At 53.9% G+C, this 115,343-nt stretch carries 105 protein-coding genes, 1 other RNA gene and 1 other annotated feature (2 of these 107 running past the window's edge); of the genes, 45 read left to right on the plus strand and 61 right to left on the minus strand.

Annotated features, from left to right (window positions below; all coding sequences use genetic code 11):
* The 7 genes from SBO83_RS07785 to SBO83_RS07815 all read right to left on the minus strand — a co-directional run.
* Positions 1-420, minus strand: the beginning of a protein-coding gene (locus tag SBO83_RS07785; RefSeq protein WP_396131087.1) for an inosine/guanosine kinase. The gene continues 900 nt to the left of window position 1, outside the view; only the first 420 of its 1,320 coding nucleotides appear in the window; it begins with the start codon at positions 418-420; its stop codon lies beyond the left edge, outside the window.
* 26 nt (positions 421-446) lie between these two features.
* Entirely contained in the window at positions 447-1,409 is a 963-nt protein-coding gene (hemH, locus tag SBO83_RS07790; protein WP_396131088.1) for a ferrochelatase, read from the minus strand.
* Positions 1,410-1,640: 231 nt separating this feature from the next.
* Entirely contained in the window at positions 1,641-2,285 is a 645-nt protein-coding gene (adk, locus tag SBO83_RS07795) for an adenylate kinase (RefSeq protein ID WP_353503037.1), read from the minus strand.
* Positions 2,286-2,388: 103 nt separating this feature from the next.
* On the minus strand, positions 2,389-3,273 hold the full coding sequence (locus SBO83_RS07800) for an EamA family transporter (RefSeq protein WP_396131089.1): 885 nt from the start codon (positions 3,271-3,273) through the stop codon (positions 2,389-2,391).
* A complete protein-coding gene (locus SBO83_RS07805) occupies positions 3,270-4,151 on the minus strand; it encodes a DUF6024 family protein (RefSeq protein WP_396131090.1) in 882 nt (293 codons plus the stop codon). The genes SBO83_RS07800 and SBO83_RS07805 overlap by 4 nt, the downstream gene beginning before the upstream one ends.
* Positions 4,151-4,549: an NUDIX hydrolase gene (locus tag SBO83_RS07810; protein ID WP_100937457.1), complete on the minus strand. Its 399-nt coding sequence runs from the start codon at positions 4,547-4,549 to the stop codon at positions 4,151-4,153. Before SBO83_RS07810 ends, SBO83_RS07805 begins: the two co-directional genes overlap by 1 nt.
* A 14-nt stretch (positions 4,550-4,563) precedes the next feature.
* Positions 4,564-5,235 carry a hypothetical protein gene (locus SBO83_RS07815; protein ID WP_396131091.1) on the minus strand — a complete coding sequence of 224 codons (672 nt, stop codon included), beginning with the start codon at positions 5,233-5,235 and terminating at the stop codon, positions 4,564-4,566.
* Positions 5,236-5,499: 264 nt separating this feature from the next.
* Here SBO83_RS07815 and SBO83_RS07820 point away from each other — a divergent pair, with 264 nt between their 5' ends.
* Positions 5,500-6,372: a LysR substrate-binding domain-containing protein gene (locus SBO83_RS07820; RefSeq protein ID WP_396131092.1), complete on the plus strand. Its 873-nt coding sequence runs from the start codon at positions 5,500-5,502 to the stop codon at positions 6,370-6,372.
* A gap of 72 nt (positions 6,373-6,444) precedes the next feature.
* On the opposite strand, the gene htpG is transcribed toward SBO83_RS07820, so the two are convergent.
* The 6 genes from htpG to SBO83_RS07850 all read right to left on the minus strand — a co-directional run bounded on the left by htpG (position 6,445) and on the right by SBO83_RS07850 (position 12,620).
* Positions 6,445-8,313: a molecular chaperone HtpG gene (gene htpG / locus SBO83_RS07825; protein ID WP_396131227.1), complete on the minus strand. Its 1,869-nt coding sequence runs from the start codon at positions 8,311-8,313 to the stop codon at positions 6,445-6,447.
* 199 nt (positions 8,314-8,512) lie between these two features.
* Positions 8,513-9,118 carry a recombination mediator RecR gene (gene recR, locus SBO83_RS07830; RefSeq protein ID WP_353503040.1) on the minus strand — a complete coding sequence of 202 codons (606 nt, stop codon included), beginning with the start codon at positions 9,116-9,118 and terminating at the stop codon, positions 8,513-8,515.
* Complete coding sequence (locus SBO83_RS07835; RefSeq protein WP_353503041.1) at positions 9,118-9,447, minus strand: YbaB/EbfC family nucleoid-associated protein; 330 nt, start codon at positions 9,445-9,447, stop codon at positions 9,118-9,120. The genes recR and SBO83_RS07835 overlap by 1 nt, the downstream gene beginning before the upstream one ends.
* A gap of 41 nt (positions 9,448-9,488) precedes the next feature.
* Entirely contained in the window at positions 9,489-11,444 is a 1,956-nt protein-coding gene (gene dnaX / locus SBO83_RS07840) for a DNA polymerase III subunit gamma/tau (protein ID WP_396131094.1), read from the minus strand.
* Positions 10,098-10,162, minus strand: a sequence feature (DnaX frameshifting element). Its footprint overlaps the gene before it by 65 nt.
* A 75-nt stretch (positions 11,445-11,519) precedes the next feature.
* A complete protein-coding gene (gene apt / locus SBO83_RS07845; protein ID WP_353503043.1) occupies positions 11,520-12,071 on the minus strand; it encodes an adenine phosphoribosyltransferase in 552 nt (183 codons plus the stop codon).
* 171 nt (positions 12,072-12,242) lie between these two features.
* A complete protein-coding gene (locus tag SBO83_RS07850) occupies positions 12,243-12,620 on the minus strand; it encodes a DUF454 family protein (protein ID WP_353503044.1) in 378 nt (125 codons plus the stop codon).
* 141 nt (positions 12,621-12,761) lie between these two features.
* Here SBO83_RS07850 and priC point away from each other — a divergent pair, with 141 nt between their 5' ends.
* Complete coding sequence (gene priC, locus SBO83_RS07855) at positions 12,762-13,298, plus strand: primosomal replication protein (RefSeq protein WP_353503045.1); 537 nt, start codon at positions 12,762-12,764, stop codon at positions 13,296-13,298.
* Positions 13,299-13,519: 221 nt separating this feature from the next.
* Positions 13,520-13,693 carry a pleiotropic regulatory protein RsmS gene (gene rsmS / locus SBO83_RS07860; RefSeq protein ID WP_072009902.1) on the plus strand — a complete coding sequence of 58 codons (174 nt, stop codon included), beginning with the start codon at positions 13,520-13,522 and terminating at the stop codon, positions 13,691-13,693.
* 66 nt (positions 13,694-13,759) lie between these two features.
* Here the strand turns inward: rsmS and mscK are convergent, their stop codons facing one another.
* Both mscK and acrR read right to left on the minus strand, forming a co-directional pair.
* Positions 13,760-17,161, minus strand: a complete 3,402-nt coding sequence (gene mscK, locus SBO83_RS07865) for a mechanosensitive channel MscK (protein ID WP_396131095.1) — start codon at positions 17,159-17,161, stop codon at positions 13,760-13,762.
* A gap of 134 nt (positions 17,162-17,295) precedes the next feature.
* Positions 17,296-17,943, minus strand: a complete 648-nt coding sequence (gene acrR, locus SBO83_RS07870; protein WP_396131097.1) for a multidrug efflux transporter transcriptional repressor AcrR — start codon at positions 17,941-17,943, stop codon at positions 17,296-17,298.
* 141 nt (positions 17,944-18,084) lie between these two features.
* Between acrR and SBO83_RS07875 the strand changes: the two genes are divergently transcribed.
* From SBO83_RS07875 to ykgO, 4 genes are all read left to right on the plus strand, one after another.
* Positions 18,085-19,275: an efflux RND transporter periplasmic adaptor subunit gene (locus SBO83_RS07875; RefSeq protein ID WP_353503048.1), complete on the plus strand. Its 1,191-nt coding sequence runs from the start codon at positions 18,085-18,087 to the stop codon at positions 19,273-19,275.
* 16 nt (positions 19,276-19,291) lie between these two features.
* Complete coding sequence (acrB, locus tag SBO83_RS07880; protein WP_396131098.1) at positions 19,292-22,447, plus strand: multidrug efflux RND transporter permease subunit AcrB; 3,156 nt, start codon at positions 19,292-19,294, stop codon at positions 22,445-22,447.
* 121 nt (positions 22,448-22,568) lie between these two features.
* Positions 22,569-22,826 (plus strand): type B 50S ribosomal protein L31, encoded by a 258-nt coding sequence (locus SBO83_RS07885; RefSeq protein ID WP_396131099.1) that lies wholly within the window; start codon positions 22,569-22,571, stop codon positions 22,824-22,826.
* Positions 22,827-22,843: 17 nt separating this feature from the next.
* On the plus strand, positions 22,844-22,984 hold the full coding sequence (gene ykgO / locus SBO83_RS07890) for a type B 50S ribosomal protein L36 (RefSeq protein WP_072009903.1): 141 nt from the start codon (positions 22,844-22,846) through the stop codon (positions 22,982-22,984).
* 121 nt (positions 22,985-23,105) lie between these two features.
* On the opposite strand, the gene SBO83_RS07895 is transcribed toward ykgO, so the two are convergent.
* From SBO83_RS07895 to SBO83_RS07905, 3 genes are read right to left on the minus strand one after another with little or no spacing between them, the layout of a single operon-like run.
* Positions 23,106-23,984: a metal ABC transporter solute-binding protein, Zn/Mn family gene (locus tag SBO83_RS07895; RefSeq protein ID WP_396131100.1), complete on the minus strand. Its 879-nt coding sequence runs from the start codon at positions 23,982-23,984 to the stop codon at positions 23,106-23,108.
* A gap of 25 nt (positions 23,985-24,009) precedes the next feature.
* Positions 24,010-24,867, minus strand: coding sequence for a metal ABC transporter permease (locus SBO83_RS07900; protein WP_353503051.1), 858 nt, complete (start codon positions 24,865-24,867; stop codon positions 24,010-24,012).
* Positions 24,867-25,604 (minus strand): ATP-binding cassette domain-containing protein, encoded by a 738-nt coding sequence (locus tag SBO83_RS07905; protein ID WP_396131101.1) that lies wholly within the window; start codon positions 25,602-25,604, stop codon positions 24,867-24,869. The genes SBO83_RS07900 and SBO83_RS07905 overlap by 1 nt, the downstream gene beginning before the upstream one ends.
* Positions 25,605-26,008: 404 nt before the next feature.
* Between SBO83_RS07905 and SBO83_RS07910 the strand changes: the two genes are divergently transcribed.
* From SBO83_RS07910 to SBO83_RS07920, 3 genes are all read left to right on the plus strand, one after another.
* Positions 26,009-26,362 (plus strand): hypothetical protein, encoded by a 354-nt coding sequence (locus SBO83_RS07910; protein WP_396131102.1) that lies wholly within the window; start codon positions 26,009-26,011, stop codon positions 26,360-26,362.
* A gap of 241 nt (positions 26,363-26,603) precedes the next feature.
* Positions 26,604-26,972: an Hha toxicity modulator TomB gene (gene tomB / locus SBO83_RS07915; RefSeq protein ID WP_353503054.1), complete on the plus strand. Its 369-nt coding sequence runs from the start codon at positions 26,604-26,606 to the stop codon at positions 26,970-26,972.
* 54 nt (positions 26,973-27,026) lie between these two features.
* A complete protein-coding gene (locus SBO83_RS07920) occupies positions 27,027-27,230 on the plus strand; it encodes an HHA domain-containing protein (RefSeq protein ID WP_034792706.1) in 204 nt (67 codons plus the stop codon).
* A 91-nt stretch (positions 27,231-27,321) separates the two neighbouring features.
* On the opposite strand, the gene SBO83_RS07925 is transcribed toward SBO83_RS07920, so the two are convergent.
* A complete protein-coding gene (locus tag SBO83_RS07925; RefSeq protein WP_396131103.1) occupies positions 27,322-28,269 on the minus strand; it encodes a LysR substrate-binding domain-containing protein in 948 nt (315 codons plus the stop codon).
* 142 nt (positions 28,270-28,411) lie between these two features.
* Between SBO83_RS07925 and SBO83_RS07930 the strand changes: the two genes are divergently transcribed.
* The 3 genes from SBO83_RS07930 to SBO83_RS07940 all read left to right on the plus strand — a co-directional run bounded on the left by SBO83_RS07930 (position 28,412) and on the right by SBO83_RS07940 (position 32,052).
* Entirely contained in the window at positions 28,412-30,199 is a 1,788-nt protein-coding gene (locus SBO83_RS07930; protein ID WP_396131104.1) for an adenine deaminase C-terminal domain-containing protein, read from the plus strand.
* Between the two features lie 68 nt (positions 30,200-30,267).
* Positions 30,268-31,617, plus strand: coding sequence for an NCS2 family permease (locus SBO83_RS07935; RefSeq protein WP_353503057.1), 1,350 nt, complete (start codon positions 30,268-30,270; stop codon positions 31,615-31,617).
* A 186-nt stretch (positions 31,618-31,803) separates the two neighbouring features.
* Complete coding sequence (locus SBO83_RS07940; protein WP_396131105.1) at positions 31,804-32,052, plus strand: hypothetical protein; 249 nt, start codon at positions 31,804-31,806, stop codon at positions 32,050-32,052.
* 140 nt (positions 32,053-32,192) lie between these two features.
* On the opposite strand, the gene ffs is transcribed toward SBO83_RS07940, so the two are convergent.
* Positions 32,193-32,289, minus strand: an RNA gene (gene ffs / locus SBO83_RS07945) — signal recognition particle sRNA small type.
* Positions 32,290-32,483: 194 nt separating this feature from the next.
* On the opposite strand from ffs, the gene SBO83_RS07950 reads away from it, so the two are divergent.
* Positions 32,484-32,792, plus strand: coding sequence for an MGMT family protein (locus SBO83_RS07950; protein WP_353503059.1), 309 nt, complete (start codon positions 32,484-32,486; stop codon positions 32,790-32,792).
* Positions 32,793-32,864: 72 nt separating this feature from the next.
* Here the strand turns inward: SBO83_RS07950 and SBO83_RS07955 are convergent, their stop codons facing one another.
* On the minus strand, positions 32,865-33,461 hold the full coding sequence (locus tag SBO83_RS07955; RefSeq protein WP_396131106.1) for a YbaY family lipoprotein: 597 nt from the start codon (positions 33,459-33,461) through the stop codon (positions 32,865-32,867).
* Between the two features lie 253 nt (positions 33,462-33,714).
* On the opposite strand from SBO83_RS07955, the gene tesB reads away from it, so the two are divergent.
* A complete protein-coding gene (tesB, locus tag SBO83_RS07960; protein ID WP_396131108.1) occupies positions 33,715-34,581 on the plus strand; it encodes an acyl-CoA thioesterase II in 867 nt (288 codons plus the stop codon).
* A 188-nt stretch (positions 34,582-34,769) separates the two neighbouring features.
* On the opposite strand, the gene amtB is transcribed toward tesB, so the two are convergent.
* The 5 genes from amtB to SBO83_RS07985 all read right to left on the minus strand — a co-directional run bounded on the left by amtB (position 34,770) and on the right by SBO83_RS07985 (position 40,981).
* Positions 34,770-36,059 (minus strand): ammonium transporter AmtB, encoded by a 1,290-nt coding sequence (amtB, locus tag SBO83_RS07965; RefSeq protein ID WP_353503061.1) that lies wholly within the window; start codon positions 36,057-36,059, stop codon positions 34,770-34,772.
* A gap of 65 nt (positions 36,060-36,124) precedes the next feature.
* Positions 36,125-36,463 (minus strand): P-II family nitrogen regulator, encoded by a 339-nt coding sequence (gene glnK, locus SBO83_RS07970; protein WP_009639071.1) that lies wholly within the window; start codon positions 36,461-36,463, stop codon positions 36,125-36,127.
* A 342-nt stretch (positions 36,464-36,805) separates the two neighbouring features.
* Positions 36,806-38,590, minus strand: coding sequence for a SmdB family multidrug efflux ABC transporter permease/ATP-binding protein (locus SBO83_RS07975; protein ID WP_353503062.1), 1,785 nt, complete (start codon positions 38,588-38,590; stop codon positions 36,806-36,808).
* Positions 38,583-40,400 carry a SmdA family multidrug ABC transporter permease/ATP-binding protein gene (locus tag SBO83_RS07980; protein WP_396131109.1) on the minus strand — a complete coding sequence of 606 codons (1,818 nt, stop codon included), beginning with the start codon at positions 40,398-40,400 and terminating at the stop codon, positions 38,583-38,585. Before SBO83_RS07980 ends, SBO83_RS07975 begins: the two co-directional genes overlap by 8 nt.
* Positions 40,401-40,525: 125 nt before the next feature.
* Positions 40,526-40,981, minus strand: a complete 456-nt coding sequence (locus SBO83_RS07985) for an Lrp/AsnC family transcriptional regulator (RefSeq protein WP_034792362.1) — start codon at positions 40,979-40,981, stop codon at positions 40,526-40,528.
* Positions 40,982-41,104: 123 nt separating this feature from the next.
* On the opposite strand from SBO83_RS07985, the gene SBO83_RS07990 reads away from it, so the two are divergent.
* Positions 41,105-42,148, plus strand: coding sequence for a pyridoxal-phosphate dependent enzyme (locus SBO83_RS07990; protein ID WP_396131110.1), 1,044 nt, complete (start codon positions 41,105-41,107; stop codon positions 42,146-42,148).
* Between the two features lie 69 nt (positions 42,149-42,217).
* Here the strand turns inward: SBO83_RS07990 and SBO83_RS07995 are convergent, their stop codons facing one another.
* Together SBO83_RS07995 and cof are read right to left on the minus strand one after the other, a co-directional pair.
* Entirely contained in the window at positions 42,218-43,324 is a 1,107-nt protein-coding gene (locus tag SBO83_RS07995) for a YdcF family protein (RefSeq protein WP_353503065.1), read from the minus strand.
* Positions 43,325-43,499: 175 nt separating this feature from the next.
* Positions 43,500-44,321, minus strand: coding sequence for an HMP-PP phosphatase (cof, locus tag SBO83_RS08000; RefSeq protein ID WP_396131111.1), 822 nt, complete (start codon positions 44,319-44,321; stop codon positions 43,500-43,502).
* Positions 44,322-44,544: 223 nt separating this feature from the next.
* Here cof and SBO83_RS08005 point away from each other — a divergent pair, with 223 nt between their 5' ends.
* Together SBO83_RS08005 and queC are read left to right on the plus strand one after the other, a co-directional pair.
* Entirely contained in the window at positions 44,545-46,245 is a 1,701-nt protein-coding gene (locus SBO83_RS08005) for an SgrR family transcriptional regulator (RefSeq protein ID WP_396131112.1), read from the plus strand.
* Positions 46,246-46,351: 106 nt separating this feature from the next.
* Complete coding sequence (gene queC / locus SBO83_RS08010; RefSeq protein ID WP_396131113.1) at positions 46,352-47,050, plus strand: 7-cyano-7-deazaguanine synthase QueC; 699 nt, start codon at positions 46,352-46,354, stop codon at positions 47,048-47,050.
* A 50-nt stretch (positions 47,051-47,100) separates the two neighbouring features.
* On the opposite strand, the gene SBO83_RS08015 is transcribed toward queC, so the two are convergent.
* The 9 genes from SBO83_RS08015 to bolA form a co-directional block, all read right to left on the minus strand.
* Positions 47,101-47,517 carry a thioesterase family protein gene (locus tag SBO83_RS08015; protein WP_353503069.1) on the minus strand — a complete coding sequence of 139 codons (417 nt, stop codon included), beginning with the start codon at positions 47,515-47,517 and terminating at the stop codon, positions 47,101-47,103.
* Positions 47,518-47,634: 117 nt separating this feature from the next.
* Positions 47,635-48,021, minus strand: coding sequence for a helix-hairpin-helix domain-containing protein (locus SBO83_RS08020; RefSeq protein ID WP_396131114.1), 387 nt, complete (start codon positions 48,019-48,021; stop codon positions 47,635-47,637).
* 137 nt (positions 48,022-48,158) lie between these two features.
* The gene (gene ppiD / locus SBO83_RS08025; protein WP_396131115.1) at positions 48,159-50,039 is read right to left on the minus strand and encodes a peptidylprolyl isomerase; all 1,881 of its coding nucleotides are present in this window, start codon (positions 50,037-50,039) and stop codon (positions 48,159-48,161) included.
* A 168-nt stretch (positions 50,040-50,207) separates the two neighbouring features.
* A complete protein-coding gene (gene hupB, locus SBO83_RS08030) occupies positions 50,208-50,483 on the minus strand; it encodes a nucleoid-associated protein HU-beta (protein ID WP_034792380.1) in 276 nt (91 codons plus the stop codon).
* A 216-nt stretch (positions 50,484-50,699) separates the two neighbouring features.
* The gene (lon, locus tag SBO83_RS08035; protein WP_353503072.1) at positions 50,700-53,054 is read right to left on the minus strand and encodes an endopeptidase La; all 2,355 of its coding nucleotides are present in this window, start codon (positions 53,052-53,054) and stop codon (positions 50,700-50,702) included.
* 192 nt (positions 53,055-53,246) lie between these two features.
* The gene (gene clpX / locus SBO83_RS08040) at positions 53,247-54,521 is read right to left on the minus strand and encodes an ATP-dependent protease ATP-binding subunit ClpX (RefSeq protein WP_034792384.1); all 1,275 of its coding nucleotides are present in this window, start codon (positions 54,519-54,521) and stop codon (positions 53,247-53,249) included.
* A 190-nt stretch (positions 54,522-54,711) separates the two neighbouring features.
* Positions 54,712-55,335: an ATP-dependent Clp endopeptidase proteolytic subunit ClpP gene (gene clpP, locus SBO83_RS08045; RefSeq protein WP_034792385.1), complete on the minus strand. Its 624-nt coding sequence runs from the start codon at positions 55,333-55,335 to the stop codon at positions 54,712-54,714.
* A gap of 444 nt (positions 55,336-55,779) precedes the next feature.
* Positions 55,780-57,084, minus strand: a complete 1,305-nt coding sequence (gene tig / locus SBO83_RS08050; protein WP_396131116.1) for a trigger factor — start codon at positions 57,082-57,084, stop codon at positions 55,780-55,782.
* Between the two features lie 458 nt (positions 57,085-57,542).
* A complete protein-coding gene (gene bolA, locus SBO83_RS08055; RefSeq protein ID WP_353503074.1) occupies positions 57,543-57,857 on the minus strand; it encodes a transcriptional regulator BolA in 315 nt (104 codons plus the stop codon).
* A 351-nt stretch (positions 57,858-58,208) separates the two neighbouring features.
* Here bolA and SBO83_RS08060 point away from each other — a divergent pair, with 351 nt between their 5' ends.
* From SBO83_RS08060 to SBO83_RS08095, 8 genes are all read left to right on the plus strand, one after another.
* Entirely contained in the window at positions 58,209-58,787 is a 579-nt protein-coding gene (locus SBO83_RS08060; RefSeq protein ID WP_353503075.1) for a lipoprotein, read from the plus strand.
* 130 nt (positions 58,788-58,917) lie between these two features.
* Positions 58,918-60,396 carry a muropeptide MFS transporter AmpG gene (gene ampG, locus SBO83_RS08065; protein WP_396131117.1) on the plus strand — a complete coding sequence of 493 codons (1,479 nt, stop codon included), beginning with the start codon at positions 58,918-58,920 and terminating at the stop codon, positions 60,394-60,396.
* Positions 60,397-60,924: 528 nt separating this feature from the next.
* Positions 60,925-61,878: a cytochrome o ubiquinol oxidase subunit II gene (gene cyoA, locus SBO83_RS08070; protein ID WP_034792398.1), complete on the plus strand. Its 954-nt coding sequence runs from the start codon at positions 60,925-60,927 to the stop codon at positions 61,876-61,878.
* Positions 61,879-61,881: 3 nt separating this feature from the next.
* Positions 61,882-63,873, plus strand: a complete 1,992-nt coding sequence (gene cyoB / locus SBO83_RS08075) for a cytochrome o ubiquinol oxidase subunit I (RefSeq protein ID WP_353503077.1) — start codon at positions 61,882-61,884, stop codon at positions 63,871-63,873.
* On the plus strand, positions 63,863-64,480 hold the full coding sequence (locus SBO83_RS08080; RefSeq protein ID WP_034792403.1) for a cytochrome o ubiquinol oxidase subunit III: 618 nt from the start codon (positions 63,863-63,865) through the stop codon (positions 64,478-64,480). The genes cyoB and SBO83_RS08080 overlap by 11 nt, the downstream gene beginning before the upstream one ends.
* Positions 64,477-64,809, plus strand: a complete 333-nt coding sequence (locus tag SBO83_RS08085; RefSeq protein ID WP_034792406.1) for a cytochrome o ubiquinol oxidase subunit IV — start codon at positions 64,477-64,479, stop codon at positions 64,807-64,809. The genes SBO83_RS08080 and SBO83_RS08085 overlap by 4 nt, the downstream gene beginning before the upstream one ends.
* Before the next feature lie 18 nt (positions 64,810-64,827).
* Positions 64,828-65,715, plus strand: a complete 888-nt coding sequence (cyoE, locus tag SBO83_RS08090; RefSeq protein ID WP_034792408.1) for a heme o synthase — start codon at positions 64,828-64,830, stop codon at positions 65,713-65,715.
* Positions 65,716-65,932: 217 nt separating this feature from the next.
* Positions 65,933-67,297 carry an MFS transporter gene (locus SBO83_RS08095; RefSeq protein ID WP_396131120.1) on the plus strand — a complete coding sequence of 455 codons (1,365 nt, stop codon included), beginning with the start codon at positions 65,933-65,935 and terminating at the stop codon, positions 67,295-67,297.
* A 65-nt stretch (positions 67,298-67,362) separates the two neighbouring features.
* Here the strand turns inward: SBO83_RS08095 and SBO83_RS08100 are convergent, their stop codons facing one another.
* Positions 67,363-67,854 (minus strand): YajQ family cyclic di-GMP-binding protein, encoded by a 492-nt coding sequence (locus tag SBO83_RS08100; RefSeq protein WP_034792410.1) that lies wholly within the window; start codon positions 67,852-67,854, stop codon positions 67,363-67,365.
* Between the two features lie 259 nt (positions 67,855-68,113).
* Between SBO83_RS08100 and panE the strand changes: the two genes are divergently transcribed.
* Complete coding sequence (gene panE / locus SBO83_RS08105; protein WP_396131122.1) at positions 68,114-69,028, plus strand: 2-dehydropantoate 2-reductase; 915 nt, start codon at positions 68,114-68,116, stop codon at positions 69,026-69,028.
* The gene (gene yajL, locus SBO83_RS08110; RefSeq protein ID WP_353503080.1) at positions 68,988-69,593 is read left to right on the plus strand and encodes a protein deglycase YajL; all 606 of its coding nucleotides are present in this window, start codon (positions 68,988-68,990) and stop codon (positions 69,591-69,593) included. The genes panE and yajL overlap by 41 nt, the downstream gene beginning before the upstream one ends.
* A gap of 85 nt (positions 69,594-69,678) precedes the next feature.
* On the opposite strand, the gene thiI is transcribed toward yajL, so the two are convergent.
* Positions 69,679-71,127, minus strand: a complete 1,449-nt coding sequence (gene thiI, locus SBO83_RS08115; RefSeq protein WP_396131124.1) for a tRNA uracil 4-sulfurtransferase ThiI — start codon at positions 71,125-71,127, stop codon at positions 69,679-69,681.
* Positions 71,128-71,452: 325 nt separating this feature from the next.
* Here thiI and xseB point away from each other — a divergent pair, with 325 nt between their 5' ends.
* The 4 genes from xseB (at position 71,453) to SBO83_RS08135 (ending at position 75,712) form a co-directional block, all read left to right on the plus strand.
* Entirely contained in the window at positions 71,453-71,695 is a 243-nt protein-coding gene (gene xseB / locus SBO83_RS08120) for an exodeoxyribonuclease VII small subunit (RefSeq protein WP_154145607.1), read from the plus strand.
* A 6-nt stretch (positions 71,696-71,701) separates the two neighbouring features.
* Positions 71,702-72,631 carry a (2E,6E)-farnesyl diphosphate synthase gene (ispA, locus tag SBO83_RS08125; protein ID WP_396131125.1) on the plus strand — a complete coding sequence of 310 codons (930 nt, stop codon included), beginning with the start codon at positions 71,702-71,704 and terminating at the stop codon, positions 72,629-72,631.
* An 86-nt stretch (positions 72,632-72,717) separates the two neighbouring features.
* Positions 72,718-74,580, plus strand: coding sequence for a 1-deoxy-D-xylulose-5-phosphate synthase (gene dxs, locus SBO83_RS08130; RefSeq protein ID WP_396131126.1), 1,863 nt, complete (start codon positions 72,718-72,720; stop codon positions 74,578-74,580).
* A gap of 157 nt (positions 74,581-74,737) precedes the next feature.
* Positions 74,738-75,712, plus strand: a complete 975-nt coding sequence (locus SBO83_RS08135; protein ID WP_396131127.1) for an aldo/keto reductase — start codon at positions 74,738-74,740, stop codon at positions 75,710-75,712.
* 72 nt (positions 75,713-75,784) lie between these two features.
* On the opposite strand, the gene pgpA is transcribed toward SBO83_RS08135, so the two are convergent.
* The 6 genes from pgpA to nrdR all read right to left on the minus strand — a co-directional run bounded on the left by pgpA (position 75,785) and on the right by nrdR (position 80,260).
* A complete protein-coding gene (pgpA, locus tag SBO83_RS08140; RefSeq protein ID WP_396131229.1) occupies positions 75,785-76,279 on the minus strand; it encodes a phosphatidylglycerophosphatase A in 495 nt (164 codons plus the stop codon).
* A gap of 62 nt (positions 76,280-76,341) precedes the next feature.
* Positions 76,342-77,328: a thiamine-phosphate kinase gene (thiL, locus tag SBO83_RS08145; RefSeq protein ID WP_396131128.1), complete on the minus strand. Its 987-nt coding sequence runs from the start codon at positions 77,326-77,328 to the stop codon at positions 76,342-76,344.
* A 242-nt stretch (positions 77,329-77,570) separates the two neighbouring features.
* Positions 77,571-77,984 (minus strand): transcription antitermination factor NusB, encoded by a 414-nt coding sequence (gene nusB, locus SBO83_RS08150; RefSeq protein ID WP_034792428.1) that lies wholly within the window; start codon positions 77,982-77,984, stop codon positions 77,571-77,573.
* 20 nt (positions 77,985-78,004) lie between these two features.
* Positions 78,005-78,475, minus strand: coding sequence for a 6,7-dimethyl-8-ribityllumazine synthase (gene ribH, locus SBO83_RS08155; RefSeq protein ID WP_353503085.1), 471 nt, complete (start codon positions 78,473-78,475; stop codon positions 78,005-78,007).
* A 202-nt stretch (positions 78,476-78,677) separates the two neighbouring features.
* Positions 78,678-79,787, minus strand: a complete 1,110-nt coding sequence (gene ribD, locus SBO83_RS08160; RefSeq protein WP_396131230.1) for a bifunctional diaminohydroxyphosphoribosylaminopyrimidine deaminase/5-amino-6-(5-phosphoribosylamino)uracil reductase RibD — start codon at positions 79,785-79,787, stop codon at positions 78,678-78,680.
* Positions 79,788-79,810: 23 nt separating this feature from the next.
* Positions 79,811-80,260, minus strand: coding sequence for a transcriptional regulator NrdR (nrdR, locus tag SBO83_RS08165; protein WP_353503086.1), 450 nt, complete (start codon positions 80,258-80,260; stop codon positions 79,811-79,813).
* 204 nt (positions 80,261-80,464) lie between these two features.
* On the opposite strand from nrdR, the gene SBO83_RS08170 reads away from it, so the two are divergent.
* Positions 80,465-81,034 carry a DUF3251 domain-containing protein gene (locus SBO83_RS08170; protein ID WP_353503087.1) on the plus strand — a complete coding sequence of 190 codons (570 nt, stop codon included), beginning with the start codon at positions 80,465-80,467 and terminating at the stop codon, positions 81,032-81,034.
* 67 nt (positions 81,035-81,101) lie between these two features.
* Here SBO83_RS08170 and secF read toward each other — a convergent pair whose 3' ends face one another.
* The 5 genes from secF to queA all read right to left on the minus strand — a co-directional run bounded on the left by secF (position 81,102) and on the right by queA (position 86,720).
* Positions 81,102-82,013: a protein translocase subunit SecF gene (gene secF / locus SBO83_RS08175; RefSeq protein WP_051899533.1), complete on the minus strand. Its 912-nt coding sequence runs from the start codon at positions 82,011-82,013 to the stop codon at positions 81,102-81,104.
* A gap of 70 nt (positions 82,014-82,083) precedes the next feature.
* The gene (secD, locus tag SBO83_RS08180; RefSeq protein WP_396131129.1) at positions 82,084-83,931 is read right to left on the minus strand and encodes a protein translocase subunit SecD; all 1,848 of its coding nucleotides are present in this window, start codon (positions 83,929-83,931) and stop codon (positions 82,084-82,086) included.
* 27 nt (positions 83,932-83,958) lie between these two features.
* Positions 83,959-84,291 carry a preprotein translocase subunit YajC gene (gene yajC / locus SBO83_RS08185; protein WP_034792440.1) on the minus strand — a complete coding sequence of 111 codons (333 nt, stop codon included), beginning with the start codon at positions 84,289-84,291 and terminating at the stop codon, positions 83,959-83,961.
* A 133-nt stretch (positions 84,292-84,424) separates the two neighbouring features.
* Complete coding sequence (gene tgt / locus SBO83_RS08190) at positions 84,425-85,549, minus strand: tRNA guanosine(34) transglycosylase Tgt (RefSeq protein ID WP_396131131.1); 1,125 nt, start codon at positions 85,547-85,549, stop codon at positions 84,425-84,427.
* 100 nt (positions 85,550-85,649) lie between these two features.
* Entirely contained in the window at positions 85,650-86,720 is a 1,071-nt protein-coding gene (queA, locus tag SBO83_RS08195; protein WP_396131132.1) for a tRNA preQ1(34) S-adenosylmethionine ribosyltransferase-isomerase QueA, read from the minus strand.
* A gap of 135 nt (positions 86,721-86,855) precedes the next feature.
* Here queA and SBO83_RS08200 point away from each other — a divergent pair, with 135 nt between their 5' ends.
* The 3 genes from SBO83_RS08200 to ggt all read left to right on the plus strand — a co-directional run bounded on the left by SBO83_RS08200 (position 86,856) and on the right by ggt (position 90,333).
* Complete coding sequence (locus SBO83_RS08200) at positions 86,856-87,437, plus strand: ACP phosphodiesterase (RefSeq protein WP_396131133.1); 582 nt, start codon at positions 86,856-86,858, stop codon at positions 87,435-87,437.
* A gap of 209 nt (positions 87,438-87,646) precedes the next feature.
* Complete coding sequence (locus SBO83_RS08205) at positions 87,647-88,249, plus strand: peroxiredoxin C (protein WP_353503135.1); 603 nt, start codon at positions 87,647-87,649, stop codon at positions 88,247-88,249.
* A gap of 323 nt (positions 88,250-88,572) precedes the next feature.
* On the plus strand, positions 88,573-90,333 hold the full coding sequence (gene ggt / locus SBO83_RS08210; protein WP_396131134.1) for a gamma-glutamyltransferase: 1,761 nt from the start codon (positions 88,573-88,575) through the stop codon (positions 90,331-90,333).
* Between the two features lie 192 nt (positions 90,334-90,525).
* On the opposite strand, the gene proY is transcribed toward ggt, so the two are convergent.
* From proY to phoB, 4 genes are all read right to left on the minus strand, one after another.
* Positions 90,526-91,923, minus strand: a complete 1,398-nt coding sequence (gene proY, locus SBO83_RS08215; RefSeq protein WP_396131135.1) for a proline-specific permease ProY — start codon at positions 91,921-91,923, stop codon at positions 90,526-90,528.
* Positions 91,924-92,077: 154 nt separating this feature from the next.
* Positions 92,078-93,397, minus strand: a complete 1,320-nt coding sequence (gene brnQ, locus SBO83_RS08220) for a branched-chain amino acid transport system II carrier protein (protein WP_353503138.1) — start codon at positions 93,395-93,397, stop codon at positions 92,078-92,080.
* Between the two features lie 521 nt (positions 93,398-93,918).
* Positions 93,919-95,244, minus strand: a complete 1,326-nt coding sequence (phoR, locus tag SBO83_RS08225; RefSeq protein WP_185689390.1) for a phosphate regulon sensor histidine kinase PhoR — start codon at positions 95,242-95,244, stop codon at positions 93,919-93,921.
* Between the two features lie 115 nt (positions 95,245-95,359).
* Complete coding sequence (phoB, locus tag SBO83_RS08230) at positions 95,360-96,049, minus strand: phosphate response regulator transcription factor PhoB (protein ID WP_034792463.1); 690 nt, start codon at positions 96,047-96,049, stop codon at positions 95,360-95,362.
* Positions 96,050-96,275: 226 nt separating this feature from the next.
* On the opposite strand from phoB, the gene sbcD reads away from it, so the two are divergent.
* The 5 genes from sbcD (at position 96,276) to SBO83_RS08255 (ending at position 103,610) form a co-directional block, all read left to right on the plus strand.
* Positions 96,276-97,514 (plus strand): exonuclease subunit SbcD, encoded by a 1,239-nt coding sequence (sbcD, locus tag SBO83_RS08235; RefSeq protein ID WP_396131136.1) that lies wholly within the window; start codon positions 96,276-96,278, stop codon positions 97,512-97,514.
* On the plus strand, positions 97,511-100,759 hold the full coding sequence (gene sbcC, locus SBO83_RS08240; RefSeq protein WP_396131138.1) for an exonuclease subunit SbcC: 3,249 nt from the start codon (positions 97,511-97,513) through the stop codon (positions 100,757-100,759). The genes sbcD and sbcC overlap by 4 nt, the downstream gene beginning before the upstream one ends.
* Positions 100,760-100,989: 230 nt before the next feature.
* Positions 100,990-102,012 carry an ABC transporter substrate-binding protein gene (locus tag SBO83_RS08245; RefSeq protein WP_396131139.1) on the plus strand — a complete coding sequence of 341 codons (1,023 nt, stop codon included), beginning with the start codon at positions 100,990-100,992 and terminating at the stop codon, positions 102,010-102,012.
* A gap of 15 nt (positions 102,013-102,027) precedes the next feature.
* The gene (locus tag SBO83_RS08250) at positions 102,028-102,792 is read left to right on the plus strand and encodes an ABC transporter permease (RefSeq protein WP_353503141.1); all 765 of its coding nucleotides are present in this window, start codon (positions 102,028-102,030) and stop codon (positions 102,790-102,792) included.
* A complete protein-coding gene (locus SBO83_RS08255; RefSeq protein ID WP_396131141.1) occupies positions 102,789-103,610 on the plus strand; it encodes an ATP-binding cassette domain-containing protein in 822 nt (273 codons plus the stop codon). Before SBO83_RS08250 ends, SBO83_RS08255 begins: the two co-directional genes overlap by 4 nt.
* On the opposite strand, the gene qhpR is transcribed toward SBO83_RS08255, so the two are convergent.
* Together qhpR and SBO83_RS08265 are read right to left on the minus strand one after the other, a co-directional pair.
* Entirely contained in the window at positions 103,588-104,712 is a 1,125-nt protein-coding gene (qhpR, locus tag SBO83_RS08260; protein WP_396131142.1) for an AraC-like transcriptional regulator QhpR, read from the minus strand. The two genes, SBO83_RS08255 and qhpR, sit on opposite strands and share 23 nt — an antisense overlap.
* A gap of 149 nt (positions 104,713-104,861) precedes the next feature.
* Positions 104,862-105,872: a phosphotransferase gene (locus SBO83_RS08265; protein ID WP_396131143.1), complete on the minus strand. Its 1,011-nt coding sequence runs from the start codon at positions 105,870-105,872 to the stop codon at positions 104,862-104,864.
* 263 nt (positions 105,873-106,135) lie between these two features.
* On the opposite strand from SBO83_RS08265, the gene SBO83_RS08270 reads away from it, so the two are divergent.
* Together SBO83_RS08270 and eat are read left to right on the plus strand one after the other, a co-directional pair.
* The gene (locus tag SBO83_RS08270) at positions 106,136-107,449 is read left to right on the plus strand and encodes an aspartate aminotransferase family protein (protein ID WP_051899525.1); all 1,314 of its coding nucleotides are present in this window, start codon (positions 106,136-106,138) and stop codon (positions 107,447-107,449) included.
* A gap of 31 nt (positions 107,450-107,480) precedes the next feature.
* The gene (eat, locus tag SBO83_RS08275; RefSeq protein WP_396131145.1) at positions 107,481-108,845 is read left to right on the plus strand and encodes an ethanolamine permease; all 1,365 of its coding nucleotides are present in this window, start codon (positions 107,481-107,483) and stop codon (positions 108,843-108,845) included.
* 235 nt (positions 108,846-109,080) lie between these two features.
* Here eat and mak read toward each other — a convergent pair whose 3' ends face one another.
* Positions 109,081-110,001, minus strand: a complete 921-nt coding sequence (gene mak, locus SBO83_RS08280; RefSeq protein ID WP_034792477.1) for a fructokinase — start codon at positions 109,999-110,001, stop codon at positions 109,081-109,083.
* Positions 110,002-110,176: 175 nt separating this feature from the next.
* Here mak and rdgC point away from each other — a divergent pair, with 175 nt between their 5' ends.
* On the plus strand, positions 110,177-111,091 hold the full coding sequence (gene rdgC / locus SBO83_RS08285) for a recombination-associated protein RdgC (RefSeq protein WP_034792478.1): 915 nt from the start codon (positions 110,177-110,179) through the stop codon (positions 111,089-111,091).
* A 73-nt stretch (positions 111,092-111,164) separates the two neighbouring features.
* Here the strand turns inward: rdgC and ppnP are convergent, their stop codons facing one another.
* A complete protein-coding gene (gene ppnP / locus SBO83_RS08290) occupies positions 111,165-111,458 on the minus strand; it encodes a pyrimidine/purine nucleoside phosphorylase (RefSeq protein ID WP_034792479.1) in 294 nt (97 codons plus the stop codon).
* A gap of 201 nt (positions 111,459-111,659) precedes the next feature.
* Here ppnP and SBO83_RS08295 point away from each other — a divergent pair, with 201 nt between their 5' ends.
* Positions 111,660-112,553 carry a LysR family transcriptional regulator gene (locus SBO83_RS08295; protein ID WP_396131146.1) on the plus strand — a complete coding sequence of 298 codons (894 nt, stop codon included), beginning with the start codon at positions 111,660-111,662 and terminating at the stop codon, positions 112,551-112,553.
* A gap of 68 nt (positions 112,554-112,621) precedes the next feature.
* On the opposite strand, the gene SBO83_RS08300 is transcribed toward SBO83_RS08295, so the two are convergent.
* The 3 genes from SBO83_RS08300 to SBO83_RS08310 all read right to left on the minus strand — a co-directional run.
* Complete coding sequence (locus SBO83_RS08300) at positions 112,622-113,299, minus strand: AroM family protein (RefSeq protein WP_396131147.1); 678 nt, start codon at positions 113,297-113,299, stop codon at positions 112,622-112,624.
* 5 nt (positions 113,300-113,304) lie between these two features.
* Entirely contained in the window at positions 113,305-114,234 is a 930-nt protein-coding gene (locus tag SBO83_RS08305) for a DUF1177 domain-containing protein (protein ID WP_396131149.1), read from the minus strand.
* A gap of 211 nt (positions 114,235-114,445) precedes the next feature.
* Positions 114,446-115,343 carry the 3' portion of an OPT/YSL family transporter gene (locus tag SBO83_RS08310; protein WP_396131231.1) on the minus strand. 617 nt of this gene lie beyond the right edge of the window, so 898 of the gene's 1,515 nt are visible here — the last part of the coding sequence; the start codon falls outside the window, past its right edge — the gene reads right to left on this strand; it ends in the stop codon at positions 114,446-114,448.

Genomic DNA, 115,343 nt, shown 5'->3' on the forward strand with positions numbered 1-115,343 from the left:
GCTCGAGGTGTTGCACAGGTAGCGATAGGCGTAGCTGCCAATCTGCACGTGGCTGCACATCACGCCGAGCAGCACTGAGCGGTCATCGGCCAGCACCGAGTAGTTGTGCAAAGTGTTGCCGATGGTGCCACCGGCAAACTGATGGGTGATCAGCGCCTGACTCATTAATTCCTGATACAACGCCTCGGCGGTCGCATCGTCGATAACGCTGGACTCGCCGGCCTTCAGGCCATAACGGGTAACGAAGTCTTCGTCTACACGCGCTTCAATATCTACCATCGTCTGATCGATACCGACGATATAAGAAGCCCCTACTTCGCTGTCAGGCATCATGCTCTGCAACATTGAATCACGCAGTAAAGGATCGCGCGCGCTGACAGGGAAATAGTGTTTAGACTTACGTTTACCAGGAAATTTCATTGATGCTCTCTGTGGATCAAAAAACGTTAAAAATGTTGAGTCACTAACTGCTGAAGCAGATCGATATGCTCAGGCTGATCGTTAAGGGCGTCAATATAATGGAATTGCTCGCCGCCTGCGTGCATAAAGATCTCACGGTTCTCTTCTTTAATCTCTTCCAGCGTCTCCAGACAGTCTGAGGCAAAGCCCGGACACATGATCTGAATGTTCTTCACGCCCTGCGCCGGCAGGCCTTTCAGCGTTTCGTCGGTGTAAGGCGTCAGCCAAGGCTCACGGCCAAAGCGCGATTGGAAGGTCAGCATAATTTTGCCGGTCGGCAGGCCCAGTGCCTGAGTCAGCGCCTGAGTGGTGTCGCGGCAACGCTGTTCATAATCGTCGCCCAAGGCCACAAAGCGCTTCGGAATACCGTGGAAGGAGAGCATCAGGCGATCTGGTTCGCCGTGCTCGGCGAAGGAGCGCAAAACGGTGGTTTTCAGCGCGGAAATATAGGCCGGATGCTCGGCGTAGTCGCGAATAAAGCTCAGTGACGGCAGGCGGCGCTTCTCTTTTAACACGCGCGCTACGCCGTCAAACACCGCGGCGCTGGTGGAGCAGGAATATTGCGGATACAGAGGCAACACCACCATTTTGGTGACGCCCTGCTCCAGCAGTTTGTCGATGGCATCTTCCATGCTTGGCTTGCCGTAGCTCATCGCCAGTTCAACCGGAGTGCCCGGCAGGCGCTCGGCCAGCGCTTTTTGCTGGCGGCGGCTAAACACCATCAGCGGCGAACCCTCTTCCATCCACACGCCCTTATACAGTTTTGAGACGCGAGGAGATCGCAGCGGCAAAATTACGCCGTAAAGGATCGGCAGCCAAATCAAACGATTAGTATCAACAACCCGTGGATCACCTAAAAACTCAGCCAGATACTTTTTTACGGCCTGCGGCGTTGGTGCTTCGGGCGTACCGAGATTGACCAGTAACACACCGAATTTCGTCTGCATCATGCTGAATTTCCTAAATTATTACGGCTCTTGAGCCTGGGTGACTGGAAGCCAAAAATGCGGGCTTCGACTTAACTTTGCACATTGTAACCAAAAAGACGGGGAGCGGAACCGATAACAGCTAATGGCAGAAGTAATCAATACCATTCATTTGATGAATAAAAGTGCGGGAAACAGAAATAACAAAAGCGACCGGAGTCGCTTTTGTTGCTTCTATTATTTACGACAACGACATTAACCGAGGATAGAAGCCAGCTCTTGGCGCACTTCGTCCACTTTCTGAGTACCGTCGATACGAACGTATTGAGTGTTGCCCGCTTCAGCTTCTTTGCTGTAGTAAGACACCAATGGCTCGGTCAGATCGTGATATTCAACCAGGCGCTTACGCACGGTTTCTTCCTGATCGTCCTTACGGGTGATCAACTCTTCGCCGGTCACATCATCTTTGTTTTCCACTTTTGGCGGATTGAATTTGATGTGATAAACGCGGCCTGAGCCTGGATGAACGCGGCGACCTACGATGCGATCAACGATCAGTTCGTCAGGTACGTCGAATTCCAGCACGTAGTCCACTTTGATCCCAGCGTCTTTCATGGCATCAGCCTGAGGGATGGTGCGTGGGAAGCCGTCGAGCAAGAAACCATTGCGGCAGTCTTCCTGCTGAATGCGTTCTTTAACCAGTGCAATCACTAATTCGTCGGTCACCAGTTTACCGGCATCCATGATTTCTTTTGCTTTCTTGCCGAGCTCACTTCCAGCTTTAACAGCTGCGCGCAACATGTCACCGGTAGAAATCTGCGGAATGCCATATTTCTCCATGATGAATTGCGCTTGAGTTCCTTTACCAGCGCCCGGAGCGCCCAGCAGAATGATACGCATTGCGTAAATCCCCTTGCATGTAATTTTTATTAAAACGTACAAAACGACCAACCATATCATTCTGCTCGCCCTTCCTCAAGGAACAGGCTGCGCGCAATCAAGGTTAAGCCAGCGCCTCCTGGCGTTTAATTCGCAAGGTCTGGGAGATAACGGCCAGCACAATAATGCACCCACCAACAACGGCTTGCAGCGTTGGGGCCTCATTAAGAAACAGGAAGATCCAAAGCGGCGCGAGGGCGGTTTCGAGCAGTAAAAATAGTCCGGCGTTAACCGGAGAAACAAAGCGCGTGGAGAGAGAAATCAGCCCCATCGCCAGCGGCATAATCACCGCGCCTTCGATGAACAGCCACAGCCACTGCGAACCGCTGAGCAGCGGAACAGCGTGCAGCACGCCGCCGCCGGTGAAGCCCACCACGCAAACCGAGGCCAGCACGCCGCCGATTGAAGGCAAGCCCACGGTGCCGTTTTCCACTTTTGAAGCAAAGATAAAGGCTAGCGCCATAGACACCGCCGTCGCCAGCGCGAAGTAGTTGGCCAGCGGGTCATAGCCCGTCGCGCGGCCGGTCATGACGATTGCCACGCCGAGCATGCCCGCGATAGCCGCCATCAGCAGCGATTTATCAATTTTGGTGCCAAAGAACAGGCGCGAAATGATCGCGGAAACAAACGGCGTCGAGGAGATGATCACCAGCACGGTGGCGATGCTGCCGCGATTTAACGCATTAACGAAGCAGGCCGACGCGATACAGAAAAACAGCGTCGACAACGCGTTTTGACGGGTGATCCACGGCACGCCGAGCACCGAGCGGCTCTTCGGCCACAGCAGGTAAACCAGCACCACCAGCCCCCACATAAACAGGCCGCGCAGCATCACGATCATCCATGAGTTATCGATACTCATGAGTCGGATAAACACGGAATCGGTACTCAGAATTATGCCGCCGAGAATACCGATCAGGTTGCCGTTAACCGGGGTAGATTTACTCATTTTTGACTCCAAAGTCGGGCTAAATCGTCGATAACACTGCCGGTGCTATCCACTTGCTGAAAGCGATTGCCCCGCGCCCAGCGGGAAATACGCAAAGTATGGGTGTGCTCGAAATAGCTGCCGTTGATCTGTTTGACCTTACGCAGCTGGTCTTCAGACAGCGTCGCCACGGGGAAGCAGGCGAAAGGCAGGCCAGATGCGCTGAGCGAGGTCAGGCGTAGGCCATTAGCCAGCGGCAGGTCGATTTTCTCGACGCTGGCAACGTTGTAAGGCTGCCAATCCGGGGTCTCCATCGCGGCAATGGCCTCCTGCAATGGCCGCTGAGAGACGGTTGATCCTTCGTACAGGCGCAGCTCGCTGCGGAACAAACAGCTATAGTGCTCAGGGCGCACGGCAATCAGCGTCAGACCCACGGCCACCGACGCGTGTTTATGCAGCGGCGCGAGGAAAATCGAGCTGTTATTCACCAACTCATCATGCAGACCGGTGGCGAAACTGTGCGAACCGTCGACCACGGTTTTATGATTCAAACCATCAAGATCGTTAATGGCCCCGGTATAAGGGTTAACGTGCGTGACCATGTTGACGCCGCTGTTTTGCCCCGGCGCGTCAATCGGCGCGGGTTTGGAGAACAGCAGTTCAATCGGCTGATAGTGGCGATGGGCGGCCAGATTCAGCGACATATTATGTTTATGCAGCAAGTGGGAGAGCATGGCTAAGCCCACACGCACCGACTGCACCAGAAAAATGTCATAATCGCCAAGACGATAGACCGTCGTCAGCTTGTCGCGCAGCACTTCCCGCAGCCGGTTTACTTCCCTGTAATAGTGATCACCGTGCTGTTGCTGCAAGGCGGGAGAGAGAGATGAAGGGTCCATCAGTCGATCAACTCACGCTGGTACAGTAACGGCAGGACGTTGTCGCGAAACACGGATCCCACTCCCACTTCGCAAGGCGGCTTGCGGTAATTCACCCAGGCGATTTCCGCGATCTCCGCGCTAGCGACGGGTTGCCCCACCACTTCCACCTGATAGACATGATTTTCAATCGCCACTTTTTCGAACTCCGCCACGCCGTGGAATAAGCCCAGCGGCGTGATTTTGGCCGTATCGACGTTGAGCTCTTCTTTTAACTCGCGGCGTAAACAGCTGATGTGGTCTTCCCCCGTCAACGGCTTGCCGCCGGGAGAAATGAAAATGTCGGTTCCGCGCTTGCGCGTTAGTAATAACGCGCGGTCACGGATGATCACTGCCGAACATTTGACGATAGTTTTCATCGGGTTATCCTTCATTACGCCGCAGCGTGAGTCGCCGTTTTTAACCCCAGACTCAGGGTTTCACCGGAGAGGAATTTAATGATGTTGCGCGCCAGCGGCGTTTTCTCATTCAGATAAGCCAGAATGGTTTCGTCATTCGGCGTCGAGAAGCTGTCACCGAAAATACTCACCCCTTCCAGCGATTTAGTGGAAATACCTAATTGCAGCAGGCGATATTTCACGTCGTCAGAAGATTGAGCGAATTCATAAATTGGCGAATGATATTGAATGTCGTATTCATTCATCAGGTTGACCAAAAACTCTTTGGCGACCAGACGCTGCTCGGGGAATTCTTGCTGGTAGTGGGTAATACCGTCGTTAATCACGCTAATATCGTTGCGGCGGCAGAAATCCACTAAATGGGCGTGAATCGCTAATTTCTCGCCGAGTAACACCAGATTTTTACGATGACGCAAAATATCGCTTTCGATATTTTCAATGGCGATGGAGCGGAAAGTCCCGCTGATATCCTCGACGGTGTGTTCGACCACTAAATCGCCAAAGCGATTACGCAGCTCTTCCACACGGTGGGCGAGAATGCCGCGGTGCAGGGAGCAACCGCTGTTGGCAGAGTAAAGATGCACAGGGATACCCTGTAACATTAAATAACATGCGGCCAGCGTGCTATCGCGGCCACCTGTGAACATAACTAACTGCGTTCGTGGAGTCGTATTTGCTGTGGAAGTCGTTGTACCAGAAAGTGAGTTGTTCATAGTCATCCTTATTTTTTATACAGACTTAACCAGCGCGCAAGGCGCAGACTGGCGCACTTACTGAATTATCTTCAGTAGAATTACAGCGCCTGTTAGAGAGATGTGCTTCGGAACGAGGTTGAGACTAATGGGTTTTTTCGGCACAAGAAAATGATATAAACAGACAGTTGAGTTGAATTTTTCTAACAAGGTGTTGATATGGCAAACCTGCCTTCCCTGCGCGCCCTGCACTATTTCAAGCAGGCTGCGACCTTTGAAAGCTTCAGTCTGGCGGCGGAATCGCTGAACGTGACTCACAGCGCAGTGAGTCATCAAATTAAGAATTTAGAGGGCTGGCTGGGCACGCCATTATTTAAACGCGCGGCGGGCCGGGTCTATTTAACCCGCGACGGTGAGAAATTAAAAAAATGCTGCGATCAGGTATTTGTCGAAATAGAAAATACCTGCCGTGAAATTAAAGCCCGGCAGGAAAATAATTTAATTATCTCCTGCGCGCCAAGTTTTTTAGCCCAGTGGCTTATTCCGCGGATTAGCCGCTTTTCGGAACGTCATGAAAATATTGTCCTGACTTTCCAAACGCATACCGATGTTCAGCAAGTCCATGAACAGCGGACAGATATTCTAATTAAGAGTAATGAGAACCAGCTGACCAGCGATATTGAATCAACGCTGATCACCGTCGATTATATCGGCCCGGTCTGTTCGCCAAATTTCCGCCACCATTTTACTTATCAGACGGACTTCTCCACCCTGCCATTGCTGCACGCCGACACCAAAATTAATGCCTGGCAGGAGTGGGCTAAGAAAACCAATGCCAAAGGCGATTTTATTGCGGGCAAGCATTTCGATAACCTGACGCTGGCGATTCAGGCGGCAAAAAACGGGCTGGGGATCATCATGACGCCGCAGATTCTAGTGAAGAAGGAGCTACAGGATGGTACGGTGATCGCGCCGCTGGGCTTCGCCGAGGTGGATCGCGCCACCTATATGCTGGTGAAAAGCGATCGCAGCCATGAGCCGGAGATCACTGCATTTCGCGGCTGGTTGCTGGAAGAAGCCAGCGGAGGCTAAGCCGTTGTCCTGCTTTTAAGAGCAAAAAAAAGCCCCGTCGCGATGACAGGGCTTTTTATGAGCATCTGAACCTTATGCTTGCAGCAGTTGGTTCATACGGCGGATAAACAGGTTTGGATCTTCCAGCGTGCCGCGCTCGGCAAACAGCGCCTGATCCAGCAGCAGTTCAACCCACTCGCTAAACTGCGCGTCGTCGACCACGTCGGAAGCACGTTTTACCAGCGCGTGGTCAGGGTTCAGCTCGAAGATGTATTTCACTTCTGGCGCTTCCTGACCGGCAGCGGCGAACAGCTTCGCCATCTGGGTAGTCATTTCATCAGCGCCGGTAGTGACAATCGCTGGCGTATCAGTCAGACGGTGGGTCAGACGCACTTCTTTCACACGGTCGCCCAGCAGGGTTTTCACGCGCTCAACGAACGGCTCCAGCGCCTTCTCAGCTTCTTTCTGCTCTTCGCTCTCTTCGTCAGCCAGCTTGTCCAACGTGTCGTCGGCCTTGCTCACGGATTGGAAGACTTTGCCATCAAACTCAGTCAGATAGCTCATCATCCACTCGTCGATACGATCGGACAGCAGCAGAACTTCGATGCCTTTCTTGCGGAACAGCTCAAGGTGCGGGCTGCTCTTCGCGGCGGCATAGCTGTCGGCGGTGATGTAGTAAATTTTGTCCTGACCTTCCACCATCTTGGCAACGTACTCTTCCAGAGAGAGAGTCTGGCTGGAGCTGTCGTTGCGGGTGCTGGCGAAGCGCAGCAGTTTGGCAATGGCTTCTTTGTTCGCGCCATCTTCTGCCGGGCCTTCTTTCAGCACCAGACCGAACTGTTGCCAGAATTGCAGGTACTTCTCGTTGTCGTCTTTCGCCAGTTTCTCCAGCATCTGCAATACGCGTTTGGTCAGCGCGCTACGCAGGTTCTGGGTGATGCGGCTGTCTTGCAGGATTTCACGCGAGACGTTCAACGGCAGGTCGTTGGAATCTATCAGACCACGCACGAAACGCAGGTAGTTCGGCATGAACTGCTCGGCTTCGTCCATAATGAACACGCGCTGCACGTACAGCTTCAGGCCGTGCTTGTGGTCGCGGTTCCACATATCCCAAGGGGCTTGTGAAGGGATATACAGCAGGCTGGTGTACTCCTGCTTACCTTCAACACGGTTGTGGCTCCAGCTCAGCGGATCGCTGAAGTCATGGGAGATGTGTTTGTAGAATTCGGTGTACTCTTCGTCGGTGACTTCCGATTTACCGCGGGTCCACAGGGCCTGCGCCTTGTTGATTTGCTCCCAGGTGACGGTGTCATCTTCTTCATTGCGGGTTTCAACTTCAACCGGCAAGGCGATATGGTCAGAGTATTTGCTGATAATCGAGCGCACGCGCCAATCGTCGAGGAACTCGTCCTGATCTTCGCGCAGGTGCAGAGTGATTTCGGTGCCGCGATCGGCTTTCTCTATATCCGCCAGGGTGTACTCGCCTTCACCAGCAGATTCCCAGAACACGCCCTCATCTTTGCTCGCGCCAGCAGCGCGGGTGCGCACGGTCACTTTGTCCGCCACGATAAACGCGGAGTAGAAACCTACGCCGAACTGGCCGATCAGCTGGCTGTCTTTCGCCTGCTCGGAACCGACGGATTGCAGGAAGGCTTTAGTACCTGATTTAGCGATAGTGCCGAGGTTGTCGATCACTTCGTCACGGGTCATCCCGATGCCGTTGTCGCTCAGGGTCAGGGTACGTTTTTCTTTATCGAACGCCAGACGTACGTGCAGTTCGCCATCACCCTCATAAAGTTCAGGCTTGGAGAGCGCGCGGAAACGCAGTTTGTCGGCGGCATCTGAGGCGTTGGAGATCAGCTCACGCAGGAAAATCTCTTTGTTGGAATATAAGGAGTGGATCATCAGATGCAGCAGCTGCTTAACTTCAGACTGGAAGCCGCGGGTTTCTTGTCCTTTCATACTCATCAAATTACCTCAGTTACGCTATTTGAATTGTCATTATGCTGGCAAGCCCAGCCTTACAGGCGGCACATTGGCCAAAATAAAACGCTGAGGAGTAGATGGGGTTATCAGGAGGATAATTCAAGGGAAAAGAGAACGTTTGGCTTAAAACTGAACCGCCACGCGTGAAATCGCGCGCGTGGCGGGAATTAACAGGTCAGAACTTGAAAGGTGCACGCCCTGCCAGAGAGTGCGACAGCGTGGTGCCATCCACCATCTCCAGCTCACCGCCCATCGGCACGCCGTGGGCGATGCGGCTCGCCAGCACGCCGTACTGGCCGCACATTTCGGCGATGTAGTTCGCCGTCGCCTCACCTTCGACCGTCGGGTTGGTCGCCAGAATCACCTCTTTCATGCTTTCGCTTTCCAGACGATGCTCTAAACGATCCAAACCGATGTCATCCGGGCCAATGCCGTCCATCGGAGACAGGTGGCCCATCAGGACAAAATAGCGACCGGAAAACTGACCGGTTTGTTCTATAGCATGGATGTCAGCCGGGCTTTCAACCACGCAAATCTGACCGTTTTCTTTGCGCCGTGGGTTGGCGCAAATGGTGCAGATATCCTGCTCGGTGAAAGTGCGGCAATCAGCGCAGTGGCCGATTTCAGACATCGCACGCGTTAACGACTGCGCCAGCCGCATTCCACCGCTGCGATCGCGCTGCAACAGTTGGAATGCCATGCGCTGCGCCGATTTCGGGCCAACGCCCGGCAGGCAGCGCAACGCCTCCATTAATGATTCAAGGAGTGGGCTGGTTTGCATCAGAATGGCATCTTAAAGCCTGGTGGCAATTGCATGCCGCCGGATACAGAAGCCATTTTCTCTTTCTGAGTTTCTTCAATGCGACGCGCCGCATCGTTGAAAGCCGCCGCGATCAGGTCTTCCAGCATGTCTTTGTCGTCTTCCAGCAGGCTTGGGTCGATTTCCACACGACGGCAGTTGTGCGCGCCGTTAATGGTGACTTTAACCATGCCCGCGCCAGATTCGCCGGTCACTTCTAACTGGGCGATTTCTGCCTGTACCTGCTGCATTTTTTCCTGCATTTGCTGGGCCTGTTTCATCAGGTTACCAATGCCGCCTTTTCCAAACATAATCATCTCTCTTTGCGTCGGGCCGCGGGGATTTGCGGCGTTTAAACAGGGCGAATACTCTCTTCATCAAGCTCGGCGTCGAAGAAACGGCGCAGAGTTTGAATATTGTTATCCGCAATAATCGACTGGCGCGCCTGCGCCAGCTTCTCTTCATATATGGCTTGTCGCCACTCCAGAGGCGTTTTGACCGCCAGATTATCATCTTCTAGCACGGTGAGTTCAACCGGCGTCTGATGGAGTGTCGATAGTGCTTCCGTCAGCACTTTTTGTGCCGAAGGGGAATTCAAGTGGCGCTGCGAAGAGCGCAGATGCAGGGTGATTTTCCCGGCTTCAACCTTTTCACACCACGCGTTCAGGGCCAGTTGCTGCACCAGTTTTGGCATCACCATCTGGTTGATTTCAGCCGCCCAGCCGTCGCGCTCAGTGGCTTCGACCGCCAGACGCGCGGCCAGTTCCGGCGACTTCTCATGCTCCAGCGCGGTGCGCAGCGCCTTGGGCGTCGCCACCGGCTCGGGTGCCTCTTCCGGCTCGTTCAGGGCTTTCCAGCGATAAGCTTCTTCTTTTACGGGCTGCTCAGGTTCTTTCTCTTTTCTGGCGCTGGCCTGCGTTTGCACACGCTCAGTCACCGAAGCTAAACGCTCCAGGGCTGAGTTTGCCGGCCGCGCTTTTCCTGGCGCTGCCGGCTCAGCTTTTTTTGGGGTGGTATTCCCCTGCTGCCTGAGTAGTTGTGTTCGGGCCTGTAACAGTTGCGCCGTGGTATCTGAGATACCCGGCTGCGGCGCGCCTTGCGGCGGCGGTGTTTCTTGCTGAGAAGTTCTGCTTTGCGGCTGAGCTTCTGGCGCAGCAGAAGGCGCTGGCACAGTGGCTGCTGGGGCTACCGACTGCTGGACTACAGGTTCAGCAATCACCACTTTTGGGTGGAAAGCCAAGGCGCGCAGCAGGGTCATCTCGACGCCCATGCGCTTGTCCGGCGCGTAGGCCAGTTCTTTGCGGCCAATCAGCAACGTTTGGTAATAAAGCTGCACATCGGCAGGCGGGATAACCCGCGCCAGCTCGCGCAGGCGTTGCTCAATGGCGGCGTAATGGTTGTCGAGCACCGTGGGTAACAGCTGTACCATAGCGATGCGATGCAGCAACGCCAGCGTTTCCACCAGCAGGTTTTCCCAGTCAACGCCGCGAGAAGCAGCATGCTCCACCTGCGCCATCATCTGCGCGCCGTCGGCGCTCACCAGGGCTTCAAGCACGGCCAGCGGCTGCTCGTCATCCAGCGTCCCCAGCATCTGCGACACGGTTTCGGTGGTTACTGCGCCCTGCCCCATGGCGATGGCTTGGTCGGTCAGGCTTAGGCCGTCGCGCATACTGCCGTCGGCCGCGCGAGCCAGCAGTTGCAGAGCGCGCGGCTCGCTGCTGATCTGCTCGGCGGTCAGCACCACGTCGAGCTGCTTGCGAATTTGTTCGACATCCAGCGCCTTCAGGTGGAACTGCAGGCAGCGGGAGAGAATAGTCACCGGCAACTTCTGTGGATCAGTAGTAGCCAGCAAGAATTTGACGTGCGAAGGCGGCTCTTCCAGCGTTTTCAACAGCGCATTGAAGCTGTGACGCGAGAGCATGTGGACTTCGTCAATCAGGTAAACTTTGAAGCGACCGCGCGCTGGCGCATATTGCACGTTGTCCAGCAGTTCGCGGGTATCTTCTACTTTGGTACGGGACGCGGCGTCGATTTCAATCAGATCAACAAAACGGCCCTGTTCGATTTCACGGCAGTTATCACACACGCCGCACGGCGTAGAAGTAATACCGGTTTCACAGTTCAGCCCTTTCGCTAACAGGCGCGCAATGGTGGTCTTCCCCACACCGCGGGTGCCGGAAAACAGATAAGCGTGATGGATGCGTCCGAGCGACAGGCCGTTGGCCAGCGCGGTCAGCACATGTTCCTGTCCGACGACGTCGGCGAAAGTTTGAGGGCGCCACTTACGGGCCAGAACCTGATAGCTCATTAATACCGGAGAAGTCGAGTGGTCGGGAGGGTCATGCTATCACAGCCTCGCCTGAGCAGGCGAGGCTTGTGTCAATCAATGGCCTGGGAAGTCGACCAGGCTGTAGCAGTTGATATTCATCTTGCTCAGGCGCTCTGCACCGCCGAGATCGAACAGATTAATGATGAATGCTGCGTCAGTCACTTCCCCCCCCAAACGGCGGATCAGCTTCACGGTGGCTTCGATGGTGCCGCCGGTTGCCAGCAGGTCATCAATAACCAGGATCTTCTCACCGGCATTGATAGAGTCAGTGTGGATTTCCAGACTGTCAGTGCCGTATTCCAACTCATAGCTTTCGCTCAGGGTTTCGCGTGGCAATTTGCCCGGTTTACGCACAGGCACAAAACCCACACCCAGAGCCAAGGCCACCGGAGCACCAAACAAGAAACCACGCGCTTCGGTACCCACCACTTTGGTGACGCCGGAGTCACGATAACGGTCGGCCAGCAGTTGAATGCTGGCGGCATAGGCTGCCGGGTCTTCCAGCAGGCTGGTGACGTCGCGGAACAGAATGCCCGGTTTCGGGTAGTCTTGAATGGATTTAATGCTGTTTTTGATAAACTCTAGCTGCTGTGCGGTAGCTGTCATAATAAGTGCCTGATAAAACTGCTGTTCATACTTAAACGCGAACCAGTAAATGGCTCATGCCTTACAAAAGTGTTTGGCTGTTTAAGGAAGGAAATTGGCGCGCATGAGGGTGCGCGAGATGCCCAAATCTATGCAAAGCCGCTTTAAAAAGCAACCCGCAGCCGGACATGATCACCTTTTTTGTTGCTTTAGGTCAACCACTGGTAAGCGCCACATCATGATAAGCAGTCCGAACATGATGCAAAGCAGTAAAACACGCACCCACCACAGCGGGACAAAATAGAGAGAGATGGCAAACGTAATGAGGATCACCAGCACGGCTTTGCCTTTTGCGCCGGGCGGCAAGGCGCGATGTTCCTGCCAGTGGCGCAGGTAACTGCCAAACCACGAGCGATATAGCAGCCAATAGTGAAAACGCGGCGACGAGCGGGCAAAGCACCATGCCGCCAGCAGCAGAAACGGCGTGGTAGGTAATAAAGGCAGCACTACGCCCAGCGTCGCCAGCACCACGCATACCCACCCCAGAATGATCAACAAAACACGTTTCATACAATCCTTGTCGACTTGTCTATGTTATCGATATCGCTATGCCGCCAGTGTAAACAACTGCCCAGCCGCTGCCAAACACCGCGTGCCTTGTATCTGGTGAGCTTCAGGGTAAGCTAATCAGGTCCAACGCGGAGAACCCCAGTGAGCACTGAACAAATATTGCACGCCCTGAGCCAACAAATAGAGGCGCTCGCGCAAGAAATTGAACCTGTCGGCCACGTTTCGGCCCAGCAGGCGCGTTTCGACGTGACGCTGTTCGCCACCAAAGGCACCCGACTGCGCGACTATCTGGCTGAAGTGCGGGTCAATCTTGGCCAGCTGCATCAGGTGGTGGCGGAGAAGCGTCAGGCGCAGGTGGCTTTTGTCGCCGAGCGGCTGATTTCCCAAATTACAGCCTTGCAGCGCGAACTGGCAACCCAGGGTCTGCGCAAGACTCACCAAACGCCAGAGCGTAAAAGCCACGACAACTACACCCGGCTGGCAGAAACCCAGCAGTTTGAGCGCCGTTTAATCGCCATGATTGAAGACCGTGAGAGCACCCTTGGGCAGCTTGCCACTTTCAGCGACCAGCAAAGAGTGCAGAAGGAACTGGCAGCGCTGGAAGGTCGATTGATGAGATGCAGGCAGGCGTTAGCCAAAATCGAGCGGCAAATTGAAAGGCAGGAAAAAGGTTTTTGAATGTTTATCACATTTTTTGAAAACTGCAGGCAGGCGGAGACATTTATTATCTATAATCAGTTTCCATGCCTGAGTGATTAAATTTCCTAAAAGGTCCTGGCTGCTGCTTAACTGAGCCACTCCTTACCTGCTTCAGGCTGACTTCGGATCCGTTGAAAACTGTCATTTGAACAAAAACGGATCTTTATTTACATCGCACACTACACTGAACGTTGGCTCCCATGTCTGTCGAAAATGCGCCACCCGAGCTACAACTCGCTGTTGATTTGATCTACTTACTTGAGTGCAATGAAATTGCACCTGAAACCGCGCTCGCCGCGCTTGAGATCGTCAAACGCGATTATCAGGAAAAGCTTAAAGGCAGCTTGAATACGCTGTCTGTGAGTTATTTGTAATTTCGGTCAGAGACTGACTGGAAGAAACAGGGAATGTCTTCAGCACATTCCCTGTAAAAACAGGACTTACACCGCCTCTGGCGGCAAAGGTTCCCCCGGCTGACGCAGTTCCCGTTTCACTTCCTGCACCTCTTCTCCCCCGTTTTTATCGTGTAGATACACTTCCAACTGGTTGAAGGCGATGTTGATATCGTTTTCGCGGCACAGCCTGTCGATGGTGCGGTTGAGTTCGTCCACCGTGTGGCTGCGATCCCCTAGTTCACGCACATAAACCCGTAATTCGTGATCTAAGGTGCTGGCACCAAAGTTAAGGAAGTAGACAAGCGGCGCCGGATCGCTCATGACGCGTGAGCTTTCATGGGCGGCTTGCAGCAGGATCTCTTTCACTTTATCCAGATCCGAGCCATAGGCCACGCCGACTTTAATGATGATGCGCGTGACGGTGTCGGACAGCGACCAGTTGATCAGCCTTTCGGTCACAAAGGCTTTGTTCGGGATGATCACTTCTTTGCGGTCAAAGTCGATAATAGTGGTGGCGCGAATACGAATTCGGCTCACCGTGCCCGAGAAAGTGCCAATGGTTACCGTGTCGCCGATACGCACCGGGCGTTCGAACAGGATGATCAAACCTGAAACGAAGTTGGCAAAAATCTCTTGTAAACCAAAGCCTAAGCCCACTGACAGCGCCGCGACTAGCCACTGGAGTTTATCCCAAGAGACGCCGAGCGAGCCGAGCGCCGTCACCGTACCGATCACCGTAATCGAGTAAGTCATGATGGTGGTGATGGCGTAGGAGGTGCCCTGTCGCAGCTGTAGCCGCGACAGCACCACCACTTCCAGCAGGCCCGGCAGGTTGCGAGTCAGCACATAGGCCACAATCACCGCCACAAAGGCCAGTAACAGATTGCCGAGAGTGACCGTCTGCTGCACCACGCTGCCCGCGACATTACTGGAGTAGTGCCACAGCGAAATGCTGTCGAGATAGGAGATAACGGTGAGTAAATCGGACCAAATCCAGTAGAACACGCTGGCGAAAATAAAGAACAGCACCATGGTGGTCAAACGCAGCGATTGCTGGTTAATTTGGTCTAAACCCAGCGGCGCCTCCTCAACCGGCTCACTCCCTTCCGCCCCCTCTTTGGCATTAATGCTTTGACGGCGCGCCAGCGCACGGCGATAAGCCAGACGGCGCGCGGCGACGCTCAAACCACGCAGCGCGCTGAGATAGGTAATATTCCACAAAATCAGTAAATAGAAGCTGTCTATCCAGCGCCCGGCAAGGCGCAGCGTAGTATAGAAGTAGCCCGCGACCATTAGCCCGACCAGCAACAGCGGCGCAATCGCAATGGCCGCCACAATCACCAGCCGCACGCTGTGGGTGTTCTTCTCCCGCCAGCTGTCGCGGAAAATTGGGAACACCAGCACGGCCAGCGCGATTAAGGTCAAGAGGATCACCACCTGACCAATGATGTCATCCACCAGCCCCAGCGGGGCTTTCTCGCCGCGCACCGACCAGAAGATCAGCGGCAGCATAACCAGCGCCAGCCGCACCACCGAGCGCCGGTAATGGGCGCATTGGGTTGCCGAGGTGTTGAAATGGCGTTCGCTGACGCCATTGGGTTTTAGCAGGCGGAAGCAGAAGCCCATCACCAGCATGAAGACCGCCAGACGCTGGGACAGCGCCCAGAGGAAATCGCTGAGTTCGATATCGCACTGCGAGAACCAATAGCCGATGCCGAGGGTCAGCAACACGCCCGGCAGAGTGCTCAACATGATGATCATCAGGGCGCGCGGCGTGTGCAGCTGGGTGTCGCGCTTGAGCTGGCCGACGTCGCTATTGAGCTTGTCGAGATGCCTTTGCAACGCGCGGCGACGCAGCAACAGCACCAGAATCACCACCAGCAACGGCACATTGACCGGCAACGAATGTAGACCTCCTATCATCAGCTCGCCCAGCGGCATCTTGATTCGCAGCTCGCTAAGTTGGCTTTTGACCTCGCTCGGCAGGGTTTTGATGAAGTCCCAGTTCATCGGCTTGTTACTGCTCACCCAGAAGATCTGTTGGGTCAGCGTCTGGGTTAAGGACTCATTGATACTCAGCAACTGCTGCTGGTTAATTTGCAGATTGATCGCCAGCGAGAGCTGATTTCCCAACTGCTTATTCAACTGGTCCAGCAGCTCGCGGCGCATGTCGACAATCTGATCCAGCGCGTCGCTAATGTCGTCGTTAATCTTCTCTTTGCTGCTGTCCACCACGCCCTGAATGTAGCTATCGCCCTGAAATAACGCGTCGCGCTGCTGGTTGATGGTGAACTGCTCGAGGCGCAAATCGGCAATCTTGGCGCTCATGTCGGTCATCAGGCCAGTCGGCGGAATGGTATTTTGCTGCTGCTGATAAAGAATGCGCGACAGCAGCAGGCTGCCCTTCAGCACGCTGATCTGCTCTTTCAGGTCGTGCTCGGCCTGCGAAGAGCGATCGAGCCAGTTTTTGACCGTAATGTTCTTTTGAACCAGCTGGTTACCCTCTTCGGTGGCGGCAATCAGTCGCTGGCTCAGGGTGCGGTTAATCCCCAACTCTTGGGCCACCAGCGGGTCATTTTGAATATTGGAGGTGTCATCCGGCGTTTGCGCCTCTTTGGCGGTGCGCTCGGAAAGCGTCAGGCGTTTGCCATTCACCACCTCTTGCAGCATTTGCGCCACGCGCTCCAGCTGGCCGATGTGCGCATTGGTGAAATCGCGCTGCTTTTGCAGTAAATCTTGCAGCGTGGTGTTGGCTTCCAGACTTTTGCGCTGGTAATCAATCTGCGCGTTGAGCAAGGCTTGCTCTGTCACCAACATGGTCTGCTGGGTGGCGCGCAGATCCTGCTGCCCCGGCGCCATGCCGTTTAGCTGGTTGCGCACTTTCTGGATAGCCAGCGAGTAGTTGTACATCGCGCCCTGAACCCGCTCGGGCTGGGTTTGCAATGAGATAAGCTGGGTGTTGAAAGTGGACAAATCCTCCTGCGAGGATTGCAGATCGTCGAGCGTATCATTCAGGCGATTTTCTAACTGGCGCAGAGAGAGTGTCGCCAGCGAGTCTTTGGTCACACCGTCGTTATTCCCGTTTTTCAGCTTATCCAGGCCATCTGCCGCGTTGCGCAATTTGACCGGGGCATCAGCCACCTGTTGGCGCAGCTGCGCCGTATCCTGCTTCACGCGCTCGAGGGCGTCTAAATACTCAAGGGTATGGACTAAATCCTGCTGTGAAAGTTTCTCGACCGGCGTCAGGCTTTTTTGCTTATTCAGCGCATCAAATTGGTTCTGCACTTCAGAACGAGTAGGCAGATCATTATTAACTGCCGCATTAGCGCATGTAATAAAGGAAAGCGCCAACGACACCAGTAATGTCAAAGTCAGGCCACGCAAAAAAGTCAGCGGATATAGATAATATGAAGACGAGTATGGCAACGCGGAGGATCGCTTAAACATGGATGCACATTGTGTCGAGAAAGAGAGGTTGATATTAACACTACACTAACAGGTGACACAGAGTTATGAAGTCGGAAAAGCGTGTCAGAATACGTCACAAAATGACAAAAAACTCACAGAATGAAGGGGACGGATTAAGGCGCGGTTTTTGGCAGGAGCAGGCTCGGGCAGAACCTTAGCATTTCAATATAGGTATCAATCAGTTGGGCCGCCTGCCCTTCTAAATCAAAGCTTTCGGGGACGAACAGCCAGTTCTCCATTAATCCAGTGATATAAGCGCGAAGAATAATAGCCGCCTGACGCGGGTGTAAATTCTTCGGTAATTCCTCGGCATCAATGCATTTCTGAAGAATACGTTCTATCTTGCCGTAGCCTTCAAGATATAGCGCCTTGCGCGCTTCATGAACTGACGTCATCTCCCCAACAAATTCACATTTGTGAAATATTATCTCCATCAAAGCCCTACGACGGGGATTGTTTACTGTGGCACGTAAGAAATAAATCAGTATCTCGCGCAAAACCCGCAGTGGATTATTGGGAAACTTTGTCTGATACTCTAATTCGAGTAAGTGCATCTGGGACTCACACTCTTCCCAGACCCCATTAAACAATTCAACCTTATTCTTGAAATGCCAGTAGATTGCGCCCCTAGTGACGCCGGCGGCATTGGCAATATCAGTCAGCGAAGTTGAGGCAACGCCACGGGCAGAGAACTCCTGAACAGCAGCATCTAAAATCTGTTGTCGAGTCTCAAGGGCCTGTAATTTGGTTTTTCGTGCCATGGCGTCAGCTTTTGGGGGCGTTTGATTTACATACATTCGGGAATGTATGTAACATAGCACGCACATATTAAAAGCGCAGCAATGGGTTTTAAAGCTTGTGATCCATTGGACAAATTGAAATCGGACACTTGAGGTTTATTTATGAACAGAAACAGAGGGTTAACGCCTCTGGCGGTAGTTCTGATGCTTTCCGGAAGCTTAGCACTTACAGGATGTAATGATAAAGAAGCTCAACAAGGCGCGCCAAAAGCTCCAGAAGTCGGTGTCGTAACACTGAAAACTGAAGCCATGAATGTGACCACCGAGCTTCCTGGTCGTACAGCCTCCTTCCGCATTGCAGAAGTTCGTCCCCAAGTCACCGGCATTATCCTGAAGCGCAACTTCGTGGAAGGCAGTGACATTAAAGCTGGCATGTCCTTGTATCAAATTGATCCTGCGACTTATCAGGCTGCTTACGACAGTGCGAAAGGCGATTTAGTTAAAGCTCAAGCTAGTGCTCAAGTTGCTCGCGTTACGGTTAATCGTTATAAGCCACTGTTAGGCACCAACTACGTCAGTAAACAAGATTACGACACCGCTTTCTCTAACGCAGCACAGGCCGATGCGGCAGTAGTTGCAGCGAAAGCCGCCGTTGAATCTGCGCGTATCAATCTTGCTTACACCAAAGTTACCTCCCCGATTTCAGGTCGTATTGGTAAATCTGCTGTAACCGAAGGCGCTCTGGTGACCAACGGCCAGGCTGATGCATTGGCGACGGTGCAACAGCTCGACCCTATCTATGTCGACGTAACCCAATCGAGCAATGACTTCCTGCGTCTGAAACAGGAACTGGCCGACGGCTCTCTGAAGCAAGCTAATGGCAAAGCGCAAGTTAAGCTGCTGTTAGATAACGGTAGTGAATATAAGCAAGCGGGTACATTGGAATTCTCTGATGTTACCGTTGATGAAACCACCGGTTCCATTACCTTACGTGCCGTGTTCCCGAACCCAGATGACGCATTGCTGCCTGGTATGTTCGTTCGCGCCCGTCTGGATGAAGGTGTTAACAACAACGCATTATTGGTTCCACAGCAAGGGATCACCCGTAACCCGCGCGGTGACGCAACCGCCATGGTTGTTGGTGCAGACAATAAAGTTGAACTCCGCACTGTGACCACTACGCAAGCGATCGGCGACAAATGGGTTGTAACCGATGGCCTGAAATCTGGTGACAAAGTTATCGTGACCGGACTACAGAAAATCAAACCAGGCGTGCAGGTTAATGCGCAGGAAGTCGATCAAAACGCAGACGCTAAGAAACAGGCTGCATCTGATACAGCGCCGAAGTCTTAATAGGAGCCGGTAATTCATGGCTAAGTTTTTTATAGATCGCCCGATATTTGCGTGGGTTATCGCCATCATCATCATGTTGGCGGGGGGATTAGCGATAATCTCGCTACCTATCGCGCAGTATCCAACCGTTGCGCCGCCAGCGATCCAGTTGACGGCTACTTATCCAGGTGCTGATGCACAAACGGTTCAGGACACCGTCACTCAGGTTATCGAACAAAACATGAACGGTATCGACAACATGATGTACATGTCGTCGACCAGTGATTCATCAGGTACGGTTCAGATAACCCTGACCTTTGCTTCCGGTACTGACGCAGATATTGCCCAGGTACAGGTGCAGAACAAACTGCAGCTAGCAACGCCGTTGCTGCCGCAAGAAGTTCAGCAGCAAGGTATTTCGGTTGAAAAATCCAGTAGCAGCTTCTTAATGGTTGCGGGCTTTATCTCCACTGACGGCACCATGTCTCAGGATGATATCGCCGACTACGTGGGTTCAAACATTAAAGATCCTATCAGCCGTACTGCGGGTGTTGGTGACGTTCAGCTGTTTGGTGCTCAGTACGCGATGCGTATCTGGATGGACCCGAACAAGCTCAACAACTTCCAGCTCACGCCGGTTGATGTTATCAATGCGATTAAAGTTCAGAACAACCAGATTGCAGCGGGCCAGTTGGGTGGTACACCACCAGTTCCCGGCCAGCAGCTTAACTCATCAATCGTTGCTCAGACCCGTCTGAAGTCTGCGGATGAGTTCGGCAAAATCATTCTGAAAGTGAATCCAGATGGCTCTCAGGTTCGCCTGAAAGACGTGGCTAAAATCCAGCTGGGTGGTGAAAACTACGACGTGGTTGCGCGCTTTAACGGCCAACCGGCAGCAGGTCTGGGGATTAAACTGGCAACAGGCGCTAACGCCCTGGATACCGCAGCCTCAGTAAAAGCTACGCTTGGAAAACTGCAATCGTTCTTCCCTGCTGGCTTGAAAGTGGTTTATCCATACGACACCACGCCATTTGTTAAGATTTCGATTCAAGAAGTAGGGAAAACCCTGTTAGAAGCCATCATATTGGTCTTCTTGGTAATGTACCTGTTCCTGCAAAACTTCCGCGCAACGCTTATCCCAACGATTGCCGTGCCGGTCGTGTTGTTAGGTACTTTTGCGATTTTGTCCGCGTTTGGTTATTCGATAAACACCCTAACGATGTTCGGTATGGTGCTTGCGATAGGGCTATTGGTGGATGACGCCATCGTGGTGGTAGAAAACGTCGAGCGCGTTATGGTCGAAGAGGGCCTGCCGCCGAAAGAAGCCACCAAACGATCAATGGAGCAGATTCAGGGTGCACTGGTCGGTATTGCCATGGTTCTGTCAGCGGTATTTATCCCGATGGCGTTCTTCGGTGGTTCAACCGGCGTTATCTACCGTCAGTTCTCCATCACCATTGTTTCCGCGATGGTGCTGTCAGTACTGGTAGCGATGATCCTGACTCCGGCACTTTGTGCCACCATGCTGAAACCTATCGCCAAGGGTGACCACGGCGAGAAAAAAGGCTTCTTCGGCTGGTTTAACAAGAAATTCGACCAAAGTACGCATCACTATACCGACAGCGTAGGCAACATTCTGCGCAGCACCGGTCGTTACTTGATTCTGTATCTGCTGATCGTTGTGGGCATGGCATTCCTGTTTATCCGCCTGCCGACTTCGTTCTTACCAGAAGAAGACCAGGGTGTATTCCTGACCATGGCCCAGCTACCGGCGGGTGCCACTCAGGAACGTACGCAGAAGGTGTTGGATGAAGTCAGTAATTACTATCTGACTAAAGAGAAAGCCAACGTTGAATCGGTCTTTACCGTTAATGGCTTTGGTTTCGCAGGTCGTGGTCAGAACACCGGTATTGCGTTTATCAGTCTGAAAGACTGGGCCGATCGTAGCGGCGCTGAAAACAAAGTTCCGGCGATTGCGGCGCGTGCGATGGGTGCTTTCAGTCAAATCAAAGACGGTTTGGTGTTCGCGTTCAACCTGCCAGCTATCGTGGAATTGGGTACAGCCAGCGGCTTCGACTTCGAGTTGATTGACCAGGCTAACTTGGGTCACGACAAACTGACTCAGGCGCGTAACCAACTGCTCGGCATGGTCGCGCAACACCCTGACTTGCTGACGCAGGTTCGTCCTAACGGTCTGGAAGATACGCCACAGTTCAAAGTGGAAATCGACCAAGAGAAAGCGTCGGCGCTGGGCGTTTCACTGTCTGACATCAACACCACGCTGGGTGCGTCAATCGGCGGTAGTTACGTCAATGACTTCATCGACCGTGGCCGCGTGAAGAAAGTGTACGTGCAGGCGGAAAACAAATACCGCATGCTGCCATCAGACATTAACAACCTCTATGTTCGTGGTAGTTCAGGTCAGATGGTGCCGTTCTCAGCCTTCTCTAGCATGAAGTGGGAATACGGTTCGCCACGTCTTGAACGCTATAACGGTCTGCCATCGATGGAAATCCTTGGTCAGCCGGCACCGGGCAAGAGTAGTGGTGATGCCATGGCAATGATGGAATCTTTAGCATCGAAGCTGCCAAATGGTATCGGCTTTGACTGGACAGGCCTTTCTTATCAGGAACGTTTGTCAGGTAATCAGGCCCCTGCCCTGTATGCTATCTCGCTGATTGTGGTATTCCTCTGTCTGGCAGCGCTGTATGAAAGCTGGTCGATTCCATTCTCGGTCATGCTGGTTGTTCCGCTGGGCGTAGTCGGTGCCTTGATCGCAGCAACTATGCGTGGTCTGAGCAATGACGTTTACTTCCAGGTAGGCCTGTTGACCACCATCGGGCTGTCGGCGAAGAACGCAATCTTGATTGTGGAATTCGCCAAAGACTTGATGGACAAGGAAGGCAAAGGTCTGGTTGAGTCGACTCTCGAAGCGGTTCGTATGCGTTTGCGTCCAATTCTGATGACATCACTGGCATTTATCCTCGGTGTTATGCCACTGGTTATCAGTAGCGGTGCAGGTTCCGGTTCTCAGAACGCCGTAGGTACTGGCGTAATGGGTGGGATGATCACTGCAACGCTGTTGGCTATCTTCTTTGTTCCGGTCTTCTTCGTGGTGGTACGCCGCCGCTTTGGTAAGAAGAATGAGGATATCGAACATAGTCACGCTGTAGAGCAGCAACCAAAACACTAATCCAGTGTGAAGCAAATTGAAAAGGCCGCGAATAGCGGCCTTTTTTTATTTCAAGACTTGAACCCACGCAGCAACTGGCGCATACTATTTGTTATAGTATAACATAACATTTGAGGTTATTATGAAGCCAGGTATCCATCCTGCCTATCGCACCGTGGTATTCCACGACACCAGCGCCGATGAATATTTCAAAGTGGGTTCAACCATCAAGACCGATCGCACCATCGAACTGGGAGGCACCACCTTCCCTTACATCACAATTGAAGTCTCTTCTCAATCTCACCCGTACTACACAGGTAAGCAAAAGGACTTCTCCAAAGAAGGCAGCACCGCGCGCTTCAACCAGCGTTTTGGCAGCTTCCTTGGCAAAAAGAAGTAATCGGCTAGGAGTCAGTCATGCAGGTTTTAAGTTCACTTCGCTCTGCGAAAAACCGCCATCCAGACTGTCGCGTGGTGCGTCGCAAGGGCCGAGTTTATGTGATTTGCAAAACCAACCCGCGATTTAAAGCGGTACAAGGTAAGAAGAAAAAACGCTAAAAGGCGACGCTTTGCGCCAACACCTTAATAAAAAAGCCCCGCCGCTTGCCCGGACGGGGCTTTTTCTTTTTTACAGAAATGATGTATCCCTTTCCGCATAAACGGCGGAAAGGGTTAGTGCTTACTTCATGCTGGCGACGATAGTCTCAACATTATGTTTAAAGGCTTTCTCATAGGTGGTCGCCGGGCCTTTCGGACCAGACAACGCCTCTGGATACAGTTCACCACCGGCCTGAGCCCCGGTCGCTGCAGCAATTTGCTTCACTAAGCGAGGATCAGTTTGGTTCTCGATAAAGTAGGTTTTCACCTTCTCTTCTTTGATCTGCTTAATCAGCGAGGCAACGCCGCTGGCGCTGGCTTCAGCTTCGGTTGAGAAGCCTACCGGCGCCATAAAGGTGACGTGATATTCGCGGCCGAAATAGCCGAAAGCATCGTGGCTGGTCAGAACCTTACGTTTCTCCTGCGGGACGTTGGCGAATTCGGATTTCGCCCACTCATCGAGCTTTTTCAGCTGTTCGATATAAGCGTCACCCCGTTTGCGGAAATAGTCTGCATCTTCAGGGTCCGCGGCAATCAAGGCGTTCATCACGTTGGTGGCATAAATCACGCCGTTCGCCATGCTGTTCCAGGCGTGCGGGTCAGTGATCTCTTTACCATCATCAACCATCTGACTGGATTTCACGCCTTCGGAGGCGGTCACCACTTTGCCTTTATAACCTGATGCGGAAACCAGACGGTCGATCCACCCTTCCAGACCCAAGCCGCTGACGAACACGACATCTGAGGCATTGATCTCTTTGCTGTCTTGCGGCGAAGGTTCGAAGCTGTGCGGGTCGCCATCCGGGCCAACCAGGCTATTCACTTTCACGTGATCGCCACCAACCTGGTGAACGATATCCCCCAAAATTGAAAAACTGGCCACGGCGGTGACGGTTTTCGCCATAGCCAGTGGGCTCGACAGCAGGGCAGCTACTGCCAGAGCAACAGGTAAACGTTTCATCATTTCTCCTTTCTTGTGGTACTGCTTAACGGCGCGAGGCGGTCAACATGCCGCCGCGCGTTCCAAATAAAACTGAAATAAAGAATATGGCACTGGCGCTTAGCACGATGGCCGGGCCAGCCGGCAGCGACGCATAATAAGACCACTCCAGGCCAACAATGCTGCTGATCACCCCAATCACCATGGCGCTTAAAATGGTGTGTGGCAGGTCTCGCGCCCAGAAGCGCGCACTCGCCGCAGGCAACATCATCAGGCCGACGGACATCAGCGTGCCGAGGATTTGGAACCCCGCGACCAGATTAACCACCACCAGTGCCAAGAATATCCCGTGGATCGCAGCCAGCCATTTGCCTGCGCTAACGCGCAAGAATAGTGAGTCAAATGACTCAATCACCAGCGCGCGGTACACCGCGGCCAGCACTAAGACGGATACGGAGGTGATAATACCGACCATGACGATCGACGGAGAATCAATGGCCAAAATCGAGCCAAACAGCACGTGTAGAAGATCGACACTTGAGCCGCGCAGGGAGACTAGCGTGACGCCCAAGGCAAGCGATCCCAAATAGAAACCGGCAAAGCTGGCATCTTCTTTTAACTGCGTTCGGCGGCTCACCAAGCCTGATAGCATGGCGACGGCCAAACCCGCGATAAAACCGCCGACGCCCATGGCGACCAGCGACATGCCGGAAATCAGATAGCCAATAGCCGCACCGGGCAAAACGGCGTGGGATAAGGCGTCGCCCACCAGACTCATCCGGCGCAGTAACAGAAAAACGCCGAGCGGCGTGGCGCTGATGGAGAGCGCCAAACAGGCAATCAGCGCGCGGCGCATAAAACCAAATTCAATAAAAGGGTCGGCAATTAGGTGGAATAACATCATCAAGCAGTAACCCCAGCGGCGAGGGTAAAGGTGTCGTTGGAGACACAGGCGTGGGTCGGATTGGGGAAATGGCTCAGGACGTGATCGGTGGTCCCCCAAATATTACGCTGTGCGCTGAGGTATAAAACGTGCGGAAAATGGCGCGCAACCATGGAAATATCGTGCAGCACGGCAATCACCGTACGCCCTTCCTGGTGCCACTGGGCAATCACCTTCAACAGCAGCTCGGTGGTTTGGCTGTCGATGCCGGTGAAAGGCTCATCGAGCATGATCAGCGGGGCTTGTTGGATCAGCAATCGAGCGAATAAAGTGCGTTGCAGCTGGCCGCCAGACAACTCGCCAACCAGCAAGTGCGCCATGGATGTCATTCCCACGGTTTCCAGCGCCTGTTCCACCCGTTCGGCGGAGCGGCGATTAATTCCGCCAAACAGGCCACTTTGCGGCCAGCAGCCCATCGCTACCAGATCAAACACGCTAATAGGGAATGCGCGATCCAGCTCTGCCTGCTGCGGTAAATAAGCCAAGCGCGGGCGGGAAGCAGGCTTGCCTGCCGTATTAAAAGATAAATTGCCGGAAATGGCGGGCTGAAGTCCCGCCAGCGTTTTGAGAAAGGTAGACTTCCCTGCGCCATTGGCACCGATCACGGCGGTGAGCGAACCTTCGCTAAAATTGCCCTCGATGGGCATCGCGACGGCGCGTCGGTCATAGCCGACTTTAAGTTGTGAGACAGAAATCATGGCAGCGAAATAGCCCAATAGATACCGCCCCACAATAGGGCCAGTAAAATGGCAGCAGCCCCGCAACGGGTCACGGCGGAGAGTGTAAATAATGTCTTGTTCATCGATAAACCTCATGAATGTTACAATATAACATCACATGACGTTCAACTATTCAAGACGCAAAGTTGTAATCTTTCGTGTCTTGCTAGCCATTAATAAGATTCAAATCTTCACTCTTTTTTTATTTACCTCTGGCTTAATTCTAACGTAAGGAAAAAGTAATTAAATATTAACCATTCATAAAAAACTTAAAAATCATATAGATAACTCTTCCTTGTTAGGCAAGAATTTTGCCATTGCGTGGGCAAACCTCGCCAAAACATGCGATAATAGAGGAAGGCTATTTTCACATGGGGAACGAGATGAAAAAATTAATCCCTTATGAAATCGATGGGAACAAAGTTTCAACCGAGTATTTGCAAAAGATTATTGAACTCAATCTTTCACAAATAGAAACAGATTTAGTTGGGGATTTGAGTTATTACTCCGAAAATTCTCAATATACACCTGACTCTTTGAAGATTATCTCTATCACAGCTATCGGTAATGATCAGTATTCGATGAGTTATGGATTCAAATGGACTATCTTCAATGCCTGCCTTGACATTAACGCAGATGAGTTCACCACTGAGCGCGTGTCATTTAAAGTTAAAGGCCACGGGCTTGAATTTGATATTATTGATACTCAACGTTCAACTTCCGCTGAAGAACTGTAATTTTAAGTAATGCATTGGTGCATAATTGCCAAAATGAATTATATTTAAATCGTAATGTTTTGAATAAATCTTATCCCCCAACATTTATTGAAGAAAGTGTTTATTATTGCTAAATCTCATTGATATTTTAGGTTTAGTTCATAGAGTTCTGTTGTAAGTGATGTACCCGGAAACCACTAAGTTTTGTTGTTTACTCACAGAGTGTTGTCAACACCGAATAAGCCATTACGGAGGGGATGATATGGATGAGTACTCGCCTAAGCGACACGATATAGCGCAGCTGCGGTTCCTGAATGAAAGTCTGTACGATGAAGGGATAGCTACGCTGGGGGATAGCCACCACGGTTGGGTCAACGACCCTACTTCCGCGGTAAACCTGCAACTTAATGAACTGATCGAGCACATCGCTTCTTTTGTGATGAGTTTTAAAATAAAATACCCGGATGATACCCCTCTGACCGATTTGGTTGAGGAGTACCTGGACGATACCTACACCCTCTTCAGTAATTACGGAATAAACGATTCTGACTTACGTCAATGGCAAAAGACCAAAAAACGATTATTCAGAATGTTCTCAGGTGAGTATGTCTGTACCCTGATGAAAACTTAAGTAATACTTTAACCAACACCAGCAGTAATTTAGATAAATAATGAAAAGGTCATGATGAACAAAATCGACTATTTGATGCGTTTGAGAAAATGCACCACTATTGACACTCTTGAACGCGTTATTGAGAAAAATAAGTACGAGCTTTCCGACGATGAACTGGAGTTGTTTTACTCTGCGGCCGACCATCGCCTGGCAGAATTAACAATGAATAAGCTTTACGACAAAGTTCCTGTCGCCGTCTGGAAATTCGTCCGGTAACGTTTCCATACATGACTTCATAGGGCCGTATTTAACCGCGGCCCTATGGTTATTATTCAGACAAAACATTCACTTCCTTTATCAGTTCCAATTATTGAAACTCTTTATTCCCTTTCTTAATCCTTTCTAAAAAAGCCTGTAATAGAAACTGAAAACACTGTTCTGTTTGCGCCGAACGCAAAGGAGCGGGTTTTCGCATCATCGCCACGGTTCGGCTTAAGGTCGGTTGCTGTAAATGAACCACCTTCAATTCTTCATCATTCAGCGTTGCGGTATATAACTCAGGCAAAATAGCCAGTGCCAGCCGCGATCGGACCAACCCATAGAGGGTTTCCTGAAAATCCACGCGGTAATTGATACTCAGGTTCAATTTATGGCTTTCCACCAGCGACGCTACCAATCGGCTGACATTGCCTTTTAGAAAAAGCGCTATCGGTCTTTTGGCCAACTGCCGCCACGGAAGATTGTGCGTTTCTGCTAATAGATCATCCTTGCGCATCACCGCCACAAAAGGGTCTTCCAGCAGGGGATAGACCGTCAGGCTGTCCGGCACCGTGCTGTCAGTGGCACCGATACCAAAGTCCAGAGAACCGTTTTCAAGTTCCACCAGCAGGGCGTCATTGGTCAAATCGTGAAACTCAACGCGCATGGCCGGAAAATGTTCGGAAAGCAACTGCGGAACGGCGGGAAAAAGTAGCGTACTGACGGAAGGCACCAGCCCAATTCTCAACGTGCCGTCACCGCCCTGCTCCATAATCTGCTGCATATCGTCAAACGCGCTGTGAGCAGCGTTCAGCAAACGCTGGGCATGGGGCAAAATGGCAATGCCTTCCTCGGTGAGCGTCACCGCCTGCGCGGTTCGGTTTACCAGCTTCCCGCCTAAAACTGACTCAATTTGGCGCAGCGCGCTGCTCAACGCCGGCTGGCTGATAGCCAAGCGATTGGCTGTTTCGGTAAAACTGCGCAGCTGGGCCAGAGTGACAAAATATTGTATCTGTTTGAGGGATAAAGCAGGCAATCGACGCCAGGGTTCAGACATAGTTTCCCGTGTTCCAGTCAAAAGAAAGTAAACGTTTGCTCAGCATAACCCCATCTTATAACCCGATAAAATAAATCATCTGTCCAAAGCTCTTCACGCTGCCTACATTAGCGCAATGACTTGCCGATATTGGATTACTCCTATGACCGTTTCTTCTCCCGCGATCGCCCTGCGCCAGCGCGCCGTACAGGCCGCTTTAGGCAAAATTCCCTTCGACCGCTTACTGCGCAATGCGCGCGTCATCGACATGGTGACAGGAGAGATCCGCGACGCCGACGTCGGGCTAGTCGGCAATATGATCGCCAGCGTGCACCCCTGCGGCGAGTTTTTGCAGACAGAAAATGTCGATGACCTTGGCGGAGCGCTGCTCTCTCCCGGTTTTATCGACACCCACGTGCATATAGAAAGCTCCCACCTGCCGCCGGAGCGTTACGCCGAGATCGTAGTGGCTCAAGGCACTACCACGGTTTTCTGGGATCCGCATGAATTAGCCAACGTACTCGGCGTAGAGGGCGTGCGTTATGCTGTTGAATCCAGCCGTGACCTGCCTTTGCGAGTGATTTGCGCCGCGCCGTCCAGCGTGCCTTCAACTCCGGGTCTGGAAATGTCCGGGGCCGATTTCAAAGGGCGTGAAATGCAAACCATGCTGAGCTGGCCGGAAGTCGCGGGCGTGGCGGAAGTGATGGATATGCACGGCGTGCTCAACGCCAGCGAGCGCATGATTGAAATCCTCGAAGCTGGCCTGAGCAGCGGCAAACTGATTGAAGGGCACGCGCGCGGCTTGAAAGGCGCCGGGCTGCAAGCCTACCTCGCCGCCGGGATCACTTCTGACCATGAGTTGACCTCCGCCGAAGACGCGCTGGAGAAACTGCGGGCTGGCCTGACGCTGCAAATTCGCGGCTCGCACCCATATCTACTGCCAGAAATCGTCGCGGCACTGAAAACCCTGCCGCACCTCTCTTCGCAAATCACCCTCTGCACGGATGACGTCCCGCCCGATTTCCTGTTGGAAAAAGGCGGCCTGATCGCCCTGATTAAGCTACTGATATCCCACGGCTTGCCTGCTGAAGACGTGCTACGCATGGCGACTTTCAACGCGGCGATCCGCATGCAGCGTGCTGATTTAGGCCTGATTGCCGCCGGACGCACGGCGGATATGATTGTGTTCGACTCGCTGGAGTCGCTCAATCCTTTAGCCGTTTACGTGAGCGGGCAGAAAGTGGCGCAAGACGGCAAGCTGCTGTTCAGTCCGAAAAAAGCCACCGGCGTGACGCCGCCGCGCGACACCATGCACATCTCCAGTCTGTCGGCAGGCGACTTTGTGCTGCGCATTCCCGGTCTGAAAAATGGCAAAGCTCGCCTGAGAAACATCAAAGGCGCGCGCTTCACCCAGTGGAGCGAAGTGGTGGTTAACGTGCGCGACGGCGAGGTGCAAATCCCTGACGGCTTCAGCCTGATTTGGGTCAAGCATCGCCATGGCCGCCATGACGCCACGCCGCGCATGGCGCTGCTGGAAGGCTGGGGTGAACTGCGCGGGGCCATTGCCACCTCCTACTCCCACGACTCGCATAATCTGGTGGTGCTGGGCCGAAATCCTGCGGATATGGTGCTGGCAGCTAATCAGCTGATAGCTAGCGGCGGCGGCATGGCGCTGAGCCAAAATGAACAACTGCTGGCCCACGTGGCGATGCCAATCGCCGGGATGCTTTCTGATTTACCGGCCGACGAGCTGGCGGCGCAGTTCAAAAACCTGCGAGATCTGAGTTCCAAAGTCGCCGACTGGGAGCCGCCTTATCGCGTTTTCAAAGCCATCGAAGGCACCTGTTTGGCCTGCAACGCCGGTCCGCATCTGACTGATTTAGGTCTGACCGATGGCGGGTTAAGAGAAATAGTCGACCCGATCCTCGAAATGTGGGAAGACGAGATTTAGCCGTACTACAACACAGTGATAGCAACCGCAACATCATAAAAAACATAAAGTTTCAGGGGATTTCCAACATGAGTGACAGTTCTGTTAAACAGGCCGCTGCGCCAGCCGGAGAAAGCTGGTTACAGCGTCGTTTTAAACTACAGCAGCGCGGCACCCGAGCTAAAACTGAGTGTCTGGCGGGCATTACTGGCTTCTTAGCCGCCGCCTATTTATTGATTGTCATCCCAAGCCTGCTGGCCGCGGGCGGCATCGATAAAGGCGCCGCCACCACCGGCGTCATTATCGTTTTTGTATTGGGAAGCTTGCTGATGGCGTTCTATGCCAACCTACCGTTTATGGTCGGGCCGGGCATCGGCGGTTCAGTGTTAGTCGGCATTACGCTGGCCGGGGACGGCATCAGCTGGCCCATCGCGCTGGGCATCGCCTGCTGGTCGGGCATCGTGTTTTTCGTAATGACGGTGCTAGGTCTGCGCGAAGTGGTTACTCGCTCCGTTCCGCAATCCATCAAGCTTGGCTTAACGGCGTCGATTGGTATTTTTGTGGCTTTATTGGGTTTCCGCAATGCCGGTTTGGTGGCCGCGACGGTGAAAACCAACGCTTTAGCCTTGGGTGACTTCACCGCGCCGGGCGCCATTATTGCCCTGCTCGGCCTGTTGGTAGCAGTCGCTCTTCAGGCGCGAAAAATCCCCGGCGCGCTGCTGTGGGCCATTCTTTTCGCTACGCTGATTGGCATTCCTTTTGGCGTCACCCACCTGCCGCAGCAGTGGTTCTCCCTGCCGCACTCCGTCGGGCCGCTGCTGGGTAAAGTCGATTTGATGGGCGCGATTAATATCGCCTTCCTGCCCTTCCTATTTATCTTCTTCGCGTCTGAGTTTTTCTCCACCATGGGCACCACGCTGGCCGTTGGCGGCGAGGCCGGGTTGCTCGACGAGCAAGGCAACATGCCTAACATTAATCGTCCATTCGTGGTTGACTCTATTGCGGCGGCACTCGGGCCGATTGTCGGCATCCCTGCTGCAACGGCGCTGATTGAATCCTCAGCCGCCGCCGAAGCTGGAGGCAAAACTGGCCTGACGGCGCTGACCGCGGCCTTGATGTTCCTGCTGATGCTGCTGTTTACGCCGATTGCGCTGATGATCCCCAAAGAGGCGACGGCACCGGCATTAATTCTGATTGGTTTGAACATGTTCAGCGGGCTGCGCAAAGTCGATTTGGGCAATTTTACTGATGGCCTGCCAGTTCTGATGATGGTGATGATCACCCTGATTTCAAACAGCTTCGGCACGGGGATCGCCGGTGGCCTGCTGTTCTATGTGATCATCAAAGTCGTGGCCGGGAAAGCCCGTGAAGTGCCGATTGGCCTGTATATTTTGGCGATCCCATTAGCCTATTACTTCGCCACCTTAGTCCATCACTAGCCGCAAAATAAATCTCCATAAGGGCACCTAAAACGTGCCCTTTTTTACGACGACAAAGGCACAAAATCCAAAATAGTCTTGTAGAAATCCAACATATCACCCTAAGATGAAACACCATATCTAGTCATTTATTGACTTATGGAATACTACATATTTGATTATTTACCACATGGATAGGTGATAAACATGACTCGCAACGATAAACAATCCTCACAACACGTCGCCCGCCTCGCAGCAGAAACCCTCAACAACCCCAAGGCCACCGAGCTTGAAAAAAGCCTGGCAGGCTCAGTGCTTTCGCAGGCCAGCTCTAAAAACCAAACCGGTGCCGAGATGGAAGCTATTGCATCCAAAGCTTTAAAAAGTGCCTCCTCAAGTGAGGTCGCCAAAACGCTGGCCGGCTCGGTGATTGCTCAAGCCAATAAAGCGCGTTAAGACGCAAAGCTGGGCTAAGTCCCAGCTTTTTTTTTGCACGATGAATTGCGCCGATTATTCAGCGATGAATTAACAAAATTGGGGGAGTAATAATAAGTGGGGAATGAGCGTAAAACGGCGAGAGCCAGAAATGGTGGAGGCCCTGCCAGCTACATCCCGGCACACACGACACCTGCCATGGCTGCTTCCTTCCGGACCTGACCGAGTTAACAAGTTAGTGTTGCGGGAGAACCAACAGGGCCCCCATTGTCGTTGTTGGCTTCGCGACTCATTGCTGAATAATCGAAGCGGTGGGCATTATCAGTGATGGCCGTGGCAATTGCAAGTTAACCGCCGACAACCGTTGTTTTCTTATACAACCACCACGGTTATGACCTTTATCCGAGACGGGTTTGCGGCATAATGGCAGTGAAACCCACAAGGAGCCCACCATGTCGGAGACCGATAACTTTCGCCACCGCGTCCTACAGATCATTGCCGCCATCCCCTATGGTCAAGTCACCACTTATGGCAATGTCGCCCAGTTAGCAGGCTCACCGCGCGCGGCAAGGCAGGTCGGCGGCGTGCTGCGCAAATTGCCGGAAGGCAGCACTCTGCCATGGCATCGCGTCATCAATCGTCACGGCGAGATTTCTCAACAAGGGGAAGATTTTAAACGCCAGCGCCAGGCCCTGCTCGAAGAAGGCATTGTGTTCGAAGGCGGGCAGATTGATCTGGAGAAATATGGCTGGAAATGGTGAATCCTGGTCATAAAAAAACACCGCCTGGGCGGTGTTTTTCTTTTGCTCGACTGACTCGGTATTAATTAACTATTAATACATTGGCTGAGTCGGGGCCGGAGCGGGAGCTGGAGCACCTGGCGCACCTGGCGCACCTGGAGGAGTTTCAAGACCCGGTTGGTTAGGGTTGCTTTCTGGCCCTAATCCGGTTGGCTTGGTCGTCACAGGCACTGAGGCTACTGGGACTAACTGCAAGTCAGCTTTGGTACCCTGACCGCGGTTAACCACTTCTTTGATGCTATCCGTAATGAAGGCCAAATGACCATTCACCGTCACCGCCGCACTCAAGATAACGCGTGCGTTTGGCGGGACATCCTGCGGGTTGTAAGGCAGGATAAAGGTAAATGGAGCCTGTTTCCCACCGGTGCGTGCCACTTTCTGCGCGATAACGCGTGAAGGCGCATCAGCCAGAGAAGCATCAGACATAGTTACCGTCAACACAGCATCAGGTGGCAAGGCCACGCGCTGTGAGATGTTAACCGTACCCGACACGTTTGGCCCGGTGATAGCTGGCCCGGATGGACTCGCCGACGTATTGGCGGGCGCTTCCTGTGCTGGTGCTGGGTGCGATGCACAACCGGCCAGTGTGAGAGACAGCGCGGTTCCACCTACAATCTGCCAAAGTTTCATTGATCGTTCTCCTTTTTATTATTCGCTTGTCGACAAGCTCAAATAAACGCCGACTATGAGTAGTGGCTTTAACCACCTTGCGCATTAATCATGGCACAAAAAACTGACCTTTTCCTGTCGCTGACCAAAATCAGCTTCTGAGCCATGCTTTTATCCACTATTATGAATGAGATACCCCATCGTTCCTGATGCTGCACATTGATTTATCAGAGTTTTCCGAGGCGGCAAAAGGCTAACTTTCATGAGGCCACCTATGAGTCAGGCACTACAAAAATTACTGGATCTACTAGATCTGGAAAAAATCGAAGAAGGGTTGTTTCGTGGCCAAAGTGAAGATCTTGGCTTGCGTCAGGTCTTTGGCGGGCAGGTCGTCGGGCAGGCTCTCTACGCTGCCAAGCAAACCGTGCCTAGCGACCGTGGTATCCACTCTTTCCACAGCTATTTTCTTCGCCCCGGCGACAGCAGTAAGCCAATCATTTATGACGTCGAAATCCTGCGTGACGGCAACAGCTTCAGCGCCCGCCGCGTAAAAGCCGTCCAGCACGGTAAGCCGATCTTCTACATGACCGCCTCATTCCAGAGCCATGAAGAGGGCTTCGAGCATCAGAACACCATGCCGGACGTGCCGCCGCCGGAGTCCTTAATCTCCGAATCGGATATCGCCAAGAGCCTTGCTCACCTGATCCCTGAGAAAGTGCGCGACAAGTTTATCGGCCAGAAACCGATCGAAATGCGCCCGGTGAAGTTCCACAATCCGCTAAAAGGCAGTAAAGAAGAGCCGCACCGCGCGGTATGGTTTAAAGCCAACGGCGAGATGCCGGATGACCTGCGCGTGCATCAGTATCTGCTGGGTTATGCCTCGGACTTTAACTTCCTGCCCACGGCCCTGCAGCCACACGGCGTCGGCTTCCTTGAGCCGGGCATGCAAGTGGCCACCATTGACCACTCCATGTGGTTCCACCGTCCGTTTAAAATGGACGATTGGCTGCTGTATGCCGTTGAGAGCTCTTCGGCATCGGGCGCGCGCGGCTTTGTGCGCGGGCAGTTCTACACTCGCGAAGGCGTGCTGATTGCCACTACCGTGCAAGAGGGGGTGATTCGCCAGCGCGAAATCCCTTAAGTCGGTTGAGAACTGCATCGGAAATGCATAAAAAAAGGGGCGATATTTCTATCGCCCCTTTTTGCTTTCATCATTATCCGTTAAGTCTTTATTAGCACGCCGGATAGGTTGTTGTGTTTGCTTTTTATTATGTTTCTGTCGAACAGAATTTAGCGCACTACTTTCTTTGAAATCAGACGCTTAACCAATTATTGGTTGTAAGCGTTTTCGCCGTGGCTGTTTACGTCCAGACCTTCGCGCTCTTGTTCTTCAGGAACGCGCAGGCCAACCAGCACGTCTGCCACTTTGTAAGCAATGAAGGCAACCACGCCAGACCAAATCAGGGTCACGCCCACGCTCAACAGCTGGATCCACACTTGGTGACCCATGGTCACGCCTTCTGCATAACCCACGCCACCCAGAGAGCTGGATGAGAACACGCCAGTCAGGATACAGCCAACGATGCCGCACACGCCGTGAACGCCAAACACGTCACAGGTGTCATCAACCTTGAGCCAATGTTTCAGCGTAACCACGCCCCACAGGCCAGCAACGCCGCCTACCAGACCAATAATCAATGCACCGCCAACCCCTACGGTACCGCACGCCGGGGTGATAGCCACCAGACCCGCGATAGCACCGGAACTTGCGCCCAGCAGTGAAGGTTTGCCGCGCACCATCCACTCAACCAGCGTCCAAGACAGGATTGCACCCGCGGTCGCCATAACAGTGTTGAGGAAGGCCAAAGCTGCGATAGAGCTGGCTGCACTGGCAGAACCGGCGTTGAAGCCGAACCAGCCAACATACAGAATCGATGCACCAGTGAAGACCATTGGCAGGTTGTGCGGTTTGAAGGCTTCTTTGCCGAAACCGGCACGTTTGCCCACCATGTATGCACCCACCAGGCCAGCAACGGCGGCGTTGATGTGTACAACGGTACCGCCCGCGAAGTCCAGCGCACCATCAGCCGCCAGGAAACCGCCCGCCCACACCATGTGTGCGATTGGCAGGTAAGAGAAGGTCAGCCAAATCACGGTGAAAATCAGGACAGCCGAGAAGCGCACGCGCTCTGCCAGGCCGCCCACCACCAGCGCCACGGTAATACAGGCGAAGGAGCATTGGAACGCCACGTGGATCAACTGTGAGAAGGTGCCGGTGACGGAATCAAGGCCGATGCCTTTCAGCATGACGTTGCTGAAGCCACCAAACACGGCATTGCCTTCGCTGAACGCGACGCTGTAGCCGTAAAGCATCCAGAGTACGCAAACCAGTGCGAAGGTCACGATGACCTGAGTCAGCATAGACAAGACGTTTTTGGAACGCAGTAAGCCGCCGTAAAATAGCGCCACGCCCGGCACCGTCATGAACAGTACCAGCGCGGTACAGATCATCATGAAGGCGTTATCAGCGCCGTTAGCCACCGCAGGTGCAGCAGCCATGGCAATCGATGGCAACAGGGCAGTTGCACCAAGCCCCATCATCGCGAGAAGTTTTTTCATTGTTAACCCACCCCGTTTCTCAAAAACTGCTGTCTTAAAAAGTGATTAAAGTAATAAGGCCGAAATTACAGTGCTGCTTCGTCGGTTTCGCCGGTACGGATGCGAATAACGCGTTGCAATTCAGCTACAAAAATTTTGCCATCGCCGATCTTGCCGGTGTAGGCCGCTTTGCTAATCACGTCGATCACTTCATCGAGCTGATCGTCGGCAATCGCAATATCGATTTTTACTTTTGGCAGGAAGTTAACGCTGTACTCCGCGCCGCGATATAACTCTGCGTGTCCTTTCTGGCGACCGAAACCTTTGACTTCCGTCACGGTCAGGCCTTGAATTCCTACAGCTGACAGTGCTTCACGCACGTCTTCCAACTTAAAAGGTTTGATCACCACAGTAACCAGCTTCATGTTGCCACTCCTCGAATTAAGAGCCTGCCGCGAGAGGACTCTCGCCGATACGAAAGGGATAAAGCAAAGGCTGTGCCAGAGTTGTTTGCGAGCTGAGATCTGACGTTTTGTGGCTTAAAGACGGGATTTCGGAATAGTCGCAGCAGGTGCGAGGCTCAAAATGGTGCAAATAGACCAGCCTCTCGCGCACTGTTTAAGTGCGCGACGCTATTTTTCAGTGCAAGGGAAATTTGACCTAAAGAAAGGCTGCATGAAGTTGGTGCAACGGCAAAGGGCAAAGCTTGAGAAATAAGAGAGAAGAGAGGCGCGGTGACCCGAGGCCGTCAGGTCACCGCGAGAGGCTTAGCCGTTTTCAGCGACCGGCTGCTCGTGTTGCGAAGAGGCGAGCTCCTCGCCCACCAGCTGCAACTGATACATTTGATAATAACGGCCTTTTTCGGCTAACAGTTGGAGATGGTTACCCTGCTCCACCGCCTGCCCACGATGCAGCACCAGAATGTTATCGGCATCTACAATGGTGGAAAGACGGTGGGCGATGACTACCAGCGTGGTCTGCTGGCGAATAGCCCGCAGCGCGCGCTGAATCGCCTGTTCCGTGCCGGAGTCGATATTGGCGGTTGCCTCGTCAAGGATCAAAATTTCTGGCGCTTGCACCAGAACGCGCGCCATGGCTAACAGCTGCTTCTGCCCCACCGACAAATTGTTCCCCTGCTCGCCGAGACGGGTGTTGATACCATCCGGCATCGCGCGTATCAGCGGCGCAAGCTGCACCACTTCCAACGCGTGCCACACCTGCTCCTCATCGATGTCGCGGCCCAACGTGACGTTGGCAAAAACCGATTCCGCCAGTACCACCGGGTCCTGCTGCACCATGGCGATGCCTTTGCGCAAGCTGGTGTGGGAAAGCTCAGACAGCGGGCGACCGTCCACGCGGATCTCCCCCTGATTCACCGGGTAATAGCCCATCAGCAAGTTGGCTAAAGTGCTTTTACCACTGCCGGTGTGCCCAACCAGCGCAGCAAAGCCGCGCGAAGGCACCTGCAAGGAGATATTCTCCAGCACCCATTTATCCGGGCGATAGGCGAAGCTGACATTACGAATATCAATCTCGCCGCTGCACAGCGGCTTGTCGTCGCTGCCGTACTGCTGCTGGGTACGATCCATCAAATCAAAAATGCGCTCCCCGGCCACCACGGCTTGCTGGTAGATAGACTGCTGCGAGGTCAGCGCAATTAACGGCTCGTTTAAACGCCCAAGGTAGTTAATGAAGGCATAAAGCACGCCGACGCCAATGGTGCCTTCGGCGCTGAAACCGAATAACAGCAGCAGGCCGCAGAGGATCAGCGACGCGAACAGGCTCAGCAGCGGGCGCAGCAGGAAGCCTTCCAGCCGCAGCGTCTGCATGCGGGCGGCATAGTGGGACTGGCTGGCATTGGCCAAACGCTGCCCAAAGCGCTTCTGCTGGCGGAACTGCTGAATCACGCCCATGCCGTTAATGACTTCGTTAAAACCATCATTGATATCAGCCAGATAGCTACGAACACGCCTCACTACCGGCGTGCTGTACACCTGATAGATAGCCATCACGATGAACACCGCCGGGAAGATACACGCGGCGATGGTTGCCAGCCGCCAGTCGAGGCTATACATGGCAATCAGCATGGCGCCAATCAGCGCCACGCTGCGCAGCACGGTTGACACCACGGTGACGTAGAGATCGCGGATCACCTCGGTATCGTTGGTGACGCGGGAGATCAACTGCCCCACCGGCTGAGTGTCGAAGGCGCTTAAGGGCTGGCGCAGGGCGGCGTCCATGACGTCGGTGCGCAGCCTCTGGACCACCCCCACCGCGGCGCGGTTAAACAGCAGCGCCTGATAGTAATGCAGGCCAGCGGCGAGGAATTGCAGCACGATAAAGGTTATCGCCAGCAGGCTGACCATGCCGAGCGGCAACTGGCCCTTCGCCACGTAATTATCAATAAAGTAGCTGATGAGGATCGGCCCGAGCACTTCCGCACCCGCCGCCACCCACAGCATCAGCACGGCAATTGACAGGGGCTTGCTGTAAGGCTTGCCGTAGCTCAAAAGCCTTTTGAGCGTCGGCCAGCTTTTCTGAATTTTAATCATGTTTTATGTCAACCAAACTCGGGGGTTGTTGATCCACAGGAAGGTCATCCACCGGGAGATCGTCCGCAGGAACGTCGTCCAGCGCGGCCTCCAACTGCTGATAGCGATACATTTCGCGATACCAGCCGGGCCTTGAGGAGAGCTGCTCATGGTTGCCGCGTTCGGCGACGGTGCCATTGCTGAACACCAGAATTTCGCTGGCATCCACCAGCGCAGACAGGCGATGCGCGCTGATGATCACCGTGCGATCGCTGCCCCAGGTCCGCAAGTTATGCAGAATTTGGTGCTCGGTGCGGCCATCGACGGCGGAAAGCGCATCATCCAAAATCAGGATCTCAGCCTGTAACAGCAAGGCGCGAGCAATGGAGATACGCTGCTTCTGACCGCCAGACAGCATCACGCCGCGCTCGCCCACTTCCGTTTCGTAGCCCTGCGGCAGACGCAAAATATCTTCATGGACGCTGGCTAAACGCGCGGCCTCTTCAATCTCCTGCTGGGTCGCATCAGGGCGGCCTAGCGCGATGTTCTGCGCCACGGTGTCGGAGAATAAGAACGGCGTCTGGCTGACCACCGCCATGCGCCCGCGCCAGTCGTCCAGTTGGATCTCCGTCAGCGGCAGGCCGTGGAACTGAATGTCACCCTGCGTGATGTCGAACTGGCGCTGAATCAGAGCCAGCAAGGTGCTTTTGCCTGAACCCGTCGGGCCACACAGCCCCAGCATCTGGCCCGGCTTGAGCACAAAGTCGACGGCGTGCAGCGCTGGCTGGCTGTTTTCCGGATAGCGGAAATCATCAATCTTGACCTCCAGCGTGCCACGCCCGGCAGGCAGAGGCGTTTTGCCATCCACCACGCTCGGCGCTTCTTGCAATAAGCTGCGAATACGGCTGTAGGCGGCACTTCCGCGCTCAACGATGTTGAACATCCACGCCAGCGCCAGCATGGGCCAAATCATCAGGCCAAGGTACATCACAAAGCTGGTGAGCTGGCCCAGCGTCAGGTGGTCATGCACCACCATCCAGCTGCCGCCGCCAATCGCCAGCATGTTGGCCATACCGATGGCGACATAAATCGTCGGGTCGAAACGGGCATCCACCCGCGCGACGTGCATATTCTTCACGCCGGTATCCGCGGCGACGTCGGCAAACTGCGAAGATTGGTGATTCTCAAGGCCGAAGGCTTTGATCATGCGAATACTGGTCAGGCTCTCTTGCGCCTGATCGTTCAGGGAAGAGAATGCGGCCTGCGCGGTTTTAAAGCGCTGATGCAGCTGGTCGCCATAGCGCTTGATAACAATCGCCATGATAGGCATCGGCACCAGCGACAGCAGCGTCAGCTCCCAGCTGATTTGCGTCGCCATGACAATCAACACCGCCAGCCCCATCACCAATGAATCCACCAGCGTCAGCACCCCTTCACCGGCGGCAAACACCACGCGGTCGACGTCATTGGTGGCGCGCGCGATCAGGTCGCCGGTGCGATGGCGCAGATAAAACGCCGGATGTTGGCGACTCAGCTGCTTGAAGAAGTTCTGGCGTAGCTCCACCGCCAGCTGATAAGAGGCGCCGAACAGCAGCACGCGCCAGACATAGCGCAGCAGGTACACCAAAATGGCGGTGCCCAGCATCAGACCCAACCAGGCGAATAAGACGCCGGAGGTCATCTGTTTTGAGGTCACGCCATCAATGACGATTCCAACCAATTTGGGCGGCAGCAGCTGCAAAATAGCGATAATAATCAGCAATGCCACGGCCCCGAGGTAACGTCGCCACTCGCGGCGGAAATACCAACCCAGTTGAGCAAAGAGTCTCACGCAGATTTATCCATATTCTTAAGATTTTTATTATCAAGCAGCGGCAAGAATACCATCCTTAACATGCCAAACAGATGAAACTTTTTTCAAACTGGCCCTAACGCCTCGCCAGCGAAAGCGCCATGTTACAGCGGCAGCTCGGTGGTGGATTTAATCCGCTCCATCGCGAAACTCGAAGTCACGTCGATCAATCCCGGTACACCGTTTACCAGACGTTTGTAAAAGCTGTCGTAGCTTTTCATGTCGGCCACCTGCACTTGCAGCAAATAGTCATACTCTCCGGCCATGCGGTAAAAGCCCAGCACTTCGGGTAATGCTGCCACTTGATCGACAAAATGTTGGTACCAATCGCTGCTGTGGTGCTGAGTTTTTATCAGTACGAAGGCCGTGAGATCCAGCCCCAGCTTTTCGTTATCCAGCAACGCCACCCTGCCGCGAATAATACCCTCATCCTCGAGACGCTTGAGGCGTTTCCAGCAAGGCGTGGTGGTCAGGTTCACTGCCTCGGCCAGCACGTTGATGGACTGGGTGCAGTCCTGTTGCAGCATCGACAGCAGCTTGCGGTCAATTTTATCTACCAATTCGCCCCCCTAGAGAAAATCATTCTCTTTAGGTCATCATTTATGGGTTAAAGAGTAACTTATTTCTCTGCACAATGCGTTAATCTAAGCGCAATCAACATCTCTTTGCCGACGGACTTCATCATGACTAATGCTTGGGTAAATCACGCCATAAAAGAAATCGACGCCGACTTCCAGCGCTCAGCCGATACCCACTTAATGCGCCTGAGCCTCAGCGATTTCCCCGGCATCGCGCTCTATCTGAAAGATGAAAGCACCCATCCTTCGGGCAGTTTGAAGCACCGTCTGGCGCGTTCGCTATTTTTGTACGGGCTGTGCAACGGCTGGATCCGCGAAAATACGCCGATCATTGAAGCCTCTTCTGGCAGCACCGCCATTTCGGAAGCCTATTTTGCACGTTTACTCGGCCTACCCTTTATCGCAGTTATGCCATCCTGCACCGCGCCGCGCAAAATTCAGCAAATTGAGTTCTACGGCGGGCGCTGCCACTTCGTGGAAAATTCGAGCCAGATCTACGCCGCCTCCGAGCAGTTAGCGCGTGAAATGAACGGCCACTATATGGATCAGTTCACCTACGCCGAGCGAGCCACCGACTGGCGCGGCAACAACAATATTGCCGACAGCATCTTCCGCCAGATGTCGCTGGAGCCTAATCCGGTGCCGCGTTATCTGGTGATGAGCGCCGGGACCGGCGGCACCTCCGCCACGCTGGGCCGCTATATTCGCTATCAGGGTTACGACACTGAACTGGTGGTCGTTGATCCGGAAAACTCGGTTTTCTACGACTATTACCAGCAGCGCGACCCGAGCGTCACCGCGCAGTGCAGCAGCAAAATCGAAGGAATTGGCCGACCGCGCGCCGAGCCGTCCTTCATTCCGAGCGTTATCGATAGCATGATGCGCGTGCCCGACGCCGCCAGCGTGGCGACCGTACAGTGGCTGGAGGTGGTGCTGGGGCGCAAAGTTGGCGGCTCGACCGGCACCAACGTCTGGGGCGCGCTGCAATTGGCGAAACAGATGCGCGAGAAAGGCGAAACCGGCTCCATCGTCACCCTGTTGTGCGACAGCGGCGAACGCTACCTGAATACCTATTTCGACACGGAATGGGTGGCGGCAAATATCGGTGATATCAGCCACTACAGCGCGCAGCTGGCGGGAATTCGCTGAGTTTGTTCAAAAGTGAAAAGGCGACCTGAGGTCGCCTTTTTTTGTATCAACGTCTTGTGAATTAGACGATTAACGCTCTTCTAACGGATAGCTGCGGAAGCTCCACAAACCCATGGTTTTCAGCGCGTCGCGGTAAATCCCCTGCTTATCCCCCTGAGAAACGCTTTGCATTTCAGCCAGCGGCTTGTCGATGGCGGCCACCGAAACATACTGAATATCGCGCGGGCCGGTTTCCCAGCTGGCGATGGTGAACAGAGCCTGCGAGCGGCGCACGTGGCTACCTGAGCTGACAATCACGGCATGTTTAATGCGATGCTTAGCCAAGGCGTAACGGCTGAACAGCGCGTTTTCCACCGTCGAGCGGGCAAAGTTGTCCTGATAGATGCGTTTGCTGTCGACGCCCTTCTCCACCAGCCACTGCGCCATCAGTTTGCCTTCGGTTTGGTGGTTCTGCGGCACACCGCCGGTGACCACGATCATCGCATCAGGCAGCTGTTTGGCGAGTTCCAGCGTTTTCTCCAGGCGCTGGATGAGGATTTTATTCATCGAGCCATCTGGGTCCAGCGCATAACCCAGCGTCACGATTGCCGTCGGCCCGGTGAAGGATTTGGCTTCGTCAGCCGGCAGATGGTCGCGCAGCGGCATGGTAGTGACGTGGTCGATCACCGCGAACACTTTCTTCAGTTGGTCCACGCGGCCCGGATTCAGCTGCTGCAACGCGGCGAGCTGGGCGTCGGTTCCGGCAGTGTCACCTTTGAAACGATCCCACGCCGCGATGTAACTGTGGGCGTCAACGTCGTCTGGCGCGATGTCCAAAATCTGTTTATACAGGCCCAAGGCTTTATCCACATTGTTGTTATAGATGTACGCGCTGGCGGTGCTGAACAGCAGATCGGCACGGTAAGGCTCTAACTTACTGGCCTGTTGCAGCCTGTCGGCGACAATTTCCATATTGGTTGGCAGCTTGCCGGTAAAGCCAGCGTCGGACACGCGTGCCGGAGATTTAAACGCCGTCAGCGCATCTTGAATCAGAAAATCAACGGTTTGGCGTTCGGAAATATATTGTTGGTAATCAGCCTGTGGCTGAACGGTATCGATGGCCCTGGCGGACACGTTGGCAGAAATCAAAAAAGCTAAAGCAAGAGCAACGCGGGTTACTCGTGGAGTAGTGATCATTATTTTATCCTTAAAAGGTTAACTACCTGTCTGGACTATAAATAAAAGCGAAAACAAGAAAAAGACGCGTGGCGGAGAATGGGCGAACTATATGAAAGTCATATGACAGTTTTGTGACAGATGCACGCTAGGCAGAAAAAAGCCGGGACAGATAGCCCGGCTGGCTGAAATAACCTTAATATTCGGGGGAATAGGTGAGGTGTGGTGAATGCAGCCAATGTTGTAAAAAGTGAGACACCGCCTGATGCTGGCAATGTCCAATAACTTGTAGGTGTGGAGCCTGCTGTTTGAGGACCGGCAGGGCGTTGCCCATCACCAGCCCCATACCCACGCTTTCCAGCATTTCGCGGTCATTCATGGCGTCGCCGAAGGCCATGCACTCGGCCATTTCGATATCCAATTGCTGGGTGAGAAACGCCAAGGCGCTCCCTTTATTGCTCCCGGCTGGCATGATGTCCAGACAGTCCGCCGCCGAAAAGCATAAATCAATGCGTCCGCCAAAGTGGCTCTCCAACTGTGGCACCAGTTGCAGCAGGACGTCGTGCGGTGCGCAGAAGCAGACTTTGCTGTTGTCGCTGATAGGCAGTTCGGCAAAGTTGCACAGCTGATAGCGGAATCCGCTGAACTCATGGGGGATCAGCAACTTAGGGTCGTCGAGATCCGTGAACCAGCCTTCGTCACGGAAAACGTGGCGACTGGCCGGGGTATCCCATTGGGTTCTCAGTAGTTCTTCAGCGCAGTCGTCGGGTAAATCACTGGCGTAAAGGCGATCGCCGTGCAGATTGTGGATGCGCGTGCCGTTGCCGGTAATGAGATAACCCTCCAGGCCGAGATTCGCCAGAATGTCTTTCATCTCAAGGTAGTGACGCCCGGTTGCAAAAGTCAGCGTCATGGGCTTCTCAGCCAGCTGAGCCAGCGTGGCCAGTGTCTTTTCACCTAAACGGTGATCAGGCATTAACAGCGTGCCGTCCATATCAAATGCAGCCAAACGAAACATAACACCTCGCGATTATCCCACCGGGCAGGATGAACAATTTCAGCCGCCGTGGTGTGGAAAGTAAGCAAACTGAGTATGCAACTCGATTTGCGGAAGTAATAGTGAACAGTTTAAAAATAGTGTTCCTGATTTAGCTCACACTCCGTGAATTTGCTCCATGTCGCCCGCCAGCCGCTGAGTTATGCTCAAGCCACGAGTTTCTCTCAGAGGGAATAGGTGTGGCATGCGTTTGCAAAATCGTCTTAATCAGTTTCAACGGCTGTATGCCAGCGTGGGCAGTCAGCCCGCCACGGTGAATGTCGGCGAGCTGGCGGAAATCTTCTGCTGTAGCGAACGCCACACCCGCACTTTGCTGTCGCAATTTCAGCACGCAGGCTGGATAAACTGGCATTCGCAAGCCGGTCGTGGCAAACGCGCCGAGCTACACTGCCTGTATACGCCAGAAAGTTTACGGGGAAATTACTTACAGCAGCTGCTGAAAAACGGTGAACACTCGGCGGCGCTGCAATTTAGCGAAGTCGACCCGAATCATTTAAACGCCCTGCTCGCTCCCCACCTTGGCGGCCAGTGGCAGGCCGACGCGCCGACCCTGCGTATCCCCTACTATCGCAGCATGCAGCCACTGGACCCGCAAACCCTGACCGGCCGCGCCGAGCAGCACTTGGCGCATACTTTGCACGCCGGGCTAACTCGCTTCACCACCGGGGATCCGCTGCCCCAGCCTGATTTAGCGCACCATTGGCAAATCAGTAATAACGGCAAAACCTGGTATTTCTTCCTGCGCAGCCAGCTTTATTGGCACAACGGCGAGCCGATCCGCGCCGAACAGCTGCGCCAGCAGTTGGAGCGACTGCGCCTTTCGCCACGCAGCAGACACGCCTTCGCCGCCGTAGCGGAGATAAAACTGCCCCACGCGCTCTGCCTGCAGTTTGATCTCGACGTGCCTGACTACTGGCTGGCGCACCGTCTGGCTGATCTTAGCTGTTTGCTGTCTCACCCCGACGATGCCTTCTGCGGCGCGGGACCTTTCCGTTTAGCCAGCTTTGCCGCCGAGCTGGTGCGCCTCGAGCAGCATGCCTACTACCACTTGCAGCGCCCTTTCCTTGCCGCCATTGAGTTCTGGATAACCCCGCAGCTGTTCGCACAGCGGGATAATGTCAGTTGCCAGCACCCGGTGCGCATCATGCTGGGGGAGCAGGATGAACTGGCGGATGTCAAACCGGTCAAACGAAGCACCAGTCTGGGTTTTTGCTACATCGCCGCCAATCTGCGTCGGCAGCATTTAACCTCTGAACAGGCGCAAAAGGTGGTGATGATTATCCAGCGCTCTGGCCTGCTCAATAACCTGCCTATTGACCATGACTTGGTGAAGCCGAGCAGTGAGATGCTGCCGGAATGGCCGATCCCCGAGCATCATGCTGATGACGTCACCTTACCGAAAACCCTGAGATTGCTGTTCCACCCGCCGGTCGAGCTGGAGTTTGTCGCGCAGGCGCTGCAAGAGGCATTGCGCGCCGAGAACTGTGAGTTGGAAATCGTTTATCATCAAGGCCGCGTGTGGGATGACGAAAGTGGTATCAATGAGGCCGATATTCTTTTGGGCGACCGTCTGATCGGCGAAGCGCCGGAGGCCACTTTAGAGAACTGGCTGCGTCAGGATATGCTGTGGTCAGGCATTCTGAGTGATGAAGAGTTGGAGCAGCAGGCGCAGCGCCTTAAGACTATTCAACAACTCCCTCTGGCCGACATTCGCGCCGAAGAACTTCGCAACCATTTTTACCATTTGATGAAGCGCGGCACTATTACGCCGCTGTTCAACTATCAATATCAGGTCAGCGCGCCGCCGCGAGTCAACGGCGTACAGCTCACCGCGTGGGGATGGTTCGATTTTTGTCAGGCGTGGATCCCCCCTCCGCTCTCCTGACAGTCTATGATTGATGCTGTTCAGCGATCCCAAAGAAAAGTAACATGAGCCTCATAGAATTTGCCGAAATCGGTGGCAATTGATTCAAATACAAATGGATAAAAACATGAAAAGAGCAGTAGTGGTTTTCAGCGGCGGTCAGGATTCAACCACCTGTCTGATTCAGGCTTTGACTCAATATGACGAAGTACATTGCATTACCTTCGATTATGGTCAACGACATCGCGCTGAGATCGACATTGCTCAGAAGCTGTCTGTAGAACTGGGCGCCAAAGCTCACAAAGTTTTGGACGTGGGTTTACTTAACGAGCTGGCAGTGAGCAGCCTGACCCGTGACAACATTCCGGTGCCGGCGCTGGGCGAAACTGAGGAAAACGGCTTGCCGAGCACTTTCGTGCCGGGCCGCAATATTCTGTTCCTCACTCTGGCGGCTATTTATGCTTATCAAGTTCAGGCTGAAGCCGTCATAACCGGCGTCTGTGAAACCGACTTCTCCGGCTACCCGGATTGCCGCGACGAATTCGTCAAAGCGCTGAAACACGCCGTTTCCTTGGGCATCGCGCGCGATATCCGTTTCGACACGCCGCTGATGTGGCTGAACAAAGCTGAGACATGGGCCCTTGCCGATTATTACCAACAGCTGGATTTGATTCGCCATCACACCCTGACGTGCTACAACGGCATCGCGGGTGATGGCTGTGGCGAATGCGCCGCCTGTAACCTGCGCGCCAATGGCCTGCAGCAGTATCAGCAAGACAAAGTCGGCGTTATGGCTAGCCTGAAGAAGAAAACCGGGCTGAAATAATCCGCTCTCTTGGCCGGGCTAACTCTTTAGCCCGGTCGTTCACGCCTTCCTCAGCCTCCTCGCGCCTCTTCCTCTTTTAGCTCTAACTCGCGCAATCTTTCCAACAACTCGCCTTCCAGCGTCAGCGCCTTCTGTGTGCGTAGATCAATGCACACAAAGGTCAGCGTGGCGTCAGCGACGATATCGCCATCGTGGGTGACTACTTGCTCCAGCACGCCGCTGCGGGTATTCAGCTGCTGCAGGCTGCTGTCGATACGCAACACGTTGCCCAGCGTGGCGGGTTTGCGGTAGTTAATGTTGATGTTTACCACGATGAACGCGATGTTATTCTCGCTCATCCATTTAAATCCGCTTTTGTTATCCAGCCACTCCCAACGTGCTGTTTCTAGAAATTCCAGATAACGGGCATTGTTAACGTGCTGATAAACATCAATATGAAAACCACGAACGGTAATAAATGTATGCATAATTACTTTCCGGCTCCTGCAAAATAGTCATTAAATCCTGACAACTGGTCAGATGTCTTTTGAGATTAGCAGAAGAAAACGGCACTAACCGTGAACAGGTCAGCGCCGCGACTTTCGTCACAATTTCAATCGGTCCTTGTTGCGCTCAAACAGCGCGGCACCAATCCCCGGGACTTCCTGTAGCTGTTCGATTTCCGTGAACAGTCCCAAGTCATCACGGTAGTTAACGATAGCCTGCCCCTTCTTAACGCCAACGCCATTCATCACGCGGGCGAAGTCCTCTGCGGAAGCCGTGTTGATGCTCACCGTGGTGTCATCAGTGGTCGTGGCCTTCTCCTGCTTAGCCTTAGAAGCTTCAACCTTGCTAGTTGGGGCTTGAGTGGCCGTAGATGCCGTCGTAGCAACCTTACTGGTGGCCGCGGGGGCTGCCTGTAACATAACCGGCAGAGTGGAAAGGCCAAGCGCTAAGGCCAGTGACAGTGATGTAATACCCAATTTTTTCATGCTGTATCCTCCATGTGTTTTCAGCACGGACAGAGTGCAGCAAGTTTATTCGGGCAACAATTGGCAGATTCAAAATGTGGAAAAGGCCGCGAAAGCGGCCTTTGTTTGTTGCAACACGTTGCATAACGCTGCGAGGTTTACTGGAGTTGTGCGCCAGAACCCAGCTTAATTTTTGCTTCCTGACGCAGATTCGACAGCAGAGCGTCGAAGGTCACGTTAGAAGAAGATTGCTGCAACTCTTGCTCGAAGCGAGCGATTTCATTGTCAGGCAGCTTACCAGCGTTGACCGCCGTCAGCTCAACCAGCACGCTATTGCCCTGATCATCCTGAGACAAACCGTAAACCGGCTGGTCTTTTTGCGGATGAGGCAGCGCATAGACATTCTGCTCGAAAGCCGAAGGCTGTTGTGAACGCTGAACCTTCTGCACGTCGCCGAAACTCAGGCCAGCAGCTTTGAGAGCTTCATCGCCTTTGCCTGCTTTCAGAGCCGTCAGCAGCTTCTCACCGTCCAAACGTGCCTGATCTTCAGCTTTCTGGCGTTTCACCATAGTCACAACCTGCTCTTTCACTTCAGCAAAAGGTTTAACACCTTCAGCCTTGTGAGCATCAACACGCACCACGAAAGCGCGATCGCCATCTACCGTGATGATGTCTGAGTTGCTGCCCGGCGTGCCGTCTTGACCAATCAGGCCACCATCAAAGATTGCCTGAACGACAGGTTTGAAGTTGATGCCTGCAGGAATAGATTGCTGAGTGAACCAGTCGGTGTGAGTCGCCTTAACGCCAGCCACCTCTTCAGCAGAAGCCAAAGATTCGTTGTCGTTGTTCGCGGCTTCGCTGACTTTCTGCTGCAGCGCGTAGTAAGCGTCAGTCGCTTTATCTTGTTTCAGCTTATCAACAATGCTGTCACGAACCTGAGCCAAAGGCTTGATTTGCTCTGGTTGAATATCTTCCAGACGCAGAATGAAGAACCCGCTGTCAGACTTAATCACGCCGGATACCTGACCTTTGGTGGTCAAGTTAGCGCTTTTGAACTCTGGCAGTGTGGTTTCAGGCTCAACCCAATCCATCAAACCACCCTGCTTACCGCTCAAGGTATCGATAGACTTGGTTTTTGCCAGCTCGGCAAAATCAGCGCCTTTTTTCAGTTCAGCGGCAACCGCATCGGCGTCAGCTTGGTTTTTCAACACGATAACGCTGTAACGACGGCGCTCCGGCTGACCAAACTCGCTTTTATGCTGGTCGTAGTAAGCCGTGATATCTGCATCGCTTACTGTCGTTTTTCCTTGCAAAGCAGCAGCATCCATTTCGATGTAGCTGACTTTGACTGCTTCAGGAGAAACGAAGTTGTTTTTGTTCTGGTCGTAGAAAGCCTGTGCTTCACTGTCGCTAACCTGCTGCTTGGCCGCAAGGGCTGCGGTGTCCAGCGTTGCAGTGCGAACATCACGCTCTTGCAGCAGCAAGTCTGACATGGCGCTGGTTTCAGACGGCAAAACGAAGTCTGAAGTACCAAAAGCTTGTGCTAACTGCTGGCTAACCAATTGCTGTTTCATCAATTTGGCGAAGTTGTCCGCGCTGTACCCCATACCCTGGATACTTTGCAGATACTTGGCATTGTCGAAACGGCCGTCGGTTTGGAATTGTGGGGTCGCCAGAATCGCGTCTTTGATCTGCTGATCGCTAACGGTGATGCCTAGCTTCTTGGAATACTGATCCAGCAAAGTGACGTCAATCAGGTTATTTAGGGACTCTTGACGCAGTTGTTGCATATAACCTTCGCTGCCAGCCAGCGCAGAGAATTGCTCTCCAAGCTGTTGTTGCAGTCGGCTACGCTGGTTTTGCACAGCTTCTTCCAACTGAGCACGTCCGATCTCCTGACCATTCACTTTCGCTGCATAGTCGCCTGAACCGCCGATCAGGTAGTTGCCCACCCCTGTCAAAATAAAGGACAGAATAATCAGGGCCAGAATGATTTTGAGCACGACGTGATTGGCGGCCGCGCGTAAATTGTCCATCATAGTGTGGCAACACTCCGCTGTAATAAAAAAAGCGCATCGAATTCGATGCGCCTTGTATCTTACCTTACCAGCCCGGTGACGTCAGGTTATTGTTTAACAACCAGACCTGAGAGTAAAAGCACCATGCTCGCTTTTGTCACGCAGGTTTGACGCCTGACCTGCAGGTAATTAACCGTTAACGGCGTCTTTCAACGCTTTACCAGCACGGAAACCAGGCACTTTTGCCGCAGCAATGCTGATTTCTTTACCAGTCTGTGGGTTACGGCCGGTACGCGCAGAACGCTCACGTACAGAGAACGTACCAAAACCAACCAGTGCAACTTCTTCCCCTGATTTCAGAGTTTCAGTTACCGATCCCAGTACTGCATCTAATACACGTCCAGCAGCCGCTTTAGAAATATCAGCACCGGCGGCAATTTTGTCGATCAATTGTGACTTATTCACTCTATTCATCCCCTCTTGAAATACTATCGTCACGTCGCATTTTCCCTGCGAATATGACAGCGAAGCTTTTATATCAAGCTTGTCAGGGCTATGCAAGCAACCGAAACCAGTCTTAAACGCGCTGACAACTGACTAACTTAACGACACAAAAAAAGGCTGGCAAGTGGGATTTCACCTGCCAGCCTGAGTTTTATTGAACTGTGATGGTCGAGATCACTATTTTGCCGCTACCGGAAGTGCGCCGAACGCTGGATTTTGCAGAGCAAGATTCAGAACGTCGTCAATACGCTTAACCGGATGGATCTCCAAATCACCTAAAACGTTGGCTGGGATCTCTTCCAGGTCACGTTTGTTGTCATCAGGGATCAGCACTACTTTGATACCGCCGCGGTGAGCAGCTAACAGCTTCTCTTTCAGGCCACCGATTGGCAGAACCTGACCACGTAAAGTTATTTCGCCAGTCATAGCAACATCGGCGCGAACCGGGTTACCTGTCAGGCAAGATACTAATGCGGTACACATCGCAATACCGGCACTCGGGCCATCTTTCGGCGTCGCACCTTCCGGTACGTGAACGTGAATATCACGTTTTTCGTAGAAGTCAGCGTTGATGCCCAGCTTGTCCGCACGAGCGCGGACCACGGTCAGCGCGGCCTGAATCGACTCTTGCATCACTTCGCCGAGTGAACCGGTGTAGGTCAACTTACCTTTACCCGGTACGCAGGCCGTTTCGATGGTCAGCAGCTCGCCGCCCACTTCGGTCCACGCCAGGCCAGTCACCTGACCTACGCGATTTTCGGTATCTGCACGGCCGTAATCCACTTTCTGCACGCCAAGGAAATCTTTCAGGTTATCGCCGTTGATTTCGATGTGCTTCAGAGTCTTATCCAGCAGCAGCTGTTTAACCGCTTTGCGACACAGCTTGGACAATTCGCGTTCCAGACTACGCACACCGGCTTCGCGGGTGTAGAAACGGATAATGCCAATGATCGCGCTGTCATCTACTGTCAGCTCGGTTTTCTTCAGGGCGTTACGCTCAATTTGCTTCGGCAGCAGGTGCTGTTTGGCGATGTTCAGCTTTTCATCTTCGGTATAACCGGAAAGACGAATCACTTCCATACGGTCCAACAGCGGAGCTGGAATGTTCATTGAGTTGGAGGTCGCCACGAACATCACGTCTGACAGGTCATAATCGACTTCCAGATAGTGATCGTTAAAGGCCACGTTCTGTTCTGGATCAAGCACTTCCAGCAGAGCTGACGACGGATCGCCACGCATGTCGGAAGACATTTTGTCGATCTCATCGAGCAGGAACAGTGGGTTTTTAACGCCAACTTTCGCCATCTTCTGGATCAATTTACCCGGCATAGAACCGATGTAAGTACGACGGTGGCCGCGGATTTCGGCTTCGTCACGCACGCCGCCCAGCGCCATACGCACATACTCACGGCCCGTTGCACGCGCAATGGACTGACCCAGAGAGGTTTTACCCACGCCCGGAGGCCCAACCAGACAGAGGATTGGCCCTTTGATTTTGCTGACACGCGTTTGCACCGCAAGATATTCAAGGATACGGTCTTTGACACGTTCGAGGCCAAAATGGTCGGTATCCAGAACTTCCTGGGCTTTACGCAGGTCTTTTTTCACTTTACTGCGTGAATTCCACGGCACCTGAAGCATCCAGTCGATGTAGCCGCGAACCACGGTCGCTTCGGCGGACATCGGGGACATCATTTTCAGTTTTTGCAGCTCAGCTTCGGTTTTTTCACGCGCTTCTTTCGGCATTTTCGCCGCTTCGATTTTGCGTTTCAGCGCCTCGTGCTCATCAGGTGCATCATCCATCTCACCCAATTCTTTCTGAATGGCTTTCATTTGCTCATTCAGATAGTACTCACGCTGGCTCTTTTCCATCTGCTTTTTGACACGATTACGGATGCGTTTCTCAACTTGTAACAAGTCGATTTCCGATTCCATCATCGCCATCAGATATTCCAGACGCTCAGTGATATCAAACATTTCCAGAACGGACTGTTTGTCACTAAGTTTCAACGGCATATGCGCGGCGATGGTGTCAGCCAGACGGGCTGCATCTTCAATGCTGTTAAGCGAAGTCAGCACTTCCGGCGGAATTTTTTTATTCAGTTTGATATAGCCTTCAAACTGATTAATGGCCGTGCGCACCAGAACTTCCTGTTCGCGCTCGTCCACAGCCGGAGATTCGAGATATTCAGCCTGTGCCGCGAAATGCTCACCGTTGTCAGACAACGTGGTGATGCGCGCACGCTGTAAACCTTCAACCAGCACCTTCACGGTGCCGTCGGGCAGTTTCAGCATCTGTAATATGGAGGCAACGGTGCCTACAGAAAAGAGATCATTAACGCCCGGCTCATCAGTAGAGGCTTCTTTCTGTGCCACCAGCATGATTTTTTTGTCGTGATCCATCGCGGCTTCAAGGCACCGAATCGATTTTTCCCTGCCAACAAACAACGGGATCACCATGTGCGGATAAACCACCACATCGCGCAAAGGCAATACGGGGATTTCAATGCGTTCGGAACGCTCAGGGTTCATAGAGCTCTCTCTTAGTTTAGCTTCCGCCAGGTTAAGGAAATCTCGTGAAACACGAGTCAGACGGGTTTCAGCAAGTCGTTATTGGAGTATATGGGGATGAATATCTGACATTCAACGACAAGAATGCGAGTAAAAAAAAATGGGGGACAAAATCCCCCATTTATTAACTAACCCACTGGAACAGCTGGTGAATTATTCGCCAGATGCTTGCTGTGCCTCGGGTTTGCCATAAATCATCAACGGCTCGGATTGGCCCGCGATGACGGATTCATCGATTACCACTTTGTCGACGCTGTCGAGGGATGGCAAGTCGTACATAGTGTCCAAAAGTGCCCCTTCAACGATAGAGCGCAGGCCACGAGCACCGGTTTTACGGATCATCGCCTTCTTAGCAATCGCCACCAGTGCTTCGTCGCGGAACTCTAGCTCGACACCTTCCAGATTGAACAATGCCTGATACTGCTTAGTCAGGGCATTTTTCGGCTCTTTCAGGATCTGAATCAGCGCGTCTTCGCTCAACTCGCTCAGCGTAGCCACTACGGGTAAACGACCGATGAACTCAGGGATCAGACCAAATTTGATCAAATCTTCTGGTTCAGCCTGAGCCAGCAATTGGCCTTCAGTGGCTTTCTCAGCTTTGCCTTTGATCTCTGCACCAAAACCGATACCTGTACCGGTGTTAATGCGTTGACCAATCACTTTATCTAAGCCAGCAAAGGCACCGCCACAGATGAACAGAATTTTTGAGGTATCAACCTGCAAGAACTCTTGTTGCGGATGCTTACGACCGCCCTGAGGAGGCACAGCAGCAACCGTACCTTCAATCAGTTTCAACAGCGCCTGCTGAACACCTTCACCTGAAACATCACGGGTGATAGATGGGTTGTCAGACTTGCGGGAAATCTTGTCGATTTCATCGATATACACGATACCGCGTTGCGCTTTCTGCACGTCGTAATCACATTTCTGTAACAGTTTCTGGATAATGTTTTCAACGTCTTCACCCACGTAACCGGCTTCGGTCAAGGTGGTGGCATCCGCCATGGTGAAAGGAACGTCGAGGAAACGAGCCAGAGTCTCAGCCAACAGCGTTTTACCGCTACCTGTTGGACCGATCAGCAAAATGTTGCTCTTGCCCAGTTCAATACCGTTGTTGGTATCACCGTTACGCAAGCGCTTGTAGTGGTTATAAACCGCAACGGCCAGAACCTTTTTCGCAGGCTCTTGCCCGATGACATAATCATCGAGGTGTTGGCGGATTTCATGTGGCGTTGGCAGTGCGCTGCGTTCGCGATGCGGAGCAACTTCTTTAATCTCTTCGCGAATAATGTCATTGCACAGATCGACACATTCATCGCAGATATACACTGACGGCCCGGCAATCAGCTTGCGAACTTCATGCTGGCTTTTGCCGCAAAAAGAGCAGTACAGCAGCTTTCCTGAACCGTCTTTGCGCTTATCTGTCATCAGTAAACCTCTTCTTTAATATCTGTTTCGCAGGGTGACTGCGGCACGACTATTTTAAACTGCTGCCATATCGTTGACCAATGTCAGTTCCGTCAAAGACGAATTGACGCGTAATTGCAGCAACCAACACTGCACATACGCGCCACAGCATGACTTAACTATAGACCATCAGTCCGGCAGAAATAAGTCGTCAGACGCGATGGGTAAATACGGAGTCAACTAAACCGTACTCTACAGATTCTTCAGCAGACAAGAAACGGTCGCGCTCAGTGTCACGCTCTATTTCTTCAAGAGTTTTGCCCGTATGTTTCGCCATCAGCTCATTCATACGACCTTTCACTTTCAGGATCTCTTTAGCGTGGATTTCGATATCCGTTGCTTGTCCCTGATAGCCGCCCAGCGGCTGGTGAATCATTACGCGTGAGTTTGGTAAGCAGAAACGCTTGCCTTTCGCACCCGCGGTCAACAGGAATGCGCCCATTGAACAGGCCTGGCCCATACAAATGGTGCTCACATCCGGTTTAATAAATTGCATGGTGTCATAGATAGACATCCCTGCAGTGATCACGCCGCCCGGAGAGTTAATGTACAGAAAAATGTCTTTCTCTGAACTTTCTGCTTCCAGGAACAGCATCTGAGCCACAATCAGGTTAGCCATATGGTCTTCAACCTGGCCCGTAAGGAAAATAATACGTTCCTTCAGCAGACGGGAGTAGATGTCGTAAGAACGCTCACCCCGTGAAGTCTGCTCAACAACCATGGGTACCAGAGCCATGTTCGGTGCAAATTGATCTCGTTCACCACTGTATGACATAACCGTCTCCTAATAGAATTCTCTTTTGGCGCTAGTTAAAACCGATTCTACTTGAGATAGGCATTGATGACTACGCTCAAGCGGCCAAGTCGCCGTTATCACGGCTGACGGTTGTTATCAGTCTGAATTTAGCAGCAAAGCTACCTGGTTTGTATTTAACAATTGGGGGAACGAACACCCCTTTTCAAGCCCGCTGGGAGATTTCTTTCTCTCGCTCCGCATTTTTCATTGATTGGCTTAACAATAGCAGAGCCTGTTAAAGCGGCCTCCACTACCCACTTGCTGGCCTACTCTCTTTGCTTACGTTGATAAATATAGTGCAAAAACAACAGCAAAAAAGAAAAATGTCATCTGTAGAGCATAAAAAAGCCCGCAGTAAAAACCGCGGGCTTTTATGTCGAGCCGTTAACCACAGGGGAAACGGCTCAGTCACCGGCAAATCAATTATGCAGGTTGAGTCTGGTTCATCAGCTCGGTAAAGGTAGTGGCTTTTTCAGTCACTTTAGCTTTTGACAACAGAGTTTCGACCGCTTGTTCTTCCAGCGCGACGTTACGCATGTTGTTCATCAGCTCTTTGTTTTTGCTATAGAACTCAACAACTTCAGATGGATCTTCGTAAGCAGAAGCCATTTCTTCGATCAGCGCTTTAACGCGATCTTCGTCAGCTTTCAGTTCGTGCTGGCTGATCACTTCACCCAACAGCAAACCAACAACTACGCGACGTTTAGCTTGCTCTTCGAACAACTCACGCGGCAATTCCAGCGCTTGTTTTTCGTTGCCGCCGAAACGTTGTGCAGCCTGACGACGCAGAACGTCAACTTCACCGTCGATCAGTGCAGCTGGAACGTCGATTTCGTTAGCGTTAACCAGACCGTCGATTGCCTGAGTTTTGATGCGGTTACGTACAGCACCTTTCAGTTCGCGTTCCATGTTTTTACGCACTTCAGCACGCAGACCTTCAACTGAACCATCAGCAACGCCGAAACGTTTGATGAACTCAGGAGTCAGTTCTGGCAGCTCACGCTCTTCAACTTTCTTCAGGGTGATCGCGAACTTAGCAGCTTTACCTTTCAGGTTTTCAGCGTGGTAATCTTCTGGGAAGTTTACGTCGATGACGAATTCTTCACCTGCTTTGTGACCCAACAGACCTTCTTCGAAGCCTGGGATCATGCGGCCCTGGCCCATAGCCAGTACGAAATCAGAGGCTTTACCGCCTTCGAAATCTTCACCGTCGATAGAACCTGAGAAATCAACAGTTACGCGATCTTCAGCAGTAACGGCAGCGTCAGTTTCATTCCAGTCAGCTTGTTGCTTGCGCAGCGTTTCCAGCATGGTGTCAACATCAGCGTCGTTAACTTCAACAACAGGTTTCTCAACTTCGATGTTTTCCAGATCTTTCAGCTCAACTTCTGGGTACACTTCGAATTCAACGCTGTAGTTGAAGTCTTCGCCCAGTTTGTACTCACCCGGAATATAGTTAGGTGCGCCGGCTGGATTGATTTTCTCTTTGATGATCGCATCAACGAAGTTGCGCTGCATCAGATCACCCAGAACGTCCTGACGAACGGAAGCACCGTAACGCTGCTCGATGATGTGTTTTGGTACTTTGCCTTTACGGAAGCCGTCAATACGTACTTTTTTCGATACGTTGACCAGTTCGCTGCTCACGGCTTTTTCAATGCTATCAGCAGGAACAGTAATAGTTACACGGCGCCCAAGGCCTTGAGTGGTTTCAACAGAAACTTGCATCTTGTTACCTCAAAAAAATTACAGTGCTCGGTCAACTCCAGAAGTCGTTCTCAAGATGAGAAGCGTGGAAAAGAACGAACTTACCTTGAAAACGACTTCTAAGAACCGGGACAGTCCTGATTAAGAACGTAGCCCTGTATTCGAAAGCGTCCCGAAACCATTCCGGAAAAATAAGACGCGACATTATAGCGGCGCATAGACGGCGAGTCGAGGACGGTAATCTACTGCGTGGGAGGAAAACTCGCATTGCGGTCGATCCCTCGGAAAACGTAGTCGATGCAAAGGCTTAAACAACCCTGTCGCCTGCCAGCCACTTATTCTTCTCGTTTAAAACAGAAACGGCCCGCAGGCCGTTTCAGAATTTGCCCCTACTAATACCGCATCTTGTGGAGAAAGTTCCAGTGATACCGTACCCTAGAAGGGAATTTTATGATTTTTGGGAGCAAGATCCTTCGCGATTAGGCTAAGGTTCCGGCACCTCGACAAGCAGGCGAAGCTAATACTGTATCCTGTAAGCCTTCCCACTCTTTTTGCGTATAAGTGTGTAATGCCAAGGCATGAACACTCCCCGCAAGCTCCTCTGAAAGTACGCCATAAATCGCTCTGTGACGTGAAAGGAAGCGCTCACCGACAAATTTATCGGACACCACTACTACTTTGAAATGGCTTTCTGAACCGGCTGGGACATTGTGACGATAACTCTCATCAGTTACTTCCAGAAACGCAGGTTCAAACGCTGCAACTAATTTTGCTTCTATTTGCTCGCGAATCATAGCAATCTCCTTACGCCGTTAGCAGGGAACTGCATCCTTACTTGACCATCTGTCACACTATTAAGGATAGGCGGCTTTGCGATTTATTAGTATGTTACAGAAACAAAATTTCTGCTGCGATTGATAAAAAAGGCAATCGGTTTGTCTTACCTAATGGTATTTAGCCATTAATCTGCATTTTAGGCGAAACCATTAGATATCAATAAGTCAGTTTGCTTTAAATTTAATCAAATGTCGCTTTTACCACCAGTCAGGGCTTACACCCAAAAATGGCGATGTTATGATGTGACCACTATCAGTAATCGATCCCATTTTACATCTGGAATCAGATGCATTAATTGAGAACCTAACATGTTGAAAAAAATCATTTTCCCTGTATTAGCATTGTTCATGCTTGCAGGTTGCGCTACCAGCACCAACACATTAAATATTTCGCCAAAAATCACTCTGCCAACGCAGGATCCTACCCTTCAGGGCATCACTATCAGCATTAATGGTGCTGACCAACGTCAGGATCAGGCGCTGGCTAAAGTGAACCGTGACGGCCAGTTGGTTTCCCTGACCCCATCTCGTGACCTGCGCTTCCTGTTGCAAGAGTCTCTGGAAAAGCAAATGACCGCGCGCGGTTACATGATTGGTGCTGACGGCGCCGTTGATCTGCAAGTGGTGGTGAACAAACTGTTTGCTGACGTGCAAGAAGGCAACCTGCGCTACAACATCACCACCAAGGCTGATATCTCCATCATCGCTACGGCGAAAAATGGTAATAAACAGGTTAAAAACTACCGTTCTACTTACAATGTGCAGGGTGCGCTTACTGCGACCAACGACAAAATCACCAATGCGGTTAACAGCACGCTGGGCGACGTCATCAACGACATGGCTCAAGACACCAGCATCAGTGACTTCATCAAAGCCAACGCCCGTTAATCTTAACCGGCTAAGCTGACTGACTCTTCTGCCCGGCACTGTCGGGCAGAATTGTTTTTACCATTATTTCCCGCCTTCATTTATCATTCCCCAGCGCCTCTACTCTATCGGTCTGCGGGAACACATTTTAATGGTAAGCCAGTACTTCAAAATCTTCACACAGCGCAATACGCTGATATTACTGCTGCTCGGGTTTGCATCCGGCTTACCTCTGGCATTGACCTCGGGCACGCTGCAAGCCTGGATGACCGTCGAGAATGTCGATTTAAAAACCATTGGGATTTTCTCTCTGGTCGGCCAGGCCTACGTTTTCAAGTTCCTCTGGTCCCCGATGATGGACCGCTACACCCCCTCTTTCTTCGGCCGCCGTCGTGGATGGTTAATCCTCACCCAGCTGCTGTTGGTGGCCTCGATTTTCGCCATGGGCTATCTCGATCCGGCAAAAGAGCTGTTCTGGCTGGCAGCGTTGGCGGTACTGATCGCCTTTGCTTCCGCCTCGCAAGATATTGTTTTTGATGCCTATAAAACGGATCTTTTGCCCGCCGCCGAGCGTGGCAGTGGTGCGGCCGTGTCGGTATTGGGCTATCGATTGGCGATGCTGATTTCTGGCGGGTTGGCGCTGTGGATAGCCGATCGCTACCTCGGCTGGCAACACATGTACTGGCTGATGGCGGGCCTGATGCTGATTGGCGTGGTGGCCACTATTATGGCGCCGGAGCCTGATGTCTCTGAGCCAGCACCTCGCACCATAGAAATTGCAGTCGTAGCCCCTCTCAAAGACTTTTTCAGCCGCAACAACGCCTGGCTGATTCTACTGCTGATTGTGATGTACAAGATGGGCGATGCCTTCGCGGGGAGCCTGAGTACTACTTTCCTGATTCGCGGCGTGGGGTTTGACGCCGGGGAAGTGGGCCTGGTGAACAAAACCCTTGGTCTGTTAGCGACGATTATTGGCGCGCTGTATGGCGGCATGGTGATGCAGCGCCTCAGCCTGTTCCGCGCGTTAATGATTTTCGGCATTTTGCAGGCCGTTTCCAACGCGGGATACTGGATTTTGGCGGTCACGGATAAGCACATCTACTCTATGGGCGCGGCGATCTTCTTCGAAAATCTGTGCGGAGGAATGGGCACCGCCGCGTTCGTCGCGCTGTTAATGACGCTATGCAATAAGTCGTTCTCCGCCACGCAGTTTGCGCTGCTCTCGGCGTTGTCCGCCGTTGGCCGGGTGTACGTCGGGCCGATAGCCGGTTGGTTTGTCGAAGCACACGGCTGGCCCCTATTCTATCTCTTCTCCATCGCCGCCGCCGTGCCGGGGTTGCTATTGCTGGCTATCTGCCGCCAAACCCTTGAACACACGCAAAACACCGACGAGTTCTTACCACGCACTCTATTCGCCAGCCATTACCGACTGGCGCTGCGCATCTTAATGGTAGGTTGCTTACTGTTAGCGGCATGGCTGGTGCTATTGATCACCAACTCGCTGGAGTGGACCGCCTTCACCTCTCTGCCGCAGAAACTGATCGAAGCCGGGGCTGTGATTTGCCTGTTCGGCATCGCGCTCGGCAGCATTCTCGACTTTGTGGCTCTGCGCCGCCTGCGTCGAGTTTAAGACAGTTCGCCCTTGTCCCTTAAGTCGAATTCTGGCCTGATATATCGGTGTAAATCATGGGTATATCAGGGCTGGCGGGGCGATTCAGGGGCATTGGCGAGGCCAAAACCAAGCTCAAATTAAGTAACATTTCCCTGCGCTAAGATAAACTTCATTCAATAAAATATAATTAATAAGTTACAGCATCTTTCAAATACACTTTTTTTTTACCTGCTTTTTATTTTTAAATTCACCGTATTTATACATTGCATTAACATTAATTAAACCTACCAAGAACATTACACTTCGCATTAAATATTAAGCATTACTGCTATACCTTGTTTTTACTCACCATAGTGAAAGAACCCCACGCAACATATTGTTGACATTGAGAAATTGTCACTCTCCGTAACATGTGTGACTTCGTTAACATAAAGTGGCAGTGGCCCGCTGACACTTCCTTAAGCGTGTTTACAGTACTGCAACCTTCCCGTAAAATGCCCGCACACATGGAGCGACAATAGAGCCCTGATTTATTGAGGTCGTTAGATGAGACTTAAGAAATACAATAAAAGTATTGGGATGTTGTCCTTATTTGCATCTGCTTTAATGTTAAGTGGTTGCAATACGGCATTGATGGATCCCAAAGGAGCAATTGGACTCGAGCAGAGAACGCTGATACTGACCGCAATCGGATTAATGCTGATCGTGGTTATACCAGTTATTATCATGGCCTTTGCATTTGCATGGAAGTATCGCGCTTCTAATACAAACGCTAAGTACAGCCCGAACTGGTCCCATTCCAACAAAATCGAAGCCGTGGTCTGGACGGTTCCAATTATTATCATTGCCATCCTGGCAACGATAACTTGGAAAACCACTCACGAACTTGACCCGTTCAAGCCTATCGTATCTGACCAAAAGACCCTGACAGTTGAAGTGGTTTCTTTGGACTGGAAATGGTTGTTCATTTATCCAGAACAAGGCATCGCAACTGTTAACGAATTGGTTATCCCTAAAGATGTTCCGGTTCAGTTCAAAGTCACTTCTGACTCTGTGATGAACTCGTTCTTTATTCCTCAGTTAGGCGGACAGATTTACGCGATGGCGGGTATGCAGACTCAGTTGCATTTGATTGCAAACGAAGCTGGTACCTATAAAGGCATCTCGTCAAACTTCAGTGGCCGCGGTTTCTCTGGCATGAAGTTCAACACCATTGCTACTCCTACGCGTGAAGACTTTGACGCATGGGTTGCGAAAGTGAAGAGCGCGCCAAACCAACTGGCAACCACTGACGACTTCAACAAACTGGCAGCGCAAAGTATCGACAACCCGGTTGAATACTTCGCAAGCGTCAAACCTGAATTGTTCAAAGAAATTATTGGCAAATTCATGGGTGATATGAACATGCACAAAGGCCAGACAATGCCAATGCCAGCCGGCACTGACATGAAAGGCATGGACATGGGCGATCATGCTCACGCAGCCGGAGCCGAGGAATAAACGATGTTGGGAAAATTAACACTTGATGCGATCCCGTATCATGAACCGATTATCGTGGTCACCGTTGCCGCGATAATTATTGGTGGCTTGGCCGTTCTGGCCGGCATCACCTATTTCGGCAAATGGAAATATTTGTGGAACGAATGGATCACCTCCGTTGACCACAAAAAATTAGGTATCATGTACATCATTCTGGCCTTCGTCATGCTGTTGCGTGGCTTTGCCGATGCCATCATGATGCGTAGCCAGCAAGTCCTCGCCTCTGCGGGAGAACCGGGCTTCCTACCGCCTCATCACTACGACCAAATCTTCACCGCGCACGGCGTAATCATGATCTTCTTCATGGCGATGCCTTTCGTTATCGGTCTGATGAACGTGGTTGTGCCGCTGCAAATCGGTGCTCGTGACGTTGCATTCCCGTTCCTGAACAACATCAGCTTCTGGTTTACCGCCGCTGCCGTTGTACTGATCAACATCTCTCTGGGGGTTGGTGAGTTCGCGCAGACCGGTTGGTTGGCCTATCCGCCGTTGTCAGGTAAGGAGTACAGTCCGGGCGTCGGGGTCGATTATTGGATATGGAGTCTCCAGATATCCGGTATTGGTACCTTGCTGACCGGTGTTAACTTCTTCGCCACCATCCTCAAGATGCGTGCGCCTGGTATGCCGCTGATGAAAATGCCGGTATTTACCTGGGCTGCGTTGTGTACCAACGTCTTGATCATCGTGTCGTTCCCAATTCTGACCGTAACCGTTGCGTTGCTGACCCTGGATCGCTATCTGGGCACCCATTTCTTCACCAATGATATGGGCGGCAACATGATGATGTACATCAACCTGATTTGGGCCTGGGGCCATCCGGAAGTGTATATCTTGGTTCTGCCAGTATTTGGTGTGTTCTCAGAAGTTACTGCGACCTTCTCCAAAAAACGTCTGTTCGGCTACACCTCACTGGTATGGGCAACTATCGCCATCACCGTGTTGTCGTTCGTTGTTTGGCTGCACCACTTCTTCACCATGGGTTCAGGTGCCAACGTCAATGCCTTCTTCGGTATCATGACGATGATTATTTCTATCCCAACAGGGGTAAAAATCTTCAACTGGCTGTTCACCATGTACCAAGGCCGTATCCAGCTTAACGCTGCGATGCTGTGGACTATCGGCTTTATCATCACCTTCTCTGTAGGTGGTATGACCGGCGTTCTGTTGGCTGTTCCAGGCGCAGACTTCGTGCTGCACAACAGCTTGTTCCTGATTGCTCACTTCCATAACGTTATTATCGGTGGTGTGGTATTCGGTTGCTTCGCTGGCCTGACTTACTGGTTCCCTAAATCCTTCGGCTTCACGCTGAATGAAAAATGGGGTGTGCGTTCATTCTGGTTCTGGATCATCGGCTTCTTCGTCGCCTTCATGCCGCTCTATGCACTGGGCTTCATGGGTATGACTCGCCGCGTTAGCCAGAACATCGACCCTGAGTTCCACCCATTACTGGTCGTGGCAGCTTGTGGTGCAGCATTGATTGCAATCGGTATTCTTTGCCAACTGATCATGATCGTTGTGAGTGTTCGTGACCGCGACCAGAACCGTGACCTGACGGGTGACCCGTGGGGCGCACGTACTCTGGAGTGGGCAACCTCTTCTCCTCCTCCGTTCTATAACTTCGCAGTAGTACCTCAGGTACATGACCGCGACGCGTTCTGGGACATGAAAGAGAAAGGCGAAGCTTATGTTAAACCAGCAAAATATGAAAAAATTCATATGCCACGTAACAGCGGCGCAGGCTTCATCATTGCGATGCTCAGCCTGGTAAGCGGTTTTGCATTAATCTGGGATATCTGGTGGTTGGCGCTGGTTAGCTTCATCGCACTGGTTGTAACCTGGATTGTGAAAAGCTTCGATGAAGATGTTGATTACTACGTGCCGGTTGAAGAAATCGAACGTATTGAGAGCCAACATTTTGAACAAATCAGCAAAGCAGGCTTGAAACATGGCAACTGATACCCTGACTAACCACGACGCAGCCCATGCAGAGCATGGGCACCACGACGCAGGTGAAACCAAAGTCTTCGGCTTCTGGATCTACCTGATGAGCGACTGCGTACTGTTCGCGAGCTTGTTCGCAACTTACGCAGTACTGGTGCACGGGACCGCTGGCGGCCCGTCTGGTAAAGATATTTTTGAACTGCCATTCGTACTGGTAGAAACCTTCTTCCTGCTGTTCAGTAGTATTACTTACGGCATGGCGATGCTGGGCATGACTAAAGGCAGTGTAAAAGCTGTTAACAGCTGGTTGTTCCTGACCTTCCTGTTTGGTCTTGGCTTCATCGCGATGGAACTCTATGAATTCCATCACCTGATTAAAGAAGGCTACGGTCCGGATCGCAGTGGTTTCTTGTCAGCGTTCTTCGCGCTGGTAGCAACCCACGGTCTGCACGTAACTTGTGGCCTGATCTGGATCATCACCATGATGGTACAGGTTAGCCGTCGCGGCCTGACCGCAGTTAACCAAACCCGTCTGATGTGCCTGAGCCTGTTCTGGCACTTCCTGGACGTGGTATGGATCTGCGTATTCACCGTTGTTTACCTGATGGGGGTATTAGCATGAGTCATTCTGCCACTTCCCATGGCGGCGCAAGCCACGGCAGCGTGAAGTCATACCTGATTGGCTTCATCCTGTCAGTTATTCTGACGGTTATCCCGTTTGCCATGGTAATGAGCGATACAGCTTCACATTCGCTTATCATTGGCACGGTGGTCGCATCTGCGATTATCCAGATCGTTGTACATCTGGTTTACTTCCTGCACTTAAGTACTGCATCGGAAGCACGCTGGAACCTGGTGGCATTTCTGTTCACCGCTGTGATTATCTTTATCGTCGTTGTGGGCTCACTGTGGATTATGTATAACCTCAACCTCAATATGATGGTCAGTTAAAGAGCCGAGCTGCACGTGATGATTAAGCAATACCTGCAAGTAACGAAACCAGGAATTATTTTCGGTAATTTAATTTCTGTCGTCGGGGGATTCCTCCTTGCTGCCAAAGGCAGCATCGACTTCCCTCTCTTTCTCGCCACCTTAGTGGGCGTCTCGTTGGTTGTCGCATCGGGTTGTGTTTTCAACAACTTTATTGACCGCGACATCGACAAGATTATGGAAAGAACGAAGAACCGGGTCCTGGTTAAGGGCCTGATTCCGCCGAAAACAACCCTGGTTTACGCTACCATTTTGGGTATTGCGGGCTTTGCGTTGCTGTATATCGGTGCCAATCCGCTGGCGATGTGGCTGGCTGTGATGGGTTTTGTGGTTTATGTCGGGGTTTATAGCCTGTATATGAAACGCAAATCGGTATATGGCACGCTGATCGGCAGCTTGTCAGGTGCAGCGCCTCCAGTTATCGGTTACTGTGCCGTTTCCGGCCAGTTCGATATGGGCGCGCTGATCCTGCTGCTGATCTTCAGCCTGTGGCAGATGCCGCACTCGTACGCGATTGCCATCTTCCGCTTTAAAGATTATCAGGCTGCCAACATTCCGGTTCTGCCGGTAGTGAAAGGCATTTCAGTGGCTAAACACCACATCACCGTCTACATCATTGCTTTTATGGTGGCGACCTTGATGCTGACCTTGAGCGGCTACGCGGGTTATAAATACCTGATTGTGGCTGCCGCCGTGAGCGTCTGGTGGTTGGGCATGGCGCTGAAAGGTTACAAAACCGAAAACGACATCGTGTGGGCAAGAAAGCTGTTTGTCTTCTCGATTATCGCGATCACTTCGCTGAGCGTCATGATGTCTATCGACTTCAACGCCGCTTCGCCGAACAACTTGTTAACCTACGTCTGGTAAGCATGACGCGCTGAGTTCTTTAGCGACATACAGCACAACAATGGCCAGTAGCGATACTGGTCATTTTTTTGAGCCCTCCCCTGCTTTATCCAGTCAGAATTTTCATAACGTTGTGCTTCTGGCCCACTGGCGGCGGTAATATCTGCTAAACATCCAGCAATTTACCGGCACAAGTTAAAGACATTACAATGTCGCAGGTTTTAGTCTTGAGGTAGTAATGAACGATAACCAAATGACCCCGCAGGAAAGCCGGGCGACGTGGGGACTAGGGATAGTTTTCTCTTTGCGCATGCTCGGCATGTTTATGGTGCTACCCGTCCTGACCACTTACGGTATGGCGCTCGCGGGTGCCAGTGAAACACTTATCGGCATTGCTATCGGTATCTATGGGCTGGCACAGGCCGTCTTCCAAATTCCTTTTGGCCTGCTCTCAGATCGCGTTGGGCGTAAGCCGCTGATCGTCTTCGGGCTTATCATCTTCTGTATCGGTAGCGTGGTTGCCGCATCAACAGATTCAATCTGGGGCGTGATCATTGGCCGCGCGATGCAAGGCTCCGGCGCGATTGCCGCCGCAGTGATGGCGCTGCTCTCTGACTTAACGCGCGAGCAGAACCGCACCAAGGCCATGGCCTTTATCGGCATCAGTTTTGGTATCACTTTTGCTATCGCCATGGTGCTCGGCCCCATCATTACCCATGCCTGGGGCCTGCACGCCCTGTTCTGGGCCATAGCCCTGCTGACGATTATTGCCATTGTTATCACGCTGTTGGTGGTCCCGGCTCCGGCGACCCACATCCTCAACCGCGAATCGAGCATGGTGAAAGGCAGCTTTGGCAAAGTGTTGGCGAACAAGAAACTGTTGAAGCTTAACTTCGGCATTCTCTGTCTGCATATTCTGCTGATGTCGAGCTTCGTGGTGCTACCACAAGTGATGGAGCACGCGGGCTTCCCGCCGAGTGAGCACTGGCGCGTCTATCTGGTGACTATGCTGGTCTCCTTCGTGGCCGTCATTCCGGTCATCATCTATGCCGAATCTAAGCGCCACATGAAGCAAGTTTTCATGGGCTGCGTGGCGGTGCTGCTGCTGGCTGAGTTGGTGCTGTGGTACGCCGGTCTGCGCCTGTGGGTGGTGATTGCCGGCATCCAGCTGTTCTTCTTAGCGTTCAACGTGATGGAAGCCATTCTGCCCTCGCTTATCAGCAAAGAGTCTCCGGCGGGCTATAAAGGCACGGCCATGGGCGTTTACTCCACCAGCCAGTTTATCGGCGTCGCCATCGGCGGCAGTCTAGGGGGTTATGTTTACGGAGCGGGCGGCGCTGGCGCAGTCTTCTTGGTTTGCGCAGCCATTGCCGTGGTGTGGCTGATGGTCAGCGCTACCATGAGCGAGCCGCCTTACGTCAGCAGCCTGCGCATTACGCTGTCTGAGCTGGCGGTTAAAGACTCGGCTCTGGAAGCACGCATCAAAGCCCAGCCGGGCGTCGCCGAGGCGATTGTCGTGCCGGAAGAGCTGAGTGCTTATGTCAAAGTGGATACCAAACAGACCAATCGCAAAGCGCTGGAACAGCTAGTCGCTGCGACCTAATGCTTTGATTAGATAATAAAAAAAGGACGCTCACAGGGCGTCCTTTTTTGTTTGCCGCAGGGCAATCAGTCGCGGAAGTTCTTAAACTGGAAAGGCTGACCCAAATCGCCTTTGCGCACCAACGCCATTACGGCTTGCAGGTCATCACGCGCTTTACCGGTCACGCGGATTTCGTCACCCTGAACCTGAGTCTGCACCTTGATTTTGCTGTCTTTAATCAGCTTCACGATCTTCTTCGCTACCGCAGATTCAATCCCTGAATGCAGTTTAGCTTCTACGCTATAGGTCTTGCCGCTGTGATCCATCTTCTCAGGGATCTCCAGCGCCGCGCCTTCAATGCCGCGTTTCGCCAGCTTTTCACGCAGAATATCAACCAGCTGGTTCACCTGAAAATCAGATTCGCTGGCAACTTTAATGGTTTCGTTTTTCTCATTCAGCTCGAAGCTGGCGGGAATGTTGCGGAAATCCCAACGGGTTTGCAGTTCACGGCTAGCGTTGTCGACCGCGTTGAGCACTTCCTGCATGTCGATTTCAGAAACAATGTCGAATGACGGCATAATCGCTTCTCCCTGGGGCTTTAACCCATGTCGTTATGATGATAAGTCTTATGATGGCGTGCATAATACCGCCTTCGCTCATTGAAGCCAAAAATAAGCCGTCGGTTTTTATTAGGCTGGCCGTTAAGATGGTGCCGATGGGCGAAAATATGTGACACACAGCACAGAATGCTATACTAAAAAATACAAATTAATAACAAATTAGAAACATTAAATTCGATTTACTGAGTATGTTTGATCTGATTGCTCAGGAGGCATAATGAAAATTACAGTTCTTGGCTGCGGTGCCCTGGGGCAGCTTTGGCTATCTACCCTGTACCAACAAGGCCATGACGTACAAGGTTGGGTACGCATTCCACAGCCTTTTGTTGCCGTTAACGTGATATCACCGGACGGCGTGGCGTTCAACCGTAACCTCCCAACCAATGACCCGCAGCATTTGGCCGAAAGCGAACTGCTGTTGGTGACGCTAAAAGCCTGGCAAGTTTCCGGCGCGGTGAGCGCGTTAATGCCGATGCTCAACGACAATTGCACTCTGCTGCTGCTGCATAACGGCATGGGTACCATTGATGAGTTACCGGCCAGCCGCCTGTCCATTTTACAAGGGGCGACCACCCACGCCGCACGCCACGAGGGCAATGCCATTCTGCACGTTGCCGCCGGGATAACCCATATCGGCCCGGTTTCTGCGCGAGGCGCGGCTTCCAGCCATATCGCCGACGTGCTGCATGACGCCCTGCCCGACGTGGCCTGGCATAACAACATCTATCCTTCTCTATGGAACAAGCTGGCGGTTAACTGCGTGATTAACCCTCTGACCGCCGTGCATAATTGTACTAATGGCGACTTGCTGGGATTTAGCAGCGAAATAGAGAAGATCTGCGCCGAAGTGGCGGAAGTGATGGCGATTGAGGGATATCAAACTCACGCAGAGTCCCTGTTGAGCTATGTGTATCAGGTGATCGACACCACGGCCGCCAACCACTCGTCGATGTTGCAGGACATTCGCACTCAGCGTCACACAGAAATCGACTATATTACCGGCTATGTTATCCGCCGCGGGCGCAAGCACGGGCTGACTCTGCCGGTGAACAGTCACTTATTCGATACCGTTAAAAGAAAGGAAAATGGCTATGAGCGTTTCGGTTCTGGTCTGCCTGGCACCTGGGAGTGAGGAAATTGAGGCCGTCACGGCCATCGACTTGCTGGTTAGAGCCGGCGCAAAGGTCACCACGGCAAGCGTAGCGGGCGACGGCGCGCTGGAAATCACCTGTTCGCGCGGCGTGCGGCTGCTGGCCGATGCCCCACTGGTGGATGTCGCAGATAACGACTTTGACGCCATTGTTCTGCCGGGCGGCGTGAAAGGCGCCGAGTGCTTCCGCGACAGCCCGCTGCTGGTGGAAACCGTTCGCCAGATGCACTTTGCCGGTAAAGTTGTCGCTGCCATCTGCGCCGCGCCAGCCCTGGTGCTGGAGTATCACGACTTATTCCCCATCGCCAATATCACCGGTTTTCCAGGGTTGAAAGATAAAATCGCCGCCAACAAATGGTCAGATCGCCGGGTGATGCATGACCCTCGGGTTAATTTGCTCACCAGTCAGGGGCCGGGCAGTTCGATGGAGTTCACCCTAAAGTTGATCGAACTGCTGTTCGACCGGCCAAAAGCGGCGGAGATTGCCGCTCAGCTAGTCATGTCTCCGGGAATTTATAATTTCACTGACGAAGGGGCGCGTGAGTAATCGCTCACTATCGATTTGATGGCAATGAGAAAAACCATAAAAAAACCCGGCATGGCCGGGTTTTGTTTTTAGCGCGCGATAAGGCTTAAGGGCGGTAAACTTTAACGTTGGTGTAGCCCTGCTCAAGCAGATAGAGCGCCTGTAGGCGGCTCATCACGCCGCGCTCGCAGTACAGCAAGTAGGTTTTGCTCTGGTCCAAATCGGCGAACTGGGTGCTCAACTTGTAGAAAGGCACGGCCTTGATTTCGACATTTTCCAGCTCCAGCGGCTTCTCTTCCGCTTCGTCTGGCGCACGGATATCCAGAAGAATGTCAGTACTTACTAACTCAGCCACGGTTTCGACTTCTTTCACTTCCTGCGCGGCTTGTTCAGCAATCTGGCGAATATCCTGGTTCTGCGCTTCGCTAACCACTTTGTCGAGAATCGTGAAGTCGAACATCTGCTCTTCGGCTTCAATTTTCTCTTTAACGGCTTTCACGGTCGGGCTTTTAGAAATCACGCCGCAATATTCCGGCATGGTTTTAGCAAAGTCTTCAGTGCCAATTTGGCGAGCCAGATTGATGATGTGCTCTTTATCGTGAGAGATAAGCGGGCGCAGGATCAGCGTGTCTGTCGCATTGTCGATGAGACGCAGGTTAGTCAGCGTTTGGCTGGAAACCTGCCCCAGCGCCTCCCCCGTCACCAGCGCCTGTACGCCGTAACGCTCGGCGATTTGCGAAGCTGCGCGCATCATCATGCGTTTCAACACCACGCCCATCTGGCCATCTTCGACTTTCTCAAGGATTTCACCCACCACCGGCTCGAAGTCGATAGCGATGAAACGCACTTTGTGTGAGCTGCCAAAACGGTTCCACAGGTAGTAAGCCACCTGCTTCACGCCGATTTCATGGGCTGAGCCGCCAAGGTTGAAGAAGCAGTAATGCACGCGGCAGCCGCGACGCATCAACATATAGCTCGACACGCCGGAGTCAAACCCGCCGGAGATCAGCGACAGCACGTCTTCCTGCGTCCCAATCGGGTAGCCGCCCAGACCTTCGTGACGGCTTTTGATCAGCACCAGCTGGTCGTCGTTAATTTCCAACTTCACGGTCACCTGCGGATTGGTCAGATTAACGCGCGCAGATTCAACGTGTTGATTCAAACCACCGCCAACATAGCGCTCAACGTCGCCGGAGCTGAAGCTATGTTTACCACGGCGCTTCACGCGCACGCAGAAGGTTTTGCCTTCAACTTCAGGGCCATAAGCTTCCAGCGCCTGCTCGAAGATATTGTGCATGTCGGTGTAAGGACGATCTTCCACTTCTTCGACGTGACGAATGCCGGGAATGCGACACAGCAATTCGATAATCAAGTCGTGTTTACTTTCGTCTTTACTGCGAACTTCGATATGATCCCAGTGGCGAACCACTGCCAATGACTCATCCTGAGGTTTAATGATGTTGCGAATGCTGCTTGCGAGGATCTTAATGAAGCGCAAACGCACAGATTGACTCTTGATGGTGATTTCTGGGAACAATTTAATGATCAACTTCATAGCAGTCTTTTGTTAGCAGTGAGAAAACAGGGAATGAGTGGCTGGATCAGGCTGAAAGCGCCTATTATTGTTAAGCCCAACGCCGACTAACACTAACGAGTAATAGAGCCTGTTGGCTTTTCAGCGTTGAATAGCCGTATAGCTTAACGATAATTTTGTTGAGCCAGATTCAGCGGCGCAAAGTATACCACTTTAAATAGGGTCTCTGCGCACAAAACCACACATCGGGTATGACGTCGAGACGGAATCCCGCCAGGGCGATGACTTACATTGCAGCGTCACGCTGCTGCCCAACCTATCTGACCAACGAGTTTGAAAGAGAATTATGCCGAAAAAAGCTGTAGCACCCGCCAACTTTGAAACTGCTCTGGCCGAACTGGAACAGATTGTCTCTCGCCTCGAATCTGGCGAATTGCCGCTGGAAGACGCGCTGAATGAGTTCGAAACCGGCGTGCAATTGGCCCGTCAGGGACAGCAAAAATTGCAACAAGCCGAGCAACGCGTTCAAATCCTGCTGGATAGCGACAATGACGCCCCGCTGACACCTTTTACCCCGGACGCTGAGTGATCTGTCATGGCTGATATTGCACAACAAGCCGAAGGCATTGATTTCAACAGCCAGCTCCGTTCGGCGCAAAAACGTGTCGATCGGGCGCTAACCTACTACATAGATGCCCAACCTTTTGCCGAGATGCCGCTGGCTCAGGCCATGCGCCACGGTGCGTTGTTGGGTGGAAAACGCCTGCGCCCTTATTTGGTCTATGCTACAGGTCAGCTGTTTGGTTTGCATTTGGACTCACTGGACGCCCCGGCGGCAGCCATTGAATGCATCCACGCCTATTCATTGATCCACGATGATTTACCCGCCATGGATGATGATGACCTGCGTCGCGGTCAACCCACTTGCCACATTAAATTTGGCGAGGCGAACGCCATTTTGGCGGGTGATGCCTTACAAACGCTGGCCTTCACTATTTTGGCCGACGGCCCGATGGGCGAAGTGCGGTTGCAAGATCGCCTGTCAATGATGTCTGAATTAGCCGCGGCCAGTGGTATTGCCGGCATGTGTGGCGGTCAGGCACTGGATTTGGCGGCTGAAGGTCAACAGATCGATCTGCAAGCCTTAGAGCAGATCCATCGCCACAAAACCGGCGCACTGATCCGCGCCGCGGTACGCATGGGGGCGTTAGCCGCGGGTGAAAAAGGCCGCGCTGCGCTTCCTCAATTGGATATTTATGCCCAAGCCATTGGCCTGGCGTTTCAGGTTCAGGATGACATTCTGGACGTGATTGGCGACACCGAAAAACTCGGTAAACGTCAGGGAGCCGATCAGCAGCTCGGCAAAAGCACCTATCCCGCACTGCTGGGACTGGATGGCGCACAAGCGAAAGCCAAAGACCTCTATCAAGAAGCGGTCGCGGCATTAGAACAGCTGGCCGCACTTTCTTACAACACGGCACCGCTGCACGCATTAGCCCGCTTCGTGATTGAACGCGATAATTGATATAGCCGGGCCATGGGCGTTGTGACATGGAAGCAACAACGCCCGCGAGGCAGCCTATATGCCGTTGAACTTACTATGAGCAACTCATGAGTCTTGAATTAGCCAAATACCCGACCTTGGCGCTGGCGGAGAATCCCGAAGAACTCCGTTCGCTTCCTAAAGAGAGCTTGCCAAAGCTTTGCGACGAACTTCGCCAATACCTATTGGCCAGCGTCAGCCAGTCCAGCGGGCATTTTGCGTCCGGTTTGGGCACGGTTGAACTGACCGTCGCGATGCACTACGTCTATAACACGCCATTCGACAGTCTGGTGTGGGACGTCGGCCATCAGGCCTATCCGCACAAAATCCTGACCGGCCGCCGCGACAGAATTTCCACTATTCGCCAAAAAGATGGCCTGCATCCCTTCCCGTGGCGCGGAGAGAGCGAGTTTGACACCCTGTCCGTGGGTCACTCTTCCACCTCGATCAGTGCCGGTTTAGGCATGGCCGTGGCCGCCGAGCGCGAAGGCAAAGGCCGCCGGACCATCTGTGTGATTGGTGATGGCGCCATCACCGCCGGTATGGCGTTTGAGGCGATGAATCACGCGGGTGATATTAAGTCAGACATGCTGGTGGTGCTCAACGACAATGAAATGTCGATTTCTGAGAACGTCGGCGCGCTGAATAACCATCTGGCACAGCTGCTCTCCGGCAAGCTTTACTCGCGCCTGCGCGAAGGCGGCAAGAAGGTGCTGTCCGGCATTCCTCCAATTAAAGAGCTGGTGCGCCGCACGGAAGAACATCTGAAAGGCATGATGGTGCCTGGCACTTTGTTCGAAGAGCTGGGCTTTAACTATATCGGCCCGGTTGACGGCCATGACGTGCTGGCGCTGGTGCAGACGCTGAAAAACATGCGCGAGCTGAAAGGCCCGCAGCTGCTGCACATCATGACCAAGAAAGGTAAAGGCTATGAGCCTGCCGAGAAAGATCCGATCAGCTGGCACGCCGTGCCGAAATTTGATCCGCTGTTAGGCACGCTGCCGAAAAGCAAAGAAGGGTTGCCGACTTACTCTAAAGTGTTTGGCGACTGGTTATGTGAAACCGCCGCCAAAGACAGCAAGCTGATGGCGGTCACTCCGGCGATGCGCGAAGGCTCCGGCATGGTGCGCTTCTCCAAAGAATATCCACAGCAGTATTTCGACGTGGCGATTGCCGAGCAGCACGCGGTGACCTTTGCCGCCGGGCTGGCTATCGGCGGCTACAAGCCGATCGTCGCCATCTACTCGACCTTCTTGCAGCGCGCCTACGATCAGGTGATCCACGACGTGGCGATTCAAAACCTGCCGGTGCTGTTCGCCATCGACCGTGGCGGTATCGTCGGTGCCGACGGCCAGACCCATCAGGGCGCGTTTGACCTGTCCTTCCTGCGCTGCATCCCGAACATGGTCATCATGACACCGAGCGATGAGAACGAATGTCGCCAGATGCTGCACACCGGCTACCACTATCAAGAGGGTCCGGTGGCGGTGCGTTACCCTCGTGGCAACGGAACCGGCGCGGAGTGTACGCCGCTGGCCTCCTTACCGATGGGTAAAGGCATTGTGCGTCGCGAAGGCGAGAAAATCGCCATCCTAAACTTCGGCACCCTGCTGCCAGAAGCCAACGCCGTGGCCGAAAAGCTGAATGCGACGCTGGTCGATATGCGTTTCGTCAAACCTCTCGACGAAGCTCTGGTACTCGAGCTGGCTTCCAGCCATGAAGTGCTGGTAACGCTGGAAGAGAACGCCATCATGGGTGGCGCGGGCAGCGGCGTGAATGAGCTGCTGATGTCCAAACGCCTGATGGTGCCGGTGCTGAATATTGGTTTGCCGGACCACTTCGTCTCTCAAGGCACGCAGGACGAAGTGCGCCGCGACCTTGGTCTGGATGCCGAAGGCATCGAACGCCAAATCAACGACTGGCTGGCCTAACCGCCGCCGCATCTCCCCTCTTTAGCTATTTTAAAGAGGGGAGCTTCACACTTACTCCCGCCGTTATCCTGCTCTCCGCCCTGCCTGAACTACACTTATAGCGTGCTATGAATCTGCACGGGTTGTTCTTGAATAAAAACAACAAGCAGGAGGAATGATGCAACGCATTACACTAGGAAAAACCGATCTTGAGGTGTCACGCCTGTGTTTGGGCTGTATGACCTTTGGCGAGCCGGACCGCGGCTCTCACGCCTGGACTCTGCCCGAAGAGAGCAGCCGCCCTATCATTAAGCAGGCGCTGGACGCCGGAATTAATTTCTTCGATACCTCCAATAACTACTCCGATGGCAGTAGCGAAGAAATTATTGGCCGCGCGCTGAAAGAGTACGCCCGGCGTGAAGACGTGGTGGTCGCCACCAAGGTCTACAATGCCGTCACCGGCCTCAAGCCGGGGCTGTCTCGCGCTTCAATTCTGCAATCCATTGATGACAGCCTGCGGCGCTTGGGCATGGAGTACGTGGACCTGCTACAAATCCATCGCTGGGACTATGAGACGCCCATTGAAGAGACGCTGGAAGCACTGAATGACGTGGTGAAAGCAGGCAAGGCGCGCTACATCGGCGCGTCTTCCATGCATGCCCGGCAATTCAAACTAGCATTGGAGCTGTCGGCGAAAAACGGCTGGGCGTCGTTTGTCTCGATGCAGGATCAGTACAATCTGATCCAGCGCGAAGAGGAAAATGACATGCACCCGCTCTGCGTGCAGGAGAATATCGCCGTCCTGCCGTGGAGCCCGCTGGCGCGAGGCAAACTGACGCGGCCTTGGGGCGAAACCACGGCGCGATCGGTTTCCGATGAAGTCAGCCAAAAGCTGTATGACGCCACGGATGCTGTTGATGCCAAAGTTGCCGAGCGTCTGGAGAAAGTGGCTGAGGACCACGGCGTGCCGCGGGCGCAAATTGCCTTGGCGTGGCTGTTGGCCAAGCCTGCGGTTACTGCGCCAATCATCGGTGCCTCGCGCCCTGCCCACCTTGAAGACGCTATTGCGGCGCTGCAAGTGAAGCTATCGATAGAAGAGATTGCCGAGCTGGAGATGGCCTATCAGCCGCATGAGGCGACGGGCTATAAATAATCGCGGTAAGCGGAAGGCATAAAAAAGGCGCTGAAGCCAGAAGCTCAGCGCCTTTTCACATTTCAAGTCGGCTTAAAACAGGCCAATCGGCCAGTGGTGCCCAACCAAATAGATAATGCCTGCGGCAAAAATCCCGGCGATAACATCATCAATCATGATACCCATGCCGCCGTGAACATTGCGGTCGAACCAGCGGATAGGCCACGGCTTCCAGATATCCAGAATGCGGAACACCACAAAACCGCCGACGACCCACTGCCAATCGTTGACTGGCAGCGCCATCAGCGTGATCCACATGCCGACAAACTCATCCCACACGATGCTGCCGTGATCGTGAACCTGCATGTCTCTGGCCGTTTGGCGGCAGAGGTAAACCCCGATACAGATGCTGAACATCACCACCAGCGAGTAAAGCTGCCACGGCAGGTAGGTCAGTACGATCCAGAAAGGGATCGCGGCAATCGAACCGGCAGTGCCCGGCCCGTAAGGGAAAAGCCCGCTACCAAAGCCTGTAGCCAGCAAGTGCCACGGGTTGCGCAGATTGAGGCGCTTTTTCGCGGCGGCCATATCGCGTTTATGATCGCCGGTTTTACCTTTGTAGTTCTCAGGTCGCTTTTTATGACTAACGGTCACACAATAACTCCTGCTGAAAAGTGATCAAACCCCTGCCAGTCAAGCTCCACCGGCTCGCCTGAACGCAAGAAGGTGATGCCTTCAGACAGCGGAGCCATCTGCCCGACGCAGGTAAAATCAACGCCCAGATGGCTGAGAGCCACGTCCAGTGCGCCACGGTTGATTTCGGGAACGGTAAAGCAAAGCTCATAGTCTTCGCCGCCGGTCAGTGCCCATTTCAGCGCCCGATCGCCATCCACGCTGCCCAGAAGTGCTTCTGACAACGGCAGCGCGTCTAAGTCGATACGCGCGCCGCAGCCGCTGGCCGACAACACGTGTTTAAGGTCTGAGATCAGGCCGTCTGAGATATCAATCGCCGCGGTGGCTAAACCACGCAGTGCCTGACCCTGCAAAATACGCGGCGTCGGGCGAAGGTGGCGTTGCAGCAGAGTGTCGCGATGCTCTGCATTGTCTACGGTCAGCTGATCCAGCAGCAGGGCCAGGCCTGCCGCGCTGTCGCCCAGCGAGCCGGTAACGAAGATCCAGTCACCGACGCCGGCACCGCTGCGTGTTAATGCGCGATCCATAGGAATCAGCCCCTGAATGGTCAGGGTCATGCTTAATGGGCCACGGGTGGTATCGCCGCCAATCAGTTGCATACCGTAGTAATTGAGCTGATCAAACAGGCTATCGCTAAAGGCTTCCAGCCATTCGGTGTTCACTTCCGGCAGGGTCAATGCCAGCGATACCCACGCCGGATCGGCACCCATGGCGGCTAAATCACTGAGATTCACTGCCAATGCTTTATAACCGAGATCGGCAGGATCGATAGTCTTGAGGAAATGAATGCCTTCTACCAGGGTATCGGTACTTACTGCTAATAGCTGCTTTTCAGCGACAGTCAGCAGAGCGCAGTCATCGCCAATGCCTAACTGGACATCCCGGCGGGCCGTTCTGTACCGGTTGAAGTAGCGAGCTATTAAATCAAATTCGCCGCATGCCATAGTAAAATTCCAGATTGAGTCACCCAATATCATTCGAGCTGGTGCCTAGCTGCGCAAGGAGCAACACCGGCGCGCCTGCCAACTGAATGGTGAGGGAGAAAAATGACTAAGGCCGGATATCCGGCCTCAACAGGTTGGTCAACGCCATGGTAAGCGATGTAACTTCACAAAATCTTCAACCAAACTAAAGGCTGTATGACCAACATGCATTTATTGTTGTGACTTGTGAACGGGCTGTACTATTACTTTTTGCGGATATGCGGGCCCGCTTTATCCAGTACGCCGTTAACAAATTTGTGGCTATCTTCAGCGCCGAAGGTTTTCGCCAGTTCGATCGCTTCGTTAATGGCCACTTTGTAAGGGACGTCCTGACGCTTGCTCAGTTCAAACAGAGCCAGACGCAGGATTGCTCTTTCCACCTGACCCAATTCGTCGAGCTGGCGAGACAGGTATGGAGCCATCAGCGCATCAAGCTTCTCTGCACTGGTAGCAACACCGGTCAGCAATTCGCGGAAATAGGTAATGTCGACGTCTTTGACATCCTGCTCGGTCAGGAATTCTAATTCAACATCGGCAATGTCGTTTTTCGACAACTGCCAAGAGTAAAGCGCCTGTACGGCACATTCACGGGCGCGGCGACGAGCAGCAGGTTTCACGGATTTCCCCTTAACTAGATTCAGGCCTGGATAGCCTTGATAACATTAATCATTTCAAGCGCGGTCAGGGCTGCTTCAGCACCTTTATTACCGGCTTTTGTCCCTGCACGTTCGATAGCTTGCTCAATACTTTCGGTAGTCAGCACGCCGAACGACACTGGGATCTCGCTGTTCAGCGCAACGCTGGCTAAACCAGAGCTACATTCGCCAGCCACGAATTCGAAATGGGCAGTGCCCCCACGGATGACGGTACCCAGCGCGATAACAGCGTCATATTTGCCGCTGTTCGCCAGAGCACGAGTGGCCAGTGGCAGCTCATAAGCGCCTGGAACCCACACTACGGTGATGTTGTCATCGCTAACCTGACCAATGCGTTTCAAAGCATCAACCGCGCCAGACAGCAGGCTGTCGTTGATGAAATTGTTGAAACGGGCAATAGCGATTGCTACGCGCGCGTTCGGCGTGGCTACAACACCTTCGATAACGTTCATAGGTTTTCCTTTAAATGGGTTCAAGAGTTCAGCTTTTGACAGCCCCGGCCCAGCCCAGCCGCAGGGGGGCGGATTCTATCATATTATTACCTTGTCTGGACATGCGATTTATAAACACATTCCGTCAAAAGGCGTGGCAGAGAAGCCGAAGCTTATCTGCCCGATATTTTTGCGACGTTTTTACGGCTCGAATACGTGCCGATTAGTACTGAGGTTTCAGGCGCAGACGTAAATCTGCTCCCACCTGACGCACATCGCTGAGGATGAATTGTGGCGCATCGGACAGGCTTTGCAAGCCGGGGAGCACACAAAGTGCACGTCCGTTTTCACCCAGTAATTTTGGTGCCATGTAGACGATCAGCTCATCCACCAGACCGGCCTGCAACAGCGCCCCGGCAAGCTCTGCCCCGGCTTCAACCCATATGCTATTTATCTGTCGCTTGGCCAGTTGCATCATCAGCAGCACTAAATCAACCCGGTTATCTCGCCCAGGAACCACCCACTGCTCGGTGGATTCAGGCCAGGTTTGCTCATCGGCGGCAAGGCGGGCCAGCCAAGTATCGCCCGGCTGATTGACCATTTTGTGCTGTGGCGTCACGCGATTTTGACTGTCGATAACAATGCGCAGCGGCTGACGCAGGGACTCCTGCGGATAAATACGCTGAGTGTCGCTATCCAGTTGGTCCCAACGGACGTTGAGTGAAGGGTCGTCCGCCAGCACCGTGGCGCTAGAACTAAGAATGGCCGAGCTTTGAGCACGAAAACGCTGCACGTCGGCGCGCGCGGCGGCTGAGGTGATCCACTGGCTTTCGCCGGACTCCATCGCCGTGCGACCATCTAAAGATGCCGCCATTTTAAGCTGCACATAAGGGAAGCCGGTGCGCATACGCTTCAAGAAGCCGAGGTTGATGGCTTCGGCTTCGCTGTGCATCAATCCATGGCTGACTTCAATGCCAGTTTGTTGCAAACGGTATAAGCCACGCCCGGCGACTTCTGGATTAGGATCTTGCATGGAGGCAACCACACGCGCCACGCCGGCGGCAATCAGCGCGTCGGCACAGGGAGGCGTGCGGCCGTGGTGGCTACAAGGTTCAAGGGTGACATAAGCCGTGGCGCCTTGGGCTTTTTCACCCGCCATGCGCAGCGCATGAACTTCGGCGTGTGGCCCACCGGCCTTAATGTGATACCCCTCCCCCACGATTTCGCCATCACGGACGATGACGCAGCCGACGTTTGGATTTGGCGTGGTGGTGAAGCGGCCGAGTCGCGCCAGCTCAAAGGCGCGAGCCATGTATTTTTCATCTGCATGCAATGATTCTGTGGACATATCTATCCTTAATCCTGAAGACGGGCGATCTCTTCGCCGAACTCGCGGATATCCTCAAAGCTGCGATATACCGAAGCAAAGCGAATGTAGGCGACTTTATCCAGCTTTTTAAGTGCATCCATCACCAGATTGCCAATCATTTTGGCAGGGATTTCGCGCTCTCCCGTAGCCCGCAATTGTGACTTAATGTGGCTGATGGCCATTTCAACATCATCTGAGCTTACAGGCCGTTTTTCCAACGCCTTCAAGATACCGCGGCGCAGTTTGTCTTCATTGAAGGGTTCACGAACGTCATTGCTTTTAATCACGCGGGGCATCACCAGCTCGGCCACTTCAAAAGTAGTAAAGCGTTCGTGGCAAACCAGACACTGGCGACGGCGGCGAACTTGCGATCCATCGCCAACCAGGCGGGAATCGATGACTTTCGTATCAACAGCAGCACAAAATGGGCAATGCATAGCAGTTCCTGATGGCGGTCTTGATGGGGGGTTAGTTTAGCGCGAAGTGGCGCGACAACAAAGGCTGTCGCTACTTTGGTGCACATCGGGTTAAACTTAACCCCTTGTTTGAGCGGGAGGAGCTGCACGTTTCCCCCTTCACCCTATGATTTTACAGGCTCTGAGCAACTCGCTCTCAGAGCGCAAGAAAAGGAACTCACCGACATGACAGGCTATTTTCGCGCAACTTTAGCTGCTTCAGCCCTGCTGGCATTATCAGGTTGTGCCCAACAAGACCCACAAGTGACAGAGCTACGATCTGAAGTCGGCCAGTTAAACCAAAAATTACAGCGTCTGACCGATTTAGCCAGCGCGTTGGAGCAGCAAACCCTGCTCAACCGCCAGTCAACCGATGGCCTGTATATCCTGCCTGCGGCAAAAAGCGCGGCGGTGGTGAAGAGTGATATTGGTGAGTTAAGCGTAATCCTGACCAATGTTTCTCCAGATGCCAGCGGCGTTCAAGGCCAGCTGCGGATTAAAAGCGTGTCGGGACAGCCACTGCCGCCGTTCACCGCCTCGCTGGACTGGGGACAGCTCGACCCAGTCACTGGCAAACCTCTGACCGTGGATATGCAAACGCAAAACATCGCCAGCGTCCCGACCCTGCTGCCAAGCGCGGAGCAGGTTATCGACGTGACCTTCCAGAATATTCGCGTCGAAACCCTCGGCTTTGTTCGCCTGCATAATATTCTTGGCCCGGTACAAGCAGTTCAAGAGCCCGCCGCCGCCAAATAACGGCCTTCAGAAAGCATAAAAAAAGCCTCGCAATTGCGAGGCTTTTTCATGGCTGATGCTGAACAGATTAAGGCAGGATCGAAGGCTGATCTGCGCCCTCTTTCTCAACTTTCTGCTGCAACATGTGTTCGCGTTTCATGCCAAGTTTCAGCGCTAACGCGGATGCCACGTAGATAGATGAAACCGTACCGATTGATACACCGATCAACATGGTCAGTGAGAAGCCTTCCAGCAACGCGCCGCCAAAGATGTAGAGCATCAGAACAACCATCAGCGTAGTCGCTGAGGTCATGATGGTACGGCTCAGGGTCTGGGTCAGGGACACGTTCATGATTTCGTAAGAGGTACCGCGACGGATCTTGCGGAAGTTCTCACGAATACGGTCCGAAACCACGATGGAGTCATTCAGAGAGTAACCAATAACCGACATCAGGGAAGCGATGATGGTCAGGTCAACCTCGATTCTGAACAGTGACAACACGCCCATGGTGATGATGACGTCGTGCGCCAACGCGATAACCGCACCCAACGCCAGTCGCCACTCGAAGCGGAAACCAACGTAAATCAGGATACAGATAAGCGCAATCAACAGCGCCATCGCACCGGCCTGAGCCAGATCGCTACCTACGCTTGGACCCACGAACTCAATACGTTTTACTGACGCATTTTTGTCGATATCGGCGTTGATAAGTCCGATGACTTTGTTACCCAGTTCCTGACCCGCAGTGCCTGACGTTGGCGGCAGACGGACAATAATGTCGCGGCTGCTACCAAAGTTTTGGACCACAGGGTCGGTGAACCCGGCTTTCTCCATTGATGCACGCATGTCATCAAGGTTAGCGGGTTGATCGAGGCTGATCTCAATTACCGTACCGCCGGTAAAGTCCAGACCCCAGTTAAACCCGCGAACACCGATGATCGCGATGGAAACGATCAACAACAGACCAGAAATGGCGAAGGCCAAGTTGTCCCAGCGCATAAAGTCGATGACTTTACGGCCGTAGTTCAGTTGTTCAACAGTATATTGTTGCTGTGCCACAACGCACTCCTCAGATAGACAGCTTTTTGATGCGTTTGCCGCCGTAAAGCAGGTTGACGATGGCACGGGTTCCGACGATTGATGTAAACATCGAGGTTGCAACACCGATAGCCGTGGTGATAGCAAAGCCTTTTATCGAACCGGTACCCACCGCATAAAGAATAATCGCCGTGATCAGGGTAGTAATGTTGGCATCAACGATACTGGAGAACGCGCCTTTATAGCCTTCATGAATCGCCTGCTGAACGGAACGTCCGTTCTTCAGCTCTTCCTTGATACGTTCGTTAATCAGTACGTTGGCATCAACTGCAACCGCAAGGGTCAGTACGATACCGGCAATACCCGGCATGGTCAGCGTTGCCCCTGGCAGCAGGGACATGATCCCAACAATCAGAACCAAGTTAGCCACCAGCGCGGTTGTCGCAATCACACCAAACTTACGATACCAAACCACCATAAACAGAATTGACGCCACCAGACCCCACAAGCAGGCTTCCAGACCCTGGGTGATGTTCTGCATCCCCAAAGTTGGACCGATGGTACGTTCTTCAACAATCTGAATCGGCGCAATCAACGCACCCGCGCGCAGCAGCAGGGAGAGCTGGCGAGCTTCATTCGGATCGTTAACGCCGGTAATGCGGAAGCTGTTACCCAGACGTGACTGGATAGTCGCGACGTTGATAACTTCTTCTTGCTTAGCCAGAACCGAACGACCGTTCGCATCTTTCTTACCGCTGTCTTTGTACTCCACAAACAGGGTCGCCATCGGTTTACCGATATTGTCCTTGGTAAAGTTAGACATGGCGTTGCCGCCAGCGCTGTCGAGGGAGATGTTAACCTGCGGCTGGTTGTATTCGTCCATGTTGGAGGTGGAGTCAGTGATGTGGTCACCGGTCAGGATCACGCGCTTGTACAAGACAACCGGGCGCCCATCACGGGTATTTTTCACTTCACTGTCGCCCGGCACGCGGCCAGAAGCAGCGGCAGTCGCATCAACGTTGGTGTTAACCAGACGGAATTCCAGCGTTGCCGTCGCACCCAAAATCTCTTTGGCGCGTGCAGTGTCCTGAATACCTGGCAGCTCAACCACGATACGGTCTGAACCTTGACGCTGTACCAGCGGCTCAGCCACACCCAGTTGGTTTACACGGTTACGCAAAATGTTGATGTTTTGCTGAACGGCGTATTCGCGGGCTTCGCTCAGGCGATCATCGGTCATCACGACGCGCGCGGCATTGTCGCCACTGGCGGTGATAACTAAATCACGGTGACGCGGGGAAAGATAGCTAACGGCGCTGTCGCGAGTTGCGGCATCACGGAAACGCACTTCGACACCATAGTTGTCGAGTTTACGGACCGTGGCGTAAGGAATATTTTTCTCGCGCAGGTCACTGCGCATGCTGTCCATGGTCTGCTCTTGCAGCTTGCTCAGCGCGGTATCCATGTCAACTTCCATCAGGAAGTGAACACCACCACGCAGGTCAAGACCGAGCTTCATTGGCTCAGCGCCCATCATGCTTAACCAGCGCGGCGTTGCTGGCGCGAGGTTCAGAGCAATAACAAATTTGTCGCCCAGGGCGCTGGTGAGGGCTTCGCGAGCGCGCAGCTGTACATCAGTGTCTTTAAAGCGGGCAAGGATTTGACCATTTTCCAGTGCAATAGATTTGCTTGGAATTTTGTCTTGATCTAATACGTTTTTGACTTGGTCCAGCGTTGCAACACTGGCGTCGGAGCCCCGAGCGCCAGTAATTTGAACAGCCGGATCCTCACCATAAAGGTTGGGAAGTGCGTATAGCAGACCGACGATGATCACAACGATCAGCATCAGATACTTCCACAAAGGATAACGGTTTAACACGGCAGTTCCCTTCGGGAAAATCGAAAATTAAAGAGCCTTCATCGTACCTTTCGGCAGAACGGCAGCCACGAAGTCACGCTTGATCATCACTTCAGTAGTGTCGTTCAGCGCGATAACAATGAAGCCAGTTTCAGCCACTTTGCTTACGCGACCGATCAGACCACCAGTGGTCATCACTTCGTCACCTTTACCGATGGAGTCCATCAGTTTTTTGTGTTCTTTAGAGCGTTTCTGTTGCGGGCGCAGGATCATGAAATAGAAAATCAGACCAAAAACGACCAGCATGATGACCAGAGAGTAAGGACTTCCCTGTGACGGTGCGCCGGTAGCTGCGACTGCATCGGAAATGAAAAGACTCATTTAAATTCCCTCATTGTTGTTATGAAACATAACGATATAACGTCTGTTTCTGTTTAAGCGACTCATTTAAAAGCGCCGCCAAAAAGCGACGCCGGTAAATCATTAAATAGAACTCGTCGTTAACACTTCAGGCTCAGAAATTAAGAGGTGGAACCTCTTTCCCTTTACGCTCGTAGAAGTCTTTTACAAACAGCTCTAATTTACCCTCTTCGATAGCCTGGCGTAAACCCGCCATCAGACGCTGGTAATAGCGCAGATTGTGGATGGTGTTCAGGCGCGCACCCAGTATTTCGTTGCAACGGTCGAGATGATGCAAGTAGGCACGGCTGTAATTGCGACAGGTGTAACAATCGCAATGCTCATCGAGGGTCGAGGTATCATCTTTATGCTTGGCATTACGGATTTTCACGATGCCGTCAGTGACGAACAGATGACCGTTACGCGCATTACGCGTAGGCATTACGCAGTCAAACATATCGACGCCACGACGCACGCCTTCGACCAAATCTTCTGGTTTACCGACGCCCATCAGATAACGCGGTTTATCTTCCGGGATCTGCGGACAAACATGCTCAAGAATACGGTGCATGTCCTCTTTCGGCTCACCTACCGCCAAGCCGCCCACAGCGTAACCATCAAAGCCAATATCTACCAGCCCTTTTAATGATACATCTCGTAAATCTTCGTAAACGCTACCTTGAATAATGCCGAACAAAGCATTCTTATTATTCAATTCGTTGTGGCGATCGCGGCTGCGTTTCGCCCAGCGCAGAGACATTTCCATTGAACGCTTGGCATAGTCCCATTCCGCTGGGTATGGCGTACATTCGTCAAAGATCATTACGATGTCAGAACCAAGATCGTTTTGGATCTCCATCGATTTTTCAGGGCTGAGGAACACCGGATCGCCGTTAATCGGGTTACGGAAGTGCACGCCTTCTTCTTTGATCTTACGCATCGCGCCCAAGCTGAACACCTGAAAACCGCCGGAGTCAGTCAGGATTGGGCCGTGCCAGTTCATAAAGTCATGCAGGTCGCCGTGCAACTTCATGATCTCCTGACCAGGGCGCAGCCAGAGGTGGAAAGTGTTGCCGAGCAAGATCTGCGCGCCAGTCTCTTTCACTTCTTCCGGGGTCATGCCTTTTACCGTGCCGTAAGTACCCACTGGCATAAATGCCGGGGTTTCAACCACGCCACGTTCGAAAACCAGACGTCCGCGACGTGCGCGACCATCAGTAGTGCTTAATTCGTACTTCACAGTGCCTCCAGCATCAGAGAAACAGTCTGATGAGGTTACTCCGCGGTGTTATCCGCAGAAAAAGAAAGCCCGAATGCATCGAATGCGTCCGGGCCAATGGTTACTGGCCGACCGCTTCTTGCGGAGCCAGAGGATTACGGTTGATGAACATCGCATCACCGTAACTAAAGAATCGGTACTGCTCCGCCACCGCCTGATGGTAAGCATTCATGGTGTTTTTATATCCGGCAAACGCGGAAACCAGCATGATCAGCGTGGATTCTGGCAGGTGGAAATTGGTCACCAGCGCGTCAATCACCTGATAGTCATAGCCCGGATAGATAAAGATCTTGGTATCGCCGAAGAATGGCGCAATCAGCGCGTCTTCTGCCGCCTTGGCGGCGCTCTCCAGTGAGCGTACTGAGGTGGTTCCCACCGCAATCACGCGCTTGCCGCGCGCTTTACAGGCCAATACCGCGTCGACCACTTCTTGTGGCACTTCAGCGTATTCGGCGTGCATCACGTGGTCTTCAATAGTGTCCACGCGCACTGGCTGGAAGGTGCCCGCGCCAACGTGCAGCGTCACAAAAGCAAACTCCACGCCCTTCTCTTTCAAGGCGTCCATCAGCGGCTGGTCGAAGTGCAAACCGGCAGTCGGTGCCGCAACGGCGCCAAGGCGCTCGCTGTAAACCGTCTGATACAGCTCGCGGTCGGCGTCTTCGTCCGGGCGGTCGATATAAGGAGGCAACGGCATGTGGCCGATCTCTTCCAGCAGAGTGAAGACATCGCGATCTTCATTAAATTCCAGCTCGAACAGCGTATCGTGGCGCGCCACCATGGTGGCTTTGATGTTTTCGTTATCGCCTAATAGCAGTTCTGCGCCCGGTTTAGGCGACTTTGAAGCACGGACGTGAGCCAAAATGCGTTTGGCATCAAGCACCCGCTCTACCAGCACTTCAATCTTGCCGCCGCTGACCTTGCGGCCAAAGACGCGGGCGGGGATCACGCGGGTATTGTTGAAGACCAGCAGGTCACCGGCGTCGAGCTTGTCGAGCAGGTCGGTGAAAATGCCGTGCGTCAGTTCGCCGCTTGGCCCGTCCAGCGACAACAAACGGCAGCCGCTGCGCTGGGTCTGCGGATAGCGGGCAATCAGGGACTCGGGGAGTTCAAAAGAAAAATCGGCAACGCGCATGGCTTTTCACTTCAGTTAACGGACAAAAACAGGCGGCTTAGTCTAGTGGTACGGGCCTTTTGCTGCAAGCTTCTACCCTAAGAAAGGCATATCCTGACATGTCATTGATCATGTTTCTTGCATTATACTGTGCGGATGAATTTTTTAGCTCATCTCCATCTGGCCTCACTCGCCAACAGTTCGCTACTCGGAAACCTGCTGGCCGACTTCGTCCGTGGCAATCCTGACTCGCTATTTTCCGCTGATATCGTCAGCGGCATTCGCATGCATCGGCGGGTCGACGTCATGACCGACACCCTGCCGGAAGTGAAAATCGCCCGCAGCTATTTCCGCGATGATTTCCGCCGCGTCGCGCCTATCACGCTGGATATGGTGTGGGACCACTTTCTGTGTCGCCACTGGGCCACGCTCTCGCCGGACATTGAACTGGAAGCCTTTATCGAAGCTTGCCGCCAAGAGATTGAGCCGCAGCTGGACGGAATGCCGGAGCGTTTTATCAATCTGAATCGCTATTTGTGGTCAGATCGCTGGATGCAAAGCTATGCCGCGCTGCCCAATATCGGCAATGCCTTGTCGAATATGGCCGCCCGCCGCCCGAAACTCAGCGCGCTGGCTGGGTCATATCACGATCTGGAATTGAATTATGACGCGCTGGAACAACTTTTTTGGCAGTTTTATCCGCAGATGATGCTGCTAGCCAGAAAGCAGGAAATTTGACTTAAGGTGAAATTAATCGTGAATTGCGACACAATTCCCTGCAAATCAGCCGCTTATTTATAATAATATTTGCGACTTACTCCACAGACTGATAGTCGAATACTATCTGATTGATTGGTCTGATGGGGTTTATTCGCTTCCCCCCAGCCTCTATACTGGCTGTCGATTTATACACCCCTAATTCTTTTACCTCACCAATAGGAGTACTTATGGTCCTGGTAACTCGTCCGGCCCCAGATTTCACAGCAGCAGCTGTACTTGGTAGCGGTGAAGTTGTTGATAACTTCAACTTCAAAAAACACACTGCGGGCAAACCAACTGTTCTGTTCTTCTGGCCAATGGACTTCACTTTCGTATGTCCTTCTGAGCTGATCGCTTTCGATCACCGTTACGAAGAATTCCAGAAGCGTGGCGTTGAAGTTGTTGGTGTTTCTTTCGACTCTGAATTCGTTCACAACGCATGGCGTAAAACCCCTGTTGAGAAAGGCGGCATCGGCGAAGTTAAATACGCGATGGTTGCTGACATCAAACGTGAAATTCAGAAAGCCTACGGTATCGAACACCCAGACGCTGGCGTTGCGCTGCGTGGTTCTTTCCTGATCGACAAAGAAGGCGTGGTTCGCCACCAGGTTGTTAACGACCTGCCACTGGGCCGTAACATCGATGAAATGCTGCGTATGGTTGACGCGCTGCAATTCCACGAAGAGCACGGCGAAGTGTGCCCAGCTCAGTGGGAAAAAGGCAAACAAGGTATGGGCGCTTCTCCAGACGGCGTAGCTAAATACCTGTCAGAAAACGCATCAAACCTGTAATTTTTTATTAAGCCTCAGGGCTTTAAAAAAAATAACAGAGCAATAACGGTCAGCCTAGCTGGCCGTTTTTTTTTGGGATTTTTTTTCCGCTTTTTTCCCGCATAGTCATCACTGCCTTCACATTTATTTCATAAAACTCTGCCCGTTCAGGCCTATTCCATCTAACCTAAATACGTCTCATTTTTGCCTGCCACGTGGCGCGATAGATTGGCCTGCGCCTTGCATGGTTTCCTCCGGCAAGAATGAACGTTGTATAGAAAAAAAGCGTTATCACACAAGAACCTGAAGGTTCTGCACAGACAGGGTATCAAACAGGAGTTTATATGTTACTTAAATGGAAAAAGCCGTTAACCATAATGGCATTGCTGGTCAGCGGCTCGCTTCACGCGGCGTCCAACCCCGCGGTAGAAGCCAAAAACGGCATGGTGGTCACTTCGCAATATCTGGCCTCTCAGGTGGGTGTCGACATTCTCAAGATAGGCGGGAACGCCGTTGATGCCGCCGTGGCCGTTGGCTACGCTCAGGCCGTGGTTAACCCATGCTGTGGCAATATCGGCGGTGGGGGCTTCATGACGGTGCACCTTGCCGACGGCAAAGACACCTTTATCAATTTCCGCGAAACCGCCCCAGCCGCCGCCAGTGCCAACATGTATCTGGACGCCGATGGCAAAGTGAAAAAAGACGCCAGTCTGTATGGGTATCTCGCCTCGGGCGTTCCGGGCACCGTGCTCGGCATGGACACCGCCCAGCGCGAATACGGCAAGCTGACCCGCGAGCAGGTGATGGCTCCGGCGATTAAACTGGCCCGTGAAGGCTTTGTCCTCACCCGCGCCGACACGGATATCCTCGACACGACGGTAAAACGCTTCAAAGAAGACCCTGAGGCCGCGCGCATTTTCCTGCGCAAAGACGGCACTGCCCTACAACCGGGCGACAAACTGGTGCAAACCGACTTAGCCAACACGCTGGAATCCATTTCAAAACAGGGCCCGGATGCTTTTTACAAAGGTAAAATCCCGGCCGCGGTGGAAGCCGCGTCAAACAAGGGTGGAGGCATCCTGACCGCCGCCGACTTCGCCAACTACAAAGTCACCGAGACGGCGCCAATCACCTGTAGCTATCGCGGCTACAAGTTTGTCTCAGCACCGCCACCAAGCTCTGGCGGCGTGACCATGTGCGAAATCCTCAATATCCTCGAAGGCTATGACCTGAAGAGCATGGGCTTTAACTCCGCGGCGTCCATTCACTACATGACCGAGGCCATGCGCCACGCCTACATGGACCGCAACACCTATCTCGGCGACCCAGAGTTCATCAAGAACCCGATTGATCGTCTGGTCAGCAAAAGCTATGCCGAAGAGATTCGTAAGAAGATTCAGGCAGATAAGGCCACGCCTTCCGAACAAGTTCAGCCGGGAATGGAGCCGCACGAAAAGCCAGAAACCACTCATTACTCGATTGTCGACAGCATGGGTAACGCGGTTTCCACCACTTACACCGTCAATGGCCGCTTTGGTTCCGTGGTTATCGCGCCAGGAACCGGCTTCTTCCTGAATGACGAAATGGACGACTTCACGGTCAAAGTGGGTGAGAAAAACCTCTACGGTTTGGTGCAGGGCACGCGTAACTCCATCGCCCCCGGTAAGCGCCCACTATCCTCCATGAGCCCGAGCTTGGTGACCAAAGACGGCAAGATCTTCATGGTTCTGGGTTCACCGGGTGGTTCACGCATCATCACTATCACCCTGCAAACCGCCCTCAACGTGATTGATTTCGGCATGCCTCCGCAGGAAGCCGTTGACGCGCCGCGTATCCACCACCAGTGGCTACCGGATGAGGTGTATTACGAGCAGCGAGGCGTTTCAGCCGACAGTCTGAACATTCTGGCCAAGATGGGCTACAAGATGGTTGAGCAGACCCCGTGGGGCGCGACCGAGCTGATTATGGTCGGCCTGCCGGGTGCGGTTGGCGTGACGCCGGCTAACTCGGGCAATGACTCGGCTGTGTCGGGCAAAGTGCGTGAAGGCTATCTGTATGGCGCGAATGATGTGAGACGCCCGGCGGGCGCCGCCATCGGCTATTAATCTGCATCCTTCGCACCGTCTCGGCGGTTGGCTGCCTGTCCTCACCCCAGTCACTGACTGATGTAAGCTCCTGAGGCTTCGGGCAGTTGCCGCCTTGATACAGCGCGAATGATTTTGGTTAAACATAAATATGAAAAAGCCCCGAGCTTATGTGAGCGCGGGGCTTTTCTTTTAACGGATGTAAGTGCTTGCTTAGCTTTGCGCCGCCAGCTTCTTACGGTCGTTACGGCGTTTAAACGCGTAACCGATCAGCAGCACGGCGACCCACACCAGCCCGGCGTAAAGAGACACGCGCGTGGTCGGGAAGTAGCCGATTAAGCCAATGATAAAGAACAGGAAGATAATCGCGATAACCGAGGTAAACACCCCGCCACGCAGTGGGAATTCCAGCTCGCTCACCTGCTGTTTGCTCAGTTTGCGGCGGAAGGCGATTTGCGAGAACAAAATCATAATCCACACCCACACGGTAGCGAAGGTCGCCAGCGAGGCGATAACCAGGAAGACGTTTTCCGGCATGATGTAGTTGAGATACACCGCCACCAGCAGCGCCGCCATCATCACCAACACCGTGACCCAGGGAATGCCGCGACGGGACACCTTGCTGAACATCTTCGGCGCGTGGCCCTGACCCGCCATGCCGTGCAGCATGCGACCCACGCCAAACACGTCGCTGTTAATCGCTGAAAGCGAGGCGGTGATCACCACGAAATTCAAAATACCGGCAGCAATGGTGATGCCCATGTGCTGGAAAGTCAGCACGAACGGGCTGCCCTGCGTCCCGACCTGATTCCACGGGAAGATAGACATAATCACAAATAGCGTGCCCACGTAGAACACCAGAATGCGCCACGGCACGGAGTTAATGGCTTTCGGAATCGACTGCTTCGGATCTTCAGCTTCTCCGGCGGTGATACCAATAATCTCAATCCCGCCGTAGGCAAACATCACCAGCTGGAGCGAGAGAATGGTGCCCATAATCCCCTGACTGAAGAAGCCGCCGTTGCTCCACAAATTGTGAATCCCGGTAGGCTGCCCGCCGTTGCCGATACCCCAAATGATGATGCCGAAGCCCGCCACAATCATGATGATGATGGTCAGCACTTTGAAGAAGGAGAACCAGAACTCCAACTCGCCGAAAACTCTGACGCTCATCAGGTTGATGCCACCGATGATAAGCACCACGCTCAGCACCCAAATCCAGTGAGGCACCTCGGGGAACCAGACGCCCATATAGATGCCGAAGGCGGTGACGTCGGCGATGGCGACAATCAAAATCTCGAAGCAGTAGGTCCAACCGGTGATGTAACCCGCCAAAGGCCCGAGATAATCCTGCGCGTAGCGCGAAAACGAGCCGCTCTGCGGGTTGTTAACCGACATCTCACCCAGCGCGCGCATGATGATAAACGCCACGATCCCGCCGACCAGATAGGCCAGCAACACGCTTGGCCCGGCTAACTTAATCGCGTCCGCCGAGCCGTAAAACAGACCGGTGCCGATGGCCGAGCCGAGCGCCATAAAGCGAATGTGTCGGGTAGTCAGGCCGCGCTTTAACTTAGTCGCTGGCGGCTCTTTCTCAACTGATTGCTGCATGTGAATTTATCCAATTCTTTTGTTCATCAAGGCTGATGAGGGACTCAAACCAATGAAAAAGCCACGGAAGGGTTTTCCGTGGCCTGATTGGCGAAACATTCTTCAAACGCAATTATATGACTGAAACGTGACGCCAGTGAACCACCAATGTCATTTACTGATGAGCCGTCACGCTGCGCGGTCCGCTAATCTTGTCGTAAATCCCAGCGAGAACCAGCATCACCAGCGAAGGTGGCAGCCATGCCAGGCCCTGCGCCGCCAGCGGCAGATTCGCAGTCCAGGCTGGCATGATATCAGCCAGAGCCGAGGCTTTAACGCCATCGACCAGTCCGAACAACAGGCTAACCACCATTACCGGTGCCACGATGCGCGTGGTGCTATTCCACCAGCGCAGGGTGAAGCTCAGCACCACCAGCACGATACAAGGCGGGTAAATCGCCGTCAGCACCGGGATAGAAATCTGAATCAAATGGCTCAGGCCCAGATTCGACACCAGCATAGAGAACAGGCCGAGGATAAACACCAGCGAGCGGTAAGAGAGTGGCAGATACTGGGCGAAGAACTCCGCGCAGGCGCAGGTCAGGCCCACCGCCGTCACCATACAGGCGATGAAAATCAGCGCGCCAAGGAAGAAGCTACCCACGCCGCCGAAGGTGTGTTCGACATAAGCATGCAGAATAACCGCGCCGTTAGTGGCGTCAGGCACCAGCGAGGCGCTATTTTCGCCCAGCTTGAACAGGCTGAGGTAGACCAGCATCAGGCCGACACCGGCAATCAGGCCCGCCAAAATAGTGTAGCGAGTCAGCAGCTTGGCGTCAGACACGCCGCGAGAGCGCGCCGCGTTAACAATTACAATACCAAACACCATCGCGCCCAGCGTATCCATCGTCAGGTAACCATTGACGAAACCGCTGGAGAAAGGCACGTGCTGGTAGGCTTCGGCAGCAGGCATGCTCTGCCCCGCTGGCCACAACACGGCGGCCAGACCTAAAACGCCCAGCGCGACCATTTTCAGCGGCGCGAGGAAGTGGCCCACGGTGTCCAGCAGGCGGCCCGGATAGAGGGAGATACCAATCACCAGCGCGAAGTAAACGACGCTATAAATGAACAGCGGCAGCGGGCCGTCGCCGGTTAGTGGTGCGATCCCGACTTCAAAAGAGACGGTGGCAGTACGCGGCGTGGCGAACAGCGGCCCGACGGCCAGATAGCAAACCGTAGCCAGCAAAATGCCCGCGGCGCGGCCAATCGGCGAGCTCAGCGCGTCAACACCACCACCCACACGAGCCAGTGCAATCACGGTCATGACCGGCAGGCCCACGGCGGTTATCATAAACCCTGCCGCCGCCCACCAGACTGCGGGACCGGCCTGTAAACCGACCATCGGCGGGAAGATGATATTCCCGGCACCGACGAATAAGGCGAAGGTCATAAAGCCCAACGCCAAAATATCTTTGCTTGATAAACGAGTACTCATGATTGGTGTCGTGTTGCCTGTTCAAATGAATAAAGTGACCGATGCTAACGCCTGTTCTTTCGTTATAACGTCAATGAGCGAGATAACCGCCTGACAATGCCATTTCGAGGAGAGAAAGAAGCCTAAAATGCCTGATGATATGCAGATGAAATGTTGTAATTCAGGAATAGTTCAGCGACAGCGGGCGGTAAGGTAAACGTTTATGTCGTGAAAAGGCAAGCCGAGATCCAAAAAGCAGAGCCTTAGACCAGACTTTTACCAAAAAGCAGTGCATATCACTAAGTCACTAGAGATATGCAAAACATGATATGTATGATTATTCATCAAATTAAGCACAAGATACAGACTATTGCCGCTAAAACTGCGCGAAATCGCCAAGAACGGGTCGTTTCCCGTACGTTTATAAGGTGTTAATGAAAGGTTGAGCTACTGATTGGCAGGCTGGGGTAAGCCTCTGGCATAAAAGAAAAAAGCTGCCCGATGAGCAGCTTTTATTTTTTAACATTCATGCCAGCAGAATATTACTTCGTATCTTTCACTTTGCCCGGCGTAGCGGAACTGGCTGGCACCACCAGACGCTGTGGCAGGGTAAACATAAATCGCGTGCCGACACCCACTTCGCTCATGATATCCAGCTTTGAGTTGTGGTGGCTGAGCGCGTGCTTAACGATTGCCAGCCCCAGCCCGCTGCCGCCCGTCTGTCTAGATCGCGCTTTGTCGACGCGGTAGAAGCGCTCCGTCAGGCGCGGCAGGTGCTGTGGCTCAATGCCCGGCCCGTTATCACTGACCTGAAACTGCGCCCCCAGCGGCGTTTGCTGCCAGCTGACTTCAATGCGCGTGCCAGTCGGCGTGTGGTTCACCGAGTTATACACCAGGTTAGACACCGCGCTGCGCAGCTGATCCTCATTGCCAAACACCTGCAACTTGTCGTTTACGCGGAACACAATCTCGTGGCGACCATTACTTAAAGTCTGCACCTCGCGCTCCAGCATGCCCATCATCAGCGGCATATCCACCTTCTCATTGAGATCAATGTTGGTGGCTGCTTCGATGCGAGACAGCGTCAGCAGCTGTTTCACCAGTCCGTCCATGCGTCGCGTCTGCTCCTGCATGGTGTCCAGCGCCTTGCTGCGGAAAGGCTCTTCCAGCTTGGCGTCTTCCATCATCTCCAGATAGCCCTGCAACACGGTCAGTGGCGTGCGCAGCTCATGGCTGACGTTGGCAAAGAAGTTGCGACGCGCCCCTTCCAACTGACGCATTTGGGTGACGTCACGCGCCACCATCAGCAGCTGACCTTCGGAATAAGGCATCACGCGGAACTCAACGTAGTGCTCATTATTGAGCTGCAAATTCAGCGCGCGGTTAAATTCTCGGTTCTGAATCCAACTGCGAAACTCGGGGTAACGCAGCAGGTTGAAGATATGCTGCCCGTTATCTTCCGGCCAGCGGAATCCCAACAAATCCTGAGCCAAGCCGTTACACCAGAAAATATTGCCTTCTTCGGTCGCCAGCACCACGGCATCGGGCAGAGACTCTGCCCCGCTGCGAAAACGTTTGATGAGTTGACCGAGTTCACGCCGCCGCCGACGGTTACGCATTTGCATCTGGTTCAACCCATAAAACAGCGGTTCCCAGCTCCAGCGGCCATTTGGTGGGGTGATGCTGCGATCGAGCCACAGCCAGTGAGAGAGTTTAAGCTGGTTATAATAGTTCCAGCCCAGCGCCGCCAGCAGCGACGCAAATAGCAGCCATCCGTAATGGCCGAAGAAAATACCGATGATCAATGCTGGCAGACAGAACAGAAACAGTTCCCCCGCCAGACGCTTCCAGGACAGACGTTCTAACACACAGATTCTCCGCTGCGGCGAGCCGAAAGGCCCCTACATACTATACCCAAAATCATGGGGTTACCGAGCGCGGCCTTGCGCCCAGACATCCTGAAGTATCAAGGGTATAAATGACTCAGTAACGGGTAGAGAACCGGTAACCCGTTCCACGTACCGTTTGAATCATTCTGTCATGTCCGCTGGTTTCTAACGCTTTACGCAAGCGACGAATATGAACGTCTACCGTGCGATCTTCAACATAAACGTTAGTGCCCCAGACGTTATTCAGCAACTGCTCACGGCTGTAAACCCGCTCAGAATGCGTCATAAAGAAGTGCAGCAATTTGAATTCTGTCGGCCCCATGTCCAGCGCCTGCTCGTTCGCCATAACGCGATGAGAGGACGGGTCGAGGCTCAGCCCCTGCATGTCGATCACTTCTTCCACCGCCATCGGGGAAATTCGACGCATTACGGCTTTAATACGCGCCACCAGCTCTTTCGGAGAGAAAGGCTTGGTGATGTAGTCGTCCGCGCCCACTTCCAGACCGCGCACTCGGTCTTCCTCTTCGCCACGGGCTGTCAGCATCATGACCGGGATTTCACGCGTTAGCGCTTCGCGTTTGAGATGTTTGATAAACTGAATGCCGGAACCGCCCGGTAACATCCAGTCGAGCAAAATAAGCTCGGGGAATGGCTCAATCAACCGGGCTACTGCCGAGTCGAAATCTTCTGCTTCCACTGCCTGGTAGCCGTTTTGTTCCAGTACAAAGCACACCATTTCACGGATCGGAGCTTCATCTTCAACCACTAAAATACGTCTAGCCATCGTAGGTCCTGCCAAAAGGTTAGCGATCATTGTTTGATTGCGGAGGGGATTATGCGTCAGTTTTGTGACATTTTTATGAAAATCGCTCAGCAGCCAAACTAAGTGTAGCTAAGCCTTCATTAATGCGTCATGTCGTTGAAATCCGCCTGATTTAGCGAGGACAGCCCCCAGCCTGACGTTTATACTTTGCGGCAAACTGTTGCAGCACACCAACAACGGGAGTTTCATGCGCCTGATCCACACTTCAGACTGGCACTTAGGCCAGTATTTCTTCACCAAAAGCCGTGCCGCCGAGCATCAGGCGTTTTTGCGCTGGTTGATAGAACAGGTGGAGCGCCATCAGGTTGACGCCGTGATTGTGGCAGGTGACATCTTTGATACCGGCTCGCCGCCGAGCTATGCTCGCGAGCTGTACAACCGTTTTGTGGTCGATCTGCAAAGTACCGGCTGCCAGCTGATCGTGCTGGCGGGTAACCACGACTCGGTCGCCACGCTGAATGAGTCCCGCGAGCTGCTCTCCTGCCTGAATACCCGCGTAATTGCCACCGTGGGCGAAGACTTATCCCAGCAGGTTCTGACCTTAAATCATCGCGACGGCACGCCGGGCGCGGTACTGTGCGCCATCCCCTTCCTGCGCCCGCGCGACCTGATTGCCAGTCAGGCCGGGCAGTCCGGCAGCGACAAGCAGCTGGCGTTACAGGAAGCCATCGCCGCGCACTATGACGCGCTGTATCAGGCAGCGCAGGCCGAACGCCAGAAACTGGGCCTGCCTCTGCCCATTATTGCCACCGGCCACCTGACCACCGTCGGCGTCAGCACCTCGGACTCGGTGCGCGACATTTATATCGGCACCCTCGACGCCTTCCCGGCGCAGGCTTTCCCGCCGGTGGATTATGTCGCCCTTGGGCACATTCACCGCGCCCAGTGCGTGGCGAAAACCGAGCATATTCGCTACAGCGGCTCGCCGATTGCCCTGAGCTTCGACGAGCTGAGTAAGGTGAAAAGCGTCTATTTATTGGATTTCACCGGCGACCAGTTAAACAGCATCGACACGCTGGAGATCCCGCAATTCCAGCCGATGCAGATGATCAAGGGCTCTTTGGCCGAGATTGAACAGCAGCTGAAACAGTTTACCGACGCCGCCCGCGACCAGCCGGTGTGGCTGGATATCGAGGTCGCCACGCAGGACTACCTGAGCGATATTCAACGCCGCATTCAGGCTCTCACCGCCGACCTGCCGGTGGAAGTGGTGCTGCTGCGCCGCAGCAAAGAGCAGCGGCTGAACAGCATTTCTCAGCAGGAAAAAGAGACCTTGAGCGAGCTGAGCGTCAGCGAAGTTTTCGAGCGCCGTCTGGCACTGGAAAGCGAAGTCGATGAAAGCCGCCAAAGCAGAATGCGCACCCTGTTCGCGCAAATCGTAGAACAAGTACAAAGCGGCGAGTCAGCGGAGGACGGCGCACAATGAAAATTCTCAGCCTGCGGCTTAAAAACCTGAATTCGCTGGAAGGCGAGTGGAAAATCGATTTCACCGCCGAGCCTTTTGCCAGCAACGGGCTCTTTGCCATTACCGGCCCGACCGGCGCGGGGAAAACCACCCTGCTCGACGCCATCTGTCTGGCGCTTTACCACCAGACGCCGCGCCTCAACGTGTCGCCAACCCAAAACGAGCTAATGACTCGCCACACCGCAGAATCACTCGCCGAAGTGGAGTTTGAAGTGAAAGGCATTGGCTATCGCGCCTTCTGGAGCCAGCGCCGGGCCAAGAACTCGCCGGACGGCAATCTGCAAGCGCCCAAAGTAGAACTGGCGCTGCTCGCAGACGGCAAGATCCTGGCCGACAAAGTGCGCGACAAGCTCGACGCCATCGCCCAGCTCACCGGGCTGGATTTTGGCCGTTTCACCAAGTCGATGATGCTGTCGCAGGGGCAATTTGCCGCCTTCCTCAACGCCGATGCCAATGACCGCGCCGAGCTGCTGGAAGAGCTGACCGGCACCGAGATTTACGGTCGGCTGTCCGAGCAGGTTTTTGAGCAGCACAAGCAGGCGAAAAACCAGCTCGAAGGCTTGCACCAGCGCATGGCGGGCATTGAGCTGCTCAGCGAAGAGCAGCGCCAACTGCTGGAGAGCCAGCTGGCCGAGGTAAACCAGCAAGAACAGCAGCTTAGCCAGCAGTCTCAGGCGCAGCAGCGCGATCTCAACTGGCTGCTACAGTGGCAGCAGGCGCAGCTCAAGCAGCAGCAATATCAGCAATTGCTTCAGGCCAGCGAGCAGGACGCCGCGCAGGCCGCGCCGCAGCTGTTGCAACTGGCGCAGAGCGAACCAGCGGAGAAACTTCGCCCCCTGCTCAATGACCGTAATCGGCTGCGGCAGGACAATCTGGCGCTCAGCCAGCACCTCAAGGAGTTGGGCGAGCAGCAGGCCAATCAGCTTCAGGAGATGTCTCCTCTGGCACACGCCGTCGAGCAGGCCCGCGCGGCTCGCCAGCAGCAGGTTCAAACCCAAGAGCAGCAGCAGAAGCTGATTGACGAGCAGGTGCAGCCGCTGGACAACCAGATTGCCCAGCTGAACAAAACTCAGGCAGACAGCCAACAGGCTTTATCCGACACCCAAAAGCAGGCGACGGAGCTAGCGACAACCTTAGAGCAGCTTAGCGCTGATCGCCTGAAGCTAGAGCAGCAGAGTCAGCAGCATCAAGCCCAACAGGCGACACTCGCCGAGGCGCTGGGTAGCCAGCAAAATCAGCAGGCCGAGCTGGAAAAACGCCATCCGCTGGCAGCATTGCAGCAGCGACAGTCCGAGCTGACTCGCCTGCGCCCGGTGCGCCAGCAGCTGTTTTCCCTCGCCCAGCAGTATCCGCAAATCAGTCAGCGGGTTGAGCAACAGAGCCAAGAGTTTACCCAGCGTCAGGCTGAATTAGCCGCAGCCGAGCAGCAGCTGGAGCAGATTCGCCAGCAGTTTAAACAGCAGAAAGCCCACCAGACCGACGTCGAAAAACTGCTTGAGCAAGAGAGGCAGATTGTCCGTCTGGAGGCCGAGCGTTCGCGTCTGCAAACTGGCGAAGCTTGCCCACTGTGCGGCTCGACCGAGCACCCGGCCATTGAGCAATATCAGTCAGTTAAGCCGTCAGAAACCGAGCAACGCGTGGCAGAAATGCGCGCCAAAACTGAGGCGCTGCACACGCAAGGCACCGAGCTGCGGGCCAAAACCGAGAGCCTGAAAGAGCAGCAGGCGCGGCTGCAAAACCAACTGGTTCGGGACCAAAACCAGCAAAAAGCCTATCTCGAAAGCTGGCAGCAGCTGAGCGCTCCGCTCAATCTCAGTTTTGAATTACAAGACGCGCCGCAGCTGGAGCAATGGCTGGCAGAGCGTGACCAAGAAGAGCAGCAGTGTCAGCAACTTAGCAGTCAGCACGAGCAGCAGGCGCGGGCGTTACAGCAGGCGAAAGATGCCCTGACGGCGGCGCAGAGCGAGCAGCTCAAAGCCCAGCAGCAGGCCGCGTTATTAACGGAACGCTTCACGCTGATGCAAACCAGCCATGCCCAGCAACAGCAGCAGTTGGCAAAGCTTCAGCAGCAGGTCGCTCAAGATGGCGAAAGCGTGCAAAAGCTCCGTCATCAGCGCGTGGCGCTGTTCGGCGAACAGCAGATCGCTCAGGTGCGCGAGCAGCTGCGCGCCCAGCTGCAAGCCAGCGAAAATGCCTTGCAGGCCGCCAGCGAGCAGCTGCAAAAATCGCAGGAGTTGCGCGACAGGCTGGCCGGGCAGGTCGCCAGCGCGATCGCCTCTCAGCAGCAGTTGACCGAGCGGTTGCAGCAGGCCGAAAGTGCGTGGCAGCAGGCGCTGAGCGCCAGTGATTTCGCCGACGAACAGGCCGTCAGCCTCGCGCTGCTCGACGATGCGCTGCGCCAGCAGTTGCAGCAGCGCAAAGAGCAGCTTCAACAGAAACTGGCCGAGCATCGCGCCCTGCTGCAACAGGCCAACCTCACTCTCGAACAGCAGCGCCAACAGCGACCGGAAACCCTGAGTGAAACCGACAGCGATACCGCGCCGCTGGCCGCACGCCTCGAGCAATTGGCCCAGCAGTTAAAAGCCTTGCAGCAGCGTCAGGGGGAGATCCGCAACCAGCTCACCACCGACGTCACGCGCCGTGAGGGGCAGCAAAGCCTGATCGCGCAGATTGCTCAGTCCCAGCAGCTGTGCGACGACTGGGGCTATTTGAACTCGCTGATTGGCTCAAGCGACGGCGCGAAATTCCGCAAATTTGCCCAAGGTCTGACATTGGATCATCTGGTGTATCTGGCGAATAAGCAGCTGGAAAAGCTGCACGGTCGCTATCTGTTGCAGCGCAAAACCAGCGACGCGCTGGAGTTGCAGGTGGTGGATACCTGGCAGGCCGACTCGGTGCGTGACACCCGCACCCTGTCGGGCGGCGAGAGCTTCTTGGTCAGTCTGGCACTGGCGCTGGCGCTCTCCGATCTGGTGAGTGACAAGACTCGCATTGACTCACTGTTCCTTGATGAAGGCTTCGGCACCCTCGACGCCGACACGCTGGACACCGCGCTGGACGCCCTCGACAGCCTAAACGCCTCGGGTAAAACCATCGGCGTGATCAGCCACGTGGAGGCCATGAAAGACCGCATTCCGGTGCAAATCAAAGTCACCAAGGTCAATGGTCTGGGGGTCAGCCGTCTCAGCAGCCAGTTTAAAGTCTAATTTTCGCCCGTTGAGAACCAACAATGGCTAGCCAACCGCTAGCCATTTGCACATCTATAACCCAGCTTTTCTCATCTTGCGCACCAGCGCGGTGCACCTCTCCTGTTTTAGCCTGCTGAAAATGCAGGCTTTTCTGCTTTTCACCAACATGGCACGGCCTGTGCTTGGGGTTATGTATACAAGTTGCGGTACAAGCTGCAACCCCTCATTAACCCGCAAGAGGCCAGCCGATGAAAAACAGCAAACCTGAGTCATCTCTCGTCAATCCCCGCCGCCGCCAACTGATGAAATGGCTGGCGATCACCGGCGGAGCCATGACCCTCGGCGGCATGGTGCCTGCCAGCGCCTTTGCCGCCGATGACGATGAAATCCGCATCGGCTACTGGCCGATTGTTGGCGGCCTGCCTTTTTATGTCGCGCTGGAGCAGGGCTTTTTCAAACAGGCCGGGCTGAATGTCAAAGGGGTGAAGTTCGCCAGTGCCCAGCAGATTATCGAAGGCATGCTCACCGGCCGCATACACGGCTGCGCCAACGGCACGGCCACCGGCGCGCTGGGGCTTGGCGCAATCACCCAGCCCGACTTGTTCAAAATCATCTGCTCGAACCCGTCGAATCGCACCTTGGTGCTGGACGAATTCTTAGTACCACTCGACAGCAAGGCCACGTCGATTGCTGATCTGAAAGGCAAGAAAATCGCCTGCGGGCCGGGCATTCAGAACGTCACCATGGCGAAAATCATTCTGGAGAAAAACGGCTTCACCAACCCCTCGGTGATTGAACTGCCGGTCGGCCAGCACGCCCCAGCGCTGGCGGCGGGCCAGATTGATGGCGTCTACACCCTCGAACCTACCGGCACCGTCGGGCGCATGAAACACCTGTCGCGCACGCTGGAAACTGGGGTTATCTCGAAATATGTGCTGGGCGATGCCGATGCCCCTTGGTTTGGCGGCGCGGCGGCGCTGAATACGGCCTTTATTAAAAACAGCCCGGACGCGGCGAAAAAGTTTATTGCCGCCTACGCCCAGGCCGTGGAGTTCATCAGCGCCAACCCGGACAAGGCGCGCGCCAACATCGCCGGGTATACCAGCATTGAGCCTGCGCTGGTCAGCGAAGTGCCGCTGCCGGGCTTCGTCATGTATCCGCAGCTCAACGGCGACAATCTGAAGTGGTTCCAGAAATTCTATGACGTCTTTACTGAGCGTAAAATCTTCAGCAAGCCGGTGGACGTGGCGTCGCTGATTTATCAAGGTTAAACAGGGAGAACCGCCATGACTTCACGCTGGTCTACGAAATTATTGCCGCTCATCGGCCCGGTTCTGCTGTTTCTGTTCTGGCAGTTAGCTGTCAGCGCGAAATGGCTCAATCCGGTGCTGCTGCCCTCGCCGGTGGAGACGCTGAGCTATATGTTCCAGTCGTTTTCCGACGCCAGCATGCGCACGGATATCGGCGCGACGCTCTATCGCACGCTGATGTCATTTGCCTTTGCGGCGGTGATTGGCGTGCCGCTGGGGGTGGTATTGGGCAGCAGTGAAAAGGTCTACCGCAGTCTGGAGTTCCTCATCGACTTTTTCCGCTCCACGCCCTCTTCGGCGCTTATCCCACTGTTTATGCTGATCTTTGGCATTACCGATGCCAACAAAATCGCCATCGCGGCCTTCGCGGCGGTGCTGGTTATCCTGTTCAACAGCGCCTATGGGGTGATGAATGCCAAGAAGACCCGGCTGATGGCTGCCAAAGTGATGGGGATTTCGCGCTGGCACATCTTCAAAGACATCATGCTGATGGAAAGCCTGGCGCAGACCTTTGTCGGCCTGCGTACCGGCGTGTCGATTGCGCTGGTGATTGTGATTGTCGCCGAGATGTTTATCGGCGCGGAAACCGGCCTGGGTCATCGCATCATCGACGCCCAGCAAGTGTTCAATATCAAAGACATGTATGCCTCAATCCTGATCACCGGCGCCATCGGTTATCTGCTCAATCTGGCCTTCCTGCTAGTGGAAAAACGTATCGTTCACTGGAGTAGCAAAGCATGACGCAACCTCTCTCACTTCGCGATGACTACAAGGGGCCGCAGCTGCCGCAGTACCCTTCTCGCCCCGACACCCACGTGACGATTCGCGGCCTGTCGAAATCTTTTGCCGGCCAGCCGCTGTATACCGACTTTAATTTGGATCTGCCTCGCGGAAAAATTGTCTCCATTTTCGGCCCTAACGGCTGCGGCAAGTCGACCCTGATGAACATGGTGGCCGGGCTGATCCCGCTGGATCAGGGCGAGGTGCTGTTCGACGGCAAAACGCTGGCGCAAACCACCATCGGCTATGTGTTCCAGAACTACCGCGACGCGCTATTCCCGTGGATGAGCTCGTGGGCCAATATCGCCTATCCGCTGGTGCGCCACGGCATGAACAAGGCCGAGGTAGAGGCCCGCGTGGCGGAGCTGGTGGCGATGTTTGATATTCGTTTTGACCTCAAACGCTACCCTTATGAGCTTTCAGGCGGCCAGCAGCAGACGGTTTGCATCATGCGTGCCTTGGCGACGCGCCCGGAGGTGATGTTCCTCGACGAGCCGTTCTCGGCGTTAGATTTCGAAATGACGCTGTTTATCCGCGACAAGTTGCAGGAAGTGCAGATGGCGACGGGGGTGACGATGGTGATTGTGTCTCATGATCTTGAGGATGCGGTATTTCTGGCCGATGAGATCCTGCTGCTGACCCGCAGGCCCACGCGCATCGCGGAAATCGTGCCTTTCGACCTGCCACGCCCGCGCGACGCGGAAATCATGAGCCATGCCGAGTTTATCCGCGTCAAAGCCCATACGCTGGCCGTGTTTAAACGCGAGATGGCGCTGTAGTTGGTTGCTCAATGGCCCCGGCCTGCCGCCACTGGCGCGGGCTGACGCCAAACCAGCGGCGGAATGCCCGCGAAAAGGCGCTGACTTCGGAGTAGCCGAGCAGCAGCGCCATTTCGGAAATCGGCAGCTGCTGTTGCTGCAAATAGTGGGTCGCCAGCTCGCAGCGCACCTTGTCCACCAGCTGGGTAAAGCTCAGGTTCTGCTCGCGCAGGCGGCGCTGTAAAGAGCAGGCCGACAGGCCCAGTTTGTCTGCTACTTCATCCAATACCGGCTCGCCGCGCAGCAGTGCCTGACGCACTCGCGAACGGGCGCTGTCGACGATTGACTGCTGCGAAGGCGCGTCGGCGTTCAGTCGGCGAATGGCGTCCTGCATCACCAGCAGCAGAGTTTGGTCGCGCTCCGGCATGGCGCGCTGTAAATCCCGTTTGGCAATCAGCAGCGAGTTGTAAGGCTGGTCGAAGTAGACCGGCGCGTCGAAAATTTTGCAGTGCTCGTGCCACTGGTGCGGGCGCGGATGCTCAAAATGCACTTCCCGCGGCGCCCAGCTTTTGCCTAAGCCGTGGCGCAACAGATTGAGGATCATCCCCAGCGTCAGTTCGGCGTCCTGCCGTTTACACAAAATACTGCCGTGGCGCACCTGATAGTCAAAACGGTAGTGATCGCCCCTGTCCACCAGCCGGGTCAAGGTGTTGTGCTGATGAAAAGGAAAGGCGTTCACCACGTTTTGAATCGCGGTTTCTACCGTAGAAGAACAGAGGCCAATGTAGCCAATCAGCCCCAATGACTGGGGTTTGAACTGTCTGCCGTAGTGCAAACCGAAGTTATCGCAGCCCGACTGCACCGCCGCCTCTTCCAGCACCTGACAGTAGTTCGGCAAGCCTAGGCTCAGCGTGGGCTGTTGCAGCAGTTCGGGGTTGATGCGGCACAGCCCGAGCACGCGATCCACATCCGCCCCTTTCGACAGAATAAACTCGCTAAGCCCAGACGCCGCCGCGGCCAGCACGCCGCGATTGCCAGCCTCGTGCTGCCCCAGCGCGCTGAGCGCCCCGTTCAAACCCGGCGTGAAGCCGGTTAGCGGTTGAAGTAAAGGTTCAGTGTGCATGTTCTTCCACTCCATAAGGCAAACAGGTCAGGAAGTTCTGCAAGTTTCGTACCAGCACGGCGGGAAGAACAAATGCAGTCAGGACAGAGACTTAGCGCCGCAGGGCTGGACAAAGCCTCAAGCGGCGCACAGAAAACGTGCAGCTTGCTTCACGCCCGCGCCTGATGTTGCGGCAGGCGCGCGAGATAATCGCGGCATAAACGCAGGCTTTCGGCTTCCCAATCATCCCCCAGACTTTGCGCCATTTCGGTGGTGGCGTGCGATCCGCGCCAAGCCAGCAGTTGGATCCGCCGCTGGACGATCATCGTGGGGATCACCGCCAGATCCGCCTCGCTCAGCGGGCAGACGCGCTGATAGCCGCGAAGCCAGTGCTCGACCCACTCCGAGGCGCGCGGGTGGTGCTCAACAAAGCTGATCGCCGCCGCCGCGTCATGCATATACCAGCCCATGCCGCAGTCGTCGAAGTCGATCACCCGGGTTTCGCCCTCATGCATCAGCAGGTTGGTGAGGCGCAGATCGGCGTGGATCAGCCCGAAGCGTTCGCTGCTTTTGCCATAGTCTTGCAGCACATGATGAATGTGCCCGATGGTCTGTTCAATCAGTGGGAAATCCTCTTCGCGCAGCCCCGGCGCGTCCTGCCAGCGCCCCCAATGGCTCTGCGGGCCAACCATGGTGTCGTGATCCCAGATGATGCGTCGGAACCCTTCGGGTTTGGCCCAGCTTCGGCTGTGTTGGTGCAGGCGTGCAGTCACCTCTCCCAACTGGGCAAAGGCGCGCGGGTCAACCTCGGTGGTCGGCATCTCGCCCTCAATCCAGTGGAAAAAGGTGATATTGCGGCTTTCGCCGTCGCCCACTGGCAGGGTCTGCACCCGATGACCGTCGAGCGCCACAATCGCCTCTGGCACCATGATGCCGGTATGACGCAGAGCGTCCAGCCACGCCAATTCGCTCTCTATCTCGTCGCGATGGTGGTAATCCCCGCGATGAATGCGTAAGGCAAAACGCTGGCCGCTGTCGCCACGCACCAAGAAAGTGGCGTTTTCCGAGCGACACAGGAGGGATAACTCCCCGCGAAAAGCGGCGGGATAGCGCAGCAGCGCCTCGCGGGCTAACTGGGTCAGGCTGGCGGCATCAAGCGTATCGGACTGTTTGGCATTCATAGTGTTCACTCCGGCAGGTGGCAATCAATCAAATGAATAGGCCTTCAGAATGAGAGCCCGCCGCGTTTGCTGCTTGACCCGGCAAGAGCAAATATTGACCGCAGACGTTGCAAGCTCGCCAACAGGCAGGAACTTGACTTTAGGGCGCGCGAATCGCCATTCCACGGTCAAGTTTTGCCGTAGTGACCAGCGCATTATCAAAACACTTCCACTACCGGGACGCCCGGCAACCAGAACTTCATCGCCTGTCAGGAGAAATTATCATGTTGAAAACCAATGCCTTTGACGCCGCAGCCAGCAGCAATATTCCGGCTGAAAATCTGGCGATGATTGAGCGCCGCCGCCGCTTGCTCGGCCCGGCCTACCAGCTGTTCTACAAGAATCCGGTGCATCTGGTGCGCGGCGAAGGGGTGTGGGTGTATGACGCCGAAGGCCGCCGCTATCTCGACGTGTACAACAACGTGCCGTCGGTCGGCCACTGCCACCCGCACGTGCTGGAAGCACTGGTGCGTCAGGCTTCAACCCTCAATACCCATACGCGCTATCTGCATGAAAATGTGCTGAATTTCGCTGAAAAGCTGGTCGGCACCATGCCCGCCGAGCTGAGTCAGGTGATGTTCACCTGCACCGGCAGCGAGTCCAACGATTTGGCTCTGCGCATCGCCGAAGACTTTACCGGCGGCACCGGGGTGATTGTGACCGAGTTCAGTTACCACGGCATGACCAAAGCCATTGCCGGGCTGTCGGCGTCGATGGGGCCTTACGTCAAGGTGAATGGCGATGCGCGGGTGATCCCGGCCCCTATCCATAACCCGGCCAATCCGGCGGAGGTGGGCAAACGCTTCGCCAATGATATTCGCGCGGCGCTGGCCGATATGCACCGCCACGGCATCAAACCGGCGGCCCTGATGATTGACACCTTCTTCACCAGCGACGGCGGCTTCTTCGACCCGGCCGGGTTCTTGAAAGAGGCGATTGAGGTGATCCATGACGCCGGGGCGCTGTACATCGCCGACGAAGTGCAGCCGGGCTATGGCCGTTCGGGGGAAACCATGTGGGGCTTTCAGCGCCACGGCGTGCTGCCGGATATCGTTTCCCTCGGCAAGCCGATGGGCAATGGTCATCCAATGGCGGGCATCACCATTCAGCCGCATATTTTGCAGCGTTTCGGCAGCGAATCGAGCTATTTCAACACTTTTGGCGGCAACACGGTCTCTTCCGCCGTCGGCTTGGCGGTACTGGAAGTGATTGAGCAGGAGAACCTGATCCCGAGCGTTGGCCGCGCGGGCAAAGCGATCCTCGACGGCATCAGCGCGCTGGCCCAGCGTTTCCCAGCCATCGGCAGCGTGCGCGGCGCGGGCCTGTTTGTCAGCGTAGATTTCGTCACGGCCGACGGCGCGCCGGACTCCGTTACCGCGCTGGCGGTGGTCAACGCCCTGCGCGAAGAAGGCGTGCTAATTGGCGCATCCGGGCCGCACGCCAACATCCTCAAGATTCGCCCGCCGTTGGTGTTTACCGCCGAACATGCAGAGATTCTGGTCGGCGCGCTGGAGAACGTCCTGAGCAAAATGTTCTGAATATCCCTTTAACTGGTTTCAGGAGAGCACAATGACATCACAACTTAAACCGACGCTGGGCACGGTGCACTTGTGGGCGATTGCCGTGGGGCTGGTGATTTCCGGTGAGTATTTTGGCTGGAGCTATGGCTGGGGCGTAGCCGGGACGCTGGGCTTTCTGGTGACTACGCTGCTGGTCGCCACCATGTACACCTGCTTTATTTTCAGCTTTACCGAGCTGACCACCGCCATTCCTCACGCCGGCGGGCCTTTCGCCTATAGCCGCCGGGCCTTTGGCGAAACCGGCGGGCTCATTGCCGGAATGGCGACGCTGATTGAGTTCGTGTTTGCGCCCCCGGCCATTGCCTTGGCTATCGGCGCTTACCTGAACGTGCAGTTTCCCGACCTCAGCCCTAAAGTGGCCGCCTTGGGTGCCTATGTTGTGTTTATGGCGCTGAATATTCTCGGCGTGAAGCTGGCCGCGATATTCGAGCTGGTGGTTACCGTGCTGGCGGTGCTGGAACTGCTAGTGTTCATGGGCGTAGTCGCGCCGGGCTTCAGCGTGAGTAATTTTGTGCTCAACGGCTGGGCGGGCGGCGAGCACTTCGGCTTACCGGCGTTTTCCGGCATTTTCGCTGCGATCCCCTTCGCTATCTGGTTCTTTTTGGCTATCGAAGGCGCGGCAATGGCCGCCGAGGAAGCCAAAGACCCAAAACGCACCATTCCCAAAGCCTATATCAGTGGAATTTTAACGCTGGTGGTGCTGGCGATTGGCGTGATGGTGATGGCCGGCGGCGCGGGCGACTGGAGCAAGCTTTCCAACATCAATGATCCTCTGCCGCAGGCGATGAAGATGGTGGTTGGCGAGCACTCCGGCTGGATGCACATGCTGGTGTGGATTGGCCTGTTCGGGCTGGTTGCCAGCTTCCACGGCATTATTTTGGGCTATTCGCGGCAGTTTTTCGCGCTGGCTCGCGCCGGGTATTTGCCTTCCGGGCTGGCGAAGCTGTCACGTTTTCAGACGCCGCACCGGGCGATTTTGCTCGGCGGCGTGATTGGTATCGCGGCGATTTTCAGCGACGGATTGATTAATCTGCAAGGCATGTCGCTGACGGCGGCGATGATCACCATGGCGGTGTTTGGCGCGATTGTGATGTATATCATGAGCATGCTGAGCCTGTTCCGCCTGCGCAAAATTGCCCCAGAGATGGCACGCAGCTTCCGCGCGCCGGGCTATCCGCTGGTTCCGGCCATTGCGCTGGTGCTGGCGGTGGTCTGTCTGTTGGCGATGCTGTGGTTCAATTTGGTGATTGCCGGGGTGTTCGTGCTGTTTATGGTGGTGGGTTATCTCTATTTCGCAGCCACCAAGGTACAGCGCAGCAGTGCGCCAAAAGATCTGATGTTAGAGGGGGAGTGAAAAGAAATGGGTCTGCCTTTGGGGTTAGAGCGGCGGAGCCGAGATTGGCGATGGATAGTTGATCGAGACTGACGGGCTTACTAAGGGGTGAGGCGTCCCTGCGGGAACCTCATCCCCTTAGTTTCCCTGATATCGGGCATAACTGGACGGTTAAGAGCTAATTTTTGGTAGGAATAAAGGGTCTGCCGGGGGAATGGCAGACCCTTTTCTTTTTGGGATGGGTAAGTAAGAAAGATTAGAGTGGCATACGCTCCTGCGGCCACAGCCACGCGGCACCGCGCACGCCGCTGGAGTCGCCGTGGGTGGCTTTGAGGATTGGCGTTTCGCACTCGCCGCCAAATACCCACTGTTTGAGCAGTAAAGGCACAGTCTGGTAGAGACGGTCGACGTTACTCATGCCGCCGCCGAGGACAATCACGTCCGGGTCGAGGATGTTGACCACGTTTGCCAAAGCTTTCGCCAGTCGGCGCTCGTAGCGGCCCAGCGCCAGTTCGGCCACCGCGTCGCCTTCATCGGCTAATTTGATGATCTCCGGCCCTTTCAGACGCTGGGTTGAGAGGCGGAAGTAGTCCTCTTCAAAACCGGTGCCGGAGCAGAAGGTTTCGACACAGCCTGATTTCCCGCAGTAGCACGGCACTTCCTGCGAGAAACGAATTTCGTCTTCGTCCGGCCACGGCAGTGGGTTGTGGCCCCACTCTCCGGCATTGCCGTTGCCTCCGGCATGGACTTCGCCGCTAAGCGCAATGCCCGAGCCACAGCCAGTGCCGATGATCACCGCGAAGACCGCTTTTTTGCCTGCGCCCGAGCCGTCGGTGGCTTCCGAAACCGCCAGGCAGTTGGCGTCATTGGCGATGCGTACTTCGCGCTCGAGCAGTGTGGCGAGATCTTCGTCGAGCTGCTGGCCGTTGAGCCACACCGAGTTGGCGTTTTTCACTTTGCCCGTGAAGGGCGACAGCGTGCCGGGAATACCCAGCCCGACGCTGCCGCGCTGGCCGGTGGCTTTTTCGGCGTCCAGCACCAGCCCTTCGATGGCTTTTAGGGTCTTTTCATAATCATTTCGCGGCGTATCTACGCGCTTGCGAAACAGCTCGCGGCCCTCGTTGGACAGCGCGATCACTTCGATTTTTGTTCCACCTAAGTCAATGCCAATACGCACGGGTGCCTCACTTGGTTTTGTCTGCGATTTCTGGTGTTCAGGTTAATCAGTGTAGAGCCCAGCGACCAGTCTGCGAGAAGATTTCCTAACGACGACCGCCACTCAATTGGGTATCATGCCGCCCTGCATTCGATAAATCAGCGTACCACGGGTACGCACGGACAGGGATAACATCATGTTATGGTTTAAAAATTTGTTGGTCTACCGTTTGAGCCGTGAAGTCTCTTTGTCTGCCGACGAGATGGAAAAGCAGTTAAGCCAGTTTACCTTTACGCCTTGCGGCAGTCAGGACATGGCGAAGACCGGCTGGGTGTCACCTATGGGTTCACACGGCGGCGACGCGCTGACGCATTCGCACAATGGCCAGATCCTGCTTTGCGCCCGTCAGGAGCAGAAGATCCTGCCCTCTCCGGTGATTAAGCAAGAGCTTCAGGCCAAGATCGAACAGATCGAAAGCGAGCAACATCGCAAACTGAAGAAAACCGAAAAAGATTCGCTGAAAGATGAAGTGCTGCACAGCCTGATGCCGCGCGCCTTCAGCCGTTTCAGCCAGACCTTTATGTGGATTGATACCGTCAACGGCCTGATCATGGTTGACGCCGCCAGCGCCAAGAAAGCGGAAGACATGCTGGCCCTGCTGCGTAAGAGCCTCGGCTCACTGCCGGTGGTGCCGCTGACCATGGAAAGCCCGATTGAGCTGACGCTGACCGAGTGGGTTCGCTCAGGCGAGACGCCTGCTGGCTTCACGCTGCAAGACGAAGCCGAGCTGAAAGCCATTCTGGAAGAAGGCGGCGTGATTCGCTGTAAGAAGCAGGCTTTGGTCAGTGATGAGATTGCCACCCATATCGAAAATGGCAAGCTGGTGACCAAGCTGGCTGTTGACTGGCAGGAGCGCATCGCCGTGGTGCTGGCCGACGACGGTAGCATCAAGCGCCTGAAGTTCAGCGATGTTATCCGCGAGCAGAATGATGATATCGACCGCGACGACTTCGCGCAGCGTTTTGATGCCGATTTCATCCTGATGACCGGCGAACTGGCGGCGCTGATTCAGAATCTGGTGGAAGCACTGGGCGGCGAAGCGCAGCGTTAATTGTCGCGCCAAGCCCAAAAATAAAGGACGCAATTCGCGTCCTTTTTTCTTTCTGTCGGTGGGCGGTCAGAATTTATTTATTCAGGTATTTGCACAGGTAAGCAGTAGATTCAACCACTTGCAGGTTGAACTCGCTGTGGCCTGGGACATAGAATTTTTCACCTGGCTCGAAGACCTGCCAGTCGGGGGAACCCGGCATTAACACTTTCAGCGAGCCGAGCAGGACGGTCATCTCTTCAGGTTTATCGGTGCTGAAGGTGTACTCACCCTTTTCCATTACGCCGACGCTCGCAGCACAACCGGCACTGTCGCTGTCAAAACCAATCGACTTTACCTTCCCTGCAAAATACTCATTATTTTTCAACATAGATTGGCCCTTCGCGATAATTTTAAGAGTCTCCATATTAGGGGCAGAAAAGCCTCGCTGTCACTGATTATTGTTGGTTTATGGCGGAGTCCCGAGGCGTGCCGCAAACGCAGGAAAGGGATTTGATTTCACCGGGGCGCAGTGCCATTCTGGACAGTTGTGAATCTGCCCCTTTCCGCCACCGATTGATAGGTCATCTGCATGTCTTTGCCGCTGGAACTCCATCGTTTATTGCCCGCTTTTATCAGCGCGGCGCAGAGTGAGAACTTCTCGGCCGCGGCCCGCCAGTCCGGCGTAACGCCTGCCGCCATCAGCAAAAACATCCGCGTGCTGGAAGAGAAACTCGGGCTGCGGCTGTTCGCTCGTAACACCCACAGCGTGGTGCTGACGGACGAAGGCAAAGCCCTGCTGGCGGAGATCCAGCCACTGTGGCAAGCCCTCGCCTCGACTCTTGAGAATGCCACCAGCCGCGACGGCCAGCCGTCAGGCAGCGTGCGGGTTAGCGTGATCCCCGGATTCGGCCAGTTGATGCTGATGCCGCTGCTGCCGGAATTTCTCAAACGCTATCCGCAAATCAATCTTGACCTCTCTTTGGAGGCACGCGTGGTGAATTTGGTGGCAGAGGGCTTTGACGTGGGAATTGGCAATCGCGTCGACCCGGATAGCCGCCTGATAGCCCGCCAGCTCAGCCCGATGCGCAATATTCTGGCTGCCTCGCCGGGCTATTTGCGGCAGTTTGGTACGCCTTCCAGCCCGAGTGATTTGGCTCATCATCAATGCCTGCTGCATCGCAATCCGGGGAACAATCAGATAGTGAAGTGGCCGCTGGCCGAGCCTTTCCAGACCAGTGAGCTACAGGGAAGGATTATCGCCTCGCGGCCGGACTTGCTGATTAATGCCGCGCTGGCCGATCTTGGCATTGTCTGCCTGGCAGACTGGTATGTGAACCCGCATGTGCAAAGCGGCGATCTGGTGCCAGTGCTGGAAAGCCATTGGCAGCCCGGCGTGCCGCTGTGGCTCTATTACAGCTCTGCGGATTTACCGCCGAGAGTGCGAGTGTGGGTGGAATTTGTGCTGGAACACTTTCGCGGCTGACCCACTGAAATTCGCGCATAAAAAAGGCCTGTTAAACAGGCCTTTTTCGTATTCAGATTGGGTGCAACTCAGACGATAAGCTCGGCGGCCAATTTGGCGACCAGCACGTTTGACAGTAAAACCGGGATGCCTAGCTTACTTTGCAACAAGTCACCATGATGACGGTGATAGCCAATGCAGTCCAGCACCACCACCTGCGCGCCCTGCTCTTCAAGGGCCAGCGCGGCTTCGGTCAGCTTGGCTTCATCAGCCAGATAAGGGCTGGCGACGGCGAAACACGGCTTTTTCGACAGCTTACGCCACTTGTTGGCCTGCTCCTCAATCTGCTCTTGCACTGGCACCACAATGCCCACCTGATGCGTCCCAACAATCGCGCCCACCAGCGGCGGAATAATTCGGTCCGGCTCAAGCAGCATCGCGGTTTTGGCCTTCAGGCCATGAAACTCGCCGGTGCAAAGCAGCAAAATGGTTTCGCAGCCCAGCTCTTCCAGCCAATCCACTTTTTCCTGCAATGCGCGCTCCACGTGCCACGAGCCGAGAGTGACCTGCGTGCCGTCTAACAGGCGCGAAACCAGCAGCGGCTCACCCTGTTCGGGCGCGAAGCGCTGCTCGATTTGTTCCGGAGTCAGCCCGTCGAGCAGGCCGACGTGGGTCACGGCATCTTCAGGAAGATATTCCATCAACAGCGGCATGATGTCGCTACGTGGTGCCTGACCGATAGTCAGAGTCGCAAAGGAAGTCATCATAATGCTTAATTCCGGCTTTGCAGGTGGCGCAAGCTTCCGTACAGCGACAACAACAGTTGATATTCGTCGGCATCAAAGAACTGACAGGTGCCACGACCAAACTCTTTAGCGACTTCAACGGCAAATTTCGCCGTCAGTGCAATATCGACTTCATGGCTTGCGCCCGTCCCACAGCCCGGAACCACTGATTCAGCCGTAATTGCCACGCCCACCACCGGCACGTTGGTCGCCGTTGAAGGTTGCAGAATGCTGTTCAGGTGGTGCACACCATTGCCATAAGGCGTGATGTCCTGAGTGGTGATTGGGAAAGTCACCGCCGGTTTGCCGCTGGTCATTTCCATTATGCGCAGTAAATCTTCGGAAACGCGCAAAATATAACCTTCTTTAACCGTTGGCGAAATCGCAAAACCTTTATGGTTTATGATTCGGTTACCTTTGGTGGTATCGATGGACAAAATCGCGTCCACGCCCGCTACCACTTCGTTATCATTCATGGTGACGTCGTCGATTGGCGAGTCCATGAAATCCACCGGATCATGAGGTCGAGTCGGCGCATTCGGGCAGATATGGGTGGTGACGATGACGTCACCGGCCAGCACATCGCCTTTACGCTGCATCTCAGCGAGCTTGAGAGCCGCGCTGATAGCCGCGATTGCGCCATCGGCATCAGACACCACGCCAATGCGCGTCGGACGCGCACCGATGCCGCCTAAGCGACCAATAATCCCAAGCGTTGGCGCACTGCCGCCGCTGATTTTACCGTCGCTACCCGGCAGCGTGATTTTAACAAAATCAGTGCCGCCTTTCGGGCCATCCGCGCGGTGCGTAGTGGCCGTTACGCCAGAATATCCAGCGAACAAATCCACCACGTCCTGACCGCTGACGTACGCGTTATCGATCAGTTCGAACACCGTTAATGTTTGTTGCAAACTCATGGTGCTTTCCTCTTAATACTTCGCGACAGACGCTGCGAGAGCGCACATGCCAAAACTGCCGCGATAGCCGTTCATTTCTTTTCACTATTGAATGAAAGAATGAATCGGTCTGTTTTTTACGTTTGGCTTCGTGAGCCCTGGTGTTGGTGCAGTATTCTCGTCGTCTCTCGAGCCAGCCGGTGCGCTGGCCGGACTCGAAAGGGTTGGAGTATTATTTAGCCTTGGAGCTGAAAATCGAGTTAAAGAAGCTGTACAGTGCGTCACCGGCAATAAAGCCTGCCGCCAGAATCTCCATCGGCGTGCGGCCCTTCTCACCCCAAATACGGATGATGATGATACGCAGCACGATACCGGTGATAACCGCCCATCCAGCCATAACGCTGTTAATCAGCAAACCGGTCGCCAGCAGAACACCGAGCTGGCGCTTAGGCCCGCCGATAAGCTGAATTAACGCGCCCGGAATGGCCCAAATCATTAAGCTGTATGCGATGCCCGGCTGTGCGCCCGCCTGAATCGTCTTGGCATAGACGCGGGCTACCGGCGGAACCAAATCCTGCGCGAAGTAGCCGATGTGGGCGTACCAGACCACCGGAATAGCAATCACAAAAGCAATCAGTGCGGCGAACAACTGGATACGACGCCCCAGCAGTTCAGCCTGTAAATCTTTGCCATAGCCGCGCAGGATAAACCCGGCTTTCAGGTCAAAGCCCATGTCGGCGAAGGCTGGGCCAGTCGCGGCGGTAAAGCCGGTCAGCACGCAGAGCGCCAGCGGTGGGAAGCCAATCAAGATACCGACAATCAGGGTGATCAGCGCCACGGCAAAGGCCGGGAACCAGCCTGAGTGCATGGCGGCGATGCCGACAATCAACTCATGGAAGAAAGCGGCAAATGCGGCGTAGACGATGAACGCAATCAGCATGCCGATCGACATTTCGCTGTACAGACCGCCCGCCAGCGCCAGCAGCGCGGCAATGGCAATATAACCAAAGGCGCCCAGACCCAGTGCTTTACGCACCTCGGTAGCGGGCTGAGTGAAGCTGGCTTTGGCTTCGGCATTTTTCGCCCGCACCACCTGCACCACTTGAATCAATGACACCAGCCCCGCGCCT

This window comes from Ewingella allii (genome assembly GCF_044430645.1).
Taxonomy (GTDB): domain Bacteria; phylum Pseudomonadota; class Gammaproteobacteria; order Enterobacterales; family Enterobacteriaceae; genus Ewingella; species Ewingella allii.

Bases quoted from the DNA above. Each gene is read 5' to 3' on its own strand.
- hemH (WP_396131088.1), bottom strand. From the start codon at position 1,409: ATGATGCAGACGAAATTCGGTGTGTTACTGGTCAATCTCGGTACGCCC.
- adk (WP_353503037.1), bottom strand. From the start codon at position 2,285: ATGCGTATCATTCTGCTGGGCGCTCCGGGCGCTGGTAAAGGAACTCAA.
- SBO83_RS07800 (WP_396131089.1), bottom strand. From the start codon at position 3,273: ATGAGTAAATCTACCCCGGTTAACGGCAACCTGATCGGTATTCTCGGC.
- SBO83_RS07805 (WP_396131090.1), bottom strand. From the start codon at position 4,151: ATGGACCCTTCATCTCTCTCTCCCGCCTTGCAGCAACAGCACGGTGAT.
- SBO83_RS07810 (WP_100937457.1), bottom strand. From the start codon at position 4,549: ATGAAAACTATCGTCAAATGTTCGGCAGTGATCATCCGTGACCGCGCG.
- SBO83_RS07815 (WP_396131091.1), bottom strand. From the start codon at position 5,235: ATGTTCACAGGTGGCCGCGATAGCACGCTGGCCGCATGTTATTTAATG.
- SBO83_RS07820 (WP_396131092.1), top strand. From the start codon at position 5,500: ATGGCAAACCTGCCTTCCCTGCGCGCCCTGCACTATTTCAAGCAGGCT.
- htpG (WP_396131227.1), bottom strand. From the start codon at position 8,313: ATGAAAGGACAAGAAACCCGCGGCTTCCAGTCTGAAGTTAAGCAGCTG.
- recR (WP_353503040.1), bottom strand. From the start codon at position 9,118: ATGCAAACCAGCCCACTCCTTGAATCATTAATGGAGGCGTTGCGCTGC.
- SBO83_RS07835 (WP_353503041.1), bottom strand. From the start codon at position 9,447: ATGTTTGGAAAAGGCGGCATTGGTAACCTGATGAAACAGGCCCAGCAA.
- dnaX (WP_396131094.1), bottom strand. From the start codon at position 11,444: ATGAGCTATCAGGTTCTGGCCCGTAAGTGGCGCCCTCAAACTTTCGCC.
- apt (WP_353503043.1), bottom strand. From the start codon at position 12,071: ATGACAGCTACCGCACAGCAGCTAGAGTTTATCAAAAACAGCATTAAA.
- SBO83_RS07850 (WP_353503044.1), bottom strand. From the start codon at position 12,620: ATGAAACGTGTTTTGTTGATCATTCTGGGGTGGGTATGCGTGGTGCTG.
- rsmS (WP_072009902.1), top strand. From the start codon at position 13,520: ATGTCTGTCGAAAATGCGCCACCCGAGCTACAACTCGCTGTTGATTTG.
- mscK (WP_396131095.1), bottom strand. From the start codon at position 17,161: ATGTTTAAGCGATCCTCCGCGTTGCCATACTCGTCTTCATATTATCTA.
- acrR (WP_396131097.1), bottom strand. From the start codon at position 17,943: ATGGCACGAAAAACCAAATTACAGGCCCTTGAGACTCGACAACAGATT.
- SBO83_RS07875 (WP_353503048.1), top strand. From the start codon at position 18,085: ATGAACAGAAACAGAGGGTTAACGCCTCTGGCGGTAGTTCTGATGCTT.
- acrB (WP_396131098.1), top strand. From the start codon at position 19,292: ATGGCTAAGTTTTTTATAGATCGCCCGATATTTGCGTGGGTTATCGCC.
- SBO83_RS07885 (WP_396131099.1), top strand. From the start codon at position 22,569: ATGAAGCCAGGTATCCATCCTGCCTATCGCACCGTGGTATTCCACGAC.
- ykgO (WP_072009903.1), top strand. From the start codon at position 22,844: ATGCAGGTTTTAAGTTCACTTCGCTCTGCGAAAAACCGCCATCCAGAC.
- SBO83_RS07895 (WP_396131100.1), bottom strand. From the start codon at position 23,984: ATGAAACGTTTACCTGTTGCTCTGGCAGTAGCTGCCCTGCTGTCGAGC.
- SBO83_RS07900 (WP_353503051.1), bottom strand. From the start codon at position 24,867: ATGATGTTATTCCACCTAATTGCCGACCCTTTTATTGAATTTGGTTTT.
- SBO83_RS07905 (WP_396131101.1), bottom strand. From the start codon at position 25,604: ATGATTTCTGTCTCACAACTTAAAGTCGGCTATGACCGACGCGCCGTC.
- SBO83_RS07910 (WP_396131102.1), top strand. From the start codon at position 26,009: ATGAAAAAATTAATCCCTTATGAAATCGATGGGAACAAAGTTTCAACC.
- tomB (WP_353503054.1), top strand. From the start codon at position 26,604: ATGGATGAGTACTCGCCTAAGCGACACGATATAGCGCAGCTGCGGTTC.
- SBO83_RS07920 (WP_034792706.1), top strand. From the start codon at position 27,027: ATGAACAAAATCGACTATTTGATGCGTTTGAGAAAATGCACCACTATT.
- SBO83_RS07925 (WP_396131103.1), bottom strand. From the start codon at position 28,269: ATGTCTGAACCCTGGCGTCGATTGCCTGCTTTATCCCTCAAACAGATA.
- SBO83_RS07930 (WP_396131104.1), top strand. From the start codon at position 28,412: ATGACCGTTTCTTCTCCCGCGATCGCCCTGCGCCAGCGCGCCGTACAG.
- SBO83_RS07935 (WP_353503057.1), top strand. From the start codon at position 30,268: ATGAGTGACAGTTCTGTTAAACAGGCCGCTGCGCCAGCCGGAGAAAGC.
- SBO83_RS07940 (WP_396131105.1), top strand. From the start codon at position 31,804: ATGACTCGCAACGATAAACAATCCTCACAACACGTCGCCCGCCTCGCA.
- SBO83_RS07950 (WP_353503059.1), top strand. From the start codon at position 32,484: ATGTCGGAGACCGATAACTTTCGCCACCGCGTCCTACAGATCATTGCC.
- SBO83_RS07955 (WP_396131106.1), bottom strand. From the start codon at position 33,461: ATGAAACTTTGGCAGATTGTAGGTGGAACCGCGCTGTCTCTCACACTG.
- tesB (WP_396131108.1), top strand. From the start codon at position 33,715: ATGAGTCAGGCACTACAAAAATTACTGGATCTACTAGATCTGGAAAAA.
- amtB (WP_353503061.1), bottom strand. From the start codon at position 36,059: ATGAAAAAACTTCTCGCGATGATGGGGCTTGGTGCAACTGCCCTGTTG.
- glnK (WP_009639071.1), bottom strand. From the start codon at position 36,463: ATGAAGCTGGTTACTGTGGTGATCAAACCTTTTAAGTTGGAAGACGTG.
- SBO83_RS07975 (WP_353503062.1), bottom strand. From the start codon at position 38,590: ATGATTAAAATTCAGAAAAGCTGGCCGACGCTCAAAAGGCTTTTGAGC.
- SBO83_RS07990 (WP_396131110.1), top strand. From the start codon at position 41,105: ATGACTAATGCTTGGGTAAATCACGCCATAAAAGAAATCGACGCCGAC.
- SBO83_RS07995 (WP_353503065.1), bottom strand. From the start codon at position 43,324: ATGATCACTACTCCACGAGTAACCCGCGTTGCTCTTGCTTTAGCTTTT.
- cof (WP_396131111.1), bottom strand. From the start codon at position 44,321: ATGTTTCGTTTGGCTGCATTTGATATGGACGGCACGCTGTTAATGCCT.
- SBO83_RS08005 (WP_396131112.1), top strand. From the start codon at position 44,545: ATGCGTTTGCAAAATCGTCTTAATCAGTTTCAACGGCTGTATGCCAGC.
- queC (WP_396131113.1), top strand. From the start codon at position 46,352: ATGAAAAGAGCAGTAGTGGTTTTCAGCGGCGGTCAGGATTCAACCACC.
- SBO83_RS08015 (WP_353503069.1), bottom strand. From the start codon at position 47,517: ATGCATACATTTATTACCGTTCGTGGTTTTCATATTGATGTTTATCAG.
- SBO83_RS08020 (WP_396131114.1), bottom strand. From the start codon at position 48,021: ATGAAAAAATTGGGTATTACATCACTGTCACTGGCCTTAGCGCTTGGC.
- ppiD (WP_396131115.1), bottom strand. From the start codon at position 50,039: ATGATGGACAATTTACGCGCGGCCGCCAATCACGTCGTGCTCAAAATC.
- lon (WP_353503072.1), bottom strand. From the start codon at position 53,054: ATGAACCCTGAGCGTTCCGAACGCATTGAAATCCCCGTATTGCCTTTG.
- clpX (WP_034792384.1), bottom strand. From the start codon at position 54,521: ATGACAGATAAGCGCAAAGACGGTTCAGGAAAGCTGCTGTACTGCTCT.
- clpP (WP_034792385.1), bottom strand. From the start codon at position 55,335: ATGTCATACAGTGGTGAACGAGATCAATTTGCACCGAACATGGCTCTG.
- tig (WP_396131116.1), bottom strand. From the start codon at position 57,084: ATGCAAGTTTCTGTTGAAACCACTCAAGGCCTTGGGCGCCGTGTAACT.
- bolA (WP_353503074.1), bottom strand. From the start codon at position 57,857: ATGATTCGCGAGCAAATAGAAGCAAAATTAGTTGCAGCGTTTGAACCT.
- SBO83_RS08060 (WP_353503075.1), top strand. From the start codon at position 58,209: ATGTTGAAAAAAATCATTTTCCCTGTATTAGCATTGTTCATGCTTGCA.
- ampG (WP_396131117.1), top strand. From the start codon at position 58,918: ATGGTAAGCCAGTACTTCAAAATCTTCACACAGCGCAATACGCTGATA.
- cyoA (WP_034792398.1), top strand. From the start codon at position 60,925: ATGAGACTTAAGAAATACAATAAAAGTATTGGGATGTTGTCCTTATTT.
- cyoB (WP_353503077.1), top strand. From the start codon at position 61,882: ATGTTGGGAAAATTAACACTTGATGCGATCCCGTATCATGAACCGATT.
- SBO83_RS08080 (WP_034792403.1), top strand. From the start codon at position 63,863: ATGGCAACTGATACCCTGACTAACCACGACGCAGCCCATGCAGAGCAT.
- SBO83_RS08085 (WP_034792406.1), top strand. From the start codon at position 64,477: ATGAGTCATTCTGCCACTTCCCATGGCGGCGCAAGCCACGGCAGCGTG.
- cyoE (WP_034792408.1), top strand. From the start codon at position 64,828: ATGATTAAGCAATACCTGCAAGTAACGAAACCAGGAATTATTTTCGGT.
- SBO83_RS08095 (WP_396131120.1), top strand. From the start codon at position 65,933: ATGAACGATAACCAAATGACCCCGCAGGAAAGCCGGGCGACGTGGGGA.
- SBO83_RS08100 (WP_034792410.1), bottom strand. From the start codon at position 67,854: ATGCCGTCATTCGACATTGTTTCTGAAATCGACATGCAGGAAGTGCTC.
- panE (WP_396131122.1), top strand. From the start codon at position 68,114: ATGAAAATTACAGTTCTTGGCTGCGGTGCCCTGGGGCAGCTTTGGCTA.
- yajL (WP_353503080.1), top strand. From the start codon at position 68,988: ATGAGCGTTTCGGTTCTGGTCTGCCTGGCACCTGGGAGTGAGGAAATT.
- thiI (WP_396131124.1), bottom strand. From the start codon at position 71,127: ATGAAGTTGATCATTAAATTGTTCCCAGAAATCACCATCAAGAGTCAA.
- xseB (WP_154145607.1), top strand. From the start codon at position 71,453: ATGCCGAAAAAAGCTGTAGCACCCGCCAACTTTGAAACTGCTCTGGCC.
- ispA (WP_396131125.1), top strand. From the start codon at position 71,702: ATGGCTGATATTGCACAACAAGCCGAAGGCATTGATTTCAACAGCCAG.
- dxs (WP_396131126.1), top strand. From the start codon at position 72,718: ATGAGTCTTGAATTAGCCAAATACCCGACCTTGGCGCTGGCGGAGAAT.
- SBO83_RS08135 (WP_396131127.1), top strand. From the start codon at position 74,738: ATGCAACGCATTACACTAGGAAAAACCGATCTTGAGGTGTCACGCCTG.
- pgpA (WP_396131229.1), bottom strand. From the start codon at position 76,279: ATGGCCGCCGCGAAAAAGCGCCTCAATCTGCGCAACCCGTGGCACTTG.
- thiL (WP_396131128.1), bottom strand. From the start codon at position 77,328: ATGGCATGCGGCGAATTTGATTTAATAGCTCGCTACTTCAACCGGTAC.
- ribH (WP_353503085.1), bottom strand. From the start codon at position 78,475: ATGAACGTTATCGAAGGTGTTGTAGCCACGCCGAACGCGCGCGTAGCA.
- nrdR (WP_353503086.1), bottom strand. From the start codon at position 80,260: ATGCATTGCCCATTTTGTGCTGCTGTTGATACGAAAGTCATCGATTCC.
- SBO83_RS08170 (WP_353503087.1), top strand. From the start codon at position 80,465: ATGACAGGCTATTTTCGCGCAACTTTAGCTGCTTCAGCCCTGCTGGCA.
- secF (WP_051899533.1), bottom strand. From the start codon at position 82,013: ATGCGCTGGGACAACTTGGCCTTCGCCATTTCTGGTCTGTTGTTGATC.
- yajC (WP_034792440.1), bottom strand. From the start codon at position 84,291: ATGAGTCTTTTCATTTCCGATGCAGTCGCAGCTACCGGCGCACCGTCA.
- queA (WP_396131132.1), bottom strand. From the start codon at position 86,720: ATGCGCGTTGCCGATTTTTCTTTTGAACTCCCCGAGTCCCTGATTGCC.
- SBO83_RS08200 (WP_396131133.1), top strand. From the start codon at position 86,856: ATGAATTTTTTAGCTCATCTCCATCTGGCCTCACTCGCCAACAGTTCG.
- SBO83_RS08205 (WP_353503135.1), top strand. From the start codon at position 87,647: ATGGTCCTGGTAACTCGTCCGGCCCCAGATTTCACAGCAGCAGCTGTA.
- ggt (WP_396131134.1), top strand. From the start codon at position 88,573: ATGTTACTTAAATGGAAAAAGCCGTTAACCATAATGGCATTGCTGGTC.
- proY (WP_396131135.1), bottom strand. From the start codon at position 91,923: ATGCAGCAATCAGTTGAGAAAGAGCCGCCAGCGACTAAGTTAAAGCGC.
- brnQ (WP_353503138.1), bottom strand. From the start codon at position 93,397: ATGAGTACTCGTTTATCAAGCAAAGATATTTTGGCGTTGGGCTTTATG.
- phoB (WP_034792463.1), bottom strand. From the start codon at position 96,049: ATGGCTAGACGTATTTTAGTGGTTGAAGATGAAGCTCCGATCCGTGAA.
- sbcD (WP_396131136.1), top strand. From the start codon at position 96,276: ATGCGCCTGATCCACACTTCAGACTGGCACTTAGGCCAGTATTTCTTC.
- sbcC (WP_396131138.1), top strand. From the start codon at position 97,511: ATGAAAATTCTCAGCCTGCGGCTTAAAAACCTGAATTCGCTGGAAGGC.
- SBO83_RS08245 (WP_396131139.1), top strand. From the start codon at position 100,990: ATGAAAAACAGCAAACCTGAGTCATCTCTCGTCAATCCCCGCCGCCGC.
- SBO83_RS08250 (WP_353503141.1), top strand. From the start codon at position 102,028: ATGACTTCACGCTGGTCTACGAAATTATTGCCGCTCATCGGCCCGGTT.
- SBO83_RS08255 (WP_396131141.1), top strand. From the start codon at position 102,789: ATGACGCAACCTCTCTCACTTCGCGATGACTACAAGGGGCCGCAGCTG.
- qhpR (WP_396131142.1), bottom strand. From the start codon at position 104,712: ATGCACACTGAACCTTTACTTCAACCGCTAACCGGCTTCACGCCGGGT.
- SBO83_RS08265 (WP_396131143.1), bottom strand. From the start codon at position 105,872: ATGAATGCCAAACAGTCCGATACGCTTGATGCCGCCAGCCTGACCCAG.
- SBO83_RS08270 (WP_051899525.1), top strand. From the start codon at position 106,136: ATGTTGAAAACCAATGCCTTTGACGCCGCAGCCAGCAGCAATATTCCG.
- eat (WP_396131145.1), top strand. From the start codon at position 107,481: ATGACATCACAACTTAAACCGACGCTGGGCACGGTGCACTTGTGGGCG.
- rdgC (WP_034792478.1), top strand. From the start codon at position 110,177: ATGTTATGGTTTAAAAATTTGTTGGTCTACCGTTTGAGCCGTGAAGTC.
- ppnP (WP_034792479.1), bottom strand. From the start codon at position 111,458: ATGTTGAAAAATAATGAGTATTTTGCAGGGAAGGTAAAGTCGATTGGT.
- SBO83_RS08295 (WP_396131146.1), top strand. From the start codon at position 111,660: ATGTCTTTGCCGCTGGAACTCCATCGTTTATTGCCCGCTTTTATCAGC.
- SBO83_RS08300 (WP_396131147.1), bottom strand. From the start codon at position 113,299: ATGATGACTTCCTTTGCGACTCTGACTATCGGTCAGGCACCACGTAGC.
- SBO83_RS08305 (WP_396131149.1), bottom strand. From the start codon at position 114,234: ATGAGTTTGCAACAAACATTAACGGTGTTCGAACTGATCGATAACGCG.